The 114,640-nt window shown below is 59.4% G+C and carries 112 protein-coding genes, 1 other RNA gene and 1 riboswitch (2 of these 114 only partly in view); of the genes, 41 read left to right on the forward strand and 72 right to left on the reverse strand.

Annotated features, from left to right (window positions below; all coding sequences use genetic code 11):
- The 11 genes from ftsW to rsmI all read right to left on the reverse strand — a co-directional run.
- Window positions 1-23: the start of a putative lipid II flippase FtsW gene (gene ftsW / locus HF257_RS24870; RefSeq protein WP_185708404.1), read on the reverse strand. The gene continues 1,201 nt to the left of window position 1, outside the view; 23 of the gene's 1,224 nt are visible here — the first part of the coding sequence; the start codon lies at window positions 21-23; its stop codon lies beyond the left edge, outside the window.
- Entirely contained in the window at window positions 20-1,366 is a 1,347-nt protein-coding gene (gene murD / locus HF257_RS24875) for a UDP-N-acetylmuramoyl-L-alanine--D-glutamate ligase (protein ID WP_185708403.1), read from the reverse strand. The genes ftsW and murD overlap by 4 nt, the downstream gene beginning before the upstream one ends.
- Before the next feature lie 6 nt (window positions 1,367-1,372).
- Window positions 1,373-2,455, reverse strand: coding sequence for a phospho-N-acetylmuramoyl-pentapeptide-transferase (mraY, locus tag HF257_RS24880; RefSeq protein ID WP_185708402.1), 1,083 nt, complete (start codon window positions 2,453-2,455; stop codon window positions 1,373-1,375).
- Window positions 2,455-3,825 (reverse strand): UDP-N-acetylmuramoyl-tripeptide--D-alanyl-D-alanine ligase, encoded by a 1,371-nt coding sequence (locus tag HF257_RS24885; protein WP_185708401.1) that lies wholly within the window; start codon window positions 3,823-3,825, stop codon window positions 2,455-2,457. The genes mraY and HF257_RS24885 overlap by 1 nt, the downstream gene beginning before the upstream one ends.
- Complete coding sequence (locus HF257_RS24890) at window positions 3,818-5,281, reverse strand: UDP-N-acetylmuramoyl-L-alanyl-D-glutamate--2,6-diaminopimelate ligase (protein WP_185708400.1); 1,464 nt, start codon at window positions 5,279-5,281, stop codon at window positions 3,818-3,820. Before HF257_RS24890 ends, HF257_RS24885 begins: the two co-directional genes overlap by 8 nt.
- On the reverse strand, window positions 5,281-7,023 hold the full coding sequence (locus HF257_RS24895) for a peptidoglycan D,D-transpeptidase FtsI family protein (RefSeq protein WP_185708455.1): 1,743 nt from the start codon (window positions 7,021-7,023) through the stop codon (window positions 5,281-5,283). Before HF257_RS24895 ends, HF257_RS24890 begins: the two co-directional genes overlap by 1 nt.
- Window positions 7,023-7,316, reverse strand: a complete 294-nt coding sequence (gene ftsL, locus HF257_RS24900; RefSeq protein WP_017738702.1) for a cell division protein FtsL — start codon at window positions 7,314-7,316, stop codon at window positions 7,023-7,025. Before ftsL ends, HF257_RS24895 begins: the two co-directional genes overlap by 1 nt.
- Window positions 7,313-8,260: a 16S rRNA (cytosine(1402)-N(4))-methyltransferase RsmH gene (rsmH, locus tag HF257_RS24905; protein ID WP_408635729.1), complete on the reverse strand. Its 948-nt coding sequence runs from the start codon at window positions 8,258-8,260 to the stop codon at window positions 7,313-7,315. Before rsmH ends, ftsL begins: the two co-directional genes overlap by 4 nt.
- Entirely contained in the window at window positions 8,257-8,712 is a 456-nt protein-coding gene (gene mraZ / locus HF257_RS24910; protein ID WP_003171868.1) for a division/cell wall cluster transcriptional repressor MraZ, read from the reverse strand. The genes rsmH and mraZ overlap by 4 nt, the downstream gene beginning before the upstream one ends.
- A 354-nt stretch (window positions 8,713-9,066) precedes the next feature.
- Window positions 9,067-9,420: RNase P RNA component class A (gene rnpB / locus HF257_RS24915), an RNA gene on the reverse strand.
- Window positions 9,421-9,516: 96 nt separating this feature from the next.
- Window positions 9,517-10,422, reverse strand: a complete 906-nt coding sequence (rsmI, locus tag HF257_RS24920; RefSeq protein WP_185708399.1) for a 16S rRNA (cytidine(1402)-2'-O)-methyltransferase — start codon at window positions 10,420-10,422, stop codon at window positions 9,517-9,519.
- 176 nt (window positions 10,423-10,598) lie between these two features.
- Between rsmI and HF257_RS24925 the strand changes: the two genes are divergently transcribed.
- The 4 genes from HF257_RS24925 to HF257_RS24940 all read left to right on the forward strand — a co-directional run bounded on the left by HF257_RS24925 (window position 10,599) and on the right by HF257_RS24940 (window position 14,045).
- Window positions 10,599-12,410, forward strand: coding sequence for a penicillin-binding protein activator (locus HF257_RS24925; protein WP_185708398.1), 1,812 nt, complete (start codon window positions 10,599-10,601; stop codon window positions 12,408-12,410).
- The gene (locus HF257_RS24930) at window positions 12,410-12,781 is read left to right on the forward strand and encodes a YraN family protein (protein ID WP_185708397.1); all 372 of its coding nucleotides are present in this window, start codon (window positions 12,410-12,412) and stop codon (window positions 12,779-12,781) included. Before HF257_RS24925 ends, HF257_RS24930 begins: the two co-directional genes overlap by 1 nt.
- Before the next feature lie 92 nt (window positions 12,782-12,873).
- Window positions 12,874-13,467: a phosphoheptose isomerase gene (locus HF257_RS24935; protein ID WP_007904374.1), complete on the forward strand. Its 594-nt coding sequence runs from the start codon at window positions 12,874-12,876 to the stop codon at window positions 13,465-13,467.
- Window positions 13,464-14,045, forward strand: a complete 582-nt coding sequence (locus HF257_RS24940; protein ID WP_185708396.1) for a BON domain-containing protein — start codon at window positions 13,464-13,466, stop codon at window positions 14,043-14,045. The genes HF257_RS24935 and HF257_RS24940 overlap by 4 nt, the downstream gene beginning before the upstream one ends.
- Before the next feature lie 69 nt (window positions 14,046-14,114).
- On the opposite strand, the gene HF257_RS24945 is transcribed toward HF257_RS24940, so the two are convergent.
- From HF257_RS24945 to HF257_RS24975, 7 genes are all read right to left on the reverse strand, one after another.
- A complete protein-coding gene (locus HF257_RS24945; protein ID WP_185708395.1) occupies window positions 14,115-14,882 on the reverse strand; it encodes an OmpA family protein in 768 nt (255 codons plus the stop codon).
- Between the two features lie 232 nt (window positions 14,883-15,114).
- On the reverse strand, window positions 15,115-15,759 hold the full coding sequence (locus tag HF257_RS24950) for an MBL fold metallo-hydrolase (protein ID WP_185708394.1): 645 nt from the start codon (window positions 15,757-15,759) through the stop codon (window positions 15,115-15,117).
- A gap of 131 nt (window positions 15,760-15,890) precedes the next feature.
- Entirely contained in the window at window positions 15,891-18,620 is a 2,730-nt protein-coding gene (locus tag HF257_RS24955) for a LuxR C-terminal-related transcriptional regulator (protein ID WP_185708393.1), read from the reverse strand.
- Window positions 18,621-18,809: 189 nt separating this feature from the next.
- Entirely contained in the window at window positions 18,810-20,174 is a 1,365-nt protein-coding gene (locus HF257_RS24960) for a DUF1329 domain-containing protein (RefSeq protein WP_185708392.1), read from the reverse strand.
- 44 nt (window positions 20,175-20,218) lie between these two features.
- A complete protein-coding gene (locus tag HF257_RS24965; RefSeq protein WP_185708391.1) occupies window positions 20,219-22,090 on the reverse strand; it encodes a DUF1302 domain-containing protein in 1,872 nt (623 codons plus the stop codon).
- A 333-nt stretch (window positions 22,091-22,423) separates the two neighbouring features.
- Entirely contained in the window at window positions 22,424-24,106 is a 1,683-nt protein-coding gene (locus tag HF257_RS24970; RefSeq protein ID WP_185708390.1) for a fatty acid--CoA ligase, read from the reverse strand.
- A gap of 132 nt (window positions 24,107-24,238) precedes the next feature.
- On the reverse strand, window positions 24,239-24,871 hold the full coding sequence (locus HF257_RS24975; protein ID WP_185708389.1) for a LysE family translocator: 633 nt from the start codon (window positions 24,869-24,871) through the stop codon (window positions 24,239-24,241).
- Window positions 24,872-24,956: 85 nt separating this feature from the next.
- Here HF257_RS24975 and HF257_RS24980 point away from each other — a divergent pair, with 85 nt between their 5' ends.
- The 3 genes from HF257_RS24980 to HF257_RS24990 all read left to right on the forward strand — a co-directional run bounded on the left by HF257_RS24980 (window position 24,957) and on the right by HF257_RS24990 (window position 27,795).
- The gene (locus HF257_RS24980; protein WP_185708388.1) at window positions 24,957-25,922 is read left to right on the forward strand and encodes a 2-hydroxyacid dehydrogenase; all 966 of its coding nucleotides are present in this window, start codon (window positions 24,957-24,959) and stop codon (window positions 25,920-25,922) included.
- Window positions 25,923-25,952: 30 nt separating this feature from the next.
- A complete protein-coding gene (locus tag HF257_RS24985) occupies window positions 25,953-26,951 on the forward strand; it encodes a class I SAM-dependent methyltransferase (protein WP_185708387.1) in 999 nt (332 codons plus the stop codon).
- A gap of 50 nt (window positions 26,952-27,001) precedes the next feature.
- Window positions 27,002-27,123: riboswitch (yybP-ykoY riboswitch) on the forward strand.
- A gap of 87 nt (window positions 27,124-27,210) precedes the next feature.
- A complete protein-coding gene (locus HF257_RS24990) occupies window positions 27,211-27,795 on the forward strand; it encodes a TMEM165/GDT1 family protein (RefSeq protein WP_185708386.1) in 585 nt (194 codons plus the stop codon).
- 134 nt (window positions 27,796-27,929) lie between these two features.
- Here HF257_RS24990 and HF257_RS24995 read toward each other — a convergent pair whose 3' ends face one another.
- The 4 genes from HF257_RS24995 to HF257_RS25010 all read right to left on the reverse strand — a co-directional run bounded on the left by HF257_RS24995 (window position 27,930) and on the right by HF257_RS25010 (window position 29,967).
- Window positions 27,930-28,748, reverse strand: coding sequence for a M48 family metallopeptidase (locus tag HF257_RS24995; protein WP_185708385.1), 819 nt, complete (start codon window positions 28,746-28,748; stop codon window positions 27,930-27,932).
- A gap of 107 nt (window positions 28,749-28,855) precedes the next feature.
- Complete coding sequence (locus HF257_RS25000; RefSeq protein WP_185708384.1) at window positions 28,856-29,476, reverse strand: SOS response-associated peptidase; 621 nt, start codon at window positions 29,474-29,476, stop codon at window positions 28,856-28,858.
- 36 nt (window positions 29,477-29,512) lie between these two features.
- A complete protein-coding gene (locus HF257_RS25005) occupies window positions 29,513-29,773 on the reverse strand; it encodes a putative signal transducing protein (RefSeq protein ID WP_105520858.1) in 261 nt (86 codons plus the stop codon).
- Between the two features lie 11 nt (window positions 29,774-29,784).
- Window positions 29,785-29,967: a CPXCG motif-containing cysteine-rich protein gene (locus HF257_RS25010; RefSeq protein WP_185708383.1), complete on the reverse strand. Its 183-nt coding sequence runs from the start codon at window positions 29,965-29,967 to the stop codon at window positions 29,785-29,787.
- A 132-nt stretch (window positions 29,968-30,099) separates the two neighbouring features.
- Between HF257_RS25010 and HF257_RS25015 the strand changes: the two genes are divergently transcribed.
- Window positions 30,100-31,263 (forward strand): 1-acyl-sn-glycerol-3-phosphate acyltransferase, encoded by a 1,164-nt coding sequence (locus HF257_RS25015; RefSeq protein ID WP_185708382.1) that lies wholly within the window; start codon window positions 30,100-30,102, stop codon window positions 31,261-31,263.
- Window positions 31,264-31,323: 60 nt separating this feature from the next.
- Here HF257_RS25015 and HF257_RS25020 read toward each other — a convergent pair whose 3' ends face one another.
- Window positions 31,324-31,581 carry a hypothetical protein gene (locus HF257_RS25020; protein WP_185708381.1) on the reverse strand — a complete coding sequence of 86 codons (258 nt, stop codon included), beginning with the start codon at window positions 31,579-31,581 and terminating at the stop codon, window positions 31,324-31,326.
- Between the two features lie 183 nt (window positions 31,582-31,764).
- Here HF257_RS25020 and HF257_RS25025 point away from each other — a divergent pair, with 183 nt between their 5' ends.
- Window positions 31,765-31,974, forward strand: a complete 210-nt coding sequence (locus HF257_RS25025; RefSeq protein WP_185708380.1) for a hypothetical protein — start codon at window positions 31,765-31,767, stop codon at window positions 31,972-31,974.
- 57 nt (window positions 31,975-32,031) lie between these two features.
- Here HF257_RS25025 and HF257_RS25030 read toward each other — a convergent pair whose 3' ends face one another.
- Window positions 32,032-32,616: a YajG family lipoprotein gene (locus HF257_RS25030; protein ID WP_185708379.1), complete on the reverse strand. Its 585-nt coding sequence runs from the start codon at window positions 32,614-32,616 to the stop codon at window positions 32,032-32,034.
- Between the two features lie 182 nt (window positions 32,617-32,798).
- On the opposite strand from HF257_RS25030, the gene HF257_RS25035 reads away from it, so the two are divergent.
- Both HF257_RS25035 and mqo read left to right on the forward strand, forming a co-directional pair.
- Window positions 32,799-33,032, forward strand: coding sequence for a hypothetical protein (locus tag HF257_RS25035; protein WP_185708378.1), 234 nt, complete (start codon window positions 32,799-32,801; stop codon window positions 33,030-33,032).
- A 725-nt stretch (window positions 33,033-33,757) separates the two neighbouring features.
- The gene (mqo, locus tag HF257_RS25040) at window positions 33,758-35,266 is read left to right on the forward strand and encodes a malate dehydrogenase (quinone) (RefSeq protein WP_185708377.1); all 1,509 of its coding nucleotides are present in this window, start codon (window positions 33,758-33,760) and stop codon (window positions 35,264-35,266) included.
- A gap of 69 nt (window positions 35,267-35,335) precedes the next feature.
- Here the strand turns inward: mqo and HF257_RS25045 are convergent, their stop codons facing one another.
- The 4 genes from HF257_RS25045 to HF257_RS25060 form a co-directional block, all read right to left on the reverse strand.
- Complete coding sequence (locus HF257_RS25045; protein ID WP_016976601.1) at window positions 35,336-35,623, reverse strand: PA4642 family protein; 288 nt, start codon at window positions 35,621-35,623, stop codon at window positions 35,336-35,338.
- Window positions 35,624-35,814: 191 nt separating this feature from the next.
- Window positions 35,815-36,300, reverse strand: coding sequence for a hypothetical protein (locus HF257_RS25050; protein ID WP_185708376.1), 486 nt, complete (start codon window positions 36,298-36,300; stop codon window positions 35,815-35,817).
- 35 nt (window positions 36,301-36,335) lie between these two features.
- Window positions 36,336-36,803, reverse strand: coding sequence for a WbuC family cupin fold metalloprotein (locus HF257_RS25055; protein WP_185708375.1), 468 nt, complete (start codon window positions 36,801-36,803; stop codon window positions 36,336-36,338).
- A 3-nt stretch (window positions 36,804-36,806) separates the two neighbouring features.
- The gene (locus HF257_RS25060; protein WP_105696150.1) at window positions 36,807-37,364 is read right to left on the reverse strand and encodes a hypoxanthine-guanine phosphoribosyltransferase; all 558 of its coding nucleotides are present in this window, start codon (window positions 37,362-37,364) and stop codon (window positions 36,807-36,809) included.
- A 164-nt stretch (window positions 37,365-37,528) separates the two neighbouring features.
- On the opposite strand from HF257_RS25060, the gene upp reads away from it, so the two are divergent.
- A complete protein-coding gene (gene upp, locus HF257_RS25065; RefSeq protein WP_105520868.1) occupies window positions 37,529-38,167 on the forward strand; it encodes a uracil phosphoribosyltransferase in 639 nt (212 codons plus the stop codon).
- A 2-nt stretch (window positions 38,168-38,169) separates the two neighbouring features.
- Window positions 38,170-39,444, forward strand: coding sequence for a uracil-xanthine permease family protein (locus tag HF257_RS25070; RefSeq protein WP_185708374.1), 1,275 nt, complete (start codon window positions 38,170-38,172; stop codon window positions 39,442-39,444).
- Window positions 39,445-39,511: 67 nt separating this feature from the next.
- On the opposite strand, the gene hisC is transcribed toward HF257_RS25070, so the two are convergent.
- The 10 genes from hisC to HF257_RS25120 form a co-directional block, all read right to left on the reverse strand.
- Window positions 39,512-40,564, reverse strand: a complete 1,053-nt coding sequence (hisC, locus tag HF257_RS25075) for a histidinol-phosphate transaminase (protein ID WP_185708373.1) — start codon at window positions 40,562-40,564, stop codon at window positions 39,512-39,514.
- A gap of 3 nt (window positions 40,565-40,567) precedes the next feature.
- Window positions 40,568-41,884, reverse strand: a complete 1,317-nt coding sequence (gene hisD, locus HF257_RS25080; protein ID WP_185708372.1) for a histidinol dehydrogenase — start codon at window positions 41,882-41,884, stop codon at window positions 40,568-40,570.
- A gap of 128 nt (window positions 41,885-42,012) precedes the next feature.
- The gene (gene hisG, locus HF257_RS25085; protein ID WP_010213102.1) at window positions 42,013-42,648 is read right to left on the reverse strand and encodes an ATP phosphoribosyltransferase; all 636 of its coding nucleotides are present in this window, start codon (window positions 42,646-42,648) and stop codon (window positions 42,013-42,015) included.
- A 211-nt stretch (window positions 42,649-42,859) separates the two neighbouring features.
- Window positions 42,860-44,125 (reverse strand): UDP-N-acetylglucosamine 1-carboxyvinyltransferase, encoded by a 1,266-nt coding sequence (gene murA / locus HF257_RS25090; RefSeq protein WP_185708371.1) that lies wholly within the window; start codon window positions 44,123-44,125, stop codon window positions 42,860-42,862.
- A gap of 23 nt (window positions 44,126-44,148) precedes the next feature.
- Window positions 44,149-44,388 carry a BolA family protein gene (locus tag HF257_RS25095; RefSeq protein WP_105520873.1) on the reverse strand — a complete coding sequence of 80 codons (240 nt, stop codon included), beginning with the start codon at window positions 44,386-44,388 and terminating at the stop codon, window positions 44,149-44,151.
- A 114-nt stretch (window positions 44,389-44,502) separates the two neighbouring features.
- On the reverse strand, window positions 44,503-44,808 hold the full coding sequence (locus HF257_RS25100) for an STAS domain-containing protein (protein ID WP_185708370.1): 306 nt from the start codon (window positions 44,806-44,808) through the stop codon (window positions 44,503-44,505).
- Window positions 44,805-45,455: an MlaC/ttg2D family ABC transporter substrate-binding protein gene (locus HF257_RS25105; protein ID WP_185708369.1), complete on the reverse strand. Its 651-nt coding sequence runs from the start codon at window positions 45,453-45,455 to the stop codon at window positions 44,805-44,807. The genes HF257_RS25100 and HF257_RS25105 overlap by 4 nt, the downstream gene beginning before the upstream one ends.
- An 11-nt stretch (window positions 45,456-45,466) precedes the next feature.
- Window positions 45,467-45,934, reverse strand: a complete 468-nt coding sequence (mlaD, locus tag HF257_RS25110; protein WP_005784855.1) for an outer membrane lipid asymmetry maintenance protein MlaD — start codon at window positions 45,932-45,934, stop codon at window positions 45,467-45,469.
- A complete protein-coding gene (mlaE, locus tag HF257_RS25115; RefSeq protein WP_185708368.1) occupies window positions 45,934-46,731 on the reverse strand; it encodes a lipid asymmetry maintenance ABC transporter permease subunit MlaE in 798 nt (265 codons plus the stop codon). Before mlaE ends, mlaD begins: the two co-directional genes overlap by 1 nt.
- Complete coding sequence (locus HF257_RS25120; protein ID WP_003171811.1) at window positions 46,731-47,540, reverse strand: ATP-binding cassette domain-containing protein; 810 nt, start codon at window positions 47,538-47,540, stop codon at window positions 46,731-46,733. The genes mlaE and HF257_RS25120 overlap by 1 nt, the downstream gene beginning before the upstream one ends.
- Before the next feature lie 308 nt (window positions 47,541-47,848).
- Here HF257_RS25120 and HF257_RS25125 point away from each other — a divergent pair, with 308 nt between their 5' ends.
- The 10 genes from HF257_RS25125 to HF257_RS25170 all read left to right on the forward strand — a co-directional run bounded on the left by HF257_RS25125 (window position 47,849) and on the right by HF257_RS25170 (window position 54,860).
- Window positions 47,849-48,823 (forward strand): KpsF/GutQ family sugar-phosphate isomerase, encoded by a 975-nt coding sequence (locus tag HF257_RS25125; protein WP_185708367.1) that lies wholly within the window; start codon window positions 47,849-47,851, stop codon window positions 48,821-48,823.
- On the forward strand, window positions 48,824-49,348 hold the full coding sequence (locus HF257_RS25130) for a KdsC family phosphatase (RefSeq protein WP_185708366.1): 525 nt from the start codon (window positions 48,824-48,826) through the stop codon (window positions 49,346-49,348).
- Between the two features lie 8 nt (window positions 49,349-49,356).
- Complete coding sequence (lptC, locus tag HF257_RS25135; protein ID WP_185708365.1) at window positions 49,357-49,929, forward strand: LPS export ABC transporter periplasmic protein LptC; 573 nt, start codon at window positions 49,357-49,359, stop codon at window positions 49,927-49,929.
- Complete coding sequence (gene lptA / locus HF257_RS25140) at window positions 49,916-50,449, forward strand: lipopolysaccharide transport periplasmic protein LptA (RefSeq protein ID WP_185708364.1); 534 nt, start codon at window positions 49,916-49,918, stop codon at window positions 50,447-50,449. Before lptC ends, lptA begins: the two co-directional genes overlap by 14 nt.
- A complete protein-coding gene (gene lptB, locus HF257_RS25145; protein ID WP_003171806.1) occupies window positions 50,449-51,174 on the forward strand; it encodes an LPS export ABC transporter ATP-binding protein in 726 nt (241 codons plus the stop codon). Before lptA ends, lptB begins: the two co-directional genes overlap by 1 nt.
- Before the next feature lie 185 nt (window positions 51,175-51,359).
- On the forward strand, window positions 51,360-52,853 hold the full coding sequence (locus tag HF257_RS25150; protein WP_058422990.1) for an RNA polymerase factor sigma-54: 1,494 nt from the start codon (window positions 51,360-51,362) through the stop codon (window positions 52,851-52,853).
- 75 nt (window positions 52,854-52,928) lie between these two features.
- Window positions 52,929-53,234 (forward strand): ribosome hibernation-promoting factor, HPF/YfiA family, encoded by a 306-nt coding sequence (hpf, locus tag HF257_RS25155; protein WP_105696165.1) that lies wholly within the window; start codon window positions 52,929-52,931, stop codon window positions 53,232-53,234.
- 12 nt (window positions 53,235-53,246) lie between these two features.
- Complete coding sequence (gene ptsN / locus HF257_RS25160; RefSeq protein ID WP_061435337.1) at window positions 53,247-53,711, forward strand: PTS IIA-like nitrogen regulatory protein PtsN; 465 nt, start codon at window positions 53,247-53,249, stop codon at window positions 53,709-53,711.
- A 2-nt stretch (window positions 53,712-53,713) separates the two neighbouring features.
- On the forward strand, window positions 53,714-54,571 hold the full coding sequence (rapZ, locus tag HF257_RS25165; RefSeq protein WP_185708363.1) for an RNase adapter RapZ: 858 nt from the start codon (window positions 53,714-53,716) through the stop codon (window positions 54,569-54,571).
- A gap of 16 nt (window positions 54,572-54,587) precedes the next feature.
- On the forward strand, window positions 54,588-54,860 hold the full coding sequence (locus HF257_RS25170) for an HPr family phosphocarrier protein (protein WP_185708362.1): 273 nt from the start codon (window positions 54,588-54,590) through the stop codon (window positions 54,858-54,860).
- Between the two features lie 37 nt (window positions 54,861-54,897).
- Here HF257_RS25170 and HF257_RS25175 read toward each other — a convergent pair whose 3' ends face one another.
- From HF257_RS25175 to pmbA, 6 genes are all read right to left on the reverse strand, one after another.
- On the reverse strand, window positions 54,898-55,791 hold the full coding sequence (locus HF257_RS25175; RefSeq protein ID WP_185708361.1) for a ZIP family metal transporter: 894 nt from the start codon (window positions 55,789-55,791) through the stop codon (window positions 54,898-54,900).
- A 32-nt stretch (window positions 55,792-55,823) separates the two neighbouring features.
- A complete protein-coding gene (locus tag HF257_RS25180; protein ID WP_065900714.1) occupies window positions 55,824-56,435 on the reverse strand; it encodes a superoxide dismutase in 612 nt (203 codons plus the stop codon).
- A gap of 1 nt (window position 56,436) precedes the next feature.
- Window positions 56,437-56,880 (reverse strand): hypothetical protein, encoded by a 444-nt coding sequence (locus HF257_RS25185; protein WP_185708360.1) that lies wholly within the window; start codon window positions 56,878-56,880, stop codon window positions 56,437-56,439.
- Between the two features lie 27 nt (window positions 56,881-56,907).
- Window positions 56,908-58,284, reverse strand: a complete 1,377-nt coding sequence (locus HF257_RS25190; RefSeq protein ID WP_185708359.1) for a class II fumarate hydratase — start codon at window positions 58,282-58,284, stop codon at window positions 56,908-56,910.
- Window positions 58,277-58,672, reverse strand: a complete 396-nt coding sequence (locus HF257_RS25195; protein ID WP_185708358.1) for a FagA protein — start codon at window positions 58,670-58,672, stop codon at window positions 58,277-58,279. The genes HF257_RS25190 and HF257_RS25195 overlap by 8 nt, the downstream gene beginning before the upstream one ends.
- 149 nt (window positions 58,673-58,821) lie before the next feature.
- Window positions 58,822-60,168 carry a metalloprotease PmbA gene (gene pmbA / locus HF257_RS25200; protein ID WP_185708357.1) on the reverse strand — a complete coding sequence of 449 codons (1,347 nt, stop codon included), beginning with the start codon at window positions 60,166-60,168 and terminating at the stop codon, window positions 58,822-58,824.
- Window positions 60,169-60,276: 108 nt separating this feature from the next.
- Here pmbA and yjgA point away from each other — a divergent pair, with 108 nt between their 5' ends.
- Entirely contained in the window at window positions 60,277-60,798 is a 522-nt protein-coding gene (gene yjgA / locus HF257_RS25205) for a ribosome biogenesis factor YjgA (RefSeq protein WP_033899348.1), read from the forward strand.
- Between the two features lie 46 nt (window positions 60,799-60,844).
- On the opposite strand, the gene tldD is transcribed toward yjgA, so the two are convergent.
- The 8 genes from tldD to mreB form a co-directional block, all read right to left on the reverse strand.
- Complete coding sequence (gene tldD / locus HF257_RS25210; RefSeq protein ID WP_185708356.1) at window positions 60,845-62,287, reverse strand: metalloprotease TldD; 1,443 nt, start codon at window positions 62,285-62,287, stop codon at window positions 60,845-60,847.
- Between the two features lie 16 nt (window positions 62,288-62,303).
- Entirely contained in the window at window positions 62,304-63,152 is an 849-nt protein-coding gene (locus HF257_RS25215) for a carbon-nitrogen hydrolase family protein (protein WP_185708355.1), read from the reverse strand.
- A gap of 48 nt (window positions 63,153-63,200) precedes the next feature.
- Window positions 63,201-67,016 (reverse strand): YhdP family protein, encoded by a 3,816-nt coding sequence (locus HF257_RS25220; protein WP_185708354.1) that lies wholly within the window; start codon window positions 67,014-67,016, stop codon window positions 63,201-63,203.
- Between the two features lie 75 nt (window positions 67,017-67,091).
- A complete protein-coding gene (gene rng, locus HF257_RS25225) occupies window positions 67,092-68,549 on the reverse strand; it encodes a ribonuclease G (RefSeq protein WP_010213134.1) in 1,458 nt (485 codons plus the stop codon).
- A gap of 70 nt (window positions 68,550-68,619) precedes the next feature.
- Window positions 68,620-69,216: a Maf family protein gene (locus HF257_RS25230; RefSeq protein WP_185708353.1), complete on the reverse strand. Its 597-nt coding sequence runs from the start codon at window positions 69,214-69,216 to the stop codon at window positions 68,620-68,622.
- Between the two features lie 51 nt (window positions 69,217-69,267).
- On the reverse strand, window positions 69,268-69,756 hold the full coding sequence (gene mreD, locus HF257_RS25235) for a rod shape-determining protein MreD (RefSeq protein ID WP_003171788.1): 489 nt from the start codon (window positions 69,754-69,756) through the stop codon (window positions 69,268-69,270).
- Window positions 69,756-70,856, reverse strand: coding sequence for a rod shape-determining protein MreC (gene mreC, locus HF257_RS25240; RefSeq protein ID WP_185708453.1), 1,101 nt, complete (start codon window positions 70,854-70,856; stop codon window positions 69,756-69,758). Before mreC ends, mreD begins: the two co-directional genes overlap by 1 nt.
- A gap of 139 nt (window positions 70,857-70,995) precedes the next feature.
- Entirely contained in the window at window positions 70,996-72,033 is a 1,038-nt protein-coding gene (gene mreB, locus HF257_RS25245) for a rod shape-determining protein MreB (protein ID WP_002555108.1), read from the reverse strand.
- A 210-nt stretch (window positions 72,034-72,243) separates the two neighbouring features.
- On the opposite strand from mreB, the gene gatC reads away from it, so the two are divergent.
- The 6 genes from gatC to HF257_RS25275 all read left to right on the forward strand — a co-directional run bounded on the left by gatC (window position 72,244) and on the right by HF257_RS25275 (window position 77,472).
- Window positions 72,244-72,531, forward strand: coding sequence for an Asp-tRNA(Asn)/Glu-tRNA(Gln) amidotransferase subunit GatC (gene gatC, locus HF257_RS25250; RefSeq protein ID WP_003171764.1), 288 nt, complete (start codon window positions 72,244-72,246; stop codon window positions 72,529-72,531).
- A 16-nt stretch (window positions 72,532-72,547) separates the two neighbouring features.
- Window positions 72,548-73,999 carry an Asp-tRNA(Asn)/Glu-tRNA(Gln) amidotransferase subunit GatA gene (gatA, locus tag HF257_RS25255; RefSeq protein ID WP_185708352.1) on the forward strand — a complete coding sequence of 484 codons (1,452 nt, stop codon included), beginning with the start codon at window positions 72,548-72,550 and terminating at the stop codon, window positions 73,997-73,999.
- A gap of 10 nt (window positions 74,000-74,009) precedes the next feature.
- A complete protein-coding gene (gatB, locus tag HF257_RS25260; protein WP_185708351.1) occupies window positions 74,010-75,455 on the forward strand; it encodes an Asp-tRNA(Asn)/Glu-tRNA(Gln) amidotransferase subunit GatB in 1,446 nt (481 codons plus the stop codon).
- Between the two features lie 160 nt (window positions 75,456-75,615).
- Complete coding sequence (locus tag HF257_RS25265; RefSeq protein WP_185708350.1) at window positions 75,616-75,987, forward strand: septal ring lytic transglycosylase RlpA family protein; 372 nt, start codon at window positions 75,616-75,618, stop codon at window positions 75,985-75,987.
- 49 nt (window positions 75,988-76,036) lie between these two features.
- The gene (locus tag HF257_RS25270; protein WP_185708452.1) at window positions 76,037-77,092 is read left to right on the forward strand and encodes a calcium/sodium antiporter; all 1,056 of its coding nucleotides are present in this window, start codon (window positions 76,037-76,039) and stop codon (window positions 77,090-77,092) included.
- Complete coding sequence (locus HF257_RS25275; protein WP_053254400.1) at window positions 77,089-77,472, forward strand: carboxymuconolactone decarboxylase family protein; 384 nt, start codon at window positions 77,089-77,091, stop codon at window positions 77,470-77,472. The genes HF257_RS25270 and HF257_RS25275 overlap by 4 nt, the downstream gene beginning before the upstream one ends.
- Before the next feature lie 119 nt (window positions 77,473-77,591).
- On the opposite strand, the gene HF257_RS25280 is transcribed toward HF257_RS25275, so the two are convergent.
- From HF257_RS25280 to kdgD, 5 genes are all read right to left on the reverse strand, one after another.
- Window positions 77,592-78,533: an AEC family transporter gene (locus HF257_RS25280; protein ID WP_185708349.1), complete on the reverse strand. Its 942-nt coding sequence runs from the start codon at window positions 78,531-78,533 to the stop codon at window positions 77,592-77,594.
- Between the two features lie 174 nt (window positions 78,534-78,707).
- Entirely contained in the window at window positions 78,708-80,261 is a 1,554-nt protein-coding gene (garD, locus tag HF257_RS25285; protein WP_159960608.1) for a galactarate dehydratase, read from the reverse strand.
- A gap of 11 nt (window positions 80,262-80,272) precedes the next feature.
- On the reverse strand, window positions 80,273-81,637 hold the full coding sequence (locus HF257_RS25290) for an MFS transporter (protein WP_185708348.1): 1,365 nt from the start codon (window positions 81,635-81,637) through the stop codon (window positions 80,273-80,275).
- A gap of 99 nt (window positions 81,638-81,736) precedes the next feature.
- Window positions 81,737-83,182: an aldehyde dehydrogenase family protein gene (locus HF257_RS25295; protein ID WP_185708347.1), complete on the reverse strand. Its 1,446-nt coding sequence runs from the start codon at window positions 83,180-83,182 to the stop codon at window positions 81,737-81,739.
- Window positions 83,183-83,236: 54 nt separating this feature from the next.
- Window positions 83,237-84,148: a 5-dehydro-4-deoxyglucarate dehydratase gene (gene kdgD / locus HF257_RS25300; protein WP_034102171.1), complete on the reverse strand. Its 912-nt coding sequence runs from the start codon at window positions 84,146-84,148 to the stop codon at window positions 83,237-83,239.
- Window positions 84,149-84,383: 235 nt separating this feature from the next.
- Here kdgD and HF257_RS25305 point away from each other — a divergent pair, with 235 nt between their 5' ends.
- Window positions 84,384-85,541: a phospholipase gene (locus HF257_RS25305; protein WP_185708346.1), complete on the forward strand. Its 1,158-nt coding sequence runs from the start codon at window positions 84,384-84,386 to the stop codon at window positions 85,539-85,541.
- Window positions 85,542-85,665: 124 nt separating this feature from the next.
- On the opposite strand, the gene HF257_RS25310 is transcribed toward HF257_RS25305, so the two are convergent.
- The 8 genes from HF257_RS25310 to rplM all read right to left on the reverse strand — a co-directional run bounded on the left by HF257_RS25310 (window position 85,666) and on the right by rplM (window position 91,465).
- On the reverse strand, window positions 85,666-86,415 hold the full coding sequence (locus tag HF257_RS25310) for a FadR/GntR family transcriptional regulator (RefSeq protein WP_185708345.1): 750 nt from the start codon (window positions 86,413-86,415) through the stop codon (window positions 85,666-85,668).
- A gap of 158 nt (window positions 86,416-86,573) precedes the next feature.
- A complete protein-coding gene (locus HF257_RS25315) occupies window positions 86,574-86,993 on the reverse strand; it encodes a ClpXP protease specificity-enhancing factor (protein WP_122487516.1) in 420 nt (139 codons plus the stop codon).
- A gap of 17 nt (window positions 86,994-87,010) precedes the next feature.
- Window positions 87,011-87,628 (reverse strand): glutathione S-transferase N-terminal domain-containing protein, encoded by a 618-nt coding sequence (locus tag HF257_RS25320; protein ID WP_016971566.1) that lies wholly within the window; start codon window positions 87,626-87,628, stop codon window positions 87,011-87,013.
- A gap of 149 nt (window positions 87,629-87,777) precedes the next feature.
- Window positions 87,778-88,557, reverse strand: a complete 780-nt coding sequence (locus HF257_RS25325) for a cytochrome c1 (protein WP_185708344.1) — start codon at window positions 88,555-88,557, stop codon at window positions 87,778-87,780.
- Window positions 88,557-89,768 (reverse strand): cytochrome b, encoded by a 1,212-nt coding sequence (locus HF257_RS25330; protein ID WP_032877803.1) that lies wholly within the window; start codon window positions 89,766-89,768, stop codon window positions 88,557-88,559. Before HF257_RS25330 ends, HF257_RS25325 begins: the two co-directional genes overlap by 1 nt.
- Window positions 89,768-90,364 carry a ubiquinol-cytochrome c reductase iron-sulfur subunit gene (petA, locus tag HF257_RS25335; RefSeq protein WP_003216040.1) on the reverse strand — a complete coding sequence of 199 codons (597 nt, stop codon included), beginning with the start codon at window positions 90,362-90,364 and terminating at the stop codon, window positions 89,768-89,770. The genes HF257_RS25330 and petA overlap by 1 nt, the downstream gene beginning before the upstream one ends.
- Window positions 90,365-90,629: 265 nt before the next feature.
- Window positions 90,630-91,022, reverse strand: a complete 393-nt coding sequence (rpsI, locus tag HF257_RS25340) for a 30S ribosomal protein S9 (protein ID WP_102591612.1) — start codon at window positions 91,020-91,022, stop codon at window positions 90,630-90,632.
- Between the two features lie 14 nt (window positions 91,023-91,036).
- The gene (gene rplM, locus HF257_RS25345; protein ID WP_003188508.1) at window positions 91,037-91,465 is read right to left on the reverse strand and encodes a 50S ribosomal protein L13; all 429 of its coding nucleotides are present in this window, start codon (window positions 91,463-91,465) and stop codon (window positions 91,037-91,039) included.
- 248 nt (window positions 91,466-91,713) lie between these two features.
- Between rplM and HF257_RS25350 the strand changes: the two genes are divergently transcribed.
- Window positions 91,714-92,754 (forward strand): NADP(H)-dependent aldo-keto reductase, encoded by a 1,041-nt coding sequence (locus tag HF257_RS25350; protein ID WP_185708343.1) that lies wholly within the window; start codon window positions 91,714-91,716, stop codon window positions 92,752-92,754.
- Window positions 92,755-92,880: 126 nt separating this feature from the next.
- On the opposite strand, the gene HF257_RS25355 is transcribed toward HF257_RS25350, so the two are convergent.
- Window positions 92,881-94,017: an acyl-CoA dehydrogenase family protein gene (locus HF257_RS25355; RefSeq protein WP_185708342.1), complete on the reverse strand. Its 1,137-nt coding sequence runs from the start codon at window positions 94,015-94,017 to the stop codon at window positions 92,881-92,883.
- A 220-nt stretch (window positions 94,018-94,237) separates the two neighbouring features.
- Between HF257_RS25355 and HF257_RS25360 the strand changes: the two genes are divergently transcribed.
- Entirely contained in the window at window positions 94,238-95,158 is a 921-nt protein-coding gene (locus tag HF257_RS25360) for a GlxA family transcriptional regulator (protein ID WP_185708451.1), read from the forward strand.
- 128 nt (window positions 95,159-95,286) lie between these two features.
- On the opposite strand, the gene zapE is transcribed toward HF257_RS25360, so the two are convergent.
- From zapE to HF257_RS25375, 3 genes are all read right to left on the reverse strand, one after another.
- On the reverse strand, window positions 95,287-96,381 hold the full coding sequence (gene zapE / locus HF257_RS25365) for a cell division protein ZapE (RefSeq protein WP_185708341.1): 1,095 nt from the start codon (window positions 96,379-96,381) through the stop codon (window positions 95,287-95,289).
- A 79-nt stretch (window positions 96,382-96,460) separates the two neighbouring features.
- The gene (locus HF257_RS25370) at window positions 96,461-97,816 is read right to left on the reverse strand and encodes a tryptophan--tRNA ligase (protein WP_185708340.1); all 1,356 of its coding nucleotides are present in this window, start codon (window positions 97,814-97,816) and stop codon (window positions 96,461-96,463) included.
- 24 nt (window positions 97,817-97,840) lie between these two features.
- Window positions 97,841-98,470, reverse strand: coding sequence for an alpha/beta hydrolase (locus HF257_RS25375; RefSeq protein WP_185708339.1), 630 nt, complete (start codon window positions 98,468-98,470; stop codon window positions 97,841-97,843).
- 147 nt (window positions 98,471-98,617) lie between these two features.
- On the opposite strand from HF257_RS25375, the gene HF257_RS25380 reads away from it, so the two are divergent.
- On the forward strand, window positions 98,618-99,055 hold the full coding sequence (locus HF257_RS25380; RefSeq protein WP_032886236.1) for a YhcB family protein: 438 nt from the start codon (window positions 98,618-98,620) through the stop codon (window positions 99,053-99,055).
- A 193-nt stretch (window positions 99,056-99,248) separates the two neighbouring features.
- Here the strand turns inward: HF257_RS25380 and HF257_RS25385 are convergent, their stop codons facing one another.
- From HF257_RS25385 to HF257_RS25395, 3 genes are all read right to left on the reverse strand, one after another.
- The gene (locus HF257_RS25385) at window positions 99,249-100,979 is read right to left on the reverse strand and encodes an ABC transporter ATP-binding protein/permease (protein ID WP_185708338.1); all 1,731 of its coding nucleotides are present in this window, start codon (window positions 100,977-100,979) and stop codon (window positions 99,249-99,251) included.
- Between the two features lie 99 nt (window positions 100,980-101,078).
- Entirely contained in the window at window positions 101,079-101,639 is a 561-nt protein-coding gene (locus HF257_RS25390) for a response regulator transcription factor (protein ID WP_010565532.1), read from the reverse strand.
- The gene (locus tag HF257_RS25395; protein ID WP_185708337.1) at window positions 101,632-102,894 is read right to left on the reverse strand and encodes an ATP-binding protein; all 1,263 of its coding nucleotides are present in this window, start codon (window positions 102,892-102,894) and stop codon (window positions 101,632-101,634) included. The genes HF257_RS25390 and HF257_RS25395 overlap by 8 nt, the downstream gene beginning before the upstream one ends.
- 205 nt (window positions 102,895-103,099) lie before the next feature.
- Between HF257_RS25395 and HF257_RS25400 the strand changes: the two genes are divergently transcribed.
- From HF257_RS25400 to HF257_RS25430, 7 genes are all read left to right on the forward strand, one after another.
- On the forward strand, window positions 103,100-103,810 hold the full coding sequence (locus HF257_RS25400) for an SIMPL domain-containing protein (RefSeq protein WP_185708336.1): 711 nt from the start codon (window positions 103,100-103,102) through the stop codon (window positions 103,808-103,810).
- Window positions 103,811-104,046: 236 nt separating this feature from the next.
- Window positions 104,047-106,848 (forward strand): dermonecrotic toxin domain-containing protein, encoded by a 2,802-nt coding sequence (locus HF257_RS25405; RefSeq protein WP_185708335.1) that lies wholly within the window; start codon window positions 104,047-104,049, stop codon window positions 106,846-106,848.
- Between the two features lie 136 nt (window positions 106,849-106,984).
- Window positions 106,985-108,586 (forward strand): ABC transporter substrate-binding protein, encoded by a 1,602-nt coding sequence (locus tag HF257_RS25410; protein WP_185708334.1) that lies wholly within the window; start codon window positions 106,985-106,987, stop codon window positions 108,584-108,586.
- 258 nt (window positions 108,587-108,844) lie between these two features.
- A complete protein-coding gene (locus HF257_RS25415; protein ID WP_185708333.1) occupies window positions 108,845-110,473 on the forward strand; it encodes an ABC transporter substrate-binding protein in 1,629 nt (542 codons plus the stop codon).
- Window positions 110,474-110,777: 304 nt separating this feature from the next.
- Window positions 110,778-112,382 (forward strand): ABC transporter substrate-binding protein, encoded by a 1,605-nt coding sequence (locus tag HF257_RS25420; RefSeq protein ID WP_185708332.1) that lies wholly within the window; start codon window positions 110,778-110,780, stop codon window positions 112,380-112,382.
- Between the two features lie 170 nt (window positions 112,383-112,552).
- Window positions 112,553-113,965, forward strand: coding sequence for an OprD family outer membrane porin (locus HF257_RS25425; protein WP_185708331.1), 1,413 nt, complete (start codon window positions 112,553-112,555; stop codon window positions 113,963-113,965).
- An 80-nt stretch (window positions 113,966-114,045) separates the two neighbouring features.
- Window positions 114,046-114,640: the beginning of an ABC transporter substrate-binding protein gene (locus HF257_RS25430; protein WP_185708330.1), read on the forward strand. Its footprint extends 1,004 nt past the window's final position; 595 of the gene's 1,599 nt are visible here — the first part of the coding sequence; its start codon is at window positions 114,046-114,048; the stop codon falls past the right edge of the window.

Below are 114,640 nucleotides of genomic sequence, written 5' to 3' on the forward strand. Positions count from 1 at the left end.
ATGTTCCGGAAATTGATGCTCATGCCAAGCCCTCCACGGCGCGCGCGAACAACTGGCCGCGCTCTTCGTAGTTCTTGAACATGTCGAAACTGGCACACGCCGGCGACAGCAGCACCGCGTCGCCCGGCTGGGCCAGCGCCCTGCATTGGGCAATCGCGTCGTCCAGGGAGGAGGCACGCACTTGCGGCACAGCGTCACCCAGGGCTGCGGCGATCAGGTCGGAGTCACGGCCCATCAGCACCACGGCGCGGCAATGCTCGCCCACAGGGCCTTTGAGGTCCTTGAAGTCGGCACCCTTGCCGTCGCCACCGGCGATCAGCACGAGCTTGCCTTCGATATCGGCGCCCAGGCCTTCGATGGCAGCCAGGGCTGCACCGACGTTGGTGGCCTTGGAGTCGTTGTAATAGCTAACGTCGTCGAGGTCGCGTACCCATTGGCAGCGATGCTCAAGGCCGCCAAAGGTACGCAGGGCCGACAGCATGGCGTCGAACGGCAGGCCAACGGCATGCCCCAGTGCCAGGGCCGCAAGGGCATTGGACTGGTTATGGGCGCCACGAATTTTCAACTCGCGCACCGGCATCAGGTTCTGGAATTCGAAGGCCAGGTATTTCTCGCCGTTCTCTTCACGAATGCCGAAAGCTTTGAAATCGGGTTTGCTCAGGCCGAAGGTCCAGCATGGCAGGCCCTCACCCATCAGCGGACGGCTCAGGGCGTCCTGACGGTTGACCACGACCTGCTTGGCGCCACGGAAAATCCGGTGCTTGGCCAAGTGATAAGCCGGCAGGCCGCTGTAGCGGTCCATGTGGTCTTCACTCACGTTGAGCACGGTTGCCACTTCGGCACCGAGATCATGAGTGGTTTCCAGTTGGAAGCTCGACAACTCCATCACGTACAGCTCGATGTCATCGCTGAGCAGGTCCAGCGCCGGCGTGCCAAGGTTGCCGCCCACCGCGACACGCTTGCCCGCCGCAGCCGCCATCTCGCCGACCAACGTGGTCACGGTGCTTTTCGCGTTGGAACCGCTGATGGCGATGATCGGCGCCTGCGCGTTACGCGCGAACAGGTCGATATCGCCGGACAGCTTCACGCCACGCGCGGCTGCCGCTTGCAGGGCCGGTGTCGCCAAGGCCAGGCCAGGGCTCACGTAGAGCTCATCGGCGCGGCACAGAAACTCGACATCCAGCTCGCCACAACGCACTTCCACGTGCGGGTAGTCACGGCGCAGCGTGACCAGCTCCGGTGGATTTTCCCGCGTATCGGCCACGGCAAACGGCTTGCCCCGGTTCGCCAGGAAGCGAACCAGGGACATGCCGCTCTTGCCGAGGCCGACAACGATGCGGAAGTGGTCTGAAGCGATCAGGGACACTCGTTTCTACCTCAGTTTCAGGGTGGCAAGGCCAACCAGTACCAGAATCACGGTGATGATCCAGAAGCGCACGATCACGCGCGGCTCGGGCCAGCCCTTGAGTTCAAAGTGGTGGTGAATCGGCGCCATGCGGAACACGCGGCGTCCGGTCAATTTGAAGGAGGCCACCTGGATGACCACCGACAGGGTTTCCATCACGAACACACCGCCCATGATGAACAGCACGATTTCCTGGCGAACGATCACTGCGATGGTGCCCAGGGCCGCGCCCAGCGCCAGTGCGCCGACGTCACCCATGAAGACTTGCGCCGGGTAGGTGTTGAACCACAGGAAGCCCAGGCCGGCACCGATCAGTGCGCCGCAGAACACGATCAATTCACCGGCGCCCGGTACATAGGGGATCAGCAGGTATTCAGCGAATTTCACGTTACCCGACAGGTAGCAGAAGATGCCGAGTGCGCCGCCCACCATCACTGTCGGCATGATCGCCAGGCCATCGAGGCCGTCGGTGAGGTTAACGGCGTTGCTGGAGCCGACGATCACAAAGTAGGTCAGCACCACGAAGCCGACGCCCAGTGGAATGCTGGCGTCCTTGAGCATCGGGATGATCAGGGTGGTTTCTACTGCGCTCGGCGCCGTGGTGTAGAGGAAAATCGCCGCGCCCAGGCCGAACACCGACTGCCAGAAGTACTTCCAGCGGCTTGGCAGCCCTTTCGAGTTTTTCTCGATGACCTTGCGGTAGTCATCCACCCAGCCGATGGCGCCGAACAACAGGGTCACCAGCAGCACGGTCCACACGTAGCGGTTATGCAGGTCGGCCCACAGCAAGGTGCTGATACCGATGGACGACAGGATCAACGCACCGCCCATGGTCGGGGTGCCGGACTTGGACAGGTGCGACTGCGGGCCGTCATTACGAACCGATTGACCAATTTGCAGGTTCTGCAGGGTGCGGATCATCCACGGCCCTAAAAACAGCGACAGAGACAGCGCCGTCAGCACACCCAGGATCCCGCGCAGGGTCAGGTACTGAAAGACCGCGAAGCCTTTGTGGAACTGTTGCAGATACTCAGCCAGCAGCAGCAGCATTAATGTTTCTCCGTACTTGAGCCACACAAGGCCGCGACGACGTTTTCCATCACCGCGCTGCGCGATCCCTTGATCAAAATGGTTGTGTGTTTGTCTTGTTCAGCCGCAGTCAGCGCCTGGATCAGCTCGGCCTGGGTGGCGAAATGGCGCGCGCCGGGGCCGAAGGCGTTGACGGCATGGGCCATATTTGTACCCACGGCGTAAAGCGCATCGGCTTTGCCAACGGCGTAGGCACCGACTTCGCGGTGGCCTTGCTCAGCCCAGTCGCCCAACTCACCGATATCGCCCAGCACCAGCACCTTGCGCCCGGCAAAGGTTTTAAGCAGGTCTACCGCAGCATTGATCGAGGACGGGTTGGCGTTGTAGGTGTCGTCAATCACGCGCATGCCATTGGTCGCCAACTGCGCCACGGTGCGGCCCTTGACCGGCTGCACCGCGCCCAGGCCAGTGGCGATACCGAACAGCGATACGCCCAAGGCATGGGCGGCTGCAGCAGCAGCCAAGGCGTTAGCGACGTTGTGGTTGCCCAGCAAGTTCAACTGCACGTGCTCACTGCCTTGCGGGGTATGCAAGGTGAAGGACGGGCACCCACGCGCATCGACCGTGATGTCGGACGCATGGAAATCAGCCGCAGCGTTGAGCACGGCAAACGTCAACACCTTGCGACCGGCGGCGCGTACACGCCAGGTCTCAAAGGCCTTGTCGTCAAGATTCAATACAGCGGTGCCCGAGGCATCGAGCCCCTCAAGGATTTCGCCCTTGGCTTCGACGATCTTTTCCGGACCGCCGAACTCGCCCACGTGGGCCGTACCGGCGTTGTTGATGATGGCCACGTGGGGCTTGGTCAGCGCCACGGTGTAGGCGATTTCGCCAACACGCGATGCACCCAATTCAATCACCGCCGCCGTGTGTTCCGGGGCCAGTTCGAGCAGGGTCAGCGGTGCACCGAAATCATTGTTCAGGTTGCCACGGGTAGCCAGGACCGGCCCGCGCGTACGCAAGATGCCAGCCAGCAGTTCCTTGACCGTGGTCTTGCCGCTGGAGCCGGTAATGGCTGCAACGGGCTTGTCGAAAGCGGCGCGGTTCAAGGCGCCCAACTGGCCGAGGGCTAATCGGGTATCGGCCACCAGTAATTGCGGCAAGGTGGAATCTGCCACTTCACGCTGTACCAAGGCACCCACTGCACCTTTGGCGGCGACGTCATTCAGGTAGTCGTGACCATCGAAACGCGGGCCTGCCAGTGCGACAAACAGTTGCCCGGGCTTGATGTTGCGACTGTCGATACTGACCCCGTCGAAGCTGCAATCGCTCGACAGCACACGGGCCGACAGGGCCTGGGTCAGTTCGCTGAATTTCATCGCTTTAAGCATGAGCGACCTCCCAGGTGGTCAAGGCGTGATCGGCCTCGACCAGATCGGAGAAGGCATGGCGTTCGCCATTGATTTCCTGGTAGTCCTCGTGACCTTTGCCAGCCAGCACCACCACGTCGTCGGCATTGGCACTGGCGATCAATTGGGCGATGGCCGCACCGCGACCGGCGACGAAGGTGGCCTTGGACACGTCTTTGAAGCCTGTGCGGATGTCGTCGAAAATCTGGCTCGGGTCTTCGCTGCGTGGGTTGTCATCGGTGACGAGTACGCCGTCAGCCAGACGCTCGACGATTTCGGCCATCAACGGACGCTTGCCGCGATCACGATCACCGCCGCAACCGAACAGGCACAACAACCGGCCCTTGGCGTGAGGACGCAGGGCGACGAGAACCTTTTCCAGTGCGTCCGGCGTGTGCGCATAGTCGACCACTACCAGTGGTTGATTGCCGCCACCCAGCCGCTGCATGCGACCGACCGGCCCTTCCAACTTGGGCAGCACGCGCAGGATTTCATCGAGGGCGTAATCCAGGCCAAGCAACGCGCCGATGGCGGCAAGTACGTTGCTCAGGTTGAAGCGTCCCAGCAAGGTACTGCGCAGGTGATGCTCGCCCTGAGGCGTGACCAACGTGGCACGTACGCCTTCGTCGTCAAATTGGGCTTCACGGCAATACAGGTACGCGCTGGCGTCCAGCAGGCTGTAGCTGATCAGGCGCGATTCACGGTCTTGCGCAGCCAACTGGCGACCGAATTCGTCGTCCAGGTTCACCACCCGGCACTTGAGGTCATTCCACGCAAACAGCTTGGCCTTGGCGGCGGCATACGCTTCCATGGTGCCGTGGTAATCCAGGTGATCGCGGGACAGGTTGGTCATCACGGCCACATCAAATGCCAGCGCAGCGACGCGGCCCTGCACCAGGCCGTGGGAGGAGACTTCCATGGCCACCGCCTTGGCACCGGCCTTTTTCAGGTCGGCCAGGGTCGCTTGCACGGCAATAGGGTTCGGCGTGGTGTGCAGGCCGCTTTGCAGCGCGCCATAAAAGCCAGTGCCGAGCGTGCCGACAATGCCGCAATGCTGGCCCAGCAGATCAAGCGCCTGGGCGATCAATTGGGTCACGCTGGTCTTGCCATTGGTGCCGGTGACACCCACAAGATTGAGCTGACGGCTCGGGTCGCCATAGAAACGCCCGGCGATATCGGACAACTGCGCAGCCAGGCCCTTGACCGGAATCAACGGCACGTCAGTGATCGGCAGCACGGTGGCGCCTTCCACTTCATAAGCCACCGCTGCGGCACCGCGCTGCAAGGCATCGGCGATATGCGCACGGCCATCGTACTTGCCGCCCGGTACCGCCAGGAACAGATCACCGGCGCGCACATTGCGGCTGTCCAGGCTCAGCTCACGGATCAGTAGATCGCGACCGGCGTGGGCGAAAATCTTGTTCAGGCTAAGAGACATCAGCCGCGCCCTCCATTGGCTTTTGCAGCAGCGGCCGGTGGTCCGGCGTTCGCTTGTTGGGTCGGCGGCAGGTTGTCCGGCGTGATATTCATCAGGCGCAGGGTGCCGGACATCACTTTGCTGAACACCGGCGCCGATACCAGGCCACCGAAGTAGCCCGCTTTACTCGGTTCATCGATCACTACGACGATGGCGTAGCGCGGGTCGCTCATCGGGCCGAAACCGGCAAACAGCGAGCGGTAGGAATTCTCGGCGTAGCCCTTGGTGCCGACCGATGTCTTACGGGCAGTACCGGACTTGCCTGCCACGTGATACGCCGGCACCTGGGCACGGAATACACCGCGTGGCGCTTCGATCACTTGTTGCAGCATGCCTTGCATGGTCTTGGCGACGTTTTCCGGGATCACCTGGGTGGCTTTCGGTGCTTCGTCGACGTGGATCAGGCTCAGCGGCACCATGCGACCATTGTTGGCCAGCACAGAGAAGGCGTGGGCCAGTTGGATCGCGGTCACAGACAGGCCGTAGCCATAGGAAAGCGTGGCGGTCTCGGCTTTTTTCCAGTCGCGGTAGTTCGGCAGGTTGCCCACTCGCTCGCCAGGGAAGTCGAGGCCGGTGGGTTGGCCCAAGCCGATTTTTTGCGCGAGGTGGTAGATGGTTTCGCCGCCGATATCGAAGGCAACCTTGCTCATGCCCACGTTACTGGAGTTGATCAAAATACCTGTCAAATCCAACACTGGGCCTTCGGTACGGGATACGTCACGAATGGTGTATTTGCCCAACTGCAAGGTGCCCGGATACACCTCGACCTTGTCGCTGGGTTTCCAGCGCCCGGTTTCGAGGGCGGCACTCATCGAGATGGCTTTCATAGTCGAACCCGGCTCGAACACGTCGATCATTGCGCGGTTACGCATCATCGCCGGTTGCAGGTTGCGACGGTTGTTCGGGTTGTAGGTCGGCTGGTTGACCATGGCAAGGATCTCGCCGGTCTTCACGTCCATGATCACCAGGCTGCCGGCCTTGGCGCCGTTCTCGATGATCGCGTTGCGCAGCTCGCGGTTGGCCAGGTATTGCAGACGCAGGTCAATCGACAACGCCAAGGGCTTACCGGCCTTGGCGTTTTTAGTGACTTGGACATCCTTGATCAGTCTGCCACGCCGATCCTTGATGACTTGTCGTTTGCCGGGAACCCCGGCCAGCCATTCGTCGTAGGCGAGTTCCACACCTTCACGACCGTGGTCATCGATGTCGGTAAAACCGACCATATGCGCGGTGGTTTCACCGGCTGGGTAGAAACGACGGAATTCCTCGATGCCATAGACACCGGGGACTTTAAGGTCGAGCACTTGCTGGCCTTGCTCGGGGGTAAGCCCGCGAACAAGGTAGATGAATTCTTTGTTGGCCTGGGCCTCAAGGCGTTCTGCCAGGGCTTTAGGGTCTTGGCCGAGGGCGGCGGCGAGTGCCGGCCAACGATCCTTGGCAACCTGCAGTTCCTTGGCGTTGGCCCACAGGGTCGTCACCGGGGTACTGACGGCCAGAGGCTCGCCGTTGCGGTCGGTGATCAGGCCGCGGTGTGCAGGAATTGGAATATGACGCAGGCTACGGGCATCGCCCTGGCCGATCAGGAAGTCGCGATCGACCACTTGCAGGTCGATGATCCGCCAGGCAATCGCCCCCACCATCAATGCCAGCAAGCCGAGCATCAGGCGGAAGCGCCACGGGTAGAGTGCGCCTTCAAGTTTCATCATGGCGCCACCATGCGGACTTCAGCCGCGCCAGGGATGTGCATTTTCAGTTGTTCGGTGGCCAACACTTCGATCCGACTGTGAGCCGTCCAAGTGCTTTGTTCCAGGATCAGCCGCCCCCACTCCGCTTGCGCCTTGTCGCGCACGCTCAATTCCCCGTACAGGGTGTTGAGCAATTGGCGGTTGTAGTGCGCGCTGTAGGACACCGCTATCGCGGACACCAGGACGCCGACGTACAACAGCATCATGAAGAAGCTGCCGCCCGGAAGGGGCTTGGCGAAAAGCTTGCTCACCGCAACTTCTCCGCGACACGCATGACGGCGCTACGGGAACGTGGGTTGGCCTTGAGTTCGGCTTCGGAAGCGAACTGCGCTTTGCCATGGATTTTGATTTTCGGCACAAAGGCTTCGAAACGTACCGGCAGGTTGCGCGGCAGGTTGTCGGACTCACCTTTAACCAGGCGACGCATGAACAATTTGACGATGCGGTCTTCCAGAGAGTGGAAGCTGATCACCACCAGGCGACCGCCCACTTCCAGCGCGTCGAGGGCGGCCTCAAGGCCAGCCTCCAGGTCGCCCAATTCGTTGTTGACGTGAATGCGCAGGCCTTGGAAAGCTCGGGTCGCCGGGTTCTTGCCCTTTTCCCAGGCGGGGTTGGCGACTTTCAGCACTTCGGCCAGGTCGGCGGTGCGTTCGAACGGCTGGATCTCCCGACGCTCGACTACGGCGCGCGCCATGCGGCCGGCGAAGCGCTCTTCACCGTATTCCTTGAATACACGAGTGATTTCTTCATGGGGAGCGGTGGCGATGAACTCGGCAGCACTGATGCCCCGCGTCGGGTCCATGCGCATGTCGAGCGGGCCGTCGTTCATGAAACTGAAGCCGCGCTCCGGGTCGTCGAGCTGTGGCGAAGACACGCCCAGGTCGAGCAAAACCCCGGCCACCTTGCCCGCCATGCCACGCCCGGCAACTTCTGCACCCAGTTCGGCAAAGCTACGCTGCACAACGACAAAGCGGCCGTCTTCGGCCGCTAGCGCTTGCCCGGTGGCAATCGCTTGAGGGTCTTTGTCGAACCCGAGGAGCTTACCGTCGGACCCGAGCTGGCTGAGTATCAACCGGCTGTGCCCGCCCCTGCCGAAGGTGCCATCCAAATAGCAGCCATCCGCGCGTACGGCGAGAGCCTCAACGGCTTCGTCAAGCAGTACGGTGATGTGGTTAAAGCCGCTATCAATAGTCACAGGATCAAATCACGCAGTTCATCAGGCATGGCGCCCGGTTGTTGAATAGCAGCCAGGTCCGCTGCAGACACAGCATCCCAGGCATCTTCGTCCCACAATTGGAACTTGTTCAGTTGGCCCACCAGCATTGCGCGCTTATCGAGCTTGGCGTACTCGCGCAAACGCGGCGGCACCAGGAAACGACCACTGCCATCGAGTTCGAGGTCGACGGCATTACCGATCAGCAAACGCTGCAAACGGCGGTTTTCTTCACGCAATGAAGGCAGAGCGCGCAACTTGGTTTCAATCAACTCCCACTCATCGAGCGGGTAAACACATAAACAAGGATCAACGGCATCAATGGTGATGATCAGTTGCCCGGAACTTCGCGAAATGAGCTCGTCACGATACCGGCTCGGCATGGCGAGACGGCCTTTTGCATCGAGACTGATAGCGTTAGCTCCGCGAAACACAGATGCGTTTCTCCAAATTTTAGCGTTTTACGTTCAAAAAACCCACTTTGTGCCACTTTCCGCCACTTGCGCACACTATAGGAATGCGCCCACCACACCGTCAAGGCGCGGATTCAAGGAAAAGCCTTACAGAACGGAGATTTAGGATCGTAAAAGGAGGAGAAACCAGAGTTCGGCGATGTTTTTGGCCCAACAAGCGCTAATAGCTCAAAGAGCTATGGCTTAAAGTTAAAGTGATTTATTAAGAGTAAGATTTTTTTGGTATTACGAAGATGCATCTGCCAATGATTCGACAGGGAGGGATTCTTGCGTTATTACCGGGTTTCTGCCCGAGATTCGGACAGAAGGAAAAAGGTGGAGAGTCGATCTATAAGCCGGGTTCTGTCTTGAACAGTCATTCGTCTACGATGGCCATCACTGGACATCTTTAGCAACCTACCCGGTCCCAGCGCGGGCCACGCCTTGGGACCCTATTTGGTCTTGCTCCAAGTGGGGTTTACCTAGCCACGAACTGTTGCCAGTCGTGCGGTGCGCTCTTACCGCACCTTTTCACCCTTACCGGCACCGAAGTGCTTAGGCGGTTATTTTCTGTGGCACTTTCCGTAGGCTCACGCCTCCCAGGCATTACCTGGCACTTCGCCCTATGGAGCCCGGACTTTCCTCCCCCCCCTAATTTTCATAGAGGGCAGCGACTGTCCAATCGACTCTCCGCCGCGCAGGTTAACGGCACGGCGGACTTAGGACAAGTATTAAAAGTACAGTTTTGCCATCACGTTCAGACGGAATACAGGTTTGGCCCCGGAACTATTCGGCTTTCTGTTTATCCAGCGCAACTTGATACAACACATTCTTACGCACCCCGGTAATTTCCGCAGCCAGGGCCGCAGCGCGCTTAAGAGGCATCTCCTTGAGCAACAGATCCAGGATGCGCATCGCCTCGCTGCCCACCGCATCCTCACTTTCCGGCGCCGTCCAGCCCGCCACCAACACCACACACTCGCCGCGCTGCTGATTACTGTCGCCTTCGACAAAAGCGCGCAACGCTTCCAGAGGCAAGCCCTTGAGGGTTTCAAAGGTTTTGGTCAACTCACGCGCCAGAAGCGCCAGGCGCTCGCCACCGAAGACCAACTCCATGTCCTGCAGGCATTCAAGAATACGGTGCGGGGCTTCATAGAAGATCAGCGTGCGCGGCTCTTCTTTTAAAGCTTGAAGGCGCGCGCGACGCCCCACAGCCTTGGCCGGCAGGAAGCCTTCGAAGATAAACCGGTCGGACGGCAGGCCTGCCGCCGATAAAGCCGCAATCAGCGCGCAGGCTCCCGGAACAGGCACTACATTGATACCAGCGGCACGCGCCTGGCGGACCAGGTGGTAGCCAGGATCGGAAATCAGCGGGGTGCCAGCATCAGAGATCAACGCCACATCATCACCAGCCAACAGACGAACGATAAACCGACTGCCCTCTTCACGCTCGTTGTGCTCGTGGCAGGCCGCCAGCGGAGTGCTGATGCCAAAATGCTGCATCAAGCGTTGGGAGTGTCGCGTGTCTTCGGCTGCGATCAATTTGACGTCGCGCAACACCTTCAACGCCCGGGCGCTGATGTCGTCCAGGTTGCCAATCGGCGTCGCCACGACAAAAAGCGAGCCTGCAGTGGAATTCAAAGGACCTGGAGCAGTCAAAACGCACACCTCGATGATTGGCAAAAGCCGCATTGTAACGCGTAGAAGCCTTGAAAATATGCCATCACGGCCGATGCCTTTTCAGCCGCTGATCGCCAATTGCAACATTTGCACGACCTAAATCGACGGTTTCACGCCAGTAACATCGCGCCTGGGCCAGTGCTTGGGTACAATTCCACGCTAATTTGATCGGTATCAGGAACACTTACATGATCGCTTGCCTGCGGCTGCTCTCCGCCCTCTGCCTCGCTGCCTTGTTGGCCGCGTGCGCCAGCTCGCCCTCGTCCAGCCTTGGCGACCTTCCACGGACCCCAGACGCCAGTATCGAGCAACTGCTCGAACAGGCCACTACCGCCAAGACGCCGGAAAAGGCCGCACTGCTGCGCCTGAGTGCGGCAGACATGGCCTACAAGCAGAACAACCCAGGTCGCTCGTCGCAGATTCTTGCGCAAGTGCCGCTGGATGCTCTCAAGCCAGCCGCGCAAGTATTTGCCAGCACCCTGGCCGCTGAACTGGCCATGGCACGCAACCAACCCAAGGCTGCATTAAGCGCCTTGAACCATCCGAGCCTGCAAAGCCTTAAAGACCTGCCGACTGACCAGCAGATCCGCACCGGCACCGTGCATGCCCGAGCTTATGAAGCGGATGGCCAGACCCTGGCAGCCGCCCGCGAGCGCGTCGCCATGGCCCCGCTGCTCACCGGCGATGCTGCCAGCACCAATCACGAAGCCATCTGGGCATTGATTGCCGCCCTGCCTGCCGAACAATTGCAAGCCAGCGGCAACCCGACGCTCGACGGCTGGATCAGCCTGGCCCAAGCGGTCAAGGGCGCCGGTACCCTGGAGCAACAACAGGCGGCCATCGATACCTGGCGCGCGCAGAACCCGGGCCATCCGGCGTCGGTGCAACTGCCACTGCCGCTGACCAAGCTCAAGGAACTGGCCAGCCAGCCGCTGAACAAGATTGCGGTGCTGCTGCCACAGGACGGCCCGCTTGCCTCCGTCGGCAAAGCGCTGCGTGAAGGCTTCATGGCCGCTCACTACCAGGCTGAACAAGCCGGGCAGAAGCCGCCAGTCATCGAGTTTTATGACAGCTCGCGCCTGACCTCTCTCGACGATTTCTATGCCAAGGCTCAAGCCGCTGGCGTGCAACTGGTAGTCGGCCCACTGGAGAAGCCGCTGGTCAAGCAACTTGCTGCTCGCCCACAGCTGCCAATCACTACGCTGGCGCTGAACTACAGCGAAACCGACCGTAACCCACCCCAGCTGTTCCAATTCGGCCTGGCCGCCGAAGACGAGGCCCGCGAAGTGTCCCGTCGCGCCCGTGCCGACGGCCTGCACCGCGCTGCCGCGATGGTGCCGCGTGGCGAATGGGGTGAGCGTGTCTACAAGGCCTTCCGCCAGGATTGGGAAGCCAACGGCGGTACCGTGGTAGGCGTCGAGTACGTCGACCAGCCGGTTGCCTTGGCCCAGCAAATTGCCGACCTGTTCCAACTGCGTAAAAGCGAAGGTCGCGCCAAGAGCCTGCAAAGCACCGTCGGTACTGATGTAGCCGCACAGCCGTCGCGTCGTCAGGACATCGAGTTCATCTTCCTGGCCGTTACTCCGCAACTGGCCCAGCAGATCAAGCCGACCCTGAACTTCCAATACGCGGGCGATGTGCCAGTGTACGCAACGTCCCACGTGTTCAGTGCCAGTGGTGACAAGAACCAGTACCTGGACATGACCAACGTGATGTTCTGCGAAACCCCTTGGCTGCTCAACACCACCGACCCGCTGCGCAACCAGGTTGCCGCGCAATGGCCACAAGCCAACGGCAGCCTCGGCCGCCTGTATGCGATGGGTGTCGACGCCTACCGCCTGGCGCCACGCCTGGGCCAGCTCAAGGCACTGCCGGATACCCGTGTTGACGGCCTGTCGGGCAGCCTGGGCATCAGCGCCAACCAGCGCGTTGATCGCCAGATGCCTTGGGCGAAGTTCGTTGGCGGCGATATCCAGCGCCTGCCAGACACTCCGCGCTGATGCCCGAGCGGTCCAGCGCGCAAAGCGGCAAGGACGCCGAACTTCAAGCGCTGAAACACTTGCAACAACAGGGTCTGCGCCTTCTGGCGCAGAACTGGTTGTGTAAACGCGGCGAGCTTGATCTGGTCATGCTTGACGGCGATACAGTAGTATTCGTCGAAGTCCGCTACAGAAAACACGCACAATGGGGTGGCGCGCTCGCCAGTATCGACGAGCGCAAGCGTCAGAAACTGATACTCGCCGCGCAGTTTTTCCTGCAAAAAGAGCATCGCTGGGCCGACGCCCCCTGCCGTTTCGATGTGGTTGCCATAGAAAGCACACCGTCTGGTCAAGCTGATCTGAACTGGCTCAAAAATGCCTTCGACAGCTGATTCGCCGGACATCTTCACCACACACTTTTGCTCTTTGCTTTGCGGGCTGCACATTCCTGTGCCAATCAGCCGCGCTACTTAAGGTCACACAGATGGACATGCAATCCCGAATTCGCCAGCTTTTCCAGGCCAGCATCGACACCAAGCAACAGGCGATGGACGTACTTGCACCGCACATCGAGCAAGCCAGTCAGGTCATGGTCAACGCCCTGCTCAACGAGGGCAAAATGCTCTCGTGCGGCAACGGCGGTTCGGCTGGTGATGCCCAGCATTTCTCGTCCGAGCTGCTCAACCGTTTCGAGCGTGAGCGCCCGAGCCTTCCGGCCATTGCCTTGACCACCGATTCGTCGACGATCACCTCGATCGCCAACGACTACAGCTACAACGAAATCTTCTCCAAGCAGATCCGCGCCCTGGGCCAACCGGGCGATGTACTGCTGGCGATTTCCACCAGCGGCAACTCGGCGAATATTATTCAAGCGATCCAGGCCGCACATGATCGCGAAATGATTGTCGTAGCATTGACCGGGCGCGATGGCGGCGGAATGGCCTCGCTGCTGTTGCCCGAAGACGTGGAAATTCGCGTTCCGGCCAATGTCACCGCACGTATCCAGGAAGTCCACCTGCTGGCGATCCACTGCCTGTGCGATCTGATCGACAGCCAACTGTTTGGGAGTGAAGAATGACCGTTAACCGCCTCAGCCTTTTGGCCATCACCCTGTGCCTCGCTATCAGCGGCTGCAGCACGGCAATCACTGCAACACGTGATACGCCAATCCAGGACGATAAAGGCACCCGCACCTTCGGCAGCAAGATCGATGACTCGCTGATCGAAACCAAGGTGGAAGTCAACGTCGCCAAGGCTGCGACCGACCTGGGCAACGGCGCTTCGCGCATCGTCGTCACCAGCTTCAACGGCGTGGTGCTGCTCGCTGGCCAAACACCGCGTGCCGAGCTCAAGGCCCAGGCCGAACAAGCCGCATCGGCCGTGCAACGGGTGAAAAAGGTGCACAACGAATTGCAGGTGATGGACCCGATCACCTTGCTGGCGATCAGCAACGACGCGCTGCTGACCACCAAGATCAAGGCCCAGATGCTCACCGATAACGCCATCCCTGGCTCGCGCATCAAGGTCGTCACCGACAACGGCATCGTCTACCTGATGGGCCTGCTGACCCAGGCAGAAGCCACCCGCGCAGCCAACCTGGTGCAAGGCGTTTCTGGCGTGCAGAAGATCGTGAAGGTGTTCGAATACATCGACTGATGTAAACGCCGCCCACCAAAAAGGGCGCCGTGCATTGACTGCACGGCGCCCTTTTTTTGTGGCTGACGCTTATTGGTATTGCGAGTACGGGTTGCCCTGGAACTGGTTGTTCTGTTGCGGCGCCTGCGCACCTGGCTGGCCGTACTGCTGGCCGGGGATCGGGCCGAGGTTCACTTCGACACGACGGTTTTGGGCACGGCCGTTGACGTCGGCGTTGCTGGCAATCGGGTTATCCGGGCCGGCACCGCGAGCCGTCAGGTTGGCCGGGCTCACACCCTGGGAAGTCAGGTAATTGGCCACGCTCTGCGCACGACGCTGGGACAGGTCCATGTTCAGTTGGCGGCTACCAGTGCTGTCGGTATAACCGACGATCTGGATGGTGTTCTGGTTGAACTGCTTGAGGGAATTGGCCAGGTTGTTCAGCGGCTGGTAGAAGCTGCTGGAGATCGCGTCCGAGTTGGTGGCGAAGGTAATGTTACCCGGCATGATCAACTTGATCTGGTCACCCTGGCGCTGCACTTCAACACCGGTATTGGCCATGCTTTCGCGCAGTTTCTTTTCTTGCTGGTCGGCGTAGTAGCCATAGCCGGCTGCACCAGCACCGGCAACAACGGCACCAATCAGTGCGCCCTTGCCACGGTTGTTATGGTCGATGGCAGCACCTGCCAGTGCACCGGCCAGGGCACCCAGGCCACCATACTTGGCGGTCTTGCTCATGCCGCCGGATTCATTACTCGCCTGCCCCTGGCTGCTGCCGTCATAAGGATTAGGAGAGGCGCAGCCAGACAACAAGGCTACGACGGTAGCAACTACAAGCAGACGACGCGGAGTGAACATGAAGGAAGCTCCTACTTTTGCATTCTGTGATGCAGAGGACATTGGCAATGGACCTGTGCCGAGCTTGGAACACGATAAACGGCAAAAATTCCGTGTGCGACAGGCATCAGCTCTACAGCAGGTGAGCACACTAAAACCCTAGCAGACACATCCTGAACGGGAAATGTCATTTTCTCTGTAAGCATCGTCGGAAGGTCGTCACTGGGTATCCGGAACAATACCCGACCTCCCCTTAAGCCCTGACAAATGGGTTCTCGCGCATTTCGTCCCCCAGGCGTGTGTCAGGTCCATGACCCGTTACCACAGTGGCACCTTCATCCAGCGTGTACAGCCGCTGCTTGATCGAACGCACAATGGTCGCCTGGTCCCCGCCCCACAGGTCGGTGCGCCCCACACCGCGCCGGAACAACGTATCACCGGCAATCAGCAGCTTGGCATCGGCAAACCAGAAACTCATCGAACCCGGCGTATGCCCCGGGGTGTGCAATGCCACTCCGCACCCACAGGAGAGCTCTTCATCATCCTCAAGCCAGCGATCCGGCGAAGGCACCGGAGTGTAGGGCACGCGAAACATCTGGCATTGCATTTCCAGGTTATCCCAGAGGAATTGATCCTCCTTGTGCAGGTGCAACGTGGCACCGGTTTTCTCCTTCAACTGGCCGGAGGCCAGGAAGTGATCGAGATGGGCATGGGTGTGGATGATGCTGACCACCTTGAGGCCCAAGGCATCGAGGCGCGCCAGGATCAGTTCGTGATTGCCACCAGGGTCGACCACGATGGCTTTCTTGGTGATTGGATCGCCGATGATGGTGCAGTTGCACTGCAACGGGCCGACGGGAAAGGTTTCGCGGATGAGTGTCGGCTTGGCGGTTTCCATGAAGGGTCCTCTTGCGCAAATGAAATGTCGCGTGCGGACGAATATCGCCGCATCCATTGCACTATTAAAACAGACTGGAGCCGCTTCGCTGCCCACCGCGAGAGTGTTCGCTCACTGCGGATGGCCACTCCTCAACCTATCAACCGCAATTCCTGCGCCCGCGCTACCGCTTGCGTTCTGCGCTCCACCCCAAGTTTGCTGTTGATATGGCTGGCATGGGTCTTGACGGTGTGCAGGGAGATGAATAACCGATTGCTGATTTCCTGATTGGAACAACCCTGGGCAATCAGCTGCAGCACCGCCAGCTCGCGGGCGCTCAAGGTTTCATGAGTGGGCGCAGCCTCGGTCACCATGACCGTCGGCAACAGCGCCAACAGGCTCTGGTTCAGCAGGCCGTGAGGGTCTTTGCCGAGCTGTTCACGCATCCAGTCGGGGTAGTTTTCCAGTAGCCGCTGGAAGGGTTGCAGGGCTCCGCCCGCCCCCGCCTCCAGCGCCTGTGCCACGACCGCACGCGCCTTGGCCTCGTGGCTACTTTCCAGCAGTAGGTGCGCCTGCTGGGTAAGGGCCATGAGCGCGATCATCTGGCGCCCGTCTGCATGGGCCTGCTGCGCCAGCACCTCAAGGCGCTGCAGCGCTGCATCGGTCTGATGCCGCGTGGCGTCCAGCGCGGCCTGCTGCAAGCCGATATGTTGTGGCAGATGAGGATGAAATTCTGGCGCCGCTGCGGCCTGTTCGCCGTTGTAGGTTTGACCCAGGCGAGTTAGCCAGGCATCAGCCAGGTCGGTACGCCCCTGGGCCAGCCACAGCTCGCACTTGATCAGGGTAATCATCGCCAGGTAATAGATCGGCGGCACGTCCCAGATGTGCATCAAGCGTTCGGCCTCGGCCAGCTCGGCGAAGGCCTTGGGAAAGTCATTGCGCCGCCCTTCAAAGTTGGCGATCACGCAATGTCCGATCAGCACACTGATATCGCGGCAGGCTCGCGCTTCCGCCAGGCCAGCACGCAACCGGACGATCCCGGCTTCAGGCTGGCAGCGCGCCAATAACAGGTAACCTTCGTAAAGCGACAGCCGGGCACGTACCGCGTACAGCCGTTGCGGCGCCAGGCCGTGCAAGCGTTGCAAGCCCTGGCGTACTTCGTCCAGGGAGCGCAGGATTTCGCCGCGCGCTTGCAGTACCCGCGCGCGGTCGTAATGGGCCAGGGCTTCAAACAGTGGATTGCCGACGCGCTGTGCCAGCTCCAGGGATTCTCGGTTCAAGCCGCGGGCACGCCACAAATCGGCATCGACGATGGCCAGGTTGGAGAGCGTCGACAGGCACATCAAGCGTTGGCCATAGCGCCGTTGCGGCAGGCTTTCCAGGGCTTCGGTGCAATAGCGCTGGGTCAACTCGCGGTCACCTCGGCCTCGGGCGATGATCCCGCTGAGCGCCAGCCATTGGGCCAGCATCGATTTCTGCGCGGTAGCCGACGGCGCAGGCAAGAAGCGGCTCAGGTAGCTGGATAACTCCTCTGCAGCATCCAACTGGCAGGCCAGGCCCAGGGCCCAACTGTAGAGCACGATCAAACGCGGCGTGCTGATCAACAGGCTGTCGGGCAAGTCCATTTTCCATCGCAGCAGCATGCCGACATTCTGCTCGGCCAGCAGTTGCTCCTCGGACAGGTTCTGCACCAGGTTGGCCGCCACATCCAGATGGCCGGCGCGCAATGCCTGCTCTACGGCCTCATCAATCAAGCCCTGGGCGTTGAACCAGCGGCATGCGCGCAAGTGCAGGCTGGCAGCCGGCAATACGTTGCTGCTGGCACGACGGGTGCGCAGCAAGTCGGAAAACAAATGGTGGTAACGGTACCAATGTCCTTGCTCATCCAGCGGCACCAGGAACACTTGGTGGGCTTGCAAATAACGCAGGATCTCGGCGCTGTCATGGGCTTCACGCACGGCGTCGCAGAGTTCGCTGCAAAAACGGTCCTGCGGCGCGGTGTCGTAAAGAAACGCCTGCACTTCGGCTGGCAGGCAGTCGATGACCTCTTCCAGCAGGTAATCGCGGATCAGCCCTTCCCCACCATGCAGGCTCTGTGGCAGGGCGCCTTCGTTGCCGGCTTCGGAAGCCGCCAGCAACCAGAAGCGCAGGCCGGCGACCCAGCCTTCGCTGCGGCGGATCAGATTGTCGAGGGCCTCACCGCGCAGCGAGTTGCTATGGCGATCCAGCACCGCCATGGATTCGTCATGGGTCAGGCGCAGGTCTTGCTCATGCAGCTCCAGCAGATGCCGCGAAAGACGCAGCCGCGCCAGATGCCAGTCCGGTCGCTGGCGGCTGGTCACCAAGACAACCAAGCCATCGGGCAAATGGTTGAGAAAGAACTGCAGGCAACGGTCCAGCACCGGGCCTTGGGCCAGATGGTAGTCATCCAGCACCAACAGCAGCGGCGCGCGAGTAGACAAGTGCACGGTCAGTTCATCGAGCAGGCCATCAAGCCACTCTTCAAACGCGAAAGGTTGGTGGCGCTGGCGCATTTTCAGCAGGCCCAGGGATTGGGCGCCGAGTTGTGGAAAGAACTGTTGCAGGCCGTCGAGCAGGCGCTCAAGGAAGCGGCCTGGATCACTGTCCCGTGAGCTCAGGCCCAGCCACAAACTTTGCCAATGAGCCGGCAGGCCCTGGCAGAACTCGACTGCCAACGAACTCTTGCCGAACCCCGCCGGCGCGCTGACCAGCAACAATCGCCCGTCCAACCCGGCACTCAGCCGTTCGCACAGCCGCGGTCGCAGCACGTAGCCGTCAGGCAGCGGTGGCCTGTAGAAGCGACCTTCCAGAGTCGGAATGACCGCACTGGCAGGCCCTTGGATTCGGGACAGATCAGTCATCGCCGGGCTCTTGTAGAAGGCTGTTGTCGGCATTGCAGATGTCCGCAGACTAGCGGTAAAAGCGGCGGGTTTGTAGATCTTTGCAACATTTGCCTGAAAAAGAACTGCGACAAAAAAATTCACCTCCACAAAAAAGCCCCGAACCAGTCGGGGCTTCGCCAGCGAGGATGCGGCCTCGCTCAGCAGGCGTTAGCGAACACCATCCTGGCGCAACGCAGCCGGGGTGAAATCGCTGGTGGTGGCGGTGAAGCCGAAGTCATAGGCCTGCTTCTCTTCGTTCTTCATGCCCAGGGCCAGGTAGCGGCCGGACTGCAGGTCGTAGAGGGTTTCGAGGGCGTACCACGGCACTTGCTTGTCGTAGTAGTTCTCGGCATGCGCTTCGGCGACACGCCACAGTTGGCCACGACCGTCGTAGTGGTCGATCACCGCCGCTTGCCAGGTGTCTTCGTCGATGAAGAAGTCACGCTTGGCGTAGATGTGGCGCTGGCCTTCCTTCAAGGTCGCGACCACGTGCCAGACGCGGCGCAGCTCGTAGCGTGCCAGGTCTTGGTTGATGTGGCCGGCCTTGATGATGTCGGCGTACTTGAGCTTCGGATCGTCGATCTTGTAGCTGTTGGAGGCGATGTAGATTTCTTTCTTGCCCTCCAGCTTCCAGTCGTAGCGATCCGGCGCACCGTTGTACATGTCGAGGTTGTCGGAAGTACGCAGGCCGTCGGCGGCGGTACCTGGGCCGTCATACGACACTTGCGGTGCGCGGCGCACACGGCGCTGGCCGGCGTTGTAGACCCACGCCGAACGTGGCTCCTTCACCTGGTCCAGGGTTTCGTGCACCAACAGCACACCACCGGCCAGACGCGCTGGCGCGGTCACTTGCTGCTTGAAGTAGAACAGTACGTTGCCCGGATTTTTCGGGTCGTAGTCCTTCATCTTGTCGCGGAATACGAACTGGTCCTTGAAGTACACCAGGCTGAACGAGCCGTTGGTTTGCGGCGTGGCCTGGGTTACCAGGCGCGTCACGCTGCCACCGCGATAACGGGTGATGTGGTTCCAGATCACTTCCACGCCGCTTTTCGGGATCGGGAACGGCACTGCGGTTTCAAAGTTCTCCAGACCGTTGCCGCCGGACACCAGGTTGGTGTTGGTGGCGTTCTTCTTGATGGAAGCGAACACGTCAGCCGGCACTGTGGCGCCGCGATGGGTCGCGTAGACCGGCATCTTGAAGGTGTCCGGGTAACGCTTGAACATCGCGTATTGCCCCGGCGCCAACTTGTCCTTGTACTGCTCGACGTTCGCCGCAGTGATAGTGAATTGCGGTTGCTCACTGGCGTAAGGGTTGGCCAGGAAACCACGCGCGTCGACGGCGCCGGCGTTGGTGGGCAATGGCGACCATTTAGGAATGGTGCCCGCTGCGTTGCCGGCCATTTCGGCACCCATCGGGGTCAGCGTCGTACCCAGCTTGGCGGCTTCATCCGCCGACACTGCCGCCATGACGTTGCTCGCCAGGATCGACAGCCCAAGCACACCCACGTGCAACAGACTTTTAGTTATTTTCATGTTCTGGTTCTTCCTGAAAATGCATGCATCTGAAAAGAGTGTGCTTAGAAGTTCACGCCGGCGCTCAGCGCGATGAAGTCACGATCGTCTACAGTGCTGAAGTCTCCACCGAAGAAGTTGGTGTAGTTCAGGCTAACGGTGTAGGTGTTCTGGTACTCGGCATCCAAGCCAAGACTGACGGCTTTGCGACCTTCTTCAAAGTTGCCGCCTGGGCCTGGCGAGTAGCCTTTCACGTCGTGGGACCAAGCCACGTTGGGCTTGAGGTTTACGCCGGCGAAGACGTCCGGGTATTCCCAGATGGCGCGGGCGCGATAGCCCCAGGAAGTCGCAGTCGTGAAGCCATCATTGTTGCAGTTGGTACTGCGATTGCTGCTATCGGCACCTGGGCCCGCACCGGCAATAGTGTTGCCGTTGAGCGTCGGGCAAAACCCATTGGGCAGAGTACCTGGACCGAAAACGGGGTCTCGGCCATAACGAACTTTATTCTTACTTTCCAGGCCGCCCACATGAGTCACGCCAACTTCACCCACCATGGTTAGGCGGCTGGCCCCCATAACCTGATCAAAGAAATGAGTGAAGGTTGTCTGGAATTGGCTGATTTCCTTGCGGTTATAGCCATTGACCGTCTGGCCGGGAGTTCCTTTGATAATAGAAGCATTGCCCAAGCCCAGGGCTGTCAGTGGCGTCACACCCGCATAGAGGATATCAGTCGAGTTGATCTGCACCGGTGCATTCGGACGATAGCTGAGCTCACCGCTCCAAGCCGTACCGGTAGGTAACGTGGTGGAGAAACTCAGACCATACAGACGAATATCTTCGGGATACTCGATAAAGTAATTGGAGTTACCCGCAACAATAAGAGGACGCAATTGTGGCGGTAACCCAGGAATCACTCCCGTATATGCCGATTGAGGAGCCCCTTGGGCACTGAAGATCGGCGCACGGCTGTGATAGTTCATGAAGTAAGCACCGAACTCTGTGTCCAGCGGCTCGAAGTTGTAGTGAAACGCCACGCCGAACTGGCCGCTGTCACGAGCATCGCGGTCGCCGCTACGACGGACCAATACACCTTCGTTGTTGATATCCACTCCATTGTTTGCCAACAACGGTAACAACGGAGACGGGATGGTACTGCGCTTGTTAAGTACCCGCAGATTATCCTTACAGCCATCGGATACGATGTCCGGCTGCGAGAAGAACGTTCCGCAGTTATCCGTTACCGTCTGATCCCATTCCAACTGATAAAACGCTTCCGCCGACAAATTATCCGTCAGGGTTTGCGACACATAGAACATGTTGACCGGGATCAAACCTTCCTTGATTTCTGCGCCCGGACGACGGAACGCCGACACGTCGATCGGGTTGATGGAGTTGATGCCGCCGCCAATGAAGGTACTTTCACCCCAACTCACCACCTGCTTGCCGAATCGGACGTTCCCAGGCAGGTCTGCGATGCTGTAGTTGTGGTAGATGAACGCATCAAGTATCTGTCCTCCCGATGACTTGGCGCCCTCTTTGCGGTTGTTGTTGCTGACGTTCTTGAAGTCCAAGTCTTCGTTTTGCAGCGCGAAGTCATACCAATACTTGCCACGCACAAACACACCGGTATCGCCGTACTTCAATTCAAGGTCATGGATACCTTTAAAGATCTTCGAGAAGGAATCACCCTTGTCGAAGTTCAGGTGACCGTCATCCGAGGTCTGCGACAACCCCTTGCCGCCATTGTTAACGCCAATCAGGTCTTTATTGCGTCCAGCAGTCGACCAACTCGCCCCCACCGACAGGGAAGAGTCAAAGCTACCTTCGATTTCACCGATGTTGAAACTGACGCCGAATGCGGGCCCGGCGAGCGTAGAGGCGAGACTGACGGCCAGGGGCAATCTTGCCCGGCGCCAGAACTGGTTTACTGAGGTCATCGACGCTACTCCATGTGCATTATTGTTATGGCAGAGAGTTCTTTCTTGTGGATGCATGTAACGGCCGGAATACAACGATTCCAATGCCGCTCGGCAGCCGAGCCCCCATGGCCCGAAGCGGAACATCCTTGAAAAACTCTGGAAGGGACTATAGCCAGCAGGGGGTAGTGCTTGATCCCTCTAAAGTGTGATTTGCATCACCGACCCGTCTGCCTCAACCCTTTCGCCACACCGACGAAGGCCGGCGCGGCAAGGATGGCTGAAAATCGGCAAATCACAAGTGAAGGCGCAAGATAGAGCATTGCCGCGCCCGAACGGGCGCGGCGAAGTGCTTTAGAGAGTGGAGAGGAACGTGCTGTTATTGGCCTGCCATTCGATGATGTCGATACGGATACGTTTTTTGTCGAGTTTGCCGACACTGGTCTTGGGAATTTCCGTAACAACGGCGATCTGGCTCGGAATCGCCCACTTGCTCAAGTGACCCAGTTCCACGAAGGGTTTAAGGTGTTCCTTGAGCTCGCGAGCCCCTATCACATGGCCATCACGCACCACCAACAGCGCGAACGGGCGCTCGCCCCACTGCGGATCGGCAATGCCCACCACCGCTACTTCGCGTACCGCCGGGTGACGGCTGACCAGGTCTTCGAGGGCCAGGGACGAGATCCACTCGCCCCCGGTCTTGATCACGTCCTTGATGCGGTCGCGGATGTCGATCACGCCAAACGCATCCAGCGTGGCCACATCGCCGGTGTGCATCCAGCCGCCGGCCCACAGTTCGGCGCCCTTCTCGGGCTCTCTGTAATAGCCTTCGGTGAGCCAAGGCGCGCGTAACACCAACTCGCCCTGGGACTCGCCATCGGCAGGCAGGAAGTTGCCATCGCCATCGACAATCGCAGCCTCCACCAACGGCCCTGGCACGCCGGCCTTGATGCGATAAGTGGTGCGTTCATCCTCGGTGCCAGCCATCAACTCTTCGTTGAGGTGCGCACAGGACACCAGCGGCCCGGTCTCGGACATGCCGTACGCCGCCGTCAACTGGATACCCCGGGCCTTGGACGCTTCGTACAGCGTGCGGTTGAGCGCACTGCCGCCGATGACGATTTTCCAACCGCCAAAATCCACGCCCTGAGCGGCCTTGGCATTGAGCACCATCTGCAGGATGGTCGGCACGCAGTGCGAGAAAGTGACCTTTTCCTTGCGCCACAACTCCACCAGGTATTCCGGGTCGTAGCGACCGGGGTAGACCTGTTTCAGACCCAACATGGTCGCCACATACGGCAAGCCCCAGGCGTGCACGTGGAACATCGGCGTAATCGGCATGTACACATCGTTGGTGCCCAACAAACGCACGCTGTCGACACTGCCCATGATGGTGGCCACACCAATGGTGTGCAGCACCAGTTGGCGATGGGTGAAGTACACGCCCTTGGGGTTGCCGGTGGTACCGGTGGTGTAGAACGTGGTGGCAACCGAGTGTTCGTCGAAGTCCTGGAAGTCGTACTTCGGGCTGGCAGCCGACAGCAGGGTTTCGTACTCACCGACGAGGCCTGGCAACTCGGCGGTTTTTGATTCGCCGTCGGTGAGCAGCAGGGTTTTTTCGACGGTGGTCAGGTGGCCGGCAATCGCCTGGTAGAGACCTACGAACTCGCTATTGACCAGCACGAAGCGGTCTTCGGCGTGGTTCATGGTGTAGAGAATCTGTTCCGGCGACAGGCGCACGTTGATCGTGTGGATCACCGCGCCAATCATCGGGATTGCGAACATGCACTCCAGGTAACGGTGGCTGTCCCAGTCCATCACCGCCACGGTGTCGCCAGCCTTCACCCCGGCGGCGGTCAGCACATTGGCCAGGCGCGCGACTCGTTCGATCAAGGTGGGGTAGGTGTAGCGCAGCTTGTCGCGGTAGACGATTTCGCGGGTTTTCTCGTAGCGGGTCCCGGACATCAACAGGCGCTTGATCAACAACGGGTATTGGTACGCGCCTTCGGCGGGCGGGATAACACGGGTCTGCAACATACGAATCCCTTTTTATGACTGCACGGTCTTGGCTGAAAGACTTGCACTGTAGAGCGCTTATGTTTCAGCCAAATCAGCCAAAGGAATGATTTGCAGGGGCCAATGAATGCTAGCTTTGCGCCAGCATTTGGCTTATTTCATGCTGGTGAAAGCCAGCTTCACCCCAATCGCAATCAGCACCGCTCCCATCGTCCGATCAAACCAGTGCCCCATGCGGGCAAACCCGGCCCGCACGCGTTGCTGGCTGAACAGCATCGCTACCAGGCAGAACCACAACGCTGTCGCCACTGCCAGGTACACGCCGTAACCCGCCTGGATCGCCAGCGGCGTGTGAGGGTTGATCACCACGGTGAACAGCGAGAGGAAAAACAATGTGGCCTTGGGGTTCAATCCATTGGTCACGAAACCTGCGGTAAACGCCCCACGCGGGGTGCGCTCGCCGGCTTCGCGGTGCAACTCACCTTCTGCGGGAGGCTTGGCCGGTTGCGCACGCAGGGCCTTGAAGCCGATGTACAGCAGGTACGCCGCCGCCGCCCATTTCAGCGCATTGAACAGCACGATGGACTGGGACACGATCAAACCGATGCCCAGCAACGAATACCCCACGTGCAGGAAAATCGCCGAGCCCACGCCCAACGCGGTCCAGGTTCCGGCGCGACGGCCGTGGGTAACACTTTCGCGCACCACTACGGCGAAATCGGGGCCGGGGCTGGCCACTGCCAACAAGTGGATCAAGGCTACGGTCAAAAACTCGGCGAGGTACATACTCACTCCAATTGAGTAACTGATTATTTCATCTGATAGGCTCGGCAGATTACGCCTTCAAACCCTGTCGCAAAAGGTACAGTTGATGACGAACAATCGCCGCGCGGTCTTCCTCGATCACCCCTCCCTAGACCTGGGGGACCTTGACCTCAGCGAGTTGCGCAACGCCTTCAGCGACCTGCAGCTGTTTGAGCAGACCACGCCACAGAATGTGATCGAACGCCTGCAAGGCGCTCAGGTTGCTATCAGCAACAAGATCCCACTCAACACCGAAACCCTAGCGGCCTGCCCGGAGCTAGAGCTGATCCTGGTCTCGGCCACCGGCACCAACAACGTCGACCTGGAAGCCGCCCGCGCCCACGGCATTACCGTGAGCAACTGCCAGGGTTACGGCACGCCGTCAGTGGCGCAACACACGATCATGCTGTTGCTCAACCTGGCGACGCGCGTGAAGGACTATCAACGGGATGTCAGCGCCGGCAAATGGCAAGAAGCCAAGCAGTTCTGCCTACTGGACTACCCCATCGTCGAACTGGAAGGCAAGACCCTCGGGCTGCTCGGCCACGGTGAACTGGGTGGCGCAGTGGCGCGGCTGGCCGAGGCCTTTGGCATGCGCGTTGTACTCGGCGCGATTCCCGGGCGCCCTGCCCGCGCCGACCGTATGCCGCTGGATGAATTGCTGGCACAGGTCGATGCCCTGACCTTGCACTGCCCGCTCAACGAACACACCCGCGACTTTATCGGCGCCCGTGAATTGGCACTGCTCAAGCCGGGCGCGTTTGTGGTCAACACGGCGCGCGGTGGCTTGATCAACGAACAGGCCCTGGCCGATGCCTTGCGCAGCGGTCACTTGGGCGGCGCAGCCACCGACGTGCTGAGCGTGGAACCGCCGGTGCAGGGCAACCCACTGCTGGCCGGCGATATCCCTCGGCTGATCGTCACGCCCCACAACGCCTGGGGCAGTCGCGAGGCACGCCAGCGCATCGTCGGCCAACTGGCGGAAAACGCCCGAGGCTTTTTCAGTGGTGCCCCGTTGCGCGTCGTCAGTTGATAAACTGCGCTCCTTTTCAAGGAGCAGACCATGGATCCGCGCAGTGAAGTACTGCTTCGTCAGGCCGAACTTTTTCAAGGCAACTTGCTGCTGGTTGGCTTGCCTGCCGACGACCTGCTGGGGCGTTTACCCAACGCCCACGGTTGGTGCTGGCACGCTGGCGACCAGGCGGCGCTCGACGCACGCTTCCCAGAGCGCAGCCAGTTCGGCGTGAACGTGCCGGAGCGCGCCTTTGATGCGGCCGTCATCTTCCTGCCCAAATCCAAGGACCTCGCCGACTACCTGCTCAACGCCGTGGCCGCGCGCTTGCCCGGCGCCGAGCTGTTTCTGGTGGGCGAGAAAAAAGGCGGCATCGAAAGCGCCGCCAAGCAGATGATCCCTTTCGGCAAGCCGCGCAAGCTCGACAGCGCGCGGCATTGCCAGCTGTGGCAAGTCACCGTGGGCAATGCCCCGCAAGCGGTCGACCTGCAAAGCCTGGCGCAGGTCTTCGACGTGCCGCTGGCCGAAGGGCCGTTGAAGGTAGTGAGCTTGCCCGGCGTATTCAGCCATGGTCGCTTGGACCGCGGCACCGAACTGCTGCTGGAACATCTGGATAAACTGCCCAGCGGTCATTTGCTGGACTTCGGCTGCGGCGCCGGCGTGCTTGGAGCTGCGGTAAAACGTCGCTACCCGCACAACACGGTCACGTTGCTGGATGTGGACGCGTTCGCCGCCGCCAGCAGCCGCCTGACCCTGACGGCCAATGGTCTGGAAGCCGAAGTGCTGACTGGTGATGGCATTGATGCAGCACCGATGGGTTTGAACGCGATTTTGAGCAATCCGCCGTTCCATGTGGGCGTGCACACCGATTATTTCGCCACTGAGAACCTGCTGCGAAAAGCTGCGAAACACCTGGCAAAAGGTGGCGAACTCCGTTTGGTCGCAAACAGCTTCCTGAAGTACCAACCGCTGATCGAAGAGCATTTGGGCGTGTGTGCAATCAAGGCCGAAGGCAATGGTTTCCGCATTTACCGTGCCAAGCGCGGCTGACGAGCGTTTGAAAAAGAAGGCTTGCCGAATGGATTTTGCCTAGGCAGAATCCGCTCCGTCCTAGGGGAGTAGTCTCCCACGAGCGCCATGCTCGTCCGGCATACGTCAACATACTTGGTCAACAGGCCATGGCGTATGCGACCCAGGAGTCCGCACAGACGGACCGGGGTTTGACAAGACCTATGACACGCACACCTTACCCGGGGCGGGAAGGCTGTACGTGTCATAGCCGTGTCGACCCGCCCCTGGAAACTACCTGATGCTGGATTCACTACTCGTACCTACCGCAATCGTTGCCTTGGCCGAAATCGGCGACAAGACGCAACTGCTCGCGCTCATCCTTGCTGCACGCTTTCGCAAACCTTGGCCGATCATCGCCGGCATCGTTGCCGCGACCCTGGCCAACCATGCGGCCGCCGGTGCCGTGGGGGCGTGGTTTGGGAGCTTCTTCTCGAATGCGGTGTTGCACTGGATCCTGGCGGCAAGCTTCTGTGCCACGGCCCTGTGGACCCTGGTGCCGGACAAACTCGACGATGACGAAGCCAGTACGACGCGCAAATTCGGGCCGTTCCTGACCACGTTGATCGCGTTCTTCCTCGCAGAAATCGGTGACAAGACCCAGATCGCCACGGTGATGCTGGCGGCGCAGTACCCGGAACTGTGGCTGGTGATTATCGGCACCACCCTGGGCATGCTGATTGCCAACGTGCCGGTGGTCTTGGCGGGGAATTTTGCCGCAGAGAAACTGCCGTTGACCTTGATTCGTCGATTGGCGGCTACGGCATTCTTCGTGCTGGCTATCGTGGCCGTATACAAAGCAATGCAGAGCAGCGGTTGGATCTAAATCTGTAAACCCAACCCAATGTGGGAGCGGGCTTGCTCGCGAATACGGAGTGTCAGTCACTGATTATTTGACTGACCCACCGCCTTCGCAAGCAAGCCCGCTCCCACATTTAGACCCTCACCAGACTTATAGGCTCAGGACTTCTTGGCCTGCTGGTAAAGCGGCATCACCTTCGGAATCGCCGCCTGCAACGAGGCAATACGGCTATCAGACGCTGGGTGAGTACTCATGAACTCCGGCGGTGCGCCTTCCGAGGCCTTGGCCATCTTGTTCCACAATGTAATGGCCGCGTTCGGGTTGTAGCCGGCGCGAGCGGAGAGCTCCAGGCCGATCAGGTCGGCTTCGTTTTCATTGCTGCGGCTGTTGGGCAAGGTCATGCCGTAGTTGGCCACGGTGTCCGCCAGCGCCAGGCTGTCCTGACCCAGACCGAACAACGCACCGGCGCCCTGCTTGGCCATCTCAATACCGTAGGCCTTGGACATGGCTTCACGGCCATGCTCACGCAAGGCGTGGGCAATTTCATGGCCCATTACGGCAGCCAATTCGTCATCGGTGAGCTTGAGGTTGTCGATCAACGCGCTGTACACAAAGATCTTGCCGCCAGGCCCGCAGTTGGCGTTCATCTCGTCGCTCTTGATCAGGTTCACTTCCCACTTCCACTGCGCTGCATCCGCACGAAAGGTCGGCGCCTGGGCGATCAAGCGGTTGGCGATGGCCTGCACACGCTTGGCGTTGGCGCTGGTTTTGTCTACCAGGCCTTTGCCACTGGCTTCGCCCAGGGTCTGCTGATAGGACTGCGCATACATCTGGTCGACTTCCTGGCTCGACAACATGCTGAACATGTACTGCTTGCGCTCCACCCCGACAGCACCGCCGCTGGTGGTATTGACCGATTGGCAACCGGCCAGCAACAGCGCCGCAGCCAGTACATTTACCGCCAATGATTTCTTCATACCTACGCTCCCTGAAAACATGGCGCGTATCGTAGGCGGTCATGTGTATCGGCGCCAGATACAACAGACGTGTAACCGCTTACTTTCAGATACATCCCACGCGCCGCTCAACCCGGCGTCAAACACTCTGGCCCGTTGAGCTTGGGGTCATTGACCATGTTGGCCAGCACGCGCTCTCGCAAAGCGGCCGGCTCACTGGCCAGCAACGCTTGAAGGACGTGCAACGGCGTCTCGGGATTGAGCCAGGCCTCTTGCCCCGCCGCATCCAGAATCAACGGTCGCCGCTGGCTCTGCGCGGGCTGAGTCACCACCGCCGTGCTCAGCCACACCTGTTCCTGCACCGGGTACGCCTCCCAGATCGCCGCAAAAAACAAAGTAGAGCCCTCCCCCGGCGTCAACCAATACGGACGCTTGCGCTGGGTGCCGCGCCATTCGTAGAACCCATTGGCCGGCAGCAAGCAGCGGCGCTGGCGGAAGGCTTCACGAAACATCGGTTGTTCCGCCAGGGTTTCGGCGCGGGCATGGGCTGGTGTGCGGGACAGGTCGGTCAGCCAGGGCGGCGTAAGACCCCAGCGGGCACGGGCCAGGTTGCGCTGGCCGTCGGTGGCGCGCTGGATCAGCACCGAATCATTCGGGGAAATATTCCACTGGGCCTGCTGATCGGCCGGGAAGCCCGGCAAGGCAGCAAAGGAGGGATTCCAGCGAAACAGGGCATAACGTCCACACATGGGGCAACACGACTCTTGGGTAAACCGACCGACAGCCTAACAGACCAGCACGTCGGGGAAGCTGTCGGGTTCATCACCGGGCACAGGCTGCGCGCCAATATAAGCGGTGATCAGCTCGCGGGCGTCAGCAGCCCGGTCGTTGTCCACCTCAAGGCCCAACAGGCCGAAAATCGGCAGCTCGCCCGTACCACCGAGCAAATGACGCCCCACCAGGTGCGCCTCGATCCCCTCGCTGGCGAGCATCTGCTGCAGCAGTTCGCCTTCCATCAGGTTTTCCGGTTCGTAGATTCGCTGCATGGGCGTACCTGTCAGTCGTTTTCACTGCTCACGAACAACATCCATTCATCGTCGTGCACTTGCAGGTGGAAATTAATCGGCCGGCAACACACCGGGCAGTCTTCAACGTAGGACTGATCGCCGCCGGAAAGATCCAACACCGCTTCTACCTCTTCACCACAATAAGGACAATCGTACGACTCGGTTTCCAGCATCGCAGCCTCCAAGGTGACTTGTGCGTATAATCGCCGGTCTATTTACAGGGCTGTTCTCGGCCGAGCCCATTACTCGGGCCGCACCCTGGTGTTTCCTTTACTTACCCTAGCCGTTTCTAACAAGAGAGCATGATGGGCCAATTCGATACCATCCGACCTTACAACGACAGCGAAGTCCCGGCAGTGCTGGACCGGCTGTTCAGTGACAAGGCCTTTCTGGACATCCTGACCCACTTCCGCTTCCCGCGCTTCGCCGGCACCCTGGGCTGGCTGCTCAAGCCCATGATTGCCCGCAAGCTACGCCGTGAATTCGCCGGCGTCACCACCGTGGCCACGCTGCAGGACAAAGTCGAATACTACGTCGACCACACCATCGACCGTGCGACCGATGGCGTGACCTACACCGGCGTCGAGCAACTCAAGTCCGGCACCGCCTACCTGTTTTTGGCCAACCACCGCGACATCGTGATGGACCCGGCTTTCGTCAACTATGCCGTGTACCACGCTGGCCTGCCGACACCGCGCATTGCCATCGGCGACAACTTGCTGCAAAAACCTTTCGTCAGCGACCTGATGCGCTTGAACAAGAGCTTTATCGTGCACCGCTCGATCACTGGGCGAAAGGAAAAAATGGCGGCTTATCAACTGCTGTCGGCCTATATCAACCATTCGATCCGCAACGACTGCCAGTCGATCTGGATCGCCCAGGCCGAAGGTCGCGCCAAGGATGGGGATGATCGCACCGAGTCGGCGATCCTCAAGATGTTCCACGTCAGCCGCAAGGACGAGCCGTTTGCCGAGGTGATCCAGTCACTGAACCTGACGCCGGTGTCCATCAGCTACGAGTACGACCCGTGCGACGCCGCCAAGGCCCGCGAGCTGTACATCCGCGCCACCACCGGCACCTACAGCAAGGCGCCGGGCGAGGATGACGTGAGCATTGCCCTGGGTATCACCGGCTACAAGGGCCGGGTGCACGTGAATTTTGCGCCGCCGATCACCGAGCGCTTCGAAGACACCAAGTTGCTGGCCGTGGAAATGGACCGTCAGATTCTTGGTGGTTATCGACTATTCCCGGTGCATTACCTGGCGTACGCCCAATGGAGCGACGCCGACCCGCAATTGCAGGTGCCAACGGCAGCCGAGGTGTTCCCGGCCGATGAGTTGGCCAAGGCGAAGGCAGAATGGGAGCGACGCTTGAACGAATGCCCGGCCGAGCACCGGCCGTTTTTGGTGGTGCAGTATGCGACGCCGGTGCGCAACCAGTACCGGGTCAAGGCAGGAATTGCCTTGTAAATACCGAAGCAAACATGTGGGAGCGGGCTTGCCCGCTCCCACATTGGTTTTGTGATGTGTTTAAAGGCGTGTACTGATCCAGGAGGTCAGCAGCGCCACCCCCATGCAGGCAAACCCAATGCGGTAAGCCAGCCGATGCGCCCGTTCGGTGCGCACATCCAGAAACAGCATAGGTTGGTCGATGGGACGGTCTTCGCTTCGCGCGGTCAGGTCGGCTATTGCGCGCTGTTCGCGCAGGCGGGTAATGAACAGCAGCACTGCACCCGGGCAGGCCACCGATAAAGCCACAGCGTTGATCAATTGTGCGGGCAGCGCCATCGCAAACCTCGGTAAAACAGTGACGTGGTATCGATTCAGATACAAACCTGAACGATAGTGGCCTCCGGCGCCTGAAATGCTCCATCCCCCAATGACGGCTAATGTATCCAGTAATTTACGACGTCACCTGAACGTCACCTTAACAAGCCACTCTGTTGCCCTTCGAACATTCGGGAGCTTGTCATGCTGCACGCACACAACCAGGATCGGCTGTATCTGATAGCCCCAAGCGATGAGCAGGAAACGGTGATTGGCAGCCTGGCGTTCAACGTCCAGGACCGCCACTGGTTGGTGTATTGCGCGCTGGGCGGGCACCAGCATGCCGACCTGCCGGAGGCCGATCTGTTGACGGGGGTGAGCATGCTGGACTTCTGTATCGACAGTGCGGCGTGAAACTGGAGACGAAAAAAAACCGGGCTCATCACTGAGCCCGGCTTTTTAAAGGATCGGTTATTGCGAGCTGAGCAACGAACCGATGCTTGGGTCTTTGAACAGGCGGGTCAAGGCATCACTCAACACGTCGCTGACCAGCTTGGTGTTGGTTTCCTGGTTCGGCGCCATGCCGAAGCGCTGGTTGAGCGAAGCACCGTAGCGGCCGCTGTAGCGACGGGTGCCGGCGGTGACGTCGGACTTGAAGGTCGCGCCGATAGACGCTTCGGTCACATACAGGCCTTCTTTCGGCGACTGGTATTTCAGTTCAGCCAGGGTGATGGTCAACTGAGGCGCGCCTGGCGAGTTGGCCGGGGTGAAACCCAGCAAACGCACGGCCGCTTCGGCCTGGGCTTGCAGTTTGGGCAGCACATCCTGCGCGTTCACGGACACCAGCGCGGTTTCCGGGTACAGGCCGCCGCGGGAACCCAGCGTTGGGGACGGACGACCATCCACCACACGCACCGAGACTGGCTGACCATGGCCCACCGGGGCCAATTGCGTAGTGAGTTTCGGCTCCGGGCTGAGTTGTTGCGGGCTGTTGGCGCAGCCAACCAGGGTCAAACTGGTCACAGTGATCAAACCAAACAACAGGCGTTGCAACATACTCTTTTCTCCAGGACTAGATGCAAACAGGCCGCCAGTATAACGGTGCACGCGCACCACCCACCAGCAATCCTGAACGGCAGCTGAAAGCACGTTGAAATTACAATTTCACATAAATTCGTCATTCCAATGTCATGCCACACTGAGAACATTCGAGCATGCAACGAAACAGGTACAAAGCCATGCGCCTTCTCAAATCTTTATTCACGCCCAATGCCCGTCACCGCCATTTTGTACGGCTGGATGCCAACGGTATTTGCCAGGCCTTCAAAGAGTGCCGCTTGCCGCCTGTCGGTGAAGGCTGGGTGGAAGTTACAGAGACACGCCTGAGCTGGATGCACCGCCCACTGCCCGCCAGCGCCGTGGTCATCCCGCAACGAGAGCATGCACATCCACGGCATGCGTTGGCCTCCTGACCGCAGCACTAATAAAAGTCATAAAACACGCCCATTTCCCTGACGTTCTTCGCTACAATCTCCCCCCGATTATAAGGACGTCTCCTGATCGGGCCTCGCAGCATCGTTAATGCCTTGGCATTAGCCCCCAAATCGCCCACAGAGAGCCGCCCACACAGATCGAGTGAAGCTGGCGTGCTTGCTGTTTTCCCTGCAAACCACCCGCCTTTGCCGAATCTGCCAGAGCTGCCATTGCGCTCGGCCACTTGAGTTGTTTGCCCGTTTTGCCGCCTGTCGGCAAGGTATCCGGGCCAGGTGCCAGGCTGGGGCAGCCCTTTTTTGAGGTTCACGTCTTCAAAAGAGCGTGAAAAAAACGGGTTTTCACAACTTCACAAGAGTGTGGCGAGCAAATGAATAGTTTGGCGTTTGTACAAGCACCATCAGCGTCTGGAACAGCCCAACCACACAGGACCGAGTACTCCTCAACAACCGGAGCTTGAGCCTATCCGCTACGGATTGGTTGCACAAATCGCACGCTTTGACCATAAGTCGAATTGCCACAGGCGCCCATGAATGCGTTCATAGGCAGATTAGCCCGGCAGGAAGCGTGTGCTGAAGTTGCAAAGAATTGCGAAACGGACATGGCGATCCTGGCCATGGGTAACCTGGGGCAACACGTGAACCGCCCCGTCACTCCTGGCAGCCATGCCGTCAATTTGGTGCTGCAGATTTTGGAGACGCGTTAAATGGCGCATAACGAAGCAGTCGACGTAGTACTGGTAGGGGCCGGCATCATGAGTGCCACCCTGGCCGTGCTGCTCAAAGAGCTCGACCCCGGCCTCAAGCTGGAAGTCGTTGAGCTGATGGATTCGGGTGCCGCGGAAAGTTCCAACCCGTGGAACAACGCCGGTACCGGCCACGCCGGGCTGTGTGAGCTGAACTACACGCCGCAGGCCGCCGATGGTTCCATCGACATTAAGAAAGCCGTGCACATCAACACCCAGTTCGAGGTGTCGAAGCAGTTCTGGGCGTACCTGACCAAAAAAGGCACCTTTGGCTCGTCCAAGTCCTTTATCAGCCCGGTACCGCACTTGAGCTTCGTGCAGGGCGAAAAAGGCGTGTCTTTCCTCAAGAAACGCTTTGAGTCCCTCAGCCAGCACCACGCGTTTTCGGACATGCATTACACCGAAGACCGTAGCGAGATGGCCGAGTGGATGCCGCTGATGATGCCGGGCCGCCCGCTCGACGAAAAAATCGCTGCCACCCGTGTGTTGAACGGCACCGACGTCAACTTCGGCGCCCTGACTAACCAGCTGCTGGGTCACCTGACCAGCTCGCCAGATGCCCAGGTCAAATACTGCAAGCGCGTCACCGGCCTCAAGCGCAATGGCGCCGGCTGGACCGTGAGCATCAAGGACGTCAACAGCGGCAACAGCCGTGAAGTGGACGCCAAGTTCGTTTTCCTCGGTGCCGGTGGTGCGGCCCTGCCGCTGCTGCAAGCGTCGGGTATCGAAGAAAGCAAAGGCTTCGGCGGCTTCCCGGTCAGCGGTCAATGGCTGCGTTGCGACAACCCGGAAGTGGTCAAGCACCACCAGGCCAAGGTCTACAGCCAGGCTGCCGTGGGTTCGCCGCCGATGTCCGTGCCGCACCTGGACACCCGTGTAGTGGATGGCAAGAAATCCCTGCTGTTCGGGCCATACGCCGGTTTCACCACCAAGTTCCTCAAGCACGGCTCGTTCCTTGACCTGCCGATGTCGATTCGCGCCGGCAACATCGGCCCGATGCTGGCCGTGGCCCGCGACAACATGGACCTGACCAAGTACCTGGTCAGCGAAGTGCGCCAATCCATGGAGCAGCGCCTGGAATCCCTGCGTCGCTTCTACCCTGAGGCCAAAGCCGAAGACTGGCGCCTGGAAGTGGCCGGCCAACGGGTGCAGATCATCAAGAAAGACCCGAAAAAAGGCGGTGTGCTGCAATTCGGCACCGAGCTGGTAGCGGCCAAAGACGGCTCGCTGGCGGCACTGCTGGGCGCATCCCCGGGTGCTTCGGTTACCGTTTCGATCATGCTGGAACTGATCGAGCGCTGCTTCCCGCAGAAAGCTGCCGGAGAGTGGGCCACCAAGCTGCACGAGATCTTCCCGGCGCGGGAAAAGGTCCTGGAAACGGATGCCGAGTTGTATCGCAAGATCAACGCGCAGAACAACATCAGCCTGGAACTGGTTGAGCCTGCCGCCGAGACCGAGAGCTACGCTTGAAGCCTTGATGCCATAAAAAACGCCCCGCTCTCTGCATGAGGACGGGGCGTTTTTTTATGCCTCGGAGAATCAGCCGCGAGCGTTTTCGATCAGTTCGATGTACTCGTCCGCGTTGCGCTGGTCCTTGATCAGGTCGACGAAGGTCTGGCCATGCTCGTCCTTGCCGTCGAGGTCCAGGCCGGCTTCCTTGAAAAAGCCCAGGAAGCGCTCGAAATCGTCGATACGCAGGCCACGGTAGGCCTTGATCAGCTTGTGCAGGGACGGGGAAGTCGCGTCGACCGGCTCGAAGTCCAGGAACAACTTGATCTGATCGTCGCCGATTTCGTCGCCAATCACCTGTTTCTTATCTTTACGCATTACCGACTCCAGCCTGCAGACATTTTTCACGGGAAAGGCAGTTTACCTGCGGGGCACAGGCTTCGGGAACAACGAAGATCCAATGTGGGAGCGGGCTTGCTCGCGAATGCGGAGTGTCAGTCGACACATGCTTGGCTGGCACACCGCTTTCGCGAGCAAGCCCGCACACATTTGGTCCTTCTGTGCCCTGGCTATTTGGTACGAACGACACCGGTGTGCAAATCCGCCCAGATGTGGCCGTTGGCATAACTGAGGAACTGTACGTACACCGTGTCATTGCGCAGCAAATCGACAATCACACGGTACTGGGCCACCGGATACGACAACGTCAGGGTCTTGCTCTTGTCGTCGTAGACCGGTTTTTTCAGGCTTTTACTCTCGGCGTCAAAGTTGAGTACAACCTGTGCGATGGTGGCGCCTTTGTTCAGCGACTTGCCCTTGAGGCGAATCATCAGCGGCGAGGTCACCGGAATCGGTTGCTGGCTGGATTGGCGCTGGTTACCCACGACCACGGCGTACTCGGTGACTTGCAACAGTTGTTGCTGGTCCGGCGTTTCGGCGCGCAGGGTCAGGTCGTCCGCTGGCAGGAATTGGCTGTGCATCGGCGCAGGCGCTGCGGCGAGGGGCAAGCTGAGGGTCAGCGCCAAGGCAGCGCAGGTGCGTATCAACAGGCTCATGGGCCGCTCCGAAGAAGGTGGCCGAGCACTGTAGCTTAATCGAACTGGGCGAGCATCCAGCGTTGATACTCGGCGACACCGGCATCGCCTTCGCGGGGCGCCCAGTCGGCCATTTCGCCCTCGCCCACCGGACGATAAGGCCCGGCCTTGCACTCGAACATCACGGTATCGGGTTCCAGCACCACCAGCCCATGGAACACACCCGGCGGCAGATCAACACCCGAACATTCACCGCCGGCCTGCATCACACGCTTGGCGACCACCTCGCCAGTTTCGCTGAACACCAACAAGCCCAAGCGGCCCTGCAGCACCAGCAACGTTTCCGCCTTGTCCGCACTCAAGTGGCGATGGGGCGGTACGTAGGTCGTAGGTTGCAGGCCCACGGCCAAGCGATGGCAAGGCTCATCCATCTGGTGAAAATTATGGTGATGACGGCCACGGGGGCTCTCGCCCGCTTTCTCGGCCAACTCGGCAAACAGCGTCTGATCAAGAAAGCGGGTCATGCATTACATCCCTTTAACGGCGTAGATACCGTTGGCGTTGCGCCAGTAGCCTTTGTAATCCATACCGTAACCGAAGATGTAGCGGTCGATGCACGGCAGGCCAACGTAATCGGCTTTAAGGTCTGGACGAGCCTTGCGGTCGTGGTCTTTGTCGATCAGCACAGCGGTGTGCACTTTACGTGCGCCGGCGTGTTTACAGAAGTCGATGATAGCGCCCAGGGTGTGACCTTCATCGAGGATGTCGTCGATGATCAGCACGTCACGGTCAATGAACGACACTTCCGGCTTGGCTTTCCAGAACAGGTCGCCGCCGCTGGTTTCGTTGCGATAACGGGTGGCGTGCAGGTAGGACGCTTCCAGCGGAAATTGCAGATGAGTCAGCAATTTGCCGGCGAAGATCAGGCCACCGTTCATCACACAGAAAACCACCGGGTTGGTGTCGGCCATTTCGCGGGTGATGTGGGCGCCGACCTTGGCGATCGCTGCTTCGACTTGCGCTTCGGTGTACAGGCAGTCAGCCTCGCGCATGATTTGACGGATATGCTCGAGATCAGCGGACATGGCGCTCTCCAAGGGGGTGCTGTGGCAAGAAAAGCGGGCGAAGGTACGCTTCTCGTGCGCTCCGATCAAGCCTTAATGGACTAACGTACTAGATGTCTATAGGACAACACCCTCGGATAGATTAATCTAGGCCGGTTTTTTTGCCCGCCGCCGGAGCCTTTCCCATGCCCACTCGCGAGATCCGCCACCCGCTGATCCGACACAAGCTCGGCCTTATGCGCCGCGCCGACATTAGCACGAAGAATTTCCGTGAGCTTGCTCAGGAAGTCGGAGCGTTGCTCACTTACGAAGCCACCAAGGATTTGCCCCTGGAAACCTACGAGATCCCCGGTTGGGCCGGTCCCGTCCAGGTGGAAAAAATCGCTGGTAAGAAAATCACCGTGGTCCCGATCCTGCGCGCCGGTATCGGCATGCTCGAAGGCGTACTCAGCCTGATCCCAGGCGCCAAGGTCAGCGCCGTAGGCGTGGCCCGCAACGAGGAAACGCTGGAGGCCCACACCTACCTGGAAAAACTCGTCCCGGAAATCGACGAGCGCCTGGCCATGATCATCGACCCGATGCTCGCCACCGGCAGCTCCATGGTTGCCACCATCGACCTGCTGAAAAAAGCCGGCTGCAAAGACATCCGCGCCATGGTGCTGGTGGCCGCGCCGGAAGGTATCGCCGCTGTCGAGAAAGCCCACCCGGATGTGCAGATCTACACCGCCTCCATCGATGAGCGCCTCAACGAACACGGCTACATCATCCCAGGCCTGGGCGATGCCGGTGACAAGATCTTTGGCACCAAGCAGAAGGACGCGTGAGCATGCAGGATGAATTCAACGACCCGCTTTGGCGCCAGATCCTGTCTGGCGCACAAATGCTCTTCGTGGCATTTGGCGCGCTGGTGTTGATGCCGCTGATCACAGGTCTTGATCCAAACGTCGCACTGTTCACCGCAGGCCTGGGCACGCTGTTGTTCCAGGTAGTGACAGGGCGGCAGGTGCCGGTTTTCCTGGCATCGAGCTTCGCCTTCATCACCCCGATCATTCTCGCCAAGCAGCAATTCGGTCTGGCGGCGACTATGGGTGGGGTGATGGCAGCCGGTTTCGTCTACACCTTCCTGGGCGCTGCCGTGAAGATCAAGGGCACCGGTTTTATCGACCGGCTGCTGCCGCCGGTGGTGATCGGCCCGGTGATTATCTCCATTGGCCTGGCGATGGCGCCCATTGCGGCGAACATGGCGATGGGCAAGGGCGGTGACGGTGCCGAGCTGATCCCGTACAAGACAGCGATGCTGATCTCGATGCCAGCGCTGCTGACCACCTTGATCGTGGCGGTGTTCGGCAAGGGCATTTTCCGCCTGGTGCCGATTATCTCCGGCGTACTGGTGGGCTTTGCCATGTCGTTCTACTTCGGCGTGGTCGACACCGCCAAAATCGCTGCTGCACCGTGGTTCGCCCTGCCCCACTTCACCGCGCCGGAGTTCAACTGGCAGGCGATCCTGTTTATCGTCCCGGTGGCCCTGGCACCGGCGATCGAACATATCGGCGGCGTGATTGCGGTGGGCAGCGTGACCGGTCGCGACTACCTGAAGAAGCCCGGCCTGCACCGCACCCTCTTGGGTGACGGTATTGCCACCACGGCCGCCGGCCTGTTTGGCGGCCCGCCGAACACCACCTACGCCGAAGTGACGGGCGCGGTGATGCTGACCAAGAACTACAACCCGAAGATCATGACCTGGGCGGCAGTGTTTGCCATCAGCCTGGCATTCATCGGCAAGTTCGGCGCGTTGCTGCAGAGCATCCCGGTACCGGTGATGGGCGGGATTCTGTGCCTGCTGTTCGGCTCGATTGCTGCGGTGGGGATGAACACCTTGATTCGCCACAAGATCGACCTGGGCGAAGCGCGCAACCTGGTGATTGTGTCTGTGACATTGGTGTTCGGGATTGGCGGTGTCTTGGTAGGTACCGGCACCGGCCCGGATGACTTCGGCCTCAAGGGCATTGCCCTGTGTGCGGTGGTAGCGATCGGTTTGAACCTGCTGCTGCCGGGCAATGATGGCTGGAAGAACAAGAAGTCGGATGAGCCGCTGCTCTAACTGGCACAACGCAGAACCAAATGTGGGAGCAAGCCCGCTCCCACATTTTTTAAACCTTCAGTGTGGCTTAGAGCTCACCCAGCCCATCAATCAGCGCCTGGTTCTGCTCCGGCGTACCAATGCTGATCCGCAGGAACTGGGCGATCCGCTCCTGCTTGAAGTGCCGCACGATCACACCTTGCTCACGCAACCTGGCCGCCAGGCCGGCAGCGTCGTGCTTGGGGTGCCGAGCAAAGATGAAGTTGGCCGCCGATGGCAACACCTCAAAACCCTTCCCTTCCAGCTGCGCAACAACACGCTCACGGCTGTCGATAACCAGTCGGCACGTCTTGTCGAAATGCTCACGGTCTTCGAACGCCGCAGCCGCACCGACAATCGCCAGGCGATCCAGCGGATACGAGTTGAAGCTGTTCTTGACCCGCTCCAGTGCCTCGATCAGGTCCGGGTGGCCCACGGCCAGGCCCACGCGCAAACCAGCCAACGAGCGCGATTTGGACAGGGTTTGGGTGACCAGCAGGTTCGGATAGCGATCCACCAGGCTGATAGCAGTTTCGCCACCGAAGTCGATATAGGCCTCATCAACCACCACCACCGAATCCGGGCTGGCATTGAGAATCTGCTCCACCGCCTCCAGCGCCAGCACGCAGCCGGTTGGCGCATTAGGGTTGGGGAAGATGATCCCGCCGTTAGGCTTGGCATAGTCCGCCACGCGGATCTGGAACTGCTCGTCCAGCGGCACCGGATCGGACTTGATGCCGTACAAGCCGCAGTACACCGGGTAGAAGCTGTAGCTGATGTCCGGGAACAGCAGCGGCAAGTCGTGCTGGAACAGGCCGTGGAAGATGTGCGCGAGCACTTCATCGGAGCCGTTGCCGAGGAACACTTTGCCAGCGTCGATCCCATAGTACTTGGCCACAGCCTGCTTGAGCAGGTCGCTGTTAGGGTCCGGGTACAGCCGCAGGTTGTCGTTCAACTCAGCCTGCATCGCGGCCAACGCCTTGGGCGAAGGGCCGTAGGGGTTTTCGTTGGTGTTGAGCTTGACCAGCTTGGTCAGCTTGGGTTGCTCACCCGGTACGTAAGGCACGAGGTCCTTGACGAAGGGGCTCCAGAATTTGCTCATGCCTTACTCTCCCTTGACGATGCGATATTCGGCGCTGCGTGCGTGCGCGCTCAGCGACTCACCACGGGCCAGCACCGAGGCGGTCTTGCCCAACTCGGAGGCGCCCTGCGGGGAGCAAAAGATGATCGACGAACGCTTCTGGAAGTCATACACCCCCAGTGGCGACGAAAAACGCGCAGTACCGGACGTCGGCAGCACGTGGTTCGGGCCTGCGCAGTAGTCGCCCAGGGCTTCGCTGGTGTGGCGGCCCATGAAGATCGCACCGGCATGACGGATCGATGGCAACCAGGCTTGCGGGTCGGCAACCGACAGCTCCAAGTGCTCCGGCGCGATGCGGTTGGCCACTTCGATGGCCTGTTCCATGTCGCTCACCAGAATCAAAGCGCCACGACCATTGATCGACTTTTCGATGATCTCGGCACGCTCCATGGTCGGCAGCAACTTGTCGATGCTGGCGGCGACCTTGTCGAGGAACTCGGCATCCGGGCTGACCAGGATCGCCTGGGCGTCTTCGTCGTGCTCGGCCTGGGAGAACAGGTCCATGGCGATCCAGTCCGGGTCGGTCTGGCCGTCACACACCACGAGGATTTCCGAGGGGCCGGCGATCATGTCGATACCGACTTGACCAAACACGTGGCGCTTGGCAGTGGCCACATAGATGTTGCCCGGGCCAACCACCTTGTCGACCTTCGGCACGCTTTCGGTGCCGTAGGCCAGGGCAGCAACGGCCTGGGCGCCACCGATGGTGAACACACGGTCGACCCCGGCGATGCAGGCGGCGGCCAGCACCAGCTCGTTGATTTCACCGCGCGGGGTTGGCACCACCATGACCACTTCGGTCACACCGGCGACTTTGGCGGGAATGGCGTTCATCAATACCGACGACGGGTAAGACGCTTTACCGCCCGGCACGTACAGGCCAGCACGATCCAGCGGCGTGACTTTCTGGCCCAGTACCGTGCCGTCGGCCTCGGTGTAGCTCCAGGAGTCCTGCTTCTGCTTTTCGTGATAGCTGCGCACACGCGCTGCGGCCACTTCCAGGGCTTCGCGCTGCGGCGCAGTGATGCGCGTCAGGGCCAGTTCCAGGCGTTCGCGGGGCAGGATCAGGTCGGACATGGACTTCACGTCCAGGCCATCGAACTGCCGAGTGAAGTCCACCAGCGCTGCGTCACCGCGCTCACGCACGGCCTTGATGATGTCGAGCACCCGCTGATTGACCGAATCGTCGGACACGCTTTCCCAGCTCAGCAGATGATCCAGATGATGGGCGAAATCCGGGTCGGCAGCGTTGAGTCGGGCAATTGCAGTGGACGTGGTCATAGCGAGGGCCTCAATAGAAATGGCAAAAACTCAGGCGCCCTAAACTAGCAGTCGTTTCCGCTTGGGCACCTGAGAATTCTGGCTATGAGGCGGATAGACGGGCGCAGCTTTTCAGCTACGCGGGTAGGTCAACCGCGGTGTCGCGACTCCACTGCCTTGCGCAGGGTGTCGATCAACGCCTGGATACGGGCGTGCTGCATCTTCATCGATGCCTTGTTGACGATCAGGCGGGAGCTGATATCGGCAATGAATTCTTGCGGTTCAAGACCGTTGGCACGCAGGGTGTTGCCGGTGTCGACTACGTCGATGATCTTGTCGGCCAGGCCGATCAGCGGTGCCAGCTCCATCGAGCCGTAGAGCTTGATGATGTCGACCTGACGGCCTTGCTCAGCGTAGTAACGCTTGGCAACGTTGACGAACTTGGTGGCAACCCGCAGGCGCCCCTTGGGCTCGACATCACCAACACGGCCGGCAGTCATCAGTTTGCACAGGGCAATACGCAGGTCCAGAGGCTCGTACAAGCCCTGGCCGCCGTACTCCATCAGCACGTCTTTACCGGCGACGCCCAGGTCGGCCGCACCATGCTCAACGTAGGTCGGCACGTCGGTAGCCCGCACGATCAACAGGCGAACGTCGTCCTGGGTCGTCGGGATGATCAGCTTGCGGCTCTTGTCCGGATTCTCGGTCGGCACGATGCCCGCTTCAGCCAGAAGCGGCAAAGTGTCGTCAAGGATGCGGCCCTTGGACAGTGCGATGGTCAACATGGGAAACGTCAGTCCTTCATCAGGCTATTGCTGTCCGGTCGCAAACGGCGCCAGACACAGATCGAGGCCATTACAGCCTCGATTTGAAACAAATTCACAGCAAGCGTCTGTAGTGAGCGGGCTTGCCCCGCGCTGGAGTGCGTAGCGCTCCCAAGATTTTAGGGTCGCTACGCAACCCAGCGCGGGCAAGCCCGCTCACTACATACAGCGGTTAGCCCGGTACGCGGCGGATTTTCGCGCCGAGCATCTGCAGTTTTTCTTCGATGCACTCGTAACCACGGTCGATGTGGTAGATGCGGTCGATCAAGGTGTCGCCTTCGGCGATCAACGCCGAGATCACCAGGCTGGCCGAAGCCCGCAGGTCGGTGGCCATGACTGGCGCGCCCTTGAGTTTCTCGGTGCCGGTCACGATGGCGGTGTTGCCTTCAACCTGGATCTTCGCGCCCATGCGGTGCAGTTCGTACACGTGCATGAAGCGGTTTTCGAAGATGGTCTCGATCACGGCACCCGTGCCTTCGGCAATGGCGTTCAAGGAAATGAACTGCGCCTGCATGTCGGTCGGGAACGCCGGGTACGGAGCGGTACGCACGTTGACGGCTTTTGGCCGCTTACCGTGCATGTTCAGCTCGATCCAGTCTTCGCCGGTGGTGATTTCGGCACCCGCCTCGCGCAGTTTTTCGAGGACCGCTTCCAGGATGGTCGGATCGGTGTCCTTGACCTTCACGCGGCCACCGGTAACGGCAGCGGCAACCAGGTAGGTACCGGTCTCGATGCGGTCCGGCATCACTTTGTAGGTGGCCGGGTGCAGGCGCTTCACACCGTCGATGGTGATGGTGTCAGTGCCGGCGCCGGTGATGTTGGCACCCATGGCGATCAGGAAGTTGGCCAGGTCGACCACTTCCGGCTCGCGCGCGGCGTTTTGCAGGACGCTGCGGCCATTGGCCAGGGCAGCAGCCATCATGATGTTCTCGGTACCGGTCACGCTGACGGTATCAAAGAAGAAGTTCGCACCACGCAGGCCGCCTTCCGGCGCCTTGGCCTTGATGTAGCCGCCTTCGACGTCGATGGTTGCGCCCATGGCTTCAAGGCCACGGATGTGCAGGTCCACCGGACGCGAACCGATGGCGCAACCGCCAGGCAGTGCGACTTCGGCTTCGCCGAAACGGGCAACCATTGGGCCCAGTACCAGGATCGACGCACGCATGGTTTTCACCAATTCGTACGGAGCGACCAGGGTCTTGATGGTGCGCGGGTCGATTTCAACGGCCAACTTCTCGTCGATCACCGGCTCAATGCCCATGCGACCGAACAGCTCGATCATGGTGGTGATGTCGTGCAGGTGCGGCAGGTTGGCAACGGTAACCGGGCCATCGCACAGCAGGGTCGCTGCCAAAATCGGCAAGGCGGAGTTTTTTGCACCGGAGATGCGAATCTCGCCATCAAGGCGAGCACCGCCGGTAATAATCAATTTATCCATAAGAATCTCGACGCCTTGGGGGCTCAGGTGCGCTCGGCCCAGGCCGCGCGGCTGAAAAATTTCATAGTGACCGCATGGATGCTGCCATCGGTGATCCATGGGTTCAAATGGGCATAGATCTGCTGCTGACGCTTGACCGGGCTCAATGCCGCCAGTTCATCGCTAATCACGTTCAGCTGGAAATTGCAGCCTTCGCCTTCAACTGCAACCTCAGTATCCGGCAGCTTTCCTTCAAGGAAGCTCTTAACTTCTAGGGCCTGCATGCTCAACCTCTATCGGCGCCCAGTGCGCACGGGTCGCACATCATACAAAAAAGCCCCGCGCCTGCGAACCCCGCATAGCAGGACTCTGACGGGGGGCTTCTTTAATAATGTGTATTAAGGATGCGCCAACAGCTCGGTTAGACCGGAAACTTCGGCAATTTCGCGCATGTCTTCAGGCAACGCACGGATGCTGACCGTTTTTTTGGCCGCCTCGGCATCCCGCATGAAGCACAGCAGCAACGACAAACCCACACTGCTGGACTTGGTCACCGCCGAGCAATCCAGCACCAGCTCAGGCGCAGTACTGGTTTTGATCAACGCCTGCCCATGCTTTCGCAGGCCTGGCCCGCTGCGGTAATCCAGCACGCCACTGATGTACAGCTGGCCTGCATCGCCAAGACGAACAGCCGACTCGGTCATTGCGCAGGCTTCCCAGCGGCTTGCTTGTCGGTTTCTTCCTTGGCCTTGGCCACTTCACCGGCCCAACCATTGATGGTCTTGTCCAGGTCGTTGCCATTGCGCTGCATGGCGTCGGCGAACTGGTCACGGAACAGCTTGCCGATGTTGATGCCATTGATGATCACGTTACGCAGCTTCCACTCGCCGTTGACCTTCTCCAGCGTGTACTGCACAGGGTAGACCGCGCCGTTGTTGCCTTTGACGCTCATATTGACGCTGGTGCGGTCGCCCGACTCATCGCCCGCCGGCGCCACGGTAATGCCCTGGTTGTTGTACTCAAGCAGCGCGTTGCCGTAGAACTGGAACAGGCCCTTCTTGAAGTTTTCCTGGAAAGTCAGCATCTGCGCCGGGGTGGCCTTACGCGAATACTTGACCGTCATGATGCTGCGGGAAATACCTTCGGCATCGACCACAGGGCCGACAATGCTGTTCAGCGCGTCGTAGAACTTGGTCGGGTCTTGCTTGTACTGCTCTTTGTTCGCCGTCAGGTCGGCCAACATCTTGTTGGTCGTGTCCTGCACCAGGTCGTGCGCAGAACCCGCCGCGTTAGCCATCAGCGGCAGCGCTGCAAGCAGTACCAGCAGGCCACGTCGCAAGGTAGAGATCATGAACAGATTCCTCATTTGGCGTCTTTATTGACCGTATTGAGCAGGAATTTACCGATCAGGTCCTCAAGCACCAGCGACGACTGCGTGTCGTGGATGGTCGAACCATCCTTGAGCAGGGCTGTTTCCCCACCCACGCTGACACCGATGTACTTTTCGCCCAGCAGACCCGCAGTGAGGATAGATGCCGTGGAGTCGGTCGGCAGATTATCTACCTTCTTATCCACTTGCATCGTCACACGGCCAGTGAAGCTGTCGCGATCCAGATCGATTGCCGTGACCTTGCCGATGGTTACACCAGCCATGGTCACTTTAGCTCTGACAGTCAAACCGGCGATATTGTCGAAGTACGCGTAAAGTTTATAAGTATCGGCGGTGGGGCTGGCCGAAAGGCCGCTGACTCGCAGGGCCAGCAACAGTAAAGCCAGGATGCCAGCCAGCAAGAAAAGGCCGACACCGATTTCCACAGTGCGGTTTTGCATCAGAAATCTCCAAACATCAAGGCGGTCAAAATGAAGTCAAGGCCCAGTACCGCCAGCGAGGCGTACACAACGGTCTTGGTGGTGGCGCGACTGATCCCTTCTGAGGTGGGCTCACAGTCATAGCCTTGGAATACGGCGATCCAGGTCACTACAAAGGCGAAGACGATGCTCTTTATGATGCCATTGAGCACGTCACCGCTGAAGGTCACGCTGTTTTGCATGTTGGCCCAGTAGGAGCCGTCGTAGACGCCCAGCCAGTCCACCGCCACCCACGAACCGCCCCAGATGCCGACCACGCTGAAGATCATCGCCAGCAGTGGGAGAGAAATGAAGCCGGCCCACAGGCGCGGGGCAACAATATACTTGAGCGGGTCCACGCCGATCATTTCCAGGCTGGACAGCTGCTCGGTGGACTTCATGTTGCCGATCTCGGCAGTGAGCGCAGAACCTGCGCGCCCGGCAAACAGCAAGGCGGTGACCACTGGCCCCAGCTCACGCAACAGTGTCAGGGCGACCATCTGCCCCACCGCCTGCTCCGATCCGTAGCTGGAGAGGATATTGAAACCCTGCAACGCCAGCACCATGCCGATGAAAACCCCGGAGACAACGATGATCACCAGGGACATCACACCCACAGCGTGCAGCTGCTTGATCAGCAGGCCGAAGCCGCCGCCGATGCCACCGCGACCGAGCAAGGCGTGGAACAGGAAAATCGTCGAACGGCCTAGCACTTCGACGATGTCGATGCCCGAGCGGCCGAAAAGGCGAACCTTCTCGATGAGAGATGTCTTGCGCATCAGCGCTTCCCCAGAAGATCTGAGCGGTAGTCCGCTGCCGGAAAGTGAAACGGCACAGGGCCATCGGGATCGCCAGTCATGAATTGGCGAATGCGCGGGTTATCGGCGTTCATCAGCTCTTCAGGCGTGCCCTGCCCCAGCACCTGGCCGTCACCGACCACGTAGAGGTAATCGGCAATGCTCGCAGTTTCTGCAAGATCGTGGGAAACCACGATGCTGGTGATGCCCAGCGCGTCGTTGAGCAGGCGGATCAGGCGCACGAGGACGCCCATGGCGATCGGGTCCTGGCCGACGAAGGGCTCGTCGTACATGAGAATCTGCGGGTCGAGGGCAATGGCACGCGCCAGGGCCACACGCCGCTTCATGCCGCCGGACAGTTCATCGGGCATCAGGTCGATGGCACCGCGAAGGCCTACGGCCTGCAGTTTCAGCAACACGATGTCACGAATCATTTCGTCGGACAGCTGGGTATGCACCCGCAGCGGGAAGGCTACGTTTTCGAAAACGTCGAGGTCGGTGAACAGCGCGCCACTCTGGAACAGCACGCCCATGTGCTTGCGCGCATCGAACAGATCACTGCGCGACAGCGTCGGCAAATTCTGGCCGTTGACCCACACTTCGCCGGCGCTGGGGCGCAGCTGCATACCCATTAGCCGCAACAGGGTGGTCTTGCCGCAACCGGAAGGCCCCATGATGCCCGTGACCTTGCCGCGGGGAATGCGAATATCGACGTTATTGAAGATGCTGCGCGTCCCGCGCTTGAAGGTCAGTCCCTTCAGCTCGACCGCGTAGGCGTTATCGGCACTCATCTAATCTCCTTGGGATGCAGCCTCTCGCTCAGACACCACGCTTGCGACAAACGTTTGCAATGCTTGTGCATAACCGCGCAATAAATAGCCACATGGGCAGAGCGGACCGAACTGGCGGCGAACTATATCACTGCTGGTACAACGCGCCCAAGGCCGGAACGGTGCTTGTTCAGATTGGAGACAGGGAAAAAACGTTGCTGAGCATGAATCTCACGCGCCCACCGAATAAAGGCTGACGAACTTACGTGAGGGAATCGATCATTACCGCTATAATCGCCGACTTTTCGTCAGGCTATACGATTTCAGACATGAGCCAATCCAGCGACCTTATTCAATCCGCACAACGCACCATCCGCCTTGAGCTTGAAGCCGTGGAAGGCTTGCTGGCGCATATCGACGCAGATTTCGTACGCGCCTGCGAGATGATTCTGGCCAGCAAAGGCCGCGTTGTCGTGGTAGGCATGGGCAAGTCGGGCCACGTCGGCAACAAGATCGCCGCCACCCTGGCCAGCACCGGAACCACCGCTTTTTTTGTACATCCCGCCGAAGCCAGCCACGGCGACATGGGCATGATCACCAAGGATGACATCATCCTGGCACTGTCCAACTCCGGCACCACCAACGAAATTGTGACCCTGCTGCCGTTGATCAAGCGCCTGGGCATCAAGATGATCAGCGTAACCGGCAACCCGGAGTCGACACTGGCCAAGGCAGCCGAGGTGAACCTGAATGTTCACGTTGCCCATGAGGCTTGCCCGCTGAACCTGGCACCGACCTCCTCCACCACCGCTGCCTTGGTCATGGGTGATGCCCTGGCCGTCGCGCTGCTGGAAGCACGTGGATTTACCGCTGAAGACTTCGCGTTTTCCCACCCGGGTGGCGCCCTGGGCCGCCGCCTGCTGCTGAAAGTGGAAAACGTCATGCACTCGGGTGATGAACTGCCTCACGTCCAGCGCGGCACTTTGCTGAAGGAAGCGCTGATGGAAATGACCCGCAAGGGGCTGGGCATGACCGTGATCCTAGAAGCCGACGGCACCCTGGCCGGAGTGTTCACCGACGGCGATCTGCGCCGCACCCTGGATCGCACCATTGATATCCACACCGCAACCATTGATGCGGTAATGACGCCTCACGGCAAGACTGCACGCCCTGAAATGTTGGCAGCCGAAGCATTGAAGATCATGGAAGACCACAAGATCGGCGCGCTGGTGGTGGTCGATAGCAGCAACCACCCGATTGGCGCCCTGAACATGCACGACTTGCTGCGTGCGGGAGTGATGTAAATGACTGGCGACCTGCTGCAACGCGGCAAGCACATCAAACTGGCAATCTTTGACGTCGACGGCGTACTGACCGATGGCCGCCTGTACTTCCTGGAAGATGGCAGTGAATTCAAGACCTTCAACACCCTCGACGGTCAGGGCATCAAGATGCTGATGGCGGCGGGCGTGCAAACGGCGATTATCAGCGGCAGAAAAACCCCCGTTGTGGAACGTCGCGCACAAAACCTGGGGATTCCTCACCTGTATCAGGGCCGCGAGGATAAACTGGTGGTTCTGGACGAGCTTCTTGGCCAACTCAACCTAAGCTATGAGCAGGTCGCATATTTAGGCGATGACCTGCCCGACTTGCCGGTAATCCGTCGAGTGGGCCTGGGCATGGCCGTCGCCAATGCGGCGTCGTTTGTTCGCGAGCACGCCCATGGCATCACCACCGCCCGTGGCGGCGAAGGTGCCGCCCGCGAGTTCTGCGAACTGATCCTGCGCGCCCAAGGCAGCCTTGAAGCGGCCCACGCCGCCTACCTATAGAGCGTTTTATGCTGAGCAAAAAGATTCGCAACTTCCTGCTATTCGGGGTCATTGCCGCGCTGTTCCTGGCGGTGGGCTACTGGAATATCAGCCCGGAGCGCTTCCTCGACCAACCGGCTGCACAGGTTGATGAGGGAGCTATCGACTATTACGCGATCAACGCCAAAAGCGTGCAGTTCCTGCCAGACGGCAAGGTGCAGTACGAAATGACCTCGGACAAGGTTGAACACCTGAAGGCTACCGAAGTCACTCTACTGACCAACCCGGACATGAACATCTACCGTGGCACCGAGTTCCCATGGCACGTCACCAGCAAGCGTGGCGAGGTCAACCCGGACGGCACCGAGGTAGAACTGATCGACTCCGTGCGCGTTGCGCGCACCGACGACAAGAATCGCGACACCGTGATTACCAGCAGTCGCATGACCGTATTCCCGCAGAAGCAATATGCGCAGACCGAGCAAGACGTTAGAATCGACGGCGCTGGCGGTGTATCGACTGGCAAAGGAATGAAAGCGTATTTGAAAGAAAGCAGGATACACCTGCTATCGAACGTAAGAGGACAGTATGAGGCTCGTTAAAACTCTCCCTATTTTGCTCGGTCTGGGCGCAGCACTGGGAAGCGTGAGCGCCTGGGCTCTGCCGAACGATAGCCAGCAGCCGATCCACATCTCCGCTGACGATGCGCAACTGGACGACAAGCAAGGCGTTGCCACTTACACAGGCGGCGTGATCATCACCCAGGGCTCGATGAAGATCACCGGTAACACGGTCACCCTGACTCGCACGCAGTCCGGCGACATCGACGTGGTGACCTCGGTGGGCAACCTGGCTTACTTCGAGCAAAAGCAGGCGGCTACCGATACAGCGCCAATGAAGGGCTACGGCAAGACCATCCAGTATCATGCCCAGCAAAACCGCATTGTCCTGATCGACCAAGCCAAGGTCCTCAGCCCCGATGGCAACTCCACGGAAGGTGAAAAAATCACCTATGACACCGTGAAACAGGTCGCCAACGCCGGCCGTGCCAATGGCAGCAAGGTGACAGCACCACGTCCACGTATCGACATGGTTATCCAGCCGAAGAAGAAGGCCGAGTAATGGCAACCCTGAAAGCCCAGCATCTGGCCAAGGCCTATAAAAGCCGTCAGGTCGTGCGCGACGTCAGCCTGTCGATCGACAGCGGCCAGATCGTCGGCTTGCTCGGCCCTAACGGCGCCGGCAAGACTACTTGCTTCTACATGATCGTCGGCCTGGTCCAGGCCGACCAGGGTCGTGTATTGATCGACGACCTGGACGTCAGCCACCAGCCGATGCACGGTCGTGCTCGTGCGGGTATCGGCTATCTTCCCCAAGAAGCGTCGATCTTCCGCAAACTATCGGTTGCCGACAACATCATGGCGATCCTCGAGACCCGCAAGGAACTCGACCGTGACGGCCGCCGCAAAGAGCTGGAAAGCCTGCTGCAGGAATTCCACATCAACCACATCCGCGACAACCTCGGCATGAGCCTGTCCGGTGGTGAGCGCCGTCGCGTGGAAATCGCCCGAGCCCTGGCCACTGCGCCCAAGTTCATCCTGCTGGACGAACCGTTTGCCGGCGTCGACCCTATTTCGGTCGGCGACATCAAGCAGATCATCCACCACCTCAAGGCCAAGGGCATCGGTGTATTGATCACCGACCACAACGTGCGTGAAACCCTCGATATCTGCGAAACCGCCTATATCGTCAACGACGGCCAGCTGATCGCCGAAGGTGACTCCGCCACCATCCTGGCAAACGAACTGGTCAAGGAAGTGTACCTGGGTCACGAGTTCCGCCTGTAAACACCGTGGTGTCACGGCCGCTCGCCAAGGCGCGCGGGAGTCAATGAAAACCTCCGGATTTTTATTGTTACCGCGCTCTAGGCAAAGCCCCCGATATCAGGCATATAATTTGCTTATGTTTGGCGCTCACGCGCCCTGTCGTGGATGGCGCATTGCGCCGGCGAATAAGGTGTTAAGCCCCTGCCATGAAACCATCGCTAGTCCTGAGAATGGGCCAGCAGCTGACGATGACACCGCAGCTGCAACAGGCCATCCGCCTGCTTCAATTGTCGACCCTGGACCTGCAACAGGAAATCCAGGAGGCCTTGGAGTCCAATCCGATGCTCGAACGCCAGGAAGAAGGCGACGACTTCGATAATGCAGACCCGCTGGCCGACAACATCGAGCAAAAACCCAATTCTGACGTGCAGGAACCGTCCTATCAGGAAACCGCCCCTACGGTGGACAACCTAGAGGAAGGCGAATGGAACGAACGCATTCCCAACGAGCTTCCGGTCGACACCGCCTGGGAAGACGTCTACCAGACCAGTGCCAGCAGCCTGCCCAGCAACGACGATGACGAGTGGGACTTCACCACCCGCACCTCCGCTGGCGAGAGCCTGCAGAGCCATCTGCTGTGGCAACTGAACCTTGCGCCAATGTCGGACACCGATCGGCTGATCGCTGTAACCCTGATCGATTGCATCAACAACCAGGGCTACCTGGACGAGACCCTTGAAGAGATTCTTGAGGCGTTCGACCCGGAACTGGACATTGAGCTGGACGAAATCGAAGCCGTCCTGCACCGCATCCAGCAATTCGAGCCGGCCGGCATTGGCGCTCGCACCCTCAGTGAATGCCTGCTGCTGCAATTGCGCCAACTGCCAGCCAAGACGCCGTGGCTCAGCGAAGCCCAGCGCCTGGTCACCGACTACATCGACCTGTTGGGCAGCCGCGACTACAGCCAATTGATGCGCCGCATGAAGCTCAAGGAAGACGACCTGCGCCAGGTCATCGAGCTGGTACAAAGCCTGAACCCGCGCCCGGGCTCGCAGATCGAGTCCAGCGAAGCCGAATACGTCGTCCCCGACGTGATCGTGCGCAAGGACAACGAGCGCTGGCTGGTAGAACTGAACCAGGAGTCGGTGCCACGCCTGCGGGTCAATCCGCAATACGCCGGATTTGTGCGTCGCGCCGACACCAGCGCCGACAACACCTTCATGCGCAACCAGTTGCAGGAAGCCCGCTGGTTCATCAAGAGCCTGCAAAGCCGTAACGAAACGCTGATGAAAGTCGCCACCCAGATCGTCGAGCACCAGCGCGGCTTCCTGGAATACGGCGATGAAGCGATGAAACCCCTGGTTCTGCATGACATCGCCGAGGCGGTGGGCATGCACGAATCGACGATTTCCCGAGTAACCACACAAAAGTTCATGCATACCCCACGAGGGATATATGAACTGAAATACTTTTTCTCCAGCCATGTCAGCACCTCCGAAGGCGGCGAATGCTCGTCCACGGCGATCCGCGCGATCATCAAAAAACTGGTTGCCGCGGAAAATCAGAAAAAGCCGTTGAGTGACAGCAAGATCGCTGGTTTACTGGAGGCACAAGGCATTCAGGTCGCCCGTCGAACCGTCGCCAAGTACCGCGAATCCCTTGGGATCGCGCCTTCCAGCGAGCGCAAGCGTTTGATGTGACGGGCGGGCCATAGCGTTCCAGTGGCAGGCACCCCGGCCTGCCGCTTTATGCACTGGCAACGAAGGAGAAGCTGTATGCAAGTCAACATCAGTGGACACCATGTAGAAGTCACCCCTCCACTGCGCGACTACGTCGAGCAGAAGCTGAAAAGGCTTGAGGGTCATTTTGACAAGATCACCAATGTGCAAGTGATCATGAAGGTCGACAAACTTCAGCAGAAAATCGAAGCGACCCTACAGATTCCCGGTGGCGAAGTAGTCGCCAATGCCGAGCATGAAGACATGTATGCATCGATCGATGCCTTGACTGACAAGCTTGACCGCCAACTTAAAAAGCATAAGGAAAAGCAGCAGAGCCTTCTTCAGGGCACAGGCCGCTAACACTCCCCACCCATGATTCGACTTGAAACCATCCTGACCCCCGGCCGTTCCCTTGTGAACGTGCCGGGCGGCAGTAAAAAGAAAGCCCTCGAACAAATTGCCAACCTGATCGCGCGCGAAGTGCCAGATCTGGAGATGCAAGATGTCTTCGACGCTCTGATTGCTCGTGAAAAACTTGGATCAACCGGTTTTGGTAACGGCATCGCCATTCCTCACTGCCGCCTCAAAGGCTGCGAGACACCCGTCAGCGCATTGCTGCACTTGGAAGCACCCATCGATTTTGACGCCATCGACGGCGCCCCGGTAGACCTGCTGTTTGTACTGCTGGTCCCGCAGGCTGCCACCGATGCGCACCTGGAACTGCTTCGGCAGATCGCCAGCATGCTCGACCGCAAGGAAGTACGCGACAAACTGCGCAGTGCCAGCAGCAATGAGGCGCTGTACCAGGTTGTCCTGGATGAACAGAACGGGCAGTAATCATGCGTTTGATCATCGTCAGCGGCCGCTCCGGCTCGGGTAAAAGTACCGCCCTCAACGTTCTTGAGGACAACGGTTTCTATTGCATCGACAACCTGCCCGCTGGCCTGCTGCCTGAACTGGCGGAACGCGCGCTGATCCATACTGAACTGGCCCAGCCCCTGGTCGCCGTTTCGATCGATGCCCGCAACCTGCCCAGCCATCTTGAACGTTTCCCGATATTGCTTGAAGAAGTCAGGGCCAAGCATATTCATTGTGATGTGCTGTACCTGGATGCCGACGAAGAGACCTTGCTCAAGCGTTTCTCCGAGACACGTCGACGCCACCCCCTCAGCAGCCCACATCGCTCCCTGGCCGAAGCCATCGAAGATGAAACCAAGCTGCTGGGCCCGATCATTGACCTCGCCGATCTCAAGATCAACACCACCAGCCTCAACCTGTACCAGTTGCGCGATGCCATCAAGCTACGCCTGCTGAATCAGCCGGAACCCGGCACTGCGTTTCTCGTGGAGTCTTTTGGGTTCAAACGGGGCATGCCGGTGGATGCCGACCTGGTGTTCGACGTGCGCTGCCTGCCCAACCCCTATTGGAAGCCGGAGCTGCGCGAGCAATCCGGGCTGGATCAACCGGTGGCCGAGTATTTGGCGGCGCAACCGGACGTAGAAGAGATGTTCCAGGACATTTCCAGCTACTTACTCAAGTGGCTGCCGCGTTTTGCCGCCAGCAACCGGGCCTATGTCACCATCGCTATTGGTTGCACCGGCGGCCACCACCGCTCGGTCTACCTGACCGAGCGTTTGGGCCAGGTGCTACAAAAAACCCTCAAGAACGTCCAGGTCCGCCACCGCGACCTTAGCTGAAAGGAACACCTGCGCGATGCCCGCTCTGGAAATTGAAATCATCAACAAGCTGGGCCTGCATGCCCGTGCCTCGGCCAAATTCGTCGGGGTTGCCGGGCAGTTTCCCTGCCAGATTCGCGCCGGGCGCACGCCGGAATCCATGGTCGATGGCAAAAGCATCATGGCCATGATGATGTTAGCCGCTGGCAAGGGCACCAAGATTCATTTGAAAACCGAAGGCGAGCAAGAAGACGAAGCAATGAACGCGCTTGTGGCGCTGATCAATAACTTCTTTGATGAGGGTGAGTAAACCCACCCTTTGAGACGGGCGTGAAGCCGCAACGGCTTCACCCCAACGCGGTATCCATCACCATCATCAAGCAAAAACCGATGCACAACCCCAGGCTAGCCAGCTTTTCGTGACCATTGCGCCGCGACTCGGGGATTACCTCATGCGTCACCACCAACAGCATTGCACCAGCTGCCAGGGCTAGCCCCAGCGGCAATAGCACCTCGGCCAAGCTCACCAGCCAAGCGCAAAGCACAGCAAACACTGGCTCGACCAAGCCTGACGCAGCACCGATCAAGAACGCCTTGACCCGCGACATCCCTGCCCCGGCCAATACCAATGCAATCACCAGCCCTTCCGGCACGTCCTGCAAGGCAATGCCCATGGCCAGGCTATCTGCGTCGGGCATGCCCCCGCCCGCCGAAACACCCACCGCCATGCCTTCCGGAATGTTGTGGGCGATGATGGCGAACACGAACAGCCAGATGCGCGGCGGGATCACCGGGTTATCTGGCGTGCCCACGAGCATTTCCGGACTGGCGCCGGATACCTTACGGTCGACCAGATACAGCCCGAATGCTCCGAGCATGATGCCGAAGCTGATCAACCCACTGGCGCCCCAAGGCGAGAGCCCGAGGGTTTCAGCGGCGGCAATGCCAGGCACGATCAACGAAAAAGCGGTTGCCGCCAGCATCACTCCGGCCCCAAAGCCCAGCAAAGTGTCGCTCAGCGCCACCGGCATCCGCCGAATCACCAACACTGGCACCGCACCAAGCGCCGTACCGAGCGCACAAATCGCGCCGCCTTGCAGGGCCCGTAAAATGCGCGGCTCCAGGTTCAGCCACTCCAGCCCGTGGGCCACCAGCAATGCAGTACCTGCCAATAGCAGCAGCGAGCCAAACGCATAACGAAACATTCGCCCGCTGCTGATCGCCAGTGTTTCAGTGCCCATAGTCGGCCTTAGATCTTGTTATAGGGTGGGTATCAGGCCAGCGCGGCCTGGTAGCGCGCAGCGACTTCCGGCCAATTGATGACGCTGTAGAAGGCATTGATATATTCCGGGCGACGGTTCTGGTATAGCAGGTAGTAGGCGTGCTCCCAGACGTCCAGACCCAGGATCGGCGTGTTGCCGTTCATCAGCGGGCTGTCCTGGTTGCCACTGCTTTCCACCACAAGGGTCTTTTGCGGGGTCACGCTCAACCATGCCCAGCCACTGCCGAAGCGAGTAAGCGCGGCTTTGGTGAAGGCCTCTTTGAAACTATCGAAACCACCCAACTGTTCATCGATGGCCTTGCCAAGCGCACCCTCTGGCTTGCCACCACCTTTAGGCGACATCACCGCCCAGAACAGCGAATGGTTGGCGTGGCCGCCACCTTGGTTGATCACTGCCGCGCGCAGTTTTTCCGGCAATTGCTGAACGCTGGACACCAGCTTCTCGACCGGCCAGCCCGCGAACTCGGTGCCCTCGACCGCGGCATTGAGGTTGTTGATGTAGGTCTGATGGTGTTTGGTGTAGTGGATCTCCATGGTTTGCGCATCGATATGCGGCTCCAGGGCGTCGTAGGCGTAAGGCAAGGCAGGCAAGGTGTAAGACATTTCAATGAGCTCCGTAATAGGGACTGTTGCGGGTCGACGCATCCGTTTGCGCCGCAGTGCCGCCCAGCAAGCGATGGGTGCGTGGGTACTCGCCGTGATCGCTGATGAAATTCAACAGTTCGACGTAGGTCTTGCTGCTCTGACGCAGCGCCGCCTCCCGCAATTGCGGGCTCAGGCGTGGGTCCTGCATGGTCTGCAACAGACGCTGGTGAATGGCGCAGAGGTATTCCGCGCTTTCCTCCGGCTGGTTCAGACGCAGGTGCAGGTCCGCCAGGTTGTGATGGGAAATAACACAAGCCGCCACCGCTTCGTCGGCATCCGCCCAGCGTTCGAATAACACTTGGGCCAGGGCCAGGGCTTGCAAATAGGCCTCGCGAGCGTCAACCAATTCGCCTGCCATAAAGCAGCGATTGGCCCGTTCGATCGTGCGTTTCCAGTGCTCCATGGTGAGCCTCCAAAGCAGAGTCGGTGATTACACGCCGCCAGCTGTGAGCTTTTCCGGGTCCAGCAGGACTTCCAGTTGGCTGCGGGGCAAGTCGGTGTGCTCAAGGGCGACATCAATCACCGGGCGGCCTTGTTGATAGGCCTTCTTGGCGATTTCAGCGGCTTTCTGGTAACCAATGATCGGGTTGAGTGCGGTGACCAGGATCGGGTTACGCGACAGCGCTTCCTTAAGCTTGGCTTCGTTGACCTTGAAGCTGGCGATCGCCTTGTCCGCCAGCAAACGGCTGGAATTGGCCAACAGTTCCAGGCTACTGAGCAGGTTCTGGGCGATGATCGGCAGCATCACATTGAGCTCGAAGTTGCCCGATTGACCGGCAACAGTAATTACCGTGTCATTGCCAATGACTTGTGCAGCCACCATGGCTGTCGCTTCCGGAATCACCGGGTTGACCTTGCCAGGCATGATCGAGGATCCAGGCTGCAGCCCCTCCAACTCGATTTCACCGAGGCCGGCCAAAGGGCCGGAGTTCATCCAACGCAGGTCATTGGCGATTTTCATCAACGAGACAGCAACGGCCTTCAATTGACCAGAAACCGCGACGGCGGTGTCTTGGGAGCCGATCAGCGCGAACAGGTTTTTGCCCGGCGTAAATTTCACGTCCGTCAGGTTGCTCAATTGCTGGCTGAAGCGCGCGGCAAATTCCGGGTGGGCATTGATCCCGGTACCGACGGCGGTACCACCCTGTGCAAGGGACTGCAGGCTGGGCAGCAGGTCCTGGAGGTGAACGATATTGGCCTTGAGTTGCTGCGCCCACCCATTGAGCACCTGGCTCATGCGCACCGGCATGGCATCCATCAAGTGAGTGCGGCCGGTCTTGATGAACGGATGGACTTCCTCGGCCTTCTGCTCGATTACCTGAACCAGATGCAACAGGGCCGGCAAGGTTTGCTCGTGCAGGACTAGCGCGGCGCTGACGTGGATAGTGGTCGGGATAATGTCGTTACTGCTCTGCCCGCAGTTCACGTGATCGTTGGGGTTGATCGCCTCGCCGAGCAAACGCGTGGCGAGTGTGGCAATGACTTCGTTGGCGTTCATGTTGGAACTGGTGCCGGAACCGGTCTGGAAGATATCCACCGGGAAGTGCTGCATGAAATCGCCTTCCAGCAAACCCTGGGCAGCATCGACAATGGCTTTGCCCTGCCCTTCACTGATCTGCTTGAGGTCGACATTGACCTTGGCTGCAGCGGCCTTGGCCAGGATCAGCGCGCGAATGAATTGCGCCGGCATGCGTTGGTGGCTGATCGGGAAGTTGTTCACCGCGCGCTGGGTTTGTGCGCCATACAAGGCCTCGGTCGGCACTTGCAGCTCGCCCATGCTGTCGCGTTCGATACGGGTGTTACTCATCGTTAGATCCTTGCACCAGGTCGGAGTGAGAAATAGACGGCAGCAATTCGCAGGTCGCCAATCGCCACGCAAAGCTCTGCCAGCGCTTGAGGCGGCAGGCACAGTGAGAGAGTTTTTCCAGGTCACGCAGGGGGCGCCAGGCTTGGTCCAGGCACATAGAGCGCCAATGCCAGGGCAGCGCGATATCGTTGGCGGTGTCGAGCAGCAGACGGAATGAGGTTTCAGCGATCGTCCACGGATGGGTGGCTGTGCAGCACGCCAGGTATCGACCCTCATTGAGGTAATGTTCGATCAGGCGCGGCTCGTCGGGATTGAGGCCGCAGCGAATCTGGCGACTCATCCAGCGCCAGCTTTCCAGATAAGGATCCTCATGCAGGACAGAACTCATGATCCACACTCATTCGGTAATGATATTTATTATTAAATGATATTGAGAATCAAAACAAGAGTGGCGCATTAATACACCTTTAGGGCAGCCACAAAAAAAGGCGCGCCATCCGTGAGATGGCGCGCCTTTTTGTTAAAACGACGGAAGAATCAGCTACCAGCGACAGTCATCCGCTCAATCAGTACCGAACCTGTGCGGATGTTACTGCGCAATTCCAGATCGCTACCCACCGCGACAATCTGCTTAAACATGTCGCGCATGTTGCCGGCGATGGTCACTTCCTGAACGGCGAATTGAATTTCGCCGTTCTCTACCCAGAAACCCGCCGCACCACGGGAGTAGTCACCGGTGACCATGTTCAGGCCGTGGCCCATCAGTTCGGTCACCAACAAGCCACGCCCCATACGACGTAGCAGCGCTGCCTGGTCTTCATCGCCATGGGTGACGAACAAGTTATGCACTCCGCCAGAGTTGGCCGTGCTTGGCAAACCGAGTTTGCGGCCAGAATAAGTGCCCAGTACGTAGGACACCAACTCACCGCTCTCGACAAACGGCTTGGCATAAGTCGCCAGGCCATCACCGTCGAACGCCGAACTGCCCATGGCACGCATCAAGTGCGGGCGCTCATCGATGGTCAGCCACTCTGGGAACAGCTTCTGACCAATCGAGCCTTCCAGGAACGACGATTTTCGATAGAGGTTCCCACCGGAAATCGCCCCCAGGAAACTGCCGAACAAACCGCCGGCCAGTTCCGCCGAGAACAGCACCGGCACCTCGCAGGTCGGCACCGGACGCGCGCCCAAACGGCTCGCGGCACGTTGCGCAGCGCGCTGGCCAATGCTGGCTGGGTCTGCCAGCAATTCACCCTGGCGATTCACGTCGTACCAGTAATCGCGCTGCATCTGGCCATTGGCTTCGGCGATCATCACGCAACTCAAGCTATGGCGCGTAGACGCATAACCGCCGATAAAACCATGGCTGTTGCCATACACACGGCAGCCCTGGTGTGTGCTCAACGTGGTGCCATCAGCGTTCTTGATGCGGGCATCGGCGTCGAATGCGGCCGCTTCGCAGGCCAACGCCTGCTCGATCGCCTGCTCGGGCGTGATGTCCCAGGCGTGGAATAGATCAAAGTCTTTCAATTCCTTGGCCATCAAGGCTTTGTCAGCCAAACCCGAGCATTCGTCTTCAGAGGTGTGCTTGGCAATTGCCAGCGCGGCGGCAACGGTTTCACGAATCGCCTCTGGGCCGCTGGCCGATGTGCTGGCCGAACCTTTGCGCTGTCCCATGTACAAGGTGATGCCAAACCCTTGGTCACGGTTGAATTCGACGGTTTCCACTTCCCGCTGACGTACCGAAGTCGACAGCCCCTGCTCCAGCGACACCGCCACTTCACAGGCACTGGCCCCCTGGCGCTTGGCCTCGGCAAGGATCTGCTCGACTTGTTCCTGCAGTGCCGGTAACGCTTGCGGACCGACGCTTTGGGCTGCACTCATGGTTTTCTCCACTCAAATTCTGCTTTCGGTTAAGGCCATCGAGCGACCGGGCCGGACAAGCGGCCCCCGACTGGTTATCATGGCGGCGTTTCTTTGCGGACTGCCACCATGGTTGATTCTTACGACGACTCCCTCGATGGGGAGAAAAGCAAAACCCAGGTCAAACGTGAGCTGCATGCTCTGGTTGACCTCGGCGAGCGCCTTACAACGCTCAAGAAGGATTTGATTGCAAAACTGCCACTGACCGACGAAATGCGTCGAGCCTTGGCCGATGCGCCCAAGCACACCGCGAATATCGCGCGTAAACGGCACATCTCGTTTATCGGCAAACTGATGCGCGACCAAGACATTGACGCCATTCTGACCTTGCTCGACCAAACCGATGCCTCCACTCGCCAGTACAACGAACGTTTCCACAACCTGGAACGTTGGCGTGACCGCCTGATCTCGGGCGATGACGCTGTGCTGGAGAAATTCGTGGTGGACTACCCGGACGCGGACCGCCAGCAACTGCGCTCCCTGATCCGTCAGGCCCAGCACGAGCTGGCGCATAACAAAGCGCCGGCCACCAGCCGTAAAATCTTCAAGTACATCCGTGAGCTGGACGAGACCCAACGCGGCCTGCGTTGATCCCTTCCCCGGGTGGCGACCTTCGCCACCCGAAGCTCCACATCCCTTACGAGCCCGTGCCACCCACGGTGATCGCATCAATTTTCAGCGTTGGCTGGCCGACACCCACCGGCACCGACTGCCCATCTTTCCCGCACGTGCCCACGCCGCTGTCCAGCGACAGGTCGTTACCGACCATCGACACCTTGCTCATCGCCTCCGGCCCGTTGCCGATCAACGTTGCGCCTTTGACCGGCGCGGTGATCTTGCCGTCTTCGATCAGGTACGCCTCACTGGTGGAGAACACGAACTTACCGCTGGTGATATCCACCTGGCCGCCGCCGAGGTTGGCGCAATAGATCCCGCGCTTGACCGAGGCGATGATTTCCGCTGGATCGCTTTCGCCACCGAGCATGTAGGTATTGGTCATACGCGGCATCGGCAGGTGCGCGTAGGATTCACGGCGGCCGTTACCGGTACGCGCGACGCCCATCAGGCGCGCATTGAGCTTGTCTTGCATGTAGCCCTTGAGCACGCCGTTTTCGATCAGGGTGGTGCACTCGGTTGGCGTGCCTTCATCGTCCACACTCAACGAGCCCCGGCGACCGGCCAAGGTGCCGTCATCGACAATGGTGCACAGCTTGGACGCAACCATCTCGCCCACGCGCCCGCTGTAGGCTGAACTGCCTTTGCGGTTGAAGTCGCCTTCCAGGCCATGGCCGACCGCTTCGTGCAACAACACGCCGGACCAACCCGAACCCAGCACCACCGGCAAGGTACCGGCCGGCGCAGGAATGGCTTCCAGGTTGACCAGTGCCTGGCGCAGCGCCTCACGGGCATAACCCATGGCGCGGTCTTCAGCGAGGAAATAGCGGTAATCGGTACGCCCGCCACCCCCATGGCCACCGCGCTCGCGGCGACCGTTCTGCTCGACGATCACACTGACGTTGAACCGCACCAACGGCCGCACGTCTGCCGCCAAGCCACCATCGGTGGACGCCACCAGGATGCGCTCCCACACACCGGCCATGCTCACGGTGACCTGTTGGATACGCGGGTCCAATGCACGAGTGGCGGCGTCGACACGCTTGAGCAACTCGACCTTCTCAGCGCGGCTGATCACTTCCAGAGGGTTATCCGGCGCATATAACTGGGCCACATCCTGGGTGCTGAACGCCTGCACCGTGCCATTTTGACCGGCTCGGGAGATCGAACGTGCAGCACGCGCCGCAAGGCCCAAGGCTTCCAGCGTGATTGCGTTGCTGTAGGCAAAGCCGGTTTTCTCACCGGACTGCGCACGCACGCCTACACCCTGGTCAAGGTTGAAGCTGCCTTCCTTGACGATGCCATCTTCCAGCGCCCAGGACTCGGAGATCTGCCCCTGAAAATACAGGTCAGCCGCATCGATGCCTGGCCCGGCGAGATCGCCCAGCACGGTTTGCAAACTTTCGATGGTCACGCCACCGGGTGCCAGGAGGTGTTCACTGACTGAGGACAACAACTCGCTCATAGGTTTGGCCTTAAATTCATCGTTCCGAAGCAGGCCGCTGTGCGCCCTGCGAGAAAAAGCGCCGATGGTTGACCACCGGCATGCGCGCCCGTATCGACGCCTGTTCACTGCTATCGCGCTCGGCCAACAACACCGCTTCGCCTTGATCCTGTTGCGTCAGTACACGCCCCCACGGGTCGACAATCGCCGCATGTCCATGGGTTTCCCGTGGCCCCGGATGCACACCACCCTGGGCGGCCGCCAGCAGATAGCACTGGGTCTCGATGGCCCTGGCGCGAATCAGCACGTCCCAGTGCGCGGCACCGGTCACTGCCGTAAAGGCCGAAGGTGCAGTAATCAACTCGGCCCCCGCTGCGCGCAGCTCGCTGTACAACTCGGGAAAGCGCAGGTCGTAACACACTGTCAGGCCCAAACGGCCAACCGGCGTATCCGCCACCACTACATTGCTCCCGAAAGCATAGTCGTCGGATTCCCGATAACGACCGCGTGTATCTGCAACATCGACATCGAACAGGTGCAACTTGTCGTAGCGGGCAACGATTTCACCGCGATCATCGACCAACAATGAGCAGGCATTGGACTTGGCGTTCGGCTGGCCTTCTGGGGGCAGCGGTAAAGTACCGGCCACTATCCATAAGGTGAGGTCGCGGGCGGTCTGTTTCAACCACGGCAGGATCGGGCCTTCGCCCAAGGCCTCGGCGCGGCCGATGTCGGCGACGTCGCGACGGCCCATGGCGGCGAAGTTTTCCGGGAGTACCGCAAGCTTTGCTCCGGCCGCTGCTGCTTGTTCCAGCAGGCGTCGGGCCTGAGCCAGATTGGCCAGCACATCGCTCTGGCTGACCATTTGAATTACCGCAAAGGACATGGGCCGACACTCCGTAATAGGCATGCGGCCATGCTACTCCACAGGCTCTCAGTTTGGTTTTTCAAATGGCTTGTCGAAGGTGATTTTCGGGTCCTTCCAAGGGCCTTCCACTTTGTACTGCACGCTGGCAAAACGCGACACCCGATCACCGATCAACTTGTCGATCAGGAACAAAGCACCACCAATGGCCGGCGCACCGACGATCAGCGCAGCAATCGGCAGATTGTTGGTGACCGGCAACGTAACGAGCAACTTGGCGTCGACACGGTCGGCCACCAAGTCGAGGGTGCCGTTGAGCTCCAGGTTGGTCGACGGCCCGGTCATGGTGATCGGCTCACGGGTGACGAACACGCCATTACTGGCGGCCAACAAACCTTTTACCCGATCGTAGCTCAAGCCCTTGCCGAGCAAGTCAGAGAAATCAAGGCGCAGTCGGCGACCAATGGAGTTGAAGTTAAGCAACCCGAACACCCGCAGGGCCTGGGCCCCACCCTCCACTTCCACAAACTGACCGTTGCGGAACGCCGCATCCAGGCTGCCAGAGAAGCGCTTGGGCCCGACATAAGCCGGTGAACCGGGCCAGCGTCCGTCTACGTCCAGATGGAAATCCTGGCTGGTGACGGTAGGGGCATACCCCCAGCCCTTGAGCACATCGCCAATATTCTTGCCATCCAGACGGCCCTTGTACCAACTGCTGCTATCGCCTGCCGTGCCTTCCCAACCACCGGCGCCTTTGAGCTGCATGCCCTTGAGCCCCAAGTCCAGGTTATTGAAGGCCATGCCCTTGGCGGTTGGTCGGATCTTCAACGACCAGGCCCCCACCAGGTCAGGCCCCTGGAACAGCTGAGCAATCGAGATATCCAACGCCGGAATGTCCTTGGGGTCGATATCCGCCAGTGGATCGGGCGCGTTCTCGTTTGCCTGCACCGTCGGGTCGGGAGCGGGCAACTTCACGTATTGCAGGTTGACCACGATCGGTGCGCCTTTGGCGTCCGGCAGGTTTACGCTGCCCTTGGCTTGCAGGCTGTCGAGTTGCAAGCCCCACGCCGCCGGCTTGCGGTCCAGTTGCAGGTTGACCTGTTCGAATTGGGTGCCAAAACCGCTCAGCTTGCCTACCTTGAAATCGGCGCTATTGAGCAATTGCTTGGCGCTGCCGCCTGGGTCATTGCCTGCGTATCGATCGACCAGTTTCTTCCAGGGGTCGATATCCAGCTCCGACAACACGCCACGAATGCGCAACCCCTTGCTCGTCGGCAGCAGTGCATCGCCATCACCGAGGAACAACTCACCTCGGCCCTCATTGAACTTGTCCGGCGGTGCGGCGAAGGTGAAGTTCGCCAGCTCGCCGTAATCGAACCAATAACGGCGCTCGGCGCCCTGCAGGGTCATGCGGAATGTGCTATCGCGACCTTGGCTGGCCGGCATGCCGAACGGAGCCGGCAAGTCCACCGCCACGCCCTTGAGGCTGGAACTGACCATCAACTGGCTGTCCGCGCCGTCCAGGTTCAGCTGCAACTGGTACGGAATGTCGCCAGACACCGGCAATGGCTGAGTGATTTTCAGCCAGTCGGTCAGCCGCTTGACGGTGACCTGGCCCTTGGCCGTCACCCGAGTGCTGATTTTGCCCGGTTTACCGTCAGCAGTTATTTGCGCAGTGATAGGCCGATCAAACGCCTGGGCGGAGATGGTCTGGCCACTGAGGCCCTTGGCACTGTCAAAGCGGAAATCCCCTTTGAGCTGGGTCAGGTCCAGCGTCGGCTCAGCCAATTGCAGGCGTGACTTGTCGGTCTTGAAGTCCACCACGATTTTCGGCTCGGCGTCCTTGGCCAGCGGGATATCCAGGTCAAGGCTGCCTTGCAGGTCGCCATCGCCCTTCCAGCCGGCAAACGTCGATGCCGTACCGATCGGCGCTTCCTGAAGGATTTTCAAGCCATCACCCAGTCCACCGGCAAAACCGCCGGTCAGCAACAGATGACTGTCCTTGCCCGCAGGTGCATGGGGAATGTTGACGTAGATGTCCTTGACCTTGGTATCGAGCAACTGGCCCTTGCTGGCCAGGATGCGCACGCCGCTCTCCTCGACGAACACTTCGCCCTTGACCTTGCTGACATGGGGCCAGCCTGGCTGGAACGCGAGTTCAGCATCATGCACCTTGAAGAACAGGCTGATATTGCGCGAAGCCGGCAACGCATCGTGGTTCAGCGAGCCTTGGTATTGGAAGAAACCCTCATCCACCGCACCCTTGAGGATCGCAGTGCGCAGCCATTCATCCAACGCCGGGCTCAACACCGCCGGCAGGTATTTAGGGGTAAAACGCCCATCGCCATCGACCATGCCGACCCGCAGGTCCATATAGTCTTCTTGCGCCTGATCAAAATGCAGGCGAATCAAGAAGTCGGCAGCGACCTTACCCTCTTCACCCAGCACCTTGATATACGGGGCGATCAAGGTGAAACCTTCCTTGTCCAGCTTCCACGTCAGTCGCGCATTGGCCTGGATGTACTGCCACGGCTTGGCGAAAATCGGGTCGAGGTGCAGGGAAAAGTCCTTGCTGTCCATGCGTAACTCGCCATGGCCGAGGTCACCGCTGATGCTGCCGGAGACGTTACGCGCAGCGGGCGCACCGAAGTAGGCATCAAAGCCGATGCGCTCCAGGTTGGCGGCGAAACTGACTTTCTGATCGGAAGTGTCTTGAGGGCGAAAATCCACCAGCACGTTACGCAGCATGCCGGTGGCTTTCAGGTGTTCGATGGTTTTGGCGACGCCTTCCGGTAACGGCGCCAGGGCATTCAGCAACGGCGTGATGGGCGTCAGGTCCAGGCGGTCGGCCTGAAGTTTCCAGACCTCCAAGTCCTTGTCGGAAGCCAGGGTTTGCTGCAACTGCAGACGCGACTCCCAACGAGTTTCACCAAGGTTCATCGCCAGTGAGTCGAACAGCACTTCAAGACCCGTCTCACTGCGTTGCAGGTAGGCCGTCAGTGCCAGATTTTCGATATGCACCGGCTTACGGTCGGCGTAGCTGCCCGCCACCTGTGGCGAGTTGAGGCGCACCACCGCGCTTTGCACAGTCCCCTTGGCCCATGTCAGCCAGAACTCGCCGCCGGCCTTGAATTGGGTGAGCTTCCACTGTTGAGTCAGCTTGGCCGGGATCCACTTGGCCCAATCACTCTGCGGCAAGCTGAGGTAGGCCTGGACTTCACCGTCCTTCCATTGGCTTGCGCGAATGCGGGTACGCAGGCTGACAGCCAAAGGCTGGCCATCAGGCAGGGTCAAGCGTGCGTCCAGCCGTTGGCGCGTCATGCCGGTGTGCAGGCTCAAGCCTACATACGTCAGCGTCATCGGGGCCTGGTCGAATGGCTGCAGGGTAACCTGGCTGTCGAGCAGCGATACGCGCTTGACCATCTGCATACGCGTGAGCAACTGCTCCGGGTCCAGCGGCTGGTCGTCCTGTACAGGCACCCCTTGCAGCGCCCAGTGGCCGTCCTTGTCTTCCTTCACGCTGAGTTGCAGGCCGCTGACTTCCAAATGGGCAATGCGCACTTCGCGCGCCATCAGACTGGCCCAGATGTCCGGTACTACTTCGACCTGGTCCAGGCGCAGTGCGCTGTTGCCCTCACCGACCATCACGTCGTGGGCCAGCAATATGGGGGCGAAACCACTCCAACGACCTTCAAGGCTGCCGATGTGCAGGGGCATATCCACTGCGGCCTGGGCCTTGGCTTCAATTTCAGCGCGGTATTCCGCCACCAGCGGCGTCAATTCCCGCCCCAGGCTTACATACAACGCAGCAAACACCAGCAACAAGGCACAGAGGCCCAGGCCCCAGCGGGTCAAAGCGGCAAAAAAGCGTGTCAGACGCTCCATGTCAGGCGACCCTCAAAGCAGTAGTCGGACAGCAGATCAACGCCTGCCGGTCTCGTAAATAAGAGCGAATGGGGATCAGAGCAGCACCACGTCGTATTGTTCCTGGGAATACATGGTTTCGACCTGGAAGCGAATCGTGCGGCCGATAAACCCCTCCAGTTCAGCGACGTTACCGGACTCTTCGTCCAGCAGGCGATCGACCACTTTTTGGTTGGCAAGCACTCTATAACCTTCAGCCTGGTAAGCCCGCGCCTCCCGCAGAATTTCCCGGAAAATCTCGTAGCAAACCGTTTCCGGGGTCTTCAACTTGCCACGTCCCTGGCAACTGCTGCACGGTTCACACAGCACCTGCTCAAGACTTTCGCGCGTGCGTTTGCGCGTCATCTGCACCAAGCCCAATTCGGTGATGCCGATGATATTGGTCTTGGCGTGATCACGCTCCAGCTGTTTTTCGAGGGTGCGCAGCACTTGGCGTTGGTGCTCTTCATCTTCCATGTCGATGAAGTCGATGATGATGATGCCGCCCAGGTTGCGCAGGCGCAGTTGGCGGGCAATCGCAGTGGCCGCTTCGAGGTTGGTCTTGAAGATCGTTTCTTCGAGGTTGCGATGCCCTACGAAAGCGCCGGTGTTGACGTCGATGGTGGTCATGGCTTCCGCCGGGTCCACCACAAGATAGCCACCGGACTTGAGCGGCACTTTGCGCTCAAGGGCCTTCTGGATCTCATCTTCGACGCCATACAGGTCAAAGATAGGCCGTTCGCCGGGATAGTGTTCCAGTCGATCAGCAATTTCCGGCATCAGCTCGGCCACGAATTGCGTGGTGCGCTGGAAGGTTTCCCGCGAGTCGATGCGAATCTTCTCAATCTTCGGGCTGACGAGGTCGCGCAAGGTGCGCAGGGCCAGGCCCAAGTCTTCATAGATCACGCTCGGCGCGCCAATCGTCTTGATCTGCGCGCCGATCTGGTCCCACAGGCGCCGCAGGTAGCGGATGTCCATAAGGATTTCGTCAGCGCCGGCCCCCTCGGCGGCGGTACGCAGGATAAACCCGCCCGCTTCCTTGATGCCTTCGGCAGCCACGCAGTCGCTGACGACTTTTTTCAGGCGTTCGCGCTCGGCTTCATCTTCGATTTTCAGGGAAATCCCGACATGAGCAGTGCGCGGCATGTAGACCAGATAGCGCGAGGGAATCGACAACTGAGTGGTCAGGCGTGCGCCCTTGGAGCCGATGGGGTCCTTGGTAACTTGCACCACCAGGCTCTGCCCTTCATGCACCAGGGCGCTGATGCTTTCCACCGCCGGACCTTCGCGCAGGGAAATTTCCGAAGCATGGATAAACGCAGCACGGTCCAACCCGATATCGACGAAGGCTGCCTGCATCCCCGGCAATACGCGCACCACCTTGCCCTTGTAGATATTGCCGACGATCCCGCGCTTCTGGGTGCGCTCGACGTGCACTTCTTGCAGAACACCGTTCTCTACCACCGCCACGCGCGATTCCATCGGCGTGATATTGATCAGAATCTCTTCACTCATGGCTGGGTCTCGTTCAGGCGTTTTCACAATAGTGACCAATCGCTTAAGGCTGGGCGCGCAAGTCAGGCGTTCAGCGCGCGGTAAGGTTTTGCCAACAGGGTATGCCGAATTGGCCCAGCAGTTCTGCGGTTTCGCACACCGGCAGGCCTACCACGGCGGAATAGCTGCCATTGAGACCGGCGACAAATACCGAACCCAACCCCTGGATAGCATAGCCGCCCGCCTTGTCCTGAGGCTCACCACTGTGCCAGTAGGTGGTCGCTTCCTCGATAGAAATCCCGCGAAAAAGCACACGACTGCTTACACATCGAGTTACGCAACGCTGCCCGTCTGTAAGCGCAACAGCAGTGAGCACTTCATGTTCACGCCCCGCCAATGCCATCAGCATCGCCAGAGCATCGGCCTGGTCAACGGGTTTTCCGAGGATATTGCCATCGACAATCACGGCCGTATCGGCACCCAGTACACACATGCCGGTGGTGTTTTCGAGCGCAGCAAAACCCGCCGTTGCCTTGCCACGGGCAAGACGCTCGACGTACGAAACGGCGGATTCATTTGTAAGAGGAGTTTCATCAATAGCGGCGCTGACCACGGTGAAGGGCACACCGATCTGGGTCAGCAGTTCACGCCGCCTCGGGGAGCCCGAGGCCAGATAAAGCGAATTCATTGCAGACTCTCCCTGAGGGGCTCGATAACCAGGCAGAGCCTCGCAATCCATTCAATTGATTTTATAGCGACGACGTAACCCACGTAGACCGAAGCTGATCCAAGGCCACAGCAGCGCACTGACCAGGGCCGGCAGAACCAACGCCAGGGTCGGCTGGCGGTTGCCGGTCAAAGCACTGAGCCACAGTTGAACCAGCTGCGCCAGGCCGAAGATCACCAGGATCACCAGGCACTGCTGCCACATCGGGAACATGCGTAAACGCTGCTGCAATGACAGCACCAGGAAGGTGATCAGCGTCAGAATCAACGCGTTCTGCCCCAGCAAGGTGCCATACAGCACATCTTCCGCCAAGCCCAGGAACATCGCCGTGACCATGCCGACTTTGTGCGGCAGGTTCAGTGACCAGAACGCCAGCAGCAGCGCCAGCCAGAGCGGGCGCAGGATTTCCATGAATTGCGGCAATGGCGAAACGCTGAGTAACAAGCCGATGGCAAAAGTCAGCCAGACGATCCAGCCATTGCGCGAATGAGTACCGGCCATTATTCCTCCCTCTGCCGTGTAGTGGCCGGGGCGGCCGCCGGAGGCTTGGCAGCAGGCGTCGCGACCGGTGGCTTGGTTGCAGCCGGTTTTGCAGCACGCGCACTGTGGGCCGCAGGCTTGACCGGTGTTGCGACGGGTGCCGCAGCAGCAGGCGCAGGCGCGGGTGGCCCGACGAATGCCGGCTTTGGCACCGTTGCAGGCACGATCGGCGCAATCCCGTTTTGCTTGTCTTCCGCTTCCTGCGCCTGTGCGGCGTCATTGGCGCGCTCTTCGGGAGTGCGGTTGTCGCTGAACACCAGCAGCAGGTAGCGGCTGCGGTTCAGGGCGGCAGTCGGCACCGCACGCACAATGGCGAACGGCTGGCCGGAGTCATGGATCACTTCCTTGACCGTCGCCACCGGGTAACCTGCCGGGAAACGCTGGCCGAGGCCGGAGCTGACCAACAGGTCGCCTTCCTTGATGTCGGCAGTGTCGGCGACGTGACGCAACTCCAGGCGCTCGGGGTTACCGGTACCGCTGGCAATCGCCCGCAAGCCGTTGCGGTTCACCTGCACTGGAATGCTATGGGTGGTGTCCGTCAGCAGTAATACCCGCGAGGTGTAGGGCATCAACTCGACCACCTGCCCCATCAGGCCACGGGCATCGAGCACCGGCTGACCCAGCACCACGCCGTCGCGCTCACCCTTGTTGATGATGATGCGATGGGTGAAGGGGTTGGGGTCCATGCCGATCAACTCGGCCACTTCGACCTTTTCGTTGACCAATGCGGAAGAATTGAGCAACTCACGCAACCGAACGTTCTGCTCGGTGAGGGCCGCCAGCTTTTGCATGCGCCCCTGCAGCAGCAGGTTTTCAGTCTTGAGTTTTTCGTTCTCGGCGACCAGCTCGGTGCGGCTGCCAAATTGGCTGGCCACGCCCTGGTAGAGACGTTGCGGCAGGTCGGTGATCCAGTATGTCTGCATCAGCACCAGCGACATCTGGCTGCGCACGGGCTTGAGCAGTGCAAAGCGGGCATCGACCACCATCAGCGCGACCGAAAGCACGACCAGCACCAACAGGCGCACGCCCAATGAGGGGCCTTTGGCGAAAAGCGGTTTAATAAGCCGCTCCTCCCAGGCAAATGTTTTCTTTATTCATACGGCATCTAACCGGCCTGGATGCAGATTGAAGAAGATAAACGCCAACAGGCAGCACTGCAAAGTGCTGCCTGTTGGCCAAGCATGAACCGTTCAACCAGGCTTATTCGCTGGAGAGCAGGTCCATGGTGTGTTTATCCATCATTTCCAGTGCACGACCACCGCCACGGGCAACGCAGGTCAGCGGGTCTTCGGCGACGATCACCGGCAAACCAGTTTCCTGGGCCAGCAGCTTGTCGAGGTCGCGCAGCAAGGCACCACCACCGGTCAGTACCAGGCCACGCTCGGCGATATCGGAAGCCAGTTCCGGCGGCGATTGCTCCAGGGCGCTCTTCACGGCCTGAACGATAGTTGCCAGGGACTCTTGCAGAGCCTCAAGCACTTCGTTGGAGTTCAGGGTGAAAGCACGTGGAACGCCTTCGGCCAGGTTGCGACCGCGCACATCGACTTCGCGTACTTCGCCGCCTGGGTAAGCGGTACCGATTTCCTGCTTGATGCGCTCTGCAGTGGATTCACCGATCAGGCTGCCGTAGTTACGACGCACATAAGTGATGATCGCTTCGTCGAAACGGTCGCCGCCCACGCGTACGGATTCGGCATACACCACACCGTTCAGGGAGATCAGGGCGATTTCAGTGGTACCACCACCGATATCCACCACCATCGAACCGCGCGCTTCTTCAACCGGCAGGCCGGCACCGATCGCAGCAGCCATTGGCTCTTCGATCAGGAACACTTCACGAGCACCGGCACCAAGGGCCGATTCACGGATGGCACGACGCTCAACCTGGGTGGACTTGCATGGAACGCAGATCAGCACTCGAGGGCTAGGCTGCAGGAAACTGTTTTCGTGAACCTTGTTGATGAAGTACTGCAGCATCTTCTCGCAGACGCTGAAGTCGGCGATCACGCCGTCCTTCATCGGACGAATGGCAGCAATATTGCCTGGTGTACGGCCGAGCATGCGCTTGGCCTCGGTGCCAACGGCAACGACACTTTTCTGATTACCATGGGTCCGAATAGCCACAACCGATGGCTCATTCAGGACGATACCGCGCTCGCGCACGTAAATAAGGGTGTTGGCAGTGCCCAGGTCAATGGAGAGATCGCTGGAAAACATGCCACGCAGTTTCTTGAACATGGGGAAAGGACCCTAGGCAACGCGTGGGTAAAAAAGTGCGGCAAACTCTAACAACGACAGGGATTTTGGGCAAGGCGCCAATGTGCTAAATTGGCCGACTTTCTGTGCACCAACCCCCACAATCGCGGCCATATGACCGTAGAAATGCGGTAGTGTTCCGACAATCTAACACACGGACGCCCTCCGTTCTGTTTTCCACTGGAGAATCCCATGGCGCTTGAACGCTCCGACGTGGAAAAAATCGCGCATCTGGCCTCGCTTGGCCTGAATGAAGCCGATCTTCCACAGACCACCGCAGCCCTGAACAGCATTCTCGGGCTGGTTGACCAAATGCAGGCCGTGAATACCGACGGCATCGAGCCCCTGGCGCACCCGCTGGAAGCCAGCCAGCGCCTGCGTGCAGACGTCGTGACCGAACGCAATAATCGCGAGGCCTACCAGTCCATCGCGCCAGCGGTCGAAAACGGCCTGTACCTGGTTCCGAAAGTCATCGACTAAAGGGAAAGAGCCTTTCATGCATCACATGACTCTGGCCGAGATCGCCCGCGGTCTCGCCGACAAAAAGTTTTCTTCCGAAGAGCTGACCAAGACCCTGCTTGCGCGCATCGCCGAGCACGATCCAAAGGTCAACAGCTTCATCAGCCTCACCGAAGAGCTGGCCCTGAGCCAGGCCAAGGCCGCCGACGTGCGTCGCGCCAACGGTGAAAATGGCGCGTTGCTGGGTGCTCCAATCGCCCACAAGGACTTGTTCTGCACCCAGGGCATTCGCACCAGTTGCGGCTCCAAGATGCTCGACAACTTCAAGGCGCCCTACGACGCCACCGTGGTGTCCAAGCTGGCTGCAGCCGGGGCCGTGACCCTGGGCAAGACCAACATGGACGAATTCGCCATGGGTTCGGCCAACGAGTCGAGCTACTACGGCGCGGTGAAAAACCCGTGGAACCTGGAACACGTGCCAGGCGGTTCGTCTGGTGGTTCGGCCGCCGCCGTTGCGGCGCGCTTCCTGCCGGCGGCCACGGCCACCGACACCGGCGGTTCCATCCGCCAGCCAGCCGCCTTCACTAACCTCACCGGTTTGAAGCCGACCTACGGTCGCGTTTCCCGCTGGGGCATGATCGCCTATGCGTCCAGCCTCGATCAGGGCGGCCCTTTGGCACGCACCGCCGAAGACTGCGCAATTTTGTTACAAGGTATGGCCGGGTTCGATAAACAGGACTCCACCAGCATCGATGAGCCGGTGCCGGACTACAGCGCCAGCCTCAACACCTCGATCAAAGGCCTGCGCATCGGTGTGCCGAAGGAATACTTCAGCGCCGGTCTCGACCCACGCATCGCCCAGCTTGTGCACAACAGCGTCAAGGAGCTGGAAAAGCTCGGCGCCGTGATCAAGGAAGTCAGCCTGCCGAACAACGGGCACGCCATTCCTGCGTACTACGTGATCGCACCGGCAGAGGCCTCTTCGAACCTGTCGCGTTTCGACGGCGTGCGTTTCGGCTACCGCTGCGAAAACCCGAAAGACCTTACCGACCTGTACAAACGCTCCCGTGGCGAAGGCTTCGGCGCCGAAGTACAACGCCGCATCATGGTCGGTGCCTACGCCCTGTCGGCCGGCTACTACGACGCGTACTACCTCAAGGCGCAAAAAATCCGTCGCCTGGTCAAGAACGACTTCATGGCAGCCTTTGAAGAAGTCGACGTGATCCTCGGCCCAACCACGCCGAACCCGGCCTGGAAGCTCGGCGCCAAGAATGGCGACCCGGTGGCTGCGTACCTCGAAGACCTGTACACCATCACCGCCAACCTCGCGGGCTTGCCGGGCTTGTCCATGCCAGCGGGTTTCGTCGACGGCCTGCCGGTCGGCGTGCAACTGCTCGCCCCGTATTTCCAGGAAGGCCGCCTGCTCAATGTGGCGCACCAGTACCAGTTGCACACCGACTGGCACACTCGCACCCCTACCGGCTTCTGAGGAGAACACTATGCAATGGGAAGTTGTGATCGGGCTGGAGATTCATACCCAGCTCGCCACCCAATCGAAGATTTTCTCCGGTAGTGCCACCACGTTCGGTTCCGAGCCGAACACCCAGGCCAGCCTGGTAGACCTGGGCATGCCCGGCGTTCTGCCCGTGCTGAACCAGGAAGCGGTGCGCATGGCGGTGATGTTTGGCCTGGCGATTGACGCCGAGATCGGCCAGCACAACGTGTTCGCGCGCAAGAACTACTTCTACCCGGACCTGCCCAAGGGCTACCAGATCAGCCAGATGGAACTGCCAATTGTCGGCAAGGGCCACCTGGATATCCCGCTGGAAGACGGTACCATCAAGCGTGTCGGCGTCACCCGCGCCCACCTGGAAGAAGACGCCGGCAAGAGCCTGCACGAAGAATTCCCGGGCGCGACCGGTATCGACCTGAACCGCGCCGGTACGCCGCTGCTGGAGATCGTCTCCGAGCCTGACATGCGCAGCGCCAAGGAAGCCGTGGCGTACGTCAAGACCATCCACGCGCTGGTGCGCTACCTGGGCATCTGCGACGGCAACATGGCCGAAGGCTCGCTGCGTTGCGACTGCAACGTGTCGATCCGCCCAAAGGGCCAGGCCGAGTACGGCACGCGCTGCGAGATCAAGAACGTCAACTCGTTCCGCTTCATCGAGAAGGCGATCAACAGCGAAGTCCGTCGCCAGATCGAGCTGATCGAAGACGGCGGCAAGGTCATCCAGCAGACCCGCCTGTACGATCCGAACAAAGACGAAACCCGCGCCATGCGCAGCAAAGAGGAAGCCAACGACTACCGTTACTTCCCCGACCCGGACCTGTTGCCGGTGGTCATCGAGGACTCGTTCCTCAATGACGTGCGCGCCACCCTGCCGGAATTGCCGCAGCAAAAACGCGAGCGCTTCCAGGAGCAGTTCGGCCTGTCGGTCTACGATGCCAGCGTCTTGGCTTCCAGCCGTGAGCAAGCCAACTACTTCGAAAAAGTCGTGAGCATTGCCGGTGACGCCAAGCTGGCGGCCAACTGGGTGATGGTTGAGCTGGGCAGCCTGTTGAACAAACAGGGCCTGGAAATCGACGAAGCCCCGGTTACCGCCGAGCAGTTGGGCGGCATGCTGCTGCGCATCAAGGACAACACCATCTCCGGCAAAATTGCCAAGACTGTGTTTGAGGCGATGGCTGCAGGCGAAGGCAGTGCCGACGAAATCATCGAGAAGCGCGGCCTCAAGCAAGTCACCGACAGCGGCGCGATTTCGGCGGTTCTGGATGAAATGCTTGCGGCCAATGCCGAGCAGGTCGAGCAATACCGCGCGGCAGACGAGGCCAAGCGCGGCAAGATGTTCGGCTTCTTTGTGGGCCAGGCGATGAAAGCCTCCAAAGGCAAGGCCAACCCGCAACAGGTGAACGAATTGCTGAAAAGCAAGCTCGAAGGCTGACAGCGATGAATGGTCCGGGTGAGATTTCATGCTCGACTCGGACCCCCTGTGGGAGCGGGCTTGCTCGCGAATGCGGTGGACCAGTAAATACATATTTAGCTGACACACCGCATTCGCGAGCAAGCCCGCTCCCACATTTGTATTTGGGGCAGCTCAGAAAATGAAGCGTCTACTTGGCCTCCTGGCCCTGTTCTCCCTGTTGGCCGGATGCGCCAGCGGCCTCATCAACCCCAACGGCTACGACGAAACCGGCACCGCCACCTATTACGGCGCCAAGCACCATGGCAACAAGACCGCCAGCGGTGAACCTTTCAACCAGAACGCCCTGACCGCCGCCCACCGGCAATTGCCGTTCGGCACCCAGGTCAAGGTCACCAATCTCGACAACGACAAATCCGTGGTTGTGCGCATCAATGATCGCGGCCCGCATACCCGAGGGCGCTTGATTGACTTGTCACGCAAGGCTGCCGAGCAGTTGGGCATGATCAGCAGCGGCACGGCGCGCGTGCGCGTGCAAGCCTTGGGCAACTAACCATGGAGGACCGGTCATTTTCGGATTAACCGCCCTCTCACCCTGGAGCCTGCTGGAGTTGGTCAGCGGCCTTGTACTGCTGATCATCGGCGCCGAAATCCTGGTGCGCGCTGCCGTGCGTCTCGCCGCCAGCCTTAAGGTGCGGCCATTGATCATCGGCTTGACCGTCGTGGCGTTCGGCAGCAGCGCGCCGCAGATGACCGTCAGCCTGCAAGCCACCCTGGCCGGCAATACCGATATTGCGGTGGGCAGCGTGATTGGCAGCAGTATCTTCAACATCCTGGTGACCCTGGGCCTGTCGGCGCTGATTATTCCGCTACGGGTCTCACGTCAGTTGGTGCGCCTGGATATCCCGGTGATGATCCTCGCGGGGCTGTTGGTATTTGTGCTGGCGGCGAATGAAGAACTCACGCCCGCCAATGGCCTGGTGCTGCTGATTGCCCTGCTCGCTTATCTCGGCGTACTGCACTACCAGACTCGCCATTCACGTCGCCCACGCACGCTGGACACGGTAGCCCGCGCTCCGTGGCTAAGCAGTGTGCTGCTGATGCTGGGCGGGCTGCTGATCCTGGTGCTCGCCGGTCATCTGCTGCTGGGCGCCGCGGTGGATGTGGCTGGGGACCTGGGCCTGTCGGAACGCATTATCGGCCTGACACTGATCGGCGTCGGCACCTCACTGCCTTGCCTGGCCACTTCACTGATCGCCGCTCTGCGTGGCGAGCGGGAGATCGCCGTCGGCAACGTGATCGGCAGCAACCTGTTCAACCTGCTGGGGGTGCTGGGCTTTACCGCCCTGGTGGCGCCTTCACCGCTGTCGGTGTCGCCCAACGCCCTGGACTTTGACCTGCCGGTGATGCTCGCAGCCTTGGTGCTGTGCCTGCCGGTGTTCTACATCGGCTACCGCGTGACCCGCGCCGAGGGCCTGGTCTTTTTGGGGCTGTACCTGGCCTATGGGCTGCACGTGATGGCCTTCACCACTGGCATGCCCCTGGCCAACAAGCTTGAACACCTGATGCTGTATTACGTCCTGCCAGTGCTGGTGGCTTTCCTGTTGTTCAGCACGCTGCAAGCCTGGCGCCGCCAACACAAGAGGGAATCGAAATGACCGATCAGAAAAAGCCCGGGGTTGAAATGCGTCGCCAGGTCATGGGCGATGTGTTCGTCGACCGCGCCTTGGGCAATGCCACCGAGTTCACCCAGCCGCTGCAGGACTTCGTCAACGAGCACGCCTGGGGCAGTGTGTGGAACCGCGAAGGCCTGCCGCTAAAGACCCGCAGCCTGATCACCCTCGCCGCCCTCACCGCCCTCAAGTGCCCGCAGGAACTCAAGGGGCATGTGCGCGGTGCGCTGAACAATGGATGCACGGTGGAAGAGATTCGTGAGGCGTTGCTGCATTGCGCGGTGTATGCCGGCGTGCCGGCAGCGATTGATGCGTTTCGGGCGGCGCAGGAAGTGATCGAGGCGTATCAGGCGGATCAGCAGTGACTGTTATATAGCCTTCGCGAGCAAGCCCGCTCCCACATTTGACCAAGTTCCAGCATGAGAATGCAGTCAAATGTGAGAGCGGGCTTGCTCGCGAATGGCCCTCACACACACCACAAAACTCAGATCCAGCCACCCGCCTGCAACACAAAAATCCCGATATTGGTGGTCACCGCCGCCATCAGCGTGGTGATCACAATAATCGCCGCCGCCAGCTCATGATTGCCCTCTGCCGCCCTGGCCATCACAAAGCTCGCTGCCGCCGTCGGCGCGCCGAAGTACAAAAATAAAATCCCCAACTCCGGCCCCCGAAACCCCAGCAGCCAGGCGCCCAGCGTGGCCACCAGCGGCAACCCGATCATCTTCACCAGGCTCGCACTCAGCGCCATGCTGCCGCTTTTACGCAACGCCGCCAGTGACAAGGTGCCTCCGATGCAGATCAGCGCCAGGGGCAAGGTCATGTCCGCCAGGTACCGGCCGGAAGACTCCAGCCAACCCGGCAAGCCAATCTGGAACACCGCAAACGGCGTAGCGACGATGACGCTGATAATCAGCGGGTTGGCCACCACGCTCTTGAAGATGCTCCACGGGTCCGACTTGATCACCGGGCTGTACACCGCCAGTACGATGGTCGACAGCGTGTTGTAAAACAGGATCACCAACGCCGCGAGAATTGCGCCAAGGGAAATACCGTAATCGCCATACATACTGGCCGCCAGCGCCAGGCCAATCACCCCGTTGTTGCCGCGAAATGAACCCTGGGTGTAGATACCCCGGTCTTCACGTGGGCACCGGAAAATTGCCCAGCCCCAGGCCAGCGCAAAGCTGAGCAACGTGGCGACGGCGAAGTAGATCAGCAACCCCGGCTTGAGCGCCGAGTGCAGGTCGGCATGCAAGATGCCCAGGAACAGCAGCGCCGGCATGGTGACGTTGAACACCAGCGAGGAAGCCGTGTGGATAAAGTTGTCGTTGATCCAGTTGATGCGCTTGAGCAGCACCCCCAGGAACAACATGGCAAACACCGGCGCGGTGATGGTGAGGGTGGTGAGGAAAATTGCCAGCATGCCGGGGAGAACCTTGGTGAGCGTCGTTAGGTGGCTAATGATAAGCCATGCTGCCCTGCGGCGTCTGTTAGGACGCCTTCGCGAGCAAGCCCGCTCCCACATTCAACCGCATTCTCATGTTGGAAATCGGTTAAATGTGGGAGCGGGCTTGCTCGCGAAGCAGGCGACTCGGTCTCAAGTAATAGGCGCAGGGTTAAACAACGTGATGTCGTTATGCAGCTTATGCCGCTCCGCCCACGTCTGCTTCTTGCCGCTGGCCACATCCAGGTAGAAGTGGAACAACTCCCAGCCCAACTCCTCGATGCTCGCACGCCCGGTAGCAATGCGCCCGGCGTCGATATCAATGAGGTCTGGCCAGCGCTGCGCCAATTCCGTACGTGTCGATACCTTCACCACCGGCGCCATCGCCAGGCCATAAGGCGTGCCACGCCCAGTCGTAAACACATGCAGGTTCATCCCGGCCGCCAGTTGCAAGGTGCCACACACAAAGTCACTGGCTGGCGTGGCGCAAAAGATCAGCCCCTTGCCCTTGAAGCGTTCGCCCGGGCCGAGCACGCCGTTGATCGCGCTGCTGCCAGACTTGACGATGGAGCCCAGCGACTTCTCGACAATATTCGACAACCCACCCTTCTTGTTGCCCGGCGTGGTGTTGGCGCTACGGTCTGCCTCGCCCTTGGCCAGGTAACGGTCGTACCAGTCCATTTCCCTGACCAGTTCCTGGGCGACTTCCTTGCTCTCGGCGCGTGAAGTCAGCAGGTAGATGGCATCACGGACTTCAGTGACCTCCGAGAACATCACCGTCGCCCCCGCCCGCAGCAGCAAGTCCGAGGCATAACCCAGCGCCGGGTTGGCGGTGATGCCGGAAAACGCATCGCTGCCGCCACACTGCATGCCCAGGATCAGCTCCGAGGCCGGCACGGTTTCGCGCCGACGTTGGTCGAGCTTCTTCAACCGTGTCTCGGCCAGTTCCATGATCTGCTCGATCATTTCGGTAAAGCCGTGACTGGAGTCCTGCAGCCGATACAGCCAAGGCTCGCTCAGGTCGACCGAGCTGTCGTTGTCGTGCATCACCTGCCCGGCCTGCAATTTCTCGCAACCCAGGCTGATCACCAGGGCTTCGCCCCCCAGGTTCGGGTTGCGCGCTAGGTTGCGCACGGTGCGGATCGGAATATAGGCATCCGTCGCAGTGATCGCCACGCCGCAGCCGTAGCTGTGGGTCAGCGCCACCACGTCATCGACATGCGGATACTTGGGCAGCAATTCGTCCTTGATACGCTTGACCGCATGGTCCAGCACGCCGGTGACGCACTGCACCGTAGTGGTGATGCCAAGGATGTTGCGCGTGCCCACGGTGCCGTCGGCGTTGCGATACCCCTCAAAGGTAAACCCCTCCAACGGCGCCTGGGTTTCGGGCACCTCGGTGGACAACGGCAAGCTGTCCAGCGGGGGCGCGGTGGGCATACGCAGTTGATCTTCCTGCACCCAACTGCCGCGCGGAATCGGCGCCAAGGCGTAACCGATAGTCTGGCCATAACGAATAATCTGACCGCCTTCGGGAATATCCTCCAGCGTCACCTTGTGGCTCTGCGGGATGAAATCCACGGTCACCAGGCCGTCGGGGAATTCGGTCCCGGCCGGTACACCCTGGTCATTGACCACGATCACTACGTTGTCACGCTCGTGCAAACGAATGGAGCGCGGCGAGTCGGCATGTTCAATCAACTGCATTACATCGCCCCTCAGGAGTGCGCTTGGGTAAGGTTGGTCAGCTCGGGGCCTTTGGTTGGCGGCTCTTTGAGTACGACACGTTTGATCGGACCGACGATGACCAGGTAGCTGAACACCGCCACCAGCGCGTTGGCGCCGACGAACACCAAGGCCCATTTGAACGAACCGGTGGTGCTGATGATGTAGCCGATGACAATCGGCGTGGTAATCGACGCCAGGTTACCGAAGGTGTTGAACAGACCACCACTGAGGCCGGCGATTTGTTTCGGCGAGGTGTCGGACACCACCGCCCAACCCAGTGCGCCAACGCCTTTGCCGAAGAAGGCCAACGCCATGAAGCCCACCACCATCCATTCGATATCCACGTAGTTGCAGGCCACGATGCTGCTGGAAATCAGCAGCCCACCAATGATCGGCGCCTTGCGTGCAAAGGTCAGGGAATGGCCTTTGCGCAGCAGGTAGTCGGAAATCACCCCGCCGAGCACGCCGCCGATAAAGCCGCAGATCGCCGGCAATGAAGCAATGAAACCTGCCTTGAGGATGGTCATGCCACGGTCTTGCACCAGGTACACCGGGAACCACGTCAGGAAAAAGTAGGTGATGCCGTTGATGCAGTACTGACCCAGATAGACACCAAGCATCATGCGGTTGGTCAGCAGTTGGCGGATGTAATCCCACTTCGGACCGTCAGTTTTCTTACCCTTGCCCTTGTCTTGATCCATATCGACCATCGCGCCATTGGCTGCGATGTGGTTGAGCTCGGCTTCGTTGATCATCGGGTGCTGGCGAGGGCTGTGGATAACTTTCAGCCAGATCAGCGAGAACAGGATGCCGATCACGCCCATCACGATAAACACATGCTGCCAGCCGAAGCTGTAGACGATCCAACCCATCAGCGGCGCAAACAGCACCGTGGCGAAGTACTGCGCCGAGTTGAAGATCGCCGAAGCAGTGCCGCGCTCGGCCGTAGGAAACCACGCCGCAACAATACGCGCATTTCCGGGAAACGAGGGCGCTTCGGCCAGACCCACCATGAAGCGCAGCATAAACAGCGCAACCACAGCAGTGGAGACACCGAATTCACCGACATAGCCTTGCAGCACGGTGAACAGTGACCAGGTGAAGATGCTCAGGGCGTAGACTTTTTTCGAGCCGAACCGGTCGAGCAGCCAGCCGCCGGGAATTTGCCCGGCCACGTAGGCCCAACCGAATGCAGAGAAGATATAACCGAGGGTGACCGCGTCGATACCGAGGTCTTTTTGCAGGCTGGAGCCCGCGATGGCGATGGTAGCCCGGTCGGCGTAGTTGATCGTGGTCACCAAAAACAGCATGAGCAGGATCAAATAGCGGACGTGGGTCGGCTTGGTCGCTTGCATGAAGAAGTACTCCCACTAATTATTTTTTTTGCGGGTAATGGTTTTCTATTTTTCAGTGTGGGGGACCAGCAGGCATCCGGCCCCCACAGGTGTTGCGAGTTACGAACCGATGTAGCTGGTCTTCACCACGGTGTAGAACTCTTGCGCATAGCGACCTTGCTCACGCGAACCATAGGATGAACCCTTACGGCCACCGAACGGAACGTGGTAGTCCACGCCGGCGGTCGGCAGGTTGACCATCACCATCCCAGCCTGGGAATGGCGCTTGAAGTGGTTGGCGTACTTGAGCGACGTCGTGGCAATGCCCGCCGACAAACCGAACTCGGTGTCGTTGGCCATGGCCAGTGCTGCCTCGTAATCCGCTACGCGCACCACGTTGGCCACTGGGCCGAAGATCTCTTCACGGCTGATACGCATGGCCGCTTCGCTGTCGGCAAACAGCGTCGGCGCCAGGTAGTAACCCTCGGTATCGCACGTCACCAGGCCGCCACCGCTGACCAAACGCGCGCCTTCGCTTTGCCCGATGTCGATGTACTTGAGGTCCTGATCCAGTTGGGCCTGGGAAACCACCGGGCCAATGTCAGTGCCGCTTTTGAGGGCATGACCGACCTTGATCGACTTCATGCGCTCAGCCATCGCCGCAACGAACTGGTCGTGAATGCCGGCGGTAACAATCAAGCGGCTGGAAGCGGTGCAACGCTGGCCAGTGGAGTAAAACGCGCTCTGTACCGACAGCTCGACGGCCTGCTTGAGGTCGGCGTCGTCGAGAATGATCTGCGGGTTCTTGCCGCCCATTTCCAACTGCACTTTGGCCTGGCGCGACACGCAACTCACGGCGATCTGACGCCCTACACCCACCGAGCCGGTGAAGCTGATGCCATCGACTTTCGGGCTGTTGACCAACACGTCGCCAACCACACGGCCGCTGCCCATCACCAGGTTGAACACACCGGCGGGGAAACCTGCGCGGGAGATGATTTCTGCCAGGGCCCAGGCGCAGCCCGGGACCAGCTCGGCAGGCTTGATCACCACGCAGTTGCCGTAGGCCAGGGCCGGGGCGATTTTCCAGGCGGGGATGGCGATCGGGAAGTTCCACGGAGTGATCAGGCCGACCACGCCCAAGGCTTCGCGAGTCACTTCAACGTTAACGCCAGGGCGTACCGACGGCACGTAGTCGCCGGACAGACGCAGGCATTCACCGGCGAAGAACTTGAAGATATTACCGGCGCGGGTCACTTCACCGATGGCTTCGGGCAGGGTCTTGCCCTCTTCCCGGGCCAGCAGGGTGCCGAGTTCTTCGCGGCGGGCGAGGATTTCACTGCCGACTTTATCCAGGGCGTCATGGCGAGCCTGAATGCCCGAGGTGGACCAGGCCGGGAACGCGGCGCGGGCGGCGTCAATGGCGGCGTTGACTTGGGCGACATCCGCCTTGGCGTATTCGCCAATGACGTCAGACAACTCCGACGGGTTGAGGTTGACGCAATAGTCGGCACCGGCCACCCACTGGCCATTGATGTAGTTTTCGTAACGCTGAGCTTGGGACACGAATTCTCTCCTGACGCAAAAGGCCGCTGATCTCTCAGCGGCCTTGTAGATAAGTTATTGCGCGCCTTGCTTGTCGATCAGCGCGGCGAGGGCTTCGTATTCTTCCGGCAACAGGTCGGTCAGCGGGGTACGTACCGGGCCTGCGTCGTAGCCGGCGATTTTTGCACCGGCCTTGACGATGCTTACCGCGTAACCGGCTTTGCGGTTACGGATGTCCAGGTATGGCAGGAAGAAGTCGTCGATGATCTTGGCAACGGTGGCGTGATCGTCCTTGGCAATCGCATGGTAGAAGTCCATCGCGGTTTTCGGGATGAAGTTGAACACCGCCGAGGAGTACACCGGAACGCCCAAGGCTTTGTAGGCCGCAGCGTAAACCTCTGCAGTCGGCAGGCCGCCGAGGTAGCTGAAACGATCACCGAGACGGCGGCGAATCGAGACCATCAGTTCGATATCGCCCAGGCCATCCTTGTAGCCGATCAGGTTCGGGCAGCGCTCGGCCAGGCGTTCCAGCAGTGGCGCGGTCAGGCGGCAGACGTTGCGGTTGTACACCACCACACCGATTTTTACCGACTTGCACACCGCTTCAACGTGGGCGGCAACGCCGTCTTGGCTGGCTTCGGTCAAGTAATGCGGCAGCAGCAGCAGGCCTTTGGCACCCAGGCGCTCGGCTTCTTGGGCGTACTCGATGGCCTGGCGGGTCGAACCGCCGACACCGGCGAGGATCGGCACGCTGGTGGCGCAGGTATCAACTGCGGTCTTCACCACTTGCGAATATTCGCTGGCCGCCAGGGAGAAAAACTCACCGGTGCCGCCAGCGGCGAACAACGCGGTGGCGCCGTAAGGGGCCAGCCATTCCAGACGCTTGATGTAACCCGCCTGGTGGAAGTCACCCTGGGCGTTGAAATCGGTCACCGGGAAAGACAGCAGACCGTGGGAGAGGATGGACTTCAGTTCTTGTGGATTCATTATTCGAACACCCTGGGCGAAGACTTTCTATTGAAAGGTTGTTGTTGGTTTTGGTGATGTCGTACGTCATCGTACAACTATAAATGATTTCGTCAACTGCAATTCGTCGAGGTCGTTCCGAGGCTCGCTGTTTTTCTTGCCTTCTTGACGTAGGAAATTATTCCTCTACTCTGGCAATAACTGTATATACATACAGTTGTTACGGAAGATTCCTACGACATAGCAAGGAGCTAACATGTCAGGTCTTGAACTCGCGGCACCCGAAAAGAAACCACCCGTCCTGCGCTTCGAAGGCGGCGAACACACCGCCATTGGCGATGACACCCTGTTGCGTTTCGCCAAGGACGCCCCGGCGATTCCCTCACGCCAAGTTGAATTGCACCTGCCTAACGGACTGGCATTGACCTACGGCCAAGTGATCGCCCTGGGCGGTGACTTCTATGGCATCCCTGGCCAGCCTATCAGCGATGGCGCCTCGCCTGCCGAGCGCGTGCAACGCTTTAGCGCTGCGTTCAACACGCTCGCCGTGCTGCCCGCCTCACGGGAGGAAGCGCACAAGATCCTCGCGGTGATGCAAACGGAGATCACTGCGGTCAAGCAGGCGATCAAAGACGGCAAACAAGCCCATGAAGCCTACGACGCCTTGGGTGATACGTTGTCCGAAGAATGGAACCGCATCACTGGCGGCGGCAGCGCAGTCTCGGCGCTGATTCCATTGGGACGTTATCTGAAACTGGCGGCGGACAATGCCGACCATTTCGGTGAATGGGCGCTGTCAGCCTACCTGGCGGGGCACACGGCGGCACTGCAACAAGCCGCCGTGGCGCACCAGACCGGCACCGACCAGGCGCTGGAACTGGCGTATGCCATGAACAGTTTTGCTGATCACTTTTTGACCGACCTGTTCTCGGCCGGCCATCTACGCGTCCCGCGCAAACAACTCGCCGCCGTGGTGACACCCGGTGAGTTGGGTTCGCTGATTAGCCGCTTCATGCACGACGAAGACAGCAAGTTCGGGCTCAAGGTGCGTAACGCCATGGGCGATCAGTGGCACGCCTATGGGGACAAGCGCTACTTCGACGCGATTGATGCGGACAATCGGATGCAGGTCAAACGTGCCGTGCAGGCTTCGGCGGATGAAATTTTCGAAACCTTCATCAGCGGTGTCACGCCCTCCCCGGCCAATTTCAAGGCGCCGTTGTATGTGCCGGACCTGAATGCGGCGCAGAACCCGGCGAATAATTTTTCGCCGCTGTTCAAGACGGAGGGAGACAAGGTGCTGCGTCGCAAGGATGTGAATGACCTGAACGACAAGCGCTGGACGGATGATTGGTGGGGGTGGAGCACCTATCTGCTGCTCAAGGACTACAAGCCGAACCAGCCTGCCAGCTAAGACACTGGAGATCATAATGTGGGAGCGGGCTTGCTCGCGAAGGCGTTCTTTCAGTCGATGTATATGCAGACTGACACACCGCATTCGCGAGCAAGCCCGCTCCCACACTAGATAGGCATCAACCTCAGTTGCGCTGCGCTTCTGCCTCTTCATGGGCATGGCGCAGCCGCTCACGGCTATTGGTCAGGTGCAAGCGCATGGCCGCACGCGCCGCATCTGAATCCTTACGGGCAATCGCCTCGTAGATCTCTTCATGCTCACGACTCAAGCGTCCCATGTAGTGTTGCTGGTCATCATGGGCCAGGCGTGCCGAATTCAACCGCGTGCGCGGAATGATGCTGGTGCCCAGGTGGGTCATGATGTCGGTGAAATAGCGGTTACCGGTGGACAGCGCAATTTCCAGGTGGAACGCGAAGTCGGACGCCACCGCGTCGCCGGCGTGTGCCGCACTTTCATTCAAGGCGTCGAGGGCGGCGCGCATGGCCGCCAGTTGCTCATCACTGCGGCGCAGCGCAGCCAGGCCAGCCGACTCCACTTCCAGGCTGATACGCAGCTCCAGTATCGCCAGCACATCACGCAGGGTGACCACCGTGGCCGGGTCGATACGGAAGCCGCTGGGGCTCGGCGTGTCCAGCACGAAGGTGCCGATGCCGTGACGGGTTTCCACCTGTCCTGCCGCTTGCAAGCGCGAGATGGCCTCACGCACCACGGTGCGACTGACCCCATGGGCTTCCATGATCGCCGACTCGGTGGGCAGTTTGTCGCCACGCTTGAGTTCACCGTCGCGGATCTGCTCGGACAACACCGTGACCAATTCCTGGGCAAGGCTGCGGCGCTTGCGGGGAAGACGAGGGGCGGTGTTGGCGTTTTCCATGATGGATCATCTTTCTCGGTGAACTTGAGCACGCATCATAGCCCATGGCGGTTGTACGATCACCGTCCGGGCGCGACTTTCATCTACATCCTGCGCGCAAAAAAACGCCCCGGCACAGGCCGAGGCATTTTTCAGGCTTGCCCGAAGGCGATAGCCGCTTACTTCACCACTTTCAGGCTCGGCCGGCCGCTTGGGCGCGGTGGCTCGGCATCCGGTGGTGGCAGGTCATCACCGTCTTCGTTTTCGATCGCTTCGTCATCCTCGAAAGGCGACTCCAGATCGAACACCATGCCTTGGCCATTCTCACGGGCGTAGATCCCGAGAATGGCACCAATCGGCACGAACAGCGTATGGGGCACGCCGCCAAAACGCCCTTCGAAGCTGACCGCCTCGTTGTCCATGTGCAGGTGGCGCACGGCGCTCGGCGATACGTTCAGCACAATCTGTCCGTCACTGGCAAAACCCTGCGGTACCTGAACCGCAGGAAATTCGGAATTGACCAGCATGTGCGGGGTGCAATCGTTGTCCACAATCCACTCATAGAGCGCGCGGACCAGGTAGGGTCGACTGGAGTTCATCAGCGGCTCCTTAAGCCTTAGCGCATATCGCGTTCGACACCAGACAGACTCGCCTGGAAAGCCTCACGCGCAAACTGGCGCTCCATGTAATCAAGCAGCGGCTTGGCAGGCCGCGGCAGTTCAATACCGAGAATCGGCAAACGCCAGAGTATCGGTAATAGGCAGCAATCCACCAAACTTTGTTCCTCACTGAGGAAAAAAGGCTTATCGGCGAACAATGGCGAAACGCCGGTCAGGCTTTCGCGCAATTCCTTGCGTGCCTGTACGCGAACGGCTTCTTTTGTACGCGAATCCAGAATCACATCAACCAACCCGCACCAGTCGCGCTGGATACGATGGATCAGCAGACGGCTGTTGGCACGCGCCACCGGGTACACCGGCAGCAAAGGCGGATGCGGGTAACGCTCATCCAGGTATTCCATCACCACGGTCGACTCCCACAACGCCAGGTCACGATCGACCAGGGTGGGCAAGCTGCCGTAGGGGTTCACTTCGATCAGTTTCGGCGGCTGACGACCCGCCTCCACACTGATGATCTCGGCGCTGACACCCTTCTCTGCGAGCACGATACGCACTCGGTGGGAATAGTGGTCGGCGGGGTCGGAGTAACAGGCCAACCGATTGGTCACGCCCATGGCGGTCCTCCTCGCTTGTTGAAATTATCGAAAGCTCAAAAACGAGCGCGCCCAGAGAGCATCTCTGTAACGGCAGGTGTTACCTGGTCGCTACGTGTTCAGAGATGCCGCTGGGCGCGCAAGATTAACAGCAATTGCTTACGGTTGGATCAATGCACATCCTTCCAGTATTCGCGTTTGAGCAGATAGGCGAATACGAAGAAGAAGGCCAGGTACAGCAATACATAGGTACCGATGCGCTGGTGCTGCAGTTTGACCGGGTTGGCCGAGTAGGCCAGGAAGGTCACGAGATTTTTTACCTTCTCGTCGAACTGCTCTTCATTCAACGCGCCGGTCTTGGGCACGATGGTCAGTTGATCGCATGCCTCGTGAGTCAAAGGCGTACCGGTCAACGGATCATATTGCTTCTTGCCGTCTTCAACGACCTGAACCTGCTTGCATCCTACCACTTGGCGACCCTGCAGGCCGACCAGAACGTTGGGCATGCCGACGTTCGGGAAGACTTTGTTGTTCACGCCATAAGGACGCGCTGGGTCTTCGTAGAAGGATTTCAGGTAGCCATACAGCCAGTCGGTGCCGCGCACACGCGCCACCAGGGTCAGGTCAGGCGGTGCTGCGCCGAACCAGGTCTTGGCGTCAGCGGGTTGCATGCCGATGTTCATGTGGTCGCCGATCTTGGCGCCGGTGAACACCGAATGGCTGAGCATCACGTCATGCGGGATCCCCAAGTCATCGGCAACACGCTCGTAGCGCTGGAACTTGGCGCTGTGGCAACCCATGCAGTAGTTGGTGAACGTACGCAGCCCGTCCTGCATGGCGGCCTTGTCGGACACGTCGATATCGACTTTTTCCAGCTCAGGGCCATGCTCGGCAGCGAAGGACAGTAGCGGCAGCGCCGCAAGCATCAATGCAACGAATAATTTTTTCATCAGCCAGTCACCCTTTCCGGTACCGGTTTGGTCTTCTCAAGCCGGGTATAGAACGGCATCAGAATGAAGTAGGCGAAGTACAGGAAGGTGCAGACCTGCGACAGCAACGTACGCTCAGGAGTCGGCGCCAAAACGCCCAACACACCGAGGATCACGAACGAAATGCAGAACACCCATAGCCAGATTTTGCTCAGCCAGCCCTTGTAGCGCATGGACTTGACCGGGCTACGGTCGAGCCATGGCAACACGAACAGCACCGCGATGGCCGCCCCCATGGCGATTACGCCCATGAGCTTGTCGGGAATCGCCCGCAAGATCGCGTAGAACGGCGTGAAGTACCAGACCGGGGCAATGTGCTCAGGCGTCTTGAAGGCGTTGGCCTGTTCAAAGTTAGGTTTCTCCAGGAAATAACCACCCATCTCCGGGAAAAAGAACACGATCGAGCAGAACACGAACAGGAAGACGACTACGCCGACAATGTCTTTTACGGTGTAGTACGGGTGGAACGGAATGCCATCCAGCGGGATGCCGTTCTCGTCCTTGTGCTTCTTGATATCCACGCCATCCGGGTTGTTGGAACCCACTTCGTGCAGTGCCAGGATGTGCAGCACCACCAGGCCCAGGATCACGATTGGCAAGGCCACTACGTGCAAGGCGAAGAAGCGGTTCAGGGTAATGCCAGAGATCAGATAGTCACCACGGATCCACTGGGTCAGGTCGTTACCGATTACCGGAATCGCACCGAACAGCGAGATGATCACCTGTGCGCCCCAGTACGACATCTGGCCCCATGGCAGCAGGTAGCCCATGAAGGCCTCGGCCATCAGCGCCAGGTAGATCAGCATGCCGAAGACCCACACCAACTCGCGCGGCTTCTGGTACGACCCGTAGAGCAGGCCGCGGAACATATGCATGTAGACGACGATGAAAAACGCCGAAGCGCCTGTAGAGTGCAACAGGCGCAGGATCGAGCCGTACTCGACGTCACGCATGATGTATTCGACGGAGGCGAACGCCTCTTCCGCCGACGGGGTGTAGCTCATCGTCAGCCAGACACCGGTGACGATCTGGTTGACCAGCACCAGCAGCGCCAGGGAGCCAAAGAAGTAGAAGAAGTTGAAGTTTTTTGGTGCGTAATATTTGCTGAGATGGTCTTCCCACATTTTTGTGGCGGGGAAGCGCGCATCGACCCAATCCATGAACTTGCTCATCAGGCTTTCTCCCCCTCGTCGACGCCAATGACAATGACACTGTCAGTCTCGTAGTGATGTGGCGGAACTGGCAGGTTCAAGGGTGCGGGCTGGGACTTGTAGACGCGACCGGCCAGGTCGTAATGAGAGCCGTGGCACGGGCAGAAGTAGCCACCGACCCAATCCTTGCCAAGGTCGGCAGGAGCAACTTCCGGGCGGAAGGTAGGCGAGCAGCCCAAGTGGGTGCAGATACCGATCAGCAGCAGAATCTCTGGCTTGATCGAGCGAATTTCCTTATCGACGTAAGCGGGTTGGTCGGAATTCTTCGAGTCGGGGTCAGACAGCTGACCTTCGATTTTCTTCAGATTCCCCAGGATTTCCTCGGTACGACGAACGATGAATACTGGCTGACCGCGCCACTCAGCAATCATTTGCTGGCCTGGGTCGATCTTGCTGACATTCACCTTCACCGGTGCACCTGCGGCTTTCGCCTTGGCACTGGGAAACCATGACCCCACGAACGGGACCGCAGCCCCCACCGCTCCTGCAGCACCCACCACGGATGTGGCTGCTACCAAGAAGCGACGCCGGCCTGCATTCACGCCGTCATTGCTCATTCAGTCCTCTCCCATCAGCTTTTTGGCCTGTTAAATCAGGCGTCTACTAAGTGTTGAAACTTTACTTATAAAAATTTTGCCGAATGGTAATGAAAAGCCCCACGTATGACAAGGGAATTGCCCGGGGCTCCGCCTCCAGGCCTTGTAGTATAGGGGGTCTACGGATGTGGCAAGTTGTCACGGCGATTTTTCTGCATAAATTGCAGGCAATAAAAAACGCCCAACTCCGTGAGGAGCTGGGCGTTTTTGTGGAACGTAAAGCGAATTAACGCTTCGAGTACTGCGGACGCTTACGCGCTTTACGCAGACCGACTTTCTTACGTTCAACTTCACGAGCATCGCGAGTAACGAAGCCCGCTTTGCGCAGAGCGCTACGCAGGGTTTCGTCGTACTGCATCAGAGCGCGAGTGATACCGTGGCGGATTGCGCCAGCTTGACCACTTACACCGCCACCGATAACGGTGACGTAGATGTCGAACTTTTCAACGGTCTCGGTCAGTTCCAGCGGCTGACGAACTACCATGCGGGCAGTTTCGCGGCCGAAGAAGTTGTCCAGGGAGCGGTTGTTGATCGAGATGTTACCAGTACCCGGACGCAGGAAAACGCGAGCGGTTGCGGTTTTGCGACGGCCAGTGCCGTAATTTTGAGTCGCCGACATAATGAACTATTCCGTTAAAACTTCAGTTCTTGGGGCTGCTGAGCAGCATGAGGGTGTACAGCGCCCGCATAGACTTTCAGCTTGCGAAACATATCGCGACCCAGTGGGCCCTTAGGCAGCATGCCTTTGACCGCGATTTCGATCGGGGCTTCAGGCTTCTTGGCAATCAGGCCTTCGAAGTTGGAAGACTTGATACCGCCTGGGAAACCGGAGTGACGGTAGTACATTTTGTCGCTTGCTTTGTTGCCGGTTACACGAACCTGCTCAGCGTTGATGATCACGATGTAGTCACCGGTGTCAACGTGAGGGGTGTACTCAGGCTTGTGCTTGCCACGCAGACGGCTGGCGACTTCAGTGGCCAGACGACCCAGGGTCTGACCAGCGGCGTCGACGACAAACCAGTCGCGCTGAACTGTTTCCGGTTTTGCAGTAAAAGTTGTCATTCTTTAATAGCCTCAGGGGCCGCCCTGTAAATTAGACGGCGGATCTTACTGAATAGTGCGTACTTTGACAAGTCAAAGGCAGCCGGATACAGACGCTATCGGGGGCTCGGGTCGGCGCGTCCGTTCAACGGCAAGATTCTTCGGCAGGCGGCGCATCACTTCCACTGCAGAAAGAGGTGGGCAATTATGCAGATTGCGAAAAAAAATTCAACCTGCTTTTATGATTGTTTTCCCCGAAGGAGTACCCGATGGATTATCGACAGCTGGGCCGTACGGATCTGAACGTGAGCGCGATAGCCTTGGGCACCATGACCTGGGGCGAGCAGAACAGCGAGGCAGAGGCCTTCGCACAGATCGAGCGGGCCAAGGCGGCGGGGATCAACTTCCTCGACACAGCCGAAATGTACCCGGTGCCGCCGAAGGCCGACACCTACGCCACCACCGAGCGTTATATCGGTAATTACTTCAAGAGCCGCGGCGACCGTGCCGACTGGGTCCTGGCCAGCAAGATCGCCGGCCCGGGCAACACCATCGACTACATCCGCGACGGCCACCTGCGCCACAACCGCAAGCACATCGTCGAAGCGCTGGATGCCAGCCTCAAGCGCCTGCAGACCGACTGGATCGACCTCTACCAGCTGCATTGGCCCGAGCGCAGCACCAACTTCTTTGGCCAGCTGAGCTACAAGCACAAGGACGAAGAAGACCTCACCCCGCTGGAAGAAACCCTCGAAGCGCTGGATGAGCAAGTGAAGGCCGGCAAGATCCGCCACATTGGCCTGTCCAACGAAACCCCGTGGGGCACCATGAAATTCCTCGCCCTGGCCGAGGCCCGTGGCTGGACCCGCGCGGTGTCGATCCAGAACCCCTACAATCTGCTCAACCGCAGCTTTGAAGTGGGCCTGGCGGAAATCGCCATTCGCGAACAATGCGGCCTGTTGGCCTACTCGCCACTGGCGTTTGGCATGCTCAGCGGCAAATACGAGAACGGCGCACGCCCAGCCAAAGCGCGCCTGACCGAATACAGCCGCTTCAGCCGTTACTTCAACCCACAGTCGGAGGCGGCGTGCAGCCGTTATGTGGCATTGGCGCGTGAACATGGCCTGGACCCGGCGCAGATGGCGTTGGCGTTTGTAACGCAACAACCGTTTGTGACCAGCAATATCATCGGTGCTACATCGCTGGAACAACTGGACAGCAACATTGCCAGTGCTGAGCTTAAGCTGTCGAAAGAGGTGTTGGAGGGGATTGAGGCGATTCAGAAAGATCATCCGAACCCTGCGCCTTGATTGATCTGTAGACCGCTTTCGCGAGCAAGCCCGCTCCCACATTCGACCGCATTTTCATGTTGGAACCAGGTCTACTGTGGGAGCGGGCTTGCTCGCGAAGAGGCCATCAGCAGCACTACAAAATCATCAAAGCGCCCGCGCAATAATCTCCTTCATGATCTCATTGGTCCCCGCATAAATGCGCTGCACCCGCGCATCCGCCCAGGCCCGCGCAATCGGGTATTCCCACATGAAGCCGTAGCCGCCGTGCAACTGCACGCACTCATCGAGCACCTTGCATTGCAGGTCCGTGGCCCAGTACTTGGCCATCGCGGCCGTAGGCACATCCAGCTTGCCTTCCAGGTGCAATGCCATGCACTTATCAACAAACACCCGGCCGATCTGAATCTCGGTCGCCATCTCCGCCAACTTGAAACGGGTATTCTGGAAATCGGCAATCGCCTTGCCGAACGCCTTGCGTTCACGGGTGTATTCCAGCGTCCACTCCAGCGCCGCCTCAGCGGATGACAGCGCACCGATCGCCACCGTCAAACGCTCCTGAGGCAGCTCCTGCATCAAGTACGCGAAGCCCATTCCGGCCTGGCCCAGCAGGTTTTCCTTGGGCACACGCACGTCCTGGAAGAACAGCTCCGAGGTGTCCTGGGCCTTCATGCCGACTTTCTCCAGGCGCTTGCCTTTGTCGAAGCCGGGCGTATCGGCTTCCACCAAAAACAGGCTGGTGCCCTTGGCGCCGGCCTTGGGATCGGTCTTGGCCACGACGATCACCAACTCGGCGAGAAAGCCATTGGTGATAAAGGTCTTGGAACCATTGATCACGTACTCATCACCGTCCAGCACGGCGGTAGTCTTGACCCCTTGCAGGTCGGAACCCGCACCTGGCTCAGTCATCGCGATGGCCGTGACCATCTCGCCGGAGATCAACTTGGGCAGGTACTTGTGCTTCAGCGCTTCACTGCCGTAATGCAGGATGTACGGCGCGACGATGTCCGAATGCAGGGAAAAACCGATACCGGTGAGACCCAGCCGACTGATCTCCTCGATCACCACCGCGCTGTAGAGAAAGTCCGCGCCCAACCCGCCGTACTCCTCCGGCAGGTGGGAACACAGCATCCCCGCCTCCCCTGCCTTGCTCCACAGGCTACGGTCGATATAACCCTGCTTCTCCCATTGCCCATGGTACGGCGCGGCGTCTTTTTCGAGGAAGGTACGCACGCTCTCGCGGAAGAGTTCGTGCTCGGGGCTGAACAAGGTTCTGGGGATCATGGCTCACCTGCGGGGATTGTCGGACAAAAACAAGCCCACAGAGACTATGCCGCGAAGGCATCACGGGACACTGGACACATGCGACAAAAAATAAGACGATCCAGCCGTCTGGTGACCACTTTCCCCTATAAGAATAAATGAAATTATGTCTAACCAAATCTCCACGCCCCTGCGGCGCGTCAGCATTTTGGCCGTTGATCGGGTATTCGCTTCAACCCTCATGCAAGCCAAGGATTTCTTCCACCTCGCCAGCCTGCGTTACGGCAAGCAACAAGGCCTGGGCCTGACCCCAGCGTTCGAATCACGACTGGTCAGCCCCGATGGGCAATCGGTGCGCAGTTTCAGTAATGTGATCATGCCGGTGGACGGCGGCCTGGAAGACGCCGACATCATCGTGTTACCTGCCTTCTGGGATGATTTCGATGCCCTGTGCAGCCGTTACCCGCAAGTGCTGCCGTGGTTGCGCGAGCAACACGCCCGCGGCGCAGTGCTCTGCGGCGAAGCCACCGGGGTGTTCTGGCTGGCCGAAGCCGGCCTGCTTGATGGCAAGGAGGCGACCACCTACTGGCGTTTCTTCAATGCCTTCAGCGAGCGTTTCCCCAAGGTTCAGCTCAACCAGGACAAGCACCTGACCGACGCCGATAACCTGTACTGCGCGGGCGGCACTACCTCGGCATGCGACCTTTATATCTACCTGATCGAACGCTTCTGCGGTGCCAACATCGCCCAGGCCGTAGCCCGCGACATCCTCTATGAAGTGCAGCGCAGCTATTCACCTGGACGTATTGGGTTTGGCGGACAGAAGCTGCACCAGGACGTGATCATCCTGCAGATCCAGCACTGGCTTGAAGAACACTTCGCCGACAAATTTCGCTTCGAAGATGTCGCCCGGGAACACGGCATGAGCATCCGCAACTTCATGCGTCGCTTCCAGACCGCCACCGGTGACAAGCCGCTGCATTACCTGCAGCGCCTACGTATCGAGACCGCCAAGGGCCTGCTCTCGGGTAGCCGCAAGAGCATCAAGACCATCAGTTATGAGGTGGGGTATGACGATGCGAGTTTCTTTGCGCGGCTGTTCAGGCAGCACACGGAGCTGTCGCCGAACCAGTATCGCCAGCAGTTTCAGCAGGCCGCATAACTAAAGTTGAATGCAAAAAAATGTGGGAGCGGGCTTGCTCGCGAAGGCGATGGATCAGTCAACATCTTCAGTGACTGACACTCCGCCTTCGCGAGCAAGCCCGCTCCCACATTTGATCTACAGCGCTCTTATGGCTTGTGCCCGCGAGACAGAAACTCGTGGGATTGCATCTCTAGCAAACGGCTGAGCGTGCGCTGGAATTCGAAATTCAAACGACCGCCGGTGTACAAGTCCTTCAGCTCGACTTCCGCCGAGATGATCAGCTTCACGTTCCGGTCGTAGAACTCGTCGACCATGTTGATGAAACGGCGCGCGATGTCGTCGGTGGTCACGCTCATCTGTTCCACACCGCTCAAAATCACGGCGTGGAAGATCTTGCCCAACTCGATGTAGTCGTTCTGGCTGCGCGGGCCGTCGCACAAGGCGCGGAAGTCGAACCAGGCCACGTCATCGCAGGTGCGCAGGGCGATGATCTCGCGGTTCTCGATCATCAGCTTGTCGTTTTCTACCGCCTGGGTGCATTCCGGCGTCAGCGCACGGAAGCTCTTTTTCAGGCTCTCGTGGGCCGCTTCGTTCAGCGGGAAGTGGAACAGCTCCGCTTGCTCCAGGTGGCGCAGGCGGTAGTCCACGCCGCTGTCGACGTTGACGATTTCGGTGTTCTGCTTGATCAGCGCAATGGCCGGCAGGAAACGCGCACGCTGCAGGCCGTCCTTGTATAGGCCATCAGGCACGATGTTCGAGGTCGCGACCAGGGTCACGCCGTTCTTGAACAGTTCTTCCATCAGCGTGCCCAGGATCATGGCGTCGGTGATGTCGGAGACAAAGAATTCATCGAAGCAGATCACCCGCGCTTCGTCGGAGAAGCGCTTGGCGATGATGGTCAGCGGGTTTTTCTCGCCCGGCAGGGTCTTCATTTCTTCGTGCACACGCTTCATGAAGCGGTGGAAGTGCGTCCGGACTTTTTCCTTGAACGGTAGCGCTTCGAAGAAAGTGTCTACCAGGTAAGTCTTGCCCCGGCCCACGCCGCCCCAGAAATACAGGCCTTTGACCGGCGTGTGGTCCTTCTTGCCAAACAGCTTGCTGAGCATCCCTGGCTTGTTTTGCGAGGCCGCGATGAGGTCATCGTACAGGCGCTGCAAATGACGCACCGCCGTTTCCTGGGCCGCGTCATGGAAGAATTCAGGGCGTTTCAGATCAGCTTGATATCGTTCTAGGGGCGTCATAATTTCGTTAGCAAGGCAACAAAAACGGGCCGTCACTGTAACGACGGCCCTGATTAATGGCAATCAACCCTTGGTCGGGTCAATCTTCGATAGGGGTCAACGCAATGCGCAGTGCGGCGATGGCGGCATCGCGGGCGGCGCCGTCGGCGAACTCGGCGCTGTCGGCCACTGCCGCACCGTCCAGCCATACGCTGAAGCCCAGGGCTTCGGTGCGTACGTCCAGCGCTTCACCGCTTTGCAACTGCTTGGTCACAGCGCCTGCGGTTTTACCGTCGGCGAAGTTGCGCGACAGCAGCAGTTGCTCACCATCAGCCGCCAGCAGGCGGAAACGGAAGCTGCCGTCGTCTTCACGGAAGCTTACGAAACGCGCAGCCTTTGCAGCTTTCTTCTTGGTCGCGACCGGCGCCGCAGCCTGCTCGACGAACGAGCGCAGGCCAACCGCTTCACGCAGCTCTGCCAGAAACGGAGCAGCCACAGCACGGGCCTTCTTGGCACCGATCAGCAGCAGGTCTTCCATGTCCGACGGGCGCGACATCAGTTGATGGTAACGCTCGCGGGCTTCGCCCAATTGGCCGTCCAGCAGTTGGAACAGACGGTTCTTCGCCTCGCCCCAGCCCAGGCCTTGCAGCAGCTCGGCGCGGAACTCTTCTTCCTGGTCCTTGCTGGCAAACGCCTGGAACAAGGTGAACAGGTGCGAGTTGTCCGGGTCCTTGGCTTCGCCGGGTGCGCGCGAGTCGGTGACGATCCGCGAGATCGCGTCCTTCATGTCCTTGGCGCTGGTGAACAACGGAATGGTGTTGTCGTAGCTCTTGGACATCTTGCGGCCATCCAGGCCCGGCAAGGTGGCGACGCTTTCTTCGATCAACGCCTCGGGCATGGTGAAGAATTCTTTACCGTTGCCGAACAGGTGGTTGAAGCGCTGGCCGATATCGCGTGCCATTTCCACGTGCTGGATCTGGTCGCGGCCGACCGGCACCTTGTGTGCGTTGAACATCAGGATGTCCGCCGCCATCAGCACCGGGTAGCTGTACAAGCCCATGCTGATGCCCGCATCCGGGTCTTCGCCGGCTTCCACGTTCTTGTCCACCGAGGCCTTGTACGCATGGGCGCGGTTGAGCAGGCCCTTGGCGGCAACACAGGTGAGCAGCCAGGTCAGCTCGGGGATTTCCGGGATGTCGGACTGGCGGTAGAAGGTCACCCGGTTCACATCCAGGCCGCCGGCCAGCCAGGTCGCGGCAATTTCCATGCGCGAGCGTTGGATGCGCTGCGGGTCATCGCATTTGATCAAGGCGTGGTAGTCGGCCAGGAAGTAGAAGGAGTCGGCGTTGGCGTCCTGGCTGGCGAGGATCGCCGGGCGGATCGCACCGGCGTAGTTGCCCAGGTGCGGCGTGCCGGTGGTGGTGATGCCGGTGAGGATACGGGTACGAGTCGTCATGGGTAATCGCTTATCAGACTGCTATCAATTCGAGAGGCGTGGCAGCACCAGATCCTTGAGATCGGTGAGCTTGCCATGAAAAAAGTGCCCGCATTCTGCCACTTTCAGCAGCTCATGGGGGCGTTTCAGGGCGGCGGACCAGTCGTAAACGGCTTGCGGGTCAACCACTTCGTCGGTTTCCGGCTGGATCAGCGTCAGCGGGCAGCCCTGTGGCAGCACGTCGGTGTCGCGCAGGCGCATCACCGCAGCGGCCACCATGAACAGGTGCGCAAGTGTTTCACCCTTGGCTTCCAGACGGCCACCGAGGCTGGCGGCGACATAGCCACCGAAGGAAAAGCCGAGCAGCGTGATCGGCAAATCCGGGTGTTTTTCCCGCAGCCAGGTGGCGGCTGCTTCGGCATCGTCCACTTCGCCCGTGCTCATGTCATGGGTACCGACGCTCGCGCCGACGCCACGGTAATTGAATCGCAATGTAATCAAACCCGCATCGCGGGCGGTACGTTGCAAGGTCGATACGACTTTATTGAGCATGGTCCCACCCTGCACCGGGTTGGGGTGACAGATCAGCGCCAGGCCCCGTGGTTCGGGGTGATCCAGGTACAGGGCTTCCAATTGGCCTACCGGGCCATCGATCAAAACGGGGGTTTCACGCATGAGCAAGGAATGAACTCCGTGACCTCTCAATGGGTCGACTCGTCTAGCTAAAAGTCTGTGCTTGGCATCATTGCGAGCTTAATCGCGGTATACAGCGCAGGTTTGAGCCGTTAACGTAAAGCAAAGCCGTTTATAGAGGAAGGACTCGTGGAACACTCGCTCTTAGTTTGGTTGTTGCCGACTCTTGCCCTGGTTGCCGGTGTCGCCATTGGATTCCTGGTTGCTCGCCTGCTGCCGAATGCCGCGCCTAACCGCACGCAGCGTCAGTTGGATGACATTCAGGAACGTTTTGACAGTTATCAGAACGAGGTTGTTACCCACTTCAACAGCACCGCGAACCTGGTCAAGAAGCTCACCCAGAGCTACCAGGAAGTACAAGACCACCTCGCCGATGGTGCCAACCGCCTGGCCCTCGACGACATCACCCGTCAGCGTCTGCTGGCCGCGCTGCATTCCGATGCACCGCAAACTCCACGGGAGCGCCTGACCCCACCCCGGGAAAATCAGGAGCCACCACGGGACTACGCGCCAAAAACGCCGAACGCCCCGGGCATGCTGGATGAGCATTACGGTTTGAAGAAGTAAGCTTTCTTCAAGCAATAGAAAAGCCCGGCTGATCGATGATCAGCCGGGCTTTTTGTTGGGGCTCATTCTTAAGAACACCAGTGATCAAATGTGGGAGCGGGCTTGCTCGCGAAGGCGGAGTGTCAGTCACTGAAGATGTTGACTGATCCACCGCTTTCGCGAGCAAGCCCGCTCCCACATTTTTGACCGTGCTCTAACCTAAGGCTACGGGTTGTTCCAGAAGCCTACCACCCTCAATCCGCACATGCCGCCCATGGAAGCGCTTGAGGCTGCTGCGATGCCCCACGCTGACAATGCTCAAACCCGGCAGCTCATCAATCAGCGCTTGATACAACGTCGCCTCATCCTCTTCGTCCATCGCCGAAGTCGCTTCATCCATGTACAGCCATTGCGGCGCAAACAGCAACGCACGGGCAAACGCCAGGCGCTGCTGCTCACCCGGTGAGAGCATGCGTTGCCAGTGATTCGCCTCATCCAGGCGGTTGACCAGGTGTGGCAAACGGCACGTCTCCAGCACCTGTGCATAACGTTCGGCCGAGTACACGCTGTCGTCCTGTGGATAACTCAGCACGGCTTTCAAAGTACCAATTGGCAGATACGGTTTTTGCGGCAGGAACAAGTAGCGCGCCGCCGGCAGGCGAATGCTGCCGTGGCCCGCCGGCCACAGGTGGCCCATCGCACGCAACAGGGTACTTTTGCCGCTGCCGGAGCGGCCGCTGAGCATCACGCGCTGCCCAGGCTCAACACTCATATCGGCATTGGTCAGCAGGTGACGGCCGTCGGCCAGGTCCATACCCAGGTTCTGCACCACCAGGCGCTCGCCTTCCGGGCGCACATCAATCGCCGCAGGACGTTGCTCGTTATCACTCATCGCCTGATGAAAGCTCAGCAGACGATCACTGGTGGCGCGCCACGAAGCCAGGTCCGAGTACGCGCTGATAAACCAGCTGAAGTTCTCCTGCACATTGCCGAACGCCGAGTTGATTTGCATCAGCTCGCCCAACTCGATCTTGCCGGTGAAGTAGCGCGGCGCGGCGACGATGAAGGGGAAGATGATTGCGATCTGGCTGTAGCCCGCCGTGAAAAAGGTCAGGCGCTTGGACACTTTCATGATGTCCCAGAAGTTGTGCCAGACCTTGCCGAAACGGGTACTCAGGCGCTGCTTTTCATTCGGCTCGCCGTTATACAAGGCGATGCTCTCGGCGTTCTCACGCACCCGCACCATCGAGAAACGCAGGTCCGCTTCGAAGCGTTGCTGTTGGTTGCTCAGGCCGATCAAGCGACGACCGATCAGGTGCGTCAGCCAACTGCCCACGGCGGCATACAGCAGCGCGCACCAGAACATGTAGCCGGGAATGGTGATGCCAAACACTTCGATGCTGCCGGAAACACCCCACAAAATGATGGAGAACGACACCAGGCTGACAACGTTACGCAGCAAACCGAGGCCAAGGCTCAAGGTGCTGGAGGTGAAGTTATTGAGGTCTTCGGAAATCCGCTGGTCCGGGTTATCGGTGTAGCCGCCCTGCTCCAGCTGGTAATAGTTTTTGTCGGCAAGCCAACGTGCGAAGTGCTTTTCGGTAAGCCAGGCACGCCAGCGGATAGTGAGCATCTGGGTCAGGTACAGCCGATACACGGCGCCCAGGATGGCCACGGCGGCGATCCCACCGAAATAGCCGATCAGTTGCCAGAAGGCATCGGTGTCCTTCTTTTCCAGGGCGTTGTAGAAGTCCTTGTACCAGTGGTTGATCCACACGGAGATCGCCACGCTGAACAGCGACAGGCCAATCACTGCGGCCAGTAGCAACCAAGCCTTGCCCTTCTCTTCACTGCGCCAATAGGGCGTGATCATCGCCCAGGTTCGGCGAAAGAATTGCCCACGCACCGCGTCATTGACCGCGGAGTACTCAGCGTTCTGATTCATCGTTCAGGCTCTGTAAGAAAATGTGACAGGCGTTTGAACCGATCATAGACGATCGGTTCAGGACCCCGTGCAGCCTGAAGCAGATTGTTCAGACTTTGTTCAGCGGCGTACCGGACGCTTTTGCAGCTTGCGCTGCAAAGTGCGGCGGTGCATGCCCAGGGCGCGGGCAGTGGCGGAGATGTTGCCTTCGTGCTCAGTGAGTACGCGCTGGATGTGCTCCCACTGCAAGCGGTCCACCGACATCGGGTTTTCCGGCACCAGGGTGTCGAGGTCGGCGTGCTCGGAAAGCAAAGCGGCCAACACGTCATCGGCATCCGCTGGCTTGCACAGGTAATTGCACGCGCCGCGCTTGATCGCCTCGACGGCGGTGGCGATGCTGGAATAGCCGGTGAGGATCACCACGCGCATTTCCGGGTCGAGTTCCAGCAGCTTGGGCAACAGCACCAGGCCCGAGTCCCCGTCCATTTTCAGGTCGAGGGCGGCGTAGTCCGGCAGGTCGGCCTGAGCGATGGCCAGGCCTTCTTCGGCGGAGCCTGCGGTGCTCACGCGGAAACCGCGACGACTCATGGCGCGCGCCATCACGCGGGTAAAGGTGGCGTCGTCATCTACCAGCAACAGGTGCGGCAGTTCTTCGCCTTCGACTTGGATCTCGTCACTCATCGATATCTCCTCGTGCGACACGGGGCAGGCGCAGCTCGGTAAGCGTGCCACCTTCCTCATGACTATAGAGCTTCACTGAGCCGCCCGCGCGGGTCACGCTGGCCTTGCTCAAAAACAGGCCGAGGCCGAAGCCTTTGCCCTTGGTGGTAAAGAATGGTTTGCCAATCTGCTCGGCAATGGCCAACGGCACGCCCGCGCCGTGGTCACGAATGCTGATGGTCACGTCTTCCGCGTCCCAGTCCAGCTGTACGCCCAGGCCTTCTGGGCAAGCGTCAGCGGCGTTGTTCAGCAGGTTGAGCAATGCTTGGGTCAAGTCTGGGGGCGGCGCCATGCGTGGCACGGTGCCCTGGCCCAACAGATTGAAGCGGTAGCTGGCTTCGGGGCGCATCAGGTGCCAGCGATTCAGGGCTTCATCGAGCCACTGGGTCACGTCCTGCATTTCCACCGCCAGTCGGCGATTGGCTTCGGCTGCGCGTACCAGTTGCTGCAAGGTTTGTTTGCACTGCTTGACCTGTTCGCGCAGCACGCCGAGGTCTTCCTGCAGCGCCGGGTCGTGATGGTCCTGGGTCATTTCATTGAGCAATACGCTCATGGTCGCCAGTGGTGTACCCAATTCATGAGCCGCGCCGGCGGCCTGAGTGGCGACGGCCAGCAGTTGTTGGTCGCGCAGGCCCTCTTCACGGCGAATGGCGCGCAGTTCTTCCTGGCGGCGCAGCTCTTCGGCCATGCGCGCGGCGAAGAAGGTAATGACGGCGGCAGACAGGGCAAAGCTCAGCCACATCCCGTAGATCTGCAGGTTTTCCCTGGCGATGGGGAAGGTTTGCAGCGGATAGAAGCGCGCCAGCAACAGGGTATACAACGTCAGGGCGATACCCGACAGCACCACCGAGTAACGCCACGGCAAGGTCACCGCCGCAATGGTCAACGGCACCAGGTAATACGAAACGAACGGATTGGTGGAACCACCGGAGAAGTACAGCAACACACTGTGGATAAACAGGTCGCAGGCCAATTGCAGGGCGTATTCCAGCTCGGTCACTGGCCAGGTGGTGCGTAGCCGAATGGCGGTGAACACACACAGCACGATGGAAAACCCGAGGGTCACGCCCAATTGCAGCCAGGGCAACGGCAGCAGGTCGAACCAATAGGCGAGCCCAACGGAGCCAGCCTGTGCGGCCAGGACCAGGGTGCGGATAAACGTCAGGCGCCAGAGGTTCTGGCGGGTGGCGGAAGTCAGTTTTACGGCGGCGAGCATGAGCTCTCCCGGTGAGCGCTGCAGGCGGATCGGCAGGAGTATAAACGATGCAAGCAGGCAGGCACGGCGTGTGTGGCTCTTTGCCGCAGGCCGGACGAATGACCGTTCGTCGGCACCTCCACAACTTGTAGGTAATGTGTAAACCCGAAGAACCCAATACCACCGTCTACAGTCTTACCGAACACGAACACCCTAAGGAGCTTACATGTCTCGTTTCACTCGCAGTGCAGCTGTTATCACCCTCGGCGTCGCCACCCTTGCCAGCCTCCCGGCCCTGGCAGCCGAAGGACTGAACTACAACCAGATTTCCCTGCGCGCCGAGGTCAGCCAGGAGGTGGCCCGCGACAAGATGATCGTGACCCTTTACACCGAATCCCAGAACAGCGACCCGGCCAAGCTCGCCGCCGAAATCACCACCACCATGAACAAAGCCCTTGGCCAGGCCCGCGAAGTCAAAGGCGTGACGCTTCGCCAGGGCAGCCGCAACAGCTATCCGATCTACGACAACAAGAACCAGAAAATCACCGGCTGGCGTGAACGTGCCGAGCTGCGCCTTGAAAGCGCGGACTTCCCGGCGCTGTCCAAGCTCACCGGCGAGCTGCTTAACACCCTGAAAATGGAAAACATGGACTTCGCCATCGCCGACGCCACGCGCAAGGCCAGCGAAGACTCGCTGCTCAAGGACGCGGTTGCCGCATTCAAGGCACGTGCGCAATTGGCTACTGATGCTCTGGGCGGCAAGGGCTACAAGATTGTGAACCTGAACTTCAACACCAACGGTTATCCACAACCCTACGCCCGTGGCGGGATGATGATGAAAGCGGCCGCGATGGATTCAGCGCCGACCCCGGACGTGGAAGCCGGCACCAGCCAGGTGAACATGAGTGCCGATGGGGTAATTGAAGTACTGCAATAAAGTCTCTCAACCAATAAAAACGGCGCGACCTCAGGTACGCGCCGTTTTTTTTTGCTCTGCCAACGGTAAACACTCGACGTTACAGAGGACGAGGAACGCCAACAAACAGATGTCCCACACACGTATCGAAAACTCAAACAGCAAGGGATGCGCACAACGGTTCTAGAGATCGATACCCAATGATAACGAACACGCTCAATACGCCTCATATCCCGTCAGCTCGAACCAATAACCCCATGTCGCCTTCATCAACGCCCGCCGACCTGCCCCGCCAAAAAAGTCCCAAGCAGCGCAACCATCACCAACCACTGATTCCAGGGCTGCCGTACAACCCCGGGGTGGACCGCTATGTCAGCCGTGCCACCGACGGTTTCAAGACCGCCAGCCAAAGCACCTCGCAAATCATCCGCGAGGAATTGAAGAAGCGCTGGGGCAAGGATATTGACCCAGATAACACGTTTATCACCACCTTCGACTACGACCCCAAACTGCCAAAACCGAAAGGCGGCAAGGTGCTGAACCAAATCAGCCTGACTGACGCCGCATTGCACAACATGCGCCACAAGAACAAACACAATGAACACGAGACCCCAGAAGAAAAAAAGCAGTCAACCCTGCACAAATGGATCAACAGACTCGCCCCGCTGGCCGCAGCGCCCATCGCCATCTACAACATCATCCACAAGCTTAACGAGCCCAAGACCTACGAAGGCATTTTCACCGGCCCGCCACTCGGTGGCCGCCAGGTCTACAACCAGACGACACAGCTCAAGCAAACGCCTGCTGCATTCCGGGACATCACGTGGAACACCGATCAGAGCAAACCCTACACCGAGTTCCTCAACGGCTTTTGGCCTGCCCATGAACAAAAGTACGCGCAACTGAGCAAGGCCGCCTTTGCCGGTGCCGCGATGGCGCAATTCGACAACGACAGCCTCAGCGAAAGCGACGTCAGCCTGGCCATGCGCGCGGCCGGCCTGCCCACGAACAAGACCTGGGGCGACATGAGCCTCAACGACTTGGACGCCGCCCCGCACAAAGACCCCAATGTGGAAACCGGGCTGTTGAAAATCAACGGTTTCAAGTCCACTGACCTGATGTACATCACCGACAAGCAGACCAAAACCACCCTGCTGCACATCCCCGGCAACTCGTCGCCGATTCACCGCTTCGACAACCAGGATCAGATGAAAAACTGGCTGGCCGAGCAAGCCGCCGACCCGCGTAAGCGCGAAGCCTTGTCGATGCACTTCCCTCTGCGCGACCAGGCCGACCGAGTGCTGTCCGAAGGGGTCAACCAGACCCTGGTGGGCATCAGCGGCTGGCCGAAAAAGGATGCGCCGGGTGCCACGGCGCTGGAGCGACTGAACCAGTACGACCCGCAGACCTTCATCACCACCGAACCGCTCAGCGAAGATCCGTTCAAGGCCATGACCACACGGCAGAAAGAGCGTTCGTATGCCGATGGCGAAACCCAGATCACCACTGACGCCGACGTCACCAAGACCTCGATCCTGGAAGCCTTGGAAACGGCCACCAAGATTGCCGTGATGATGACCCCGTTGGCGTTGGTCATGCCCGAAGTGGCGGTCGCGCTGGAGGTTTTCTACGCCGCCGCCGGCGCGGCGCAGGTTGGCATCGGTGCCGACAATATCAAGCATGGCAAACAGGGCGGCAGCGACCAGGTGGTGTTCGGCGTGTTGAATGCGTTGCCAGCACTGGCCAGCGGCGCGAGTAGAGTGCTCAAGGGTGCCGAAGCCACTGAAGCCGAGGTAGGAAAGACCATTGAAGAATCCGTCGAGACGCCCGCGCAGCAACCCAGAGAGCCCCGCCCGCATTCGTCCAACACGCCAGAACCTACCGATGAGCCGATTCTCGACGCGCCCAAGGTCGATTACTCCAAAATTCCTATCGATATCAGCAAGTACGCGGTCCCCGACGGCGAGCAATTGCTGAATGGGGCCAGACACAATGCAAAAGGCATTTATCAGGTCAAAAACAACGGTGAAGACCGGTGGTTCATTCGCTACACCGACGCAACAGGTCAACCCAAGGTGTACGAGGTGAGGTCAAACTTCGATCTGCACGAAGGCCGCGTGATGGTCATTGACCCCCAGACACGCACACGGGTAATGCTTTTACGTGCCACGCAAAACGGCGAGTGGACCCGTGATCTCAATACGGGGGGTGCGCGCACTTGGCCATGGCAAAAAAAACCGCCGATCGTTTCAGAGAAAACGCCAAAACCCGGCGCACCTTTAGAGCCCGCAGAAGCTGGGCAAAAAAAGTTTTCAGATCAATTCACGCCAGGCACCCCTATCGATGACGCAAAGAGATTCGATGAATACCTAACCTTCCACAAGGACTTGAACTACACCTATTCAGGGACGAACTACATAAGTAATCCCACGGCTCCCTTGGATGAACAAATCATCAAGACGCGTTTGGAGGTTTCATGGCCGGTTGAGGAGAGTGAAATGCCCGTCCTATCAAAACCGAGCGCTACGAAGAACCAGTTCAGCTCCGACCCCTACGCCGAAATCTTCATTAAAGATACGAATCGTGCAGACTTTAAAGTTCACACGATCCGCGACGGATCCGTGAAGACCGAGGAGTTGGCGAGTAATAGCATAGACGTCACTGAAAATGTACAAGACAAAATCAACCAGTTCGAACGCATCATTTCGGATGCCCAACTGCGCGCCCGTATCTCCGAAGTGGCCAATCAAAACTCCTTGAACCCCATAGAATGGACATTAAAAGATGACGCCAGACTCACGGACGATTACTACTTTAAAGGGCAAAGACCTCAGTACGACATTTACTATGACCCCACGAGCAAACAGACAGTGGTGACAGGAACCTGCAAAGGCTACCTCGCTAATCCAGAGCTCGAAATCAACGAAATGCCCAACACAGAAGTGACACTCACCCGATCTTTCACAATAACCGCCAGTACGACAGAGGGCAAAACCACATACACCACCAGTGAAATCAATCCTGCAACGGTTACCGTAACCGTCATGCCGGCCAACTGAAACAAGGTGGATAGGCCAATGGGAACGCAAGAATCCCGATACTTTCCCTCTACCTGATCCCCCCGAACGGCGGTAACCTCGGTTCCGCCGTTTTCGTTTGGGCAGCTTTTATACGCCTGCCATTTCAGGGGTCTCCATGGAAAGAATCACCTTCAAACCGCTCCTCCTCGCTGCAAGCTTGCTGACCTTTATACCAATGGCCCAGGCGGCCACCACCCTGGTCTATTGCTCCGAAGCCAGCCCCGCCGGTTTCGATCCAAGCCAGTACACCAGCGGCACAGACTTCGACGCTTCAGCCGAAACCGTGTTCAACCGCCTGACCCAGTTCAAGCGCGGCGATACCGAAGTTGAGCCCGGCCTGGCGACAAGCTGGGACGTATCCAAAGACGGCCTGACCTACACCTTCCACCTGCGCGATGGCGTCAAGTTCCACACCACCGATTTCTTTACCCCTACCCGCGACTTCAACGCGGATGACGTGCTGTTCACCTTCAATCGCCTGCTGGATGCCGACAGTCCGTTCCGCAAGGCCTACCCTTCCGAGTCGCCGTACTTCACCGACATGGGCTTGAACACCACGATCAAGAGCGTCGAAAAACTCGACGATCACAGCGTGCGTTTCAACCTCAATAATGTGGACGCCTCGTTCGTGCAGAACCTGGCCATGAGCTTTGCCTCAGTACAGTCCGCCGAGTACGCCGCTCAACTGTTGAAGCAGGGCAAGGCAGAAGACATCAACCAGAAGCCGGTAGGCACCGGGCCTTTTGTGTTCAAGCGCTACCAGAAGGATTCGCAGATTCGCTACGTGGCCAACAAGCAGTATTGGAAGCCCGAGGATGTGAAGCTCGACAACCTGGTGTTCGCGATCACCCCGGACGCCGCCTCGCGCCTGCAGAAACTCAAGGCCGGCGAATGCCAGGTCAGCGGTTACCCACGCCCTGCCGATATCGAAGTGATGAAGCAGGACCCGAATCTGCGCGTGCTGCAACAGGCAGGTTTCAACCTGGGTTTCCTGGCCTACAACGTGACCCATCCACCGCTGGACCAACTCAAGGTACGCCAGGCCCTGGACATGGCCATCGACAAACCGGCGATTATCAAGGCGGTGTACCAGGGCGCCGGGCAATTGGCGCAGAACGCCTTGCCGCCAGCGCAGTGGTCTTATGACCCCAACATCAAGGATGCGCCCTACGATCCCACCAAGGCCAAGGCGCTACTAAAAGAAGCAGGTGTTGCACCTGGCACGACCATCAACCTGTGGGCTATGACGGTCCAGCGCGCGTCCAATCCGAACGCGCGCATGTCGGCACAAATGATCCAGCAGGATTGGGAAAAAGTTGGCATCAAGGCCAACATCGTCAGCTATGAGTGGGGCGAATACATCAAGCGCGCCAAAAATGGCGAGCACGACGCGATGATTTACGGCTGGACCGGCGACAACGGCGACCCGGATAACTGGCTGGGTGTGCTCTACAGTTGTGCTGCAGTGAAGGGCAGCAACTACGCCAAATGGTGTAACCCGGCCTACGACAAACTGGTGCAGCAGGCCAAACTCAGCAGCGACCGTGAGCAGCGCATCAAGTGGTATCAACAGGCGCAAAAAATCCTTAAGGAACAGGTACCTATAACGCCTATTGCGAACTCGACGGTTTTCCAGCCGCTGCGCAAGGAAGTCAAAGATTTCAAGATCAGCCCGTTTGGGCTAACGCCCTTCTACGGCGTGAGTCTAGATAAGTAACAGCACCGCCCCAACCGGGTGCGCTAGACGCCTCGGTTGGTCTTTTTTGGTGCGGCTCACGCACCGAAAAAAACCTCAAAATGTACGCAATTGTGTAGAAACTTTCATAATTGCGACATTCCTGTACGTTCGTACCACTGTTTCAGCCTCCTAACGGTTCTGCATCTTGCATTGGGTATGGCCCCTGCATAAGTATCCGCAGGCCGACTCACGAGGTCGCCCTCACCACCAAAAATGACAACAAATCATGAGGCCAACATGCTTAAACACGCAGTCATTCCGTTAATCGTTAGCGCTGGCCTTATGGCCGCAGCCCCTTTCGCCCAAGCGGCGACTAACCTGGTGTTCTGCTCCGAAGGGAGCCCGGCCGGTTTTGACCCAGGCCAGTACACCACCGGAACAGACTTCGATGCTTCGGCCGAAACCATGTTCAACCGTCTGACCCAGTTCGAGCGCGGCGGCACCGCTGTGATTCCTGGGCTGGCCACCAACTGGGACGTTTCCCCGGATGGCCTGACGTACACCTTCCATTTGCGCGACGGCGTGAAGTTCCACACCACCTCGTACTTCAAACCGACCCGTACTTTCAATGCCGATGACGTGCTGTTCACGTTCAACCGCATGATCAACAAGGACGATCCTTTCCGCAAAGCCTACCCCACCGAATTCCCGTACTTCACGGACATGGGGATGGACACCAACATCAAGAACATCGAGAAAGTCGATGACCACACCGTCAAGTTCACCCTTGGCACCGTGGACGCCGCTTTCATCCAAAACCTGGCCATGAGCTTCGCCTCGATCCAGTCTGCCGAATACGCAGCCCAACTGTTGAAAGAAGGCAAGGCCCAGGACATCAACCAGAAGCCGGTCGGCACTGGTCCGTTCGTGTTCAAGAGCTACCAGAAAGACTCGAACATTCGCTACACCGGCAACAAGGACTACTGGAAACCTGAAGACGTGAAGATCGACAACCTGATCTTCGCCATCACTACCGACCCGTCGGTACGCATCCAGAAGCTCAAGAAAAACGAATGCCAAGTCACCCTGTTCCCACGTCCGGCCGACCTCAAGGCACTGGGCGACGACAAAGACCTGAAACTGCCGCACCAGGCCGGCTTCAACCTGGGCTACATCGCCTACAACGTCATGCCGGTGCTCAAGGGCCAGACCGCGGCTAACCCGCTGTCTGACCTGCGTGTACGTGAAGCGCTGGACATGTCGGTGAACAAGCAGCAGATCATCGACTCCGTGTACCAGGGCGCCGGACAACTGGCGGTCAACGCCATGCCGCCGACCCAATGGTCCTACGACACCACCATCAAGGATGCGCCGTACGACGTCACCAAAGCCAAGGCTTTGCTGAAGGAAGCAGGCGTCAAGGAAGGCACCGAGATCACCCTGTGGGCGATGCCGGTACAGCGTCCGTACAACCCGAACGCCAAGCTGATGGCCGAGATGCTGCAGAACGACTGGAAACAGATCGGCCTGAAGGTCAACATCGTCAGCTACGAGTGGGGCGAGTACATCAAGCGCTCCAAAGGTGGCGAGAACCAGGCCATGATCATTGGTTGGAGCGGTGACAATGGTGACCCGGACAACTGGCTGAACGTGCTGTTCGGCTGCGACTCGCTGGCCGGTAACAACTTCTCCAAATGGTGCGACAAGAAATTCGACGGCATCGTAAAAGAAGCCAAGGCCACATCGGATGTCGCCAAACGCACCGAGCTGTACAAGCAGGCGCAACATATCCTCAAAGATGCAGTCCCGATGACACCTATCGCGCACTCGACGGTGTATCAACCCATGCGCAACACCGTGCAGGACTTCAAGATCAGCCCGTTTGGCTTGAACTCCTTCTACGGCGTGAGCGTCAGCGGCAAGTAAGGATCATTGACGGCGACGTTTCATAACGTCGCCGTTATTGCATCCGCCCGGACAGTAGGAAACAGACCACATTCGAAATCGTTGCTTCCTACAGCAATGAGCTGCGATGTGCGCCTCCGTTGCCTACAAGGTCAATCCGATTTTGCGCATTTACTGCGAAGTCCGCGACCCATAACGTCGTAGGACTGCAGAGCCGCCAATCTAGGAAGGGCAGTTGCCGTATGTGGGATCAGTGATGTCTCCCTGTCCGAAAGACAGGGCGATTGCTCGCTGATGACAACTACAAACAAGGATCGGGATCGTCATGCGCCATACCACCGTTCTATCCGCTATTTTTGCCACCAGCCTGCTGGCTGTGGCTACGATGAGCCAAGCCGCCGACAAGAAGAGCCTGGTGTTCTGCTCTGAAGGCAGCCCGGCAGGCTTTGATACCGCGCAGTACACCACCGCCACCGACAACGATGCGGCTGAACCGCTGTACAACCGCCTGGTTGAGTTTGAAAAAGGCGAGACCAACGTGGTACCTGCACTGGCGACCAAGTGGGATATTTCGCCAGACGGCCTGACCTACACCTTTCACTTGCGTGAAGGGGTGAAATTCCACAGCAGCAAGGAGTTCAAGCCGACGCGGGACTTCAACGCCGACGACGTGCTGTTCACCTTCAACCGCATGCTTGACCCCGAGCACCCGTTTCGCAAGGCCTACCCCACCGAGTTTCCGTACTTCAACGGGATGAGCCTGAACAAGAATATCGCCAAGGTCGAGAAAACCGGCCCGCACACCGTGGTGATGACCCTGAACTCGGTCGACGCCGCGTTCGTGCAGAACATTGCCATGAGCTTCGCCGCGATCCTGTCGGCCGAATACGCTGAGCAGTTGCTCAAGACGGGCAAGCCCAGCGACATCAACCAGAAGCCGATCGGCACTGGCCCGTTCGTGTTCCAGCGCTACCAGAAGGACTCGCAGGTCCGCTACGTGGCCAACAAACAGTACTGGGACCCGAGCAAGGTCAAGCTGGACCAACTGATCTTCGCCATCAACACCGACGCATCGGTGCGGGTACAGAAACTCAAGGCCGGCGAATGCCAGGTGACCCTGCATCCACGTCCGGCGGATGTCGATGCCCTCAAGGCCGACCCGAACCTGCAACTCCTGACCAAGCCAGGCTTCAACCTCGGCTACATCGCCTACAACGTGCGCCACAAGCCGTTCGACCAGCTCGAAGTGCGCCAGGCGCTGGACATGGCGGTGAACAAGCAGAGCATCTTGAACGCCGTGTACCAGGGCGCCGGCCAACTGGCGGTCAACGCCATGCCGCCGACCCAATGGTCCTACGACGACACCATCAAGGACGCCGCCTACAACCCGGAAAAAGCCAAGGAATTGCTCAAGGCTGCCGGCGTGAAGGAAGGCACCGAGATCACCCTGTGGGCGATGCCGGTGCAACGGCCGTACAACCCCAACGCCAAGCTGATGGCCGAGATGCTGCAAAGCGACTGGGCCAAGATCGGCCTCAAGGTCAAGATCGTCAGCTACGAATGGGGCGAATACATCAAGCGCACCAAGAACGGTGAGCACGATGTCAGCCTGATCGGCTGGACCGGTGACAACGGTGACCCGGACAACTGGCTGGGCACCCTGTACAGCTGCGATGCCATCGGCGGGAACAACTACTCCATGTGGTGTGACCCGGCGTACGACAAGCTGATCAAGCAAGCCAAGGTCGTCACCGACCACGAACAAAGGACTGTTCTGTACAAACAGGCGCAGCAACTGCTTAAAGCGCAGGTGCCGATCACGCCAGTCGCCCACTCGACGGTCAACCAGCCGTTAAGCGCCAAAGTCGAAGGTTTCAAAGTGAGCCCCTTCGGCCGCAACGTGTTCTCGGGCGTCAGTATCAACCCATAACAAAATAACCGGATGACGCAGAGCGTGAACAACTCTGCGGCAAACGTGCGGCCTTCTATTAGGAATTTTCCTACGGCAAACGTTTGCAACAGCTTGAACGAGTTACACACCCAATAGCCGGCTCATCTAATAAGGCCGGCATAAAAAAGAGAACCAAAGGAGCTTCACCCATGAAACTGAGCAGCAAAGCGCTTCTGGCCCTGGCCATCAGCACCATCACGGCAACCGCCTACGCTGAAACCCAGAGCCAGGACTTCGTTCCAACCACATTGGCCGGCTCCAGTGCCCAAGGCGAGGCCAAAGGCTTTATCGAAGGGTCGAGCCTGGGCGGTACCACGCGTAACTGGTACTCCAACGAAATGAAGTTTCGTGGCGACCGTTTCGGTTACTACAAAAACGCCGCCGACAAGGCTGCCGATGTAAAAACCAACGTTTCCCGCCGCTATAACTGGGCCCAGGGCACCATCGTCAACTACTCCTCGGGCTTCACCCAAGGCACCGTTGGCGTAGCGACTGAAGTAGCAGCCTACAACGCGATCGCGCTGATCCGTGACCAGAAAGACATCGCCGGCGGCTCCAACCGCACCCTGGCCCACACCTACGGCGACGCCGTGGACCAGTGGAGCAAATTGGGCCTGGCCAACGTCAAGTTCCGTGTTTCGAACACCACCTTGACCGCCGGTCGCCAGAACTTCAGCAGCGGCATTATCGACACCATCGGTAACCGTGCACTGCCTTCGAGCTTCGAAGGTTTTGCCATCAACAGCGAAGAATTCAACAACCTGTCGTTCCAAGGCGCGTACTTTGATCGCGTATCGCCACGTACCGAGCAGAGCCTGTCGAAATTCCGTACCGAATACGGCAATGGCGCAGAGACCGACCACGTCTACACCGCCGGTGTGAACTGGCAGCCGTTCAAGAGCCTGAAAACCAGCTTCTTCGGCGCACAGGTCAAAGACTTCTGGAACCAGTACTACTTCGGCGCTACCCATGAGCTGGGCGACAGCCAAGTACTGGCCTTGACCACTGGCCTGAACTACTACAAAACCGTCGACGAAGGCAAAAAGTTGATGGGCAAGATCGACAACGACACCTACTCGCTGTCGCTTGGCCTGACCCACCAGGCTCACAGCCTGACCTTCTCGTACCAGGAAGTGAACGGTAACGAGTACTTCGACTACCTGCACGAAACCAACGGCATCTACCTGGCCAACTCCCTGACTTCCGACTTCAACGGTCCGAACGAGAAGTCCTTCCAGGTTGCCTACGGTATCAACATGGCTGAATACGGCGTGCCAGGCCTGAAATTCAACATCTACTCGGCACGCGGCTGGGGCATCGACGGTACTCACTACCGTGGCGACAACGGCGTGAAAGACTTCGCCTACAACGGCATTCAGAAACAAAACGGCGAACACCACCAGGAATACGGTATCGGTACTTCCTATGCCATCCAGAGCGGCCCTCTGAAAGCCTCCACCGTTCGCGCCACCTACGTGACACACCGCGCCAGCGAGAACCAGGCTGACGGCAACCTGCGCGAATTCCGCCTGGTTACCACCATCCCGTTCAACATTCTTTAATTAGCACCAGGTAAACGGCGGGCTCAGGACGAGCCTGCCGTCTACGCTTGTCTGGTCCCACCGATTGCAGAGGGCTCCGAATGAAAATGCTCCCACTACAAGCCGCCATGGCAGCCGCGCTGTTGAGCGTGGCCGTCGGCATTTCGGCCAAACCGTTGGTAGTCTGCACCGAAGCCAGCCCGGAAGGCTTCGATCCTGTCCTGTACACCACGGCCGTCACCGCTGACGCCGCCGCGGAAACGATGTTCAACCGCCTGGTTGACTTCAAGCCAGGGACTACCGAAGTGGTTCCGGCATTGGCCAAGGCCCTGCCTGAAATCAGCGCCGATGGCCTGACCTACACCTTCCACCTGCGTGACGACATCAAGTTCCACACCACCGACTACTTCAAACCCACGCGCAACCTGAACGCCGACGACGTACTTTGGAGCTTCCAGCGCCAGCTGGACCCGAACCACCCGTGGCACAAGAAGTCCAGCGTGGGCTACCCGTACTTCGAGAGCATGGGCTTCAAGGAACTGCTCAAGAGCGTAGAGAAGACCGATGATCACACGGTCGTCTTTACCCTGACCCGTCCTGAAGCACCGTTCCTGGCCGACCTGGCCATGGCGTTCTCTTCGATTCATTCCGCCGAATACGCTGACCAGTTGCTCAAGTCCGGCAAGACCGACGACC

It is taken from the genome of Pseudomonas cremoris (assembly GCF_014230465.1).

Coding starts and splice junctions, on each gene's coding strand:
- mraY (WP_185708402.1), bottom strand. CDS start 2,455: ATGCTGCTGCTGCTGGCTGAGTATCTGCAACAGTTCCACAAAGGCTTC.
- HF257_RS24885 (WP_185708401.1), bottom strand. CDS start 3,825: ATGCTTAAAGCGATGAAATTCAGCGAACTGACCCAGGCCCTGTCGGCC.
- HF257_RS24890 (WP_185708400.1), bottom strand. CDS start 5,281: ATGTCTCTTAGCCTGAACAAGATTTTCGCCCACGCCGGTCGCGATCTA.
- HF257_RS24895 (WP_185708455.1), bottom strand. CDS start 7,023: ATGAAACTTGAAGGCGCACTCTACCCGTGGCGCTTCCGCCTGATGCTC.
- rsmI (WP_185708399.1), bottom strand. CDS start 10,422: ATGCGGCTTTTGCCAATCATCGAGGTGTGCGTTTTGACTGCTCCAGGT.
- HF257_RS24925 (WP_185708398.1), top strand. CDS start 10,599: ATGATCGCTTGCCTGCGGCTGCTCTCCGCCCTCTGCCTCGCTGCCTTG.
- HF257_RS24930 (WP_185708397.1), top strand. CDS start 12,410: ATGCCCGAGCGGTCCAGCGCGCAAAGCGGCAAGGACGCCGAACTTCAA.
- HF257_RS24935 (WP_007904374.1), top strand. CDS start 12,874: ATGGACATGCAATCCCGAATTCGCCAGCTTTTCCAGGCCAGCATCGAC.
- HF257_RS24940 (WP_185708396.1), top strand. CDS start 13,464: ATGACCGTTAACCGCCTCAGCCTTTTGGCCATCACCCTGTGCCTCGCT.
- HF257_RS24945 (WP_185708395.1), bottom strand. CDS start 14,882: ATGTTCACTCCGCGTCGTCTGCTTGTAGTTGCTACCGTCGTAGCCTTG.
- HF257_RS24950 (WP_185708394.1), bottom strand. CDS start 15,759: ATGGAAACCGCCAAGCCGACACTCATCCGCGAAACCTTTCCCGTCGGC.
- HF257_RS24955 (WP_185708393.1), bottom strand. CDS start 18,620: ATGACTGATCTGTCCCGAATCCAAGGGCCTGCCAGTGCGGTCATTCCG.
- HF257_RS24960 (WP_185708392.1), bottom strand. CDS start 20,174: ATGAAAATAACTAAAAGTCTGTTGCACGTGGGTGTGCTTGGGCTGTCG.
- HF257_RS24965 (WP_185708391.1), bottom strand. CDS start 22,090: ATGACCTCAGTAAACCAGTTCTGGCGCCGGGCAAGATTGCCCCTGGCC.
- HF257_RS24970 (WP_185708390.1), bottom strand. CDS start 24,106: ATGTTGCAGACCCGTGTTATCCCGCCCGCCGAAGGCGCGTACCAATAC.
- HF257_RS24975 (WP_185708389.1), bottom strand. CDS start 24,871: ATGTACCTCGCCGAGTTTTTGACCGTAGCCTTGATCCACTTGTTGGCA.
- HF257_RS24980 (WP_185708388.1), top strand. CDS start 24,957: ATGACGAACAATCGCCGCGCGGTCTTCCTCGATCACCCCTCCCTAGAC.
- HF257_RS24985 (WP_185708387.1), top strand. CDS start 25,953: ATGGATCCGCGCAGTGAAGTACTGCTTCGTCAGGCCGAACTTTTTCAA.
- HF257_RS24990 (WP_185708386.1), top strand. CDS start 27,211: ATGCTGGATTCACTACTCGTACCTACCGCAATCGTTGCCTTGGCCGAA.
- HF257_RS24995 (WP_185708385.1), bottom strand. CDS start 28,748: ATGAAGAAATCATTGGCGGTAAATGTACTGGCTGCGGCGCTGTTGCTG.
- HF257_RS25000 (WP_185708384.1), bottom strand. CDS start 29,476: ATGTGTGGACGTTATGCCCTGTTTCGCTGGAATCCCTCCTTTGCTGCC.
- HF257_RS25005 (WP_105520858.1), bottom strand. CDS start 29,773: ATGCAGCGAATCTACGAACCGGAAAACCTGATGGAAGGCGAACTGCTG.
- HF257_RS25010 (WP_185708383.1), bottom strand. CDS start 29,967: ATGCTGGAAACCGAGTCGTACGATTGTCCTTATTGTGGTGAAGAGGTA.
- HF257_RS25015 (WP_185708382.1), top strand. CDS start 30,100: ATGGGCCAATTCGATACCATCCGACCTTACAACGACAGCGAAGTCCCG.
- HF257_RS25020 (WP_185708381.1), bottom strand. CDS start 31,581: ATGGCGCTGCCCGCACAATTGATCAACGCTGTGGCTTTATCGGTGGCC.
- HF257_RS25025 (WP_185708380.1), top strand. CDS start 31,765: ATGCTGCACGCACACAACCAGGATCGGCTGTATCTGATAGCCCCAAGC.
- HF257_RS25030 (WP_185708379.1), bottom strand. CDS start 32,616: ATGTTGCAACGCCTGTTGTTTGGTTTGATCACTGTGACCAGTTTGACC.
- HF257_RS25035 (WP_185708378.1), top strand. CDS start 32,799: ATGCGCCTTCTCAAATCTTTATTCACGCCCAATGCCCGTCACCGCCAT.
- mqo (WP_185708377.1), top strand. CDS start 33,758: ATGGCGCATAACGAAGCAGTCGACGTAGTACTGGTAGGGGCCGGCATC.
- HF257_RS25045 (WP_016976601.1), bottom strand. CDS start 35,623: ATGCGTAAAGATAAGAAACAGGTGATTGGCGACGAAATCGGCGACGAT.
- HF257_RS25050 (WP_185708376.1), bottom strand. CDS start 36,300: ATGAGCCTGTTGATACGCACCTGCGCTGCCTTGGCGCTGACCCTCAGC.
- HF257_RS25055 (WP_185708375.1), bottom strand. CDS start 36,803: ATGACCCGCTTTCTTGATCAGACGCTGTTTGCCGAGTTGGCCGAGAAA.
- HF257_RS25060 (WP_105696150.1), bottom strand. CDS start 37,364: ATGTCCGCTGATCTCGAGCATATCCGTCAAATCATGCGCGAGGCTGAC.
- upp (WP_105520868.1), top strand. CDS start 37,529: ATGCCCACTCGCGAGATCCGCCACCCGCTGATCCGACACAAGCTCGGC.
- HF257_RS25070 (WP_185708374.1), top strand. CDS start 38,170: ATGCAGGATGAATTCAACGACCCGCTTTGGCGCCAGATCCTGTCTGGC.
- hisC (WP_185708373.1), bottom strand. CDS start 40,564: ATGAGCAAATTCTGGAGCCCCTTCGTCAAGGACCTCGTGCCTTACGTA.
- hisD (WP_185708372.1), bottom strand. CDS start 41,884: ATGACCACGTCCACTGCAATTGCCCGACTCAACGCTGCCGACCCGGAT.
- hisG (WP_010213102.1), bottom strand. CDS start 42,648: ATGTTGACCATCGCACTGTCCAAGGGCCGCATCCTTGACGACACTTTG.
- murA (WP_185708371.1), bottom strand. CDS start 44,125: ATGGATAAATTGATTATTACCGGCGGTGCTCGCCTTGATGGCGAGATT.
- HF257_RS25095 (WP_105520873.1), bottom strand. CDS start 44,388: ATGCAGGCCCTAGAAGTTAAGAGCTTCCTTGAAGGAAAGCTGCCGGAT.
- HF257_RS25100 (WP_185708370.1), bottom strand. CDS start 44,808: ATGACCGAGTCGGCTGTTCGTCTTGGCGATGCAGGCCAGCTGTACATC.
- HF257_RS25105 (WP_185708369.1), bottom strand. CDS start 45,455: ATGATCTCTACCTTGCGACGTGGCCTGCTGGTACTGCTTGCAGCGCTG.
- mlaD (WP_005784855.1), bottom strand. CDS start 45,934: ATGCAAAACCGCACTGTGGAAATCGGTGTCGGCCTTTTCTTGCTGGCT.
- mlaE (WP_185708368.1), bottom strand. CDS start 46,731: ATGCGCAAGACATCTCTCATCGAGAAGGTTCGCCTTTTCGGCCGCTCG.
- HF257_RS25120 (WP_003171811.1), bottom strand. CDS start 47,540: ATGAGTGCCGATAACGCCTACGCGGTCGAGCTGAAGGGACTGACCTTC.
- HF257_RS25125 (WP_185708367.1), top strand. CDS start 47,849: ATGAGCCAATCCAGCGACCTTATTCAATCCGCACAACGCACCATCCGC.
- HF257_RS25130 (WP_185708366.1), top strand. CDS start 48,824: ATGACTGGCGACCTGCTGCAACGCGGCAAGCACATCAAACTGGCAATC.
- lptC (WP_185708365.1), top strand. CDS start 49,357: ATGCTGAGCAAAAAGATTCGCAACTTCCTGCTATTCGGGGTCATTGCC.
- lptA (WP_185708364.1), top strand. CDS start 49,916: ATGAGGCTCGTTAAAACTCTCCCTATTTTGCTCGGTCTGGGCGCAGCA.
- lptB (WP_003171806.1), top strand. CDS start 50,449: ATGGCAACCCTGAAAGCCCAGCATCTGGCCAAGGCCTATAAAAGCCGT.
- HF257_RS25150 (WP_058422990.1), top strand. CDS start 51,360: ATGAAACCATCGCTAGTCCTGAGAATGGGCCAGCAGCTGACGATGACA.
- hpf (WP_105696165.1), top strand. CDS start 52,929: ATGCAAGTCAACATCAGTGGACACCATGTAGAAGTCACCCCTCCACTG.
- ptsN (WP_061435337.1), top strand. CDS start 53,247: ATGATTCGACTTGAAACCATCCTGACCCCCGGCCGTTCCCTTGTGAAC.
- rapZ (WP_185708363.1), top strand. CDS start 53,714: ATGCGTTTGATCATCGTCAGCGGCCGCTCCGGCTCGGGTAAAAGTACC.
- HF257_RS25170 (WP_185708362.1), top strand. CDS start 54,588: ATGCCCGCTCTGGAAATTGAAATCATCAACAAGCTGGGCCTGCATGCC.
- HF257_RS25175 (WP_185708361.1), bottom strand. CDS start 55,791: ATGGGCACTGAAACACTGGCGATCAGCAGCGGGCGAATGTTTCGTTAT.
- HF257_RS25180 (WP_065900714.1), bottom strand. CDS start 56,435: ATGTCTTACACCTTGCCTGCCTTGCCTTACGCCTACGACGCCCTGGAG.
- HF257_RS25185 (WP_185708360.1), bottom strand. CDS start 56,880: ATGGAGCACTGGAAACGCACGATCGAACGGGCCAATCGCTGCTTTATG.
- HF257_RS25190 (WP_185708359.1), bottom strand. CDS start 58,284: ATGAGTAACACCCGTATCGAACGCGACAGCATGGGCGAGCTGCAAGTG.
- HF257_RS25195 (WP_185708358.1), bottom strand. CDS start 58,672: ATGAGTTCTGTCCTGCATGAGGATCCTTATCTGGAAAGCTGGCGCTGG.
- pmbA (WP_185708357.1), bottom strand. CDS start 60,168: ATGAGTGCAGCCCAAAGCGTCGGTCCGCAAGCGTTACCGGCACTGCAG.
- yjgA (WP_033899348.1), top strand. CDS start 60,277: ATGGTTGATTCTTACGACGACTCCCTCGATGGGGAGAAAAGCAAAACC.
- tldD (WP_185708356.1), bottom strand. CDS start 62,287: ATGAGCGAGTTGTTGTCCTCAGTCAGTGAACACCTCCTGGCACCCGGT.
- HF257_RS25215 (WP_185708355.1), bottom strand. CDS start 63,152: ATGTCCTTTGCGGTAATTCAAATGGTCAGCCAGAGCGATGTGCTGGCC.
- HF257_RS25220 (WP_185708354.1), bottom strand. CDS start 67,016: ATGGAGCGTCTGACACGCTTTTTTGCCGCTTTGACCCGCTGGGGCCTG.
- rng (WP_010213134.1), bottom strand. CDS start 68,549: ATGAGTGAAGAGATTCTGATCAATATCACGCCGATGGAATCGCGCGTG.
- HF257_RS25230 (WP_185708353.1), bottom strand. CDS start 69,216: ATGAATTCGCTTTATCTGGCCTCGGGCTCCCCGAGGCGGCGTGAACTG.
- mreD (WP_003171788.1), bottom strand. CDS start 69,756: ATGGCCGGTACTCATTCGCGCAATGGCTGGATCGTCTGGCTGACTTTT.
- mreB (WP_002555108.1), bottom strand. CDS start 72,033: ATGTTCAAGAAACTGCGTGGCATGTTTTCCAGCGATCTCTCCATTGAC.
- gatC (WP_003171764.1), top strand. CDS start 72,244: ATGGCGCTTGAACGCTCCGACGTGGAAAAAATCGCGCATCTGGCCTCG.
- gatA (WP_185708352.1), top strand. CDS start 72,548: ATGCATCACATGACTCTGGCCGAGATCGCCCGCGGTCTCGCCGACAAA.
- gatB (WP_185708351.1), top strand. CDS start 74,010: ATGCAATGGGAAGTTGTGATCGGGCTGGAGATTCATACCCAGCTCGCC.
- HF257_RS25265 (WP_185708350.1), top strand. CDS start 75,616: ATGAAGCGTCTACTTGGCCTCCTGGCCCTGTTCTCCCTGTTGGCCGGA.
- HF257_RS25275 (WP_053254400.1), top strand. CDS start 77,089: ATGACCGATCAGAAAAAGCCCGGGGTTGAAATGCGTCGCCAGGTCATG.
- HF257_RS25280 (WP_185708349.1), bottom strand. CDS start 78,533: ATGCTGGCAATTTTCCTCACCACCCTCACCATCACCGCGCCGGTGTTT.
- garD (WP_159960608.1), bottom strand. CDS start 80,261: ATGCAGTTGATTGAACATGCCGACTCGCCGCGCTCCATTCGTTTGCAC.
- HF257_RS25290 (WP_185708348.1), bottom strand. CDS start 81,637: ATGCAAGCGACCAAGCCGACCCACGTCCGCTATTTGATCCTGCTCATG.
- kdgD (WP_034102171.1), bottom strand. CDS start 84,148: ATGAATCCACAAGAACTGAAGTCCATCCTCTCCCACGGTCTGCTGTCT.
- HF257_RS25305 (WP_185708346.1), top strand. CDS start 84,384: ATGTCAGGTCTTGAACTCGCGGCACCCGAAAAGAAACCACCCGTCCTG.
- HF257_RS25310 (WP_185708345.1), bottom strand. CDS start 86,415: ATGGAAAACGCCAACACCGCCCCTCGTCTTCCCCGCAAGCGCCGCAGC.
- HF257_RS25315 (WP_122487516.1), bottom strand. CDS start 86,993: ATGAACTCCAGTCGACCCTACCTGGTCCGCGCGCTCTATGAGTGGATT.
- HF257_RS25320 (WP_016971566.1), bottom strand. CDS start 87,628: ATGGGCGTGACCAATCGGTTGGCCTGTTACTCCGACCCCGCCGACCAC.
- HF257_RS25325 (WP_185708344.1), bottom strand. CDS start 88,557: ATGAAAAAATTATTCGTTGCATTGATGCTTGCGGCGCTGCCGCTACTG.
- HF257_RS25330 (WP_032877803.1), bottom strand. CDS start 89,768: ATGAGCAAGTTCATGGATTGGGTCGATGCGCGCTTCCCCGCCACAAAA.
- petA (WP_003216040.1), bottom strand. CDS start 90,364: ATGAGCAATGACGGCGTGAATGCAGGCCGGCGTCGCTTCTTGGTAGCA.
- rpsI (WP_102591612.1), bottom strand. CDS start 91,022: ATGTCGGCGACTCAAAATTACGGCACTGGCCGTCGCAAAACCGCAACC.
- rplM (WP_003188508.1), bottom strand. CDS start 91,465: ATGACAACTTTTACTGCAAAACCGGAAACAGTTCAGCGCGACTGGTTT.
- HF257_RS25350 (WP_185708343.1), top strand. CDS start 91,714: ATGGATTATCGACAGCTGGGCCGTACGGATCTGAACGTGAGCGCGATA.
- HF257_RS25355 (WP_185708342.1), bottom strand. CDS start 94,017: ATGATCCCCAGAACCTTGTTCAGCCCCGAGCACGAACTCTTCCGCGAG.
- HF257_RS25360 (WP_185708451.1), top strand. CDS start 94,238: ATGCAAGCCAAGGATTTCTTCCACCTCGCCAGCCTGCGTTACGGCAAG.
- zapE (WP_185708341.1), bottom strand. CDS start 96,381: ATGACGCCCCTAGAACGATATCAAGCTGATCTGAAACGCCCTGAATTC.
- HF257_RS25370 (WP_185708340.1), bottom strand. CDS start 97,816: ATGACGACTCGTACCCGTATCCTCACCGGCATCACCACCACCGGCACG.
- HF257_RS25375 (WP_185708339.1), bottom strand. CDS start 98,470: ATGCGTGAAACCCCCGTTTTGATCGATGGCCCGGTAGGCCAATTGGAA.
- HF257_RS25385 (WP_185708338.1), bottom strand. CDS start 100,979: ATGAATCAGAACGCTGAGTACTCCGCGGTCAATGACGCGGTGCGTGGG.
- HF257_RS25390 (WP_010565532.1), bottom strand. CDS start 101,639: ATGAGTGACGAGATCCAAGTCGAAGGCGAAGAACTGCCGCACCTGTTG.
- HF257_RS25395 (WP_185708337.1), bottom strand. CDS start 102,894: ATGCTCGCCGCCGTAAAACTGACTTCCGCCACCCGCCAGAACCTCTGG.
- HF257_RS25400 (WP_185708336.1), top strand. CDS start 103,100: ATGTCTCGTTTCACTCGCAGTGCAGCTGTTATCACCCTCGGCGTCGCC.
- HF257_RS25405 (WP_185708335.1), top strand. CDS start 104,047: ATGTCGCCTTCATCAACGCCCGCCGACCTGCCCCGCCAAAAAAGTCCC.
- HF257_RS25410 (WP_185708334.1), top strand. CDS start 106,985: ATGGAAAGAATCACCTTCAAACCGCTCCTCCTCGCTGCAAGCTTGCTG.
- HF257_RS25415 (WP_185708333.1), top strand. CDS start 108,845: ATGCTTAAACACGCAGTCATTCCGTTAATCGTTAGCGCTGGCCTTATG.
- HF257_RS25420 (WP_185708332.1), top strand. CDS start 110,778: ATGCGCCATACCACCGTTCTATCCGCTATTTTTGCCACCAGCCTGCTG.
- HF257_RS25425 (WP_185708331.1), top strand. CDS start 112,553: ATGAAACTGAGCAGCAAAGCGCTTCTGGCCCTGGCCATCAGCACCATC.